We start from the raw sequence: 115,343 nt of genomic DNA, 5'->3' as shown, positions 1-115,343 counted from the left end.
TCAGGTGCAATGGCCTGCTCAAGGCGATTAATTGCATCCTGAGCGCGCTCTCCCGCAGCGTAAAGGTTACCTAAGAAGCGATTCACATAGGCAGTATCATATTCAGTCCGGGTATTTATCCCTTCCAGAATGTTTATTGCCCCTGGAATATCTTCTTCCTCATACAGTTCAAATGCCTGCATGATACGGCGACCAACTTGTTCGCTTGCTGCCTGATTTCGACGGCTGTCGCGTGCTCGTTCGACTTCATCTGGCGACGGAATACGAAAACCAACATCAATGTTATCAGTTTGACGCTGTCGCTCTGCGAAGGACCGTTGCGCTGCTCGAGCTTCCGCTCTCGCCTGCGCCTCGGCATTTGGCTCACCTTCCTGCAACGCGTACGCACCAGAGGATACGAAGCCAAGGCTTACTGCTACTGCCCCGGCAAGTAATGTCTGTTTAAAATTCATTACTTACTCCCCCATTGTGAAGTCAAGTTGAACCGTCATGCCTTCCTGACGCTGCGGCACACCGTCAACAACTTGCGGCGCATAACGCCAGCGAGCCAATGCTCGGCGAGCTTCCTGGTCAAACACGCGGCGTGGTTCGGATTCAATGATTTCGATATCAGTGACTCCACCGGTTTCGTCAATGGTGAACCGTAAGCGTACCCAACCTTCGATACCATCACGCGCGGCGGCGGCTGGATAACGAGGTTCAATACGAACGATTGGCTGTGCATCACCATCACGACCTAATCCACCACCTGGACCTTGCAGGCCAGTATCGGTTCCACCTACATCTACACCACCCATGTCCATATTAAACCCAACAGAGTCGTCAGATGTATCTGGCTCACTGTCCGGCTGTTCAGGTGGCGCCTCAGGCGGTTCCGGAGGAGGCGGCGGAGTACGGCGACGCGTATCCACGTCCTGCTCTGGTGGCTCAGAGACAATATCGATCCGGGTGGGTGGCTCAGGGGCCTCAGCACGCTGAGCCCCACCACTGATCAAGAAAGCCATAAAGACAAACAGAGCAAACGTGACTGCGGCGCCTAGTAATATTGATACTATTACGCGCACCATATTAGTCGTTCTCCGCTGCTATCGAAATTTGAGCAATGCCAGCTTCTTTAACTTGGTCCATCACCTGTACTACAACACCATGACGCGCCCCTTCATCAGCCTGAATAACCACCATATCGGTTGGTTGCTCCGCCAAAAGGCGTTCAAGGTTAGCTGCAACACGTTCGACGTCGACCATTCGACGGTCCATCCACACTTCACCATTCTCACGAATAGCAATGAAGATGTTTGCCGAGGGCTTGTCTGAAGCTTGCGAGGCTTCCGGACGGTTTACGTCAATACCGGCTTCCTTCACAAACGAAGTTGTTACGATAAAGAAGATCAGCATGATGAATACGATGTCCAGCATCGGAGTCATATCCGCTTCGGCTTCTTCTTCAACGCGTAAACGATTACGTGCCATAATTCTTCTCTCTTAGTGATGTGGCAAGCTGTCTAGCAGTTTGTCCTGCTCGCGACGAATACGTGCATCGAGACGAGAAGCAAAGAACATTCCGGACAATGCCGCCACCATTCCAGCCATTGTTGGGATGGTTGCCATTGAAATACCGCCGGCCATCAAACGAGGGTTACCCGTTCCCTGTACCGCCATAACTTCAAATACTGCAATCATACCTGTTACCGTGCCTAACAGTCCGATCATCGGACACATTACGATCATGGTTTTCAACAACAGCATGCGTTCGTTCAGTTTTACTGAAACCTCGGAAACCCAGGCCTCACGGATTTTATGTGCATACCAGGATGTCGTATCTTTCCGCTCATCCCACTGCTTGATGATGCGTTCCCGATCTTTCGGGAACACACCAAACAGGTACCAGTAGCGCTCAATCATTACAATCCACATAACTAAGAGCGCTATAAAGACGAGGTATAAAACATCGCCACCTGTCGCAATAAAATCCCTGACAGTTTCCCAAAGCCCCATCAGGTAGAATTGCATGCTTACTCTCCCTTCTCCGCGTGAGAAGCAATGATTCCAGCAGCTTGCTCATCAAGAATCTGAACAATCGACTTAGCGCGGCCAGCAACAATGCTGTGCACAACAATCAATGGCAACGCTGCAATCAGACCCAATGCAGTTGTAACCAACGCCATTGAGATATCACCTGCCATGATACGCGGGTCACCGGTACCAAACAGAGTAATTGACTGGAAGGTTCCGATCATACCGATAACCGTACCCAACAGACCCATCAGCGGTGAAATAGCCGCCAGCACTTTAATAATGCCTACGCCGGAATCAATCTTCGGTGTTTCACGTAAGATTGCTTCGTCGAGCTTAAGTTCAAGCGTTTCAACGTCAACATTCTTATTGTCGTGATAAACCGTGAGGATACGACCCAGTGGGTTGTTGCCTGGACTCTCAGGATTCTTCAGCTGTGAACGAATCTGAGCACCAGCCATGGTTAAGGTTACTAGCTTATAGATAGCGATCAGTAGACCCACTATTAAAACAACCGTAATCGCATAACCTACCGTTGAACCTTCATGATAGCGTTCAGACAGTGTCGCTTTTTGCGTCAACAGACTTAAGATACCGCCACGAGCAGGGTCAAGGTAGACGCCAGCATAGCCTTCAGAGGAGTTCTCGAAGTCACGTGCTGCCTTTAAAATATAGCCGTCTGGTTGGCGACCCAATGGTTGAATCTGTTCAAGGTCTTCGTTGTAAAGTAAGTATTCACCATTTGAAATCAGGTTAAACGCACCAACACGGACGATTTCACGTGTTTCAGTACCACCTTCAAGCAAGGTTACTTCACCTTCAAAACGGCTTACGCGACCAGATTCACGCATTTCAGTCAGTAACGCGATCCACAGATCTTCCAGTTCGCTGATGTTTGGCAGTTCCTGAGCTTCCGCCAGGCTTTCCAGTACATCTTCACGACCACGATATTCTGCGCTCACTACTGAAGTCGAAATACGACCGATAGTGTCAGACGCTGCACCACGGATAACACCGAAGATTTCACCTAAGGTGCCAACCATGTTATCCAGTTCAGTTTCTTTGTTCGCAATGTCGATTTCGTTTTGTGCGAATTCTTCCTGCAAACGTTGACCGCGCTCTTCTTCTTGTTGCATCTGAGCTTCAGCCTGACTCAGCATTTGCTGACGGTCAGCACGCTCGTCCATAAAACGACGTTCGCGCTCCTGGTCAATTTGCTGAGCTGAGGCACGGTTTTCCTGCACAATGCGCAGTAAATCGTCCAACGAAGTTGCGTCCTGCGCACTTGCAGAGAACGCAAACCCGGCAACCAGAGATAAACCGGCTGCAGCGGATACTAATTGCTTAACTACCTGTTTCATTCTGCATTCTCCGGAGCTGGTACGGGTAAGCGCACGATGTCGACTTGTGTCTGGTTACGCGCCATACGGATTGCTTGTGTCAGCGGGTTCAGATAACTGCTGTCTAACTCAACCCATTCACGAGCGTCGTTGTCCCAACGCCATGCATTGCGCTGATCCAGTGACTGTGCAAGGAAAGAAACACGGCCAAGGTGGAAAAAATCAACCGATATAGTTTCACCGTCAACTTCCAGATCACCCTGATACGCATTCAACGCAACACCGTAGTCCATTTCTGCCTGATAGGCTTCCATGATCTGACGGAATTTTTCAGAGTCAGTCACATTAGACTGAGTCATGATTCCACGCAGGCGTTCAACGCGATTCGCGCGATTTTCGCTACGAATTGGAACATCCAGTTGCACAAACTCGTCCAGTGAGTCAATCATACGGTACATCAGAGGAACCACGCCACGACGAGTCTCTTCGATGCCGTCGATTTGACGTTGCAACGACTCCATAGTCTCGTTCTGATCGTTGACCAAGCGCTCAACGTGGTCATTGTAGACACGTAAGGCTTCAGTTTGGCTAACTACAGCGCGATATTCGGCAAGCAGCTCACGGCTCTGTTCGAACAGCGAATCAATGCGCTCTTGAGACTGAGCAGAGCTGCGATGAGTTTCAGTTTGCTCCGCTTGCAGGCGAGACAAGTCAACGTTGGCAGCAACTGTAGCGCTGCCCGCGACTGCCATAATACCTACTACGGCGGCGGCAATTTTGCTTCTATTGATTACTTTGGTCATAGTTCCCAACCAATTTGACTTAACTTTATGCTTCAGGAGCGAAACGCAAAACACCATAGTTCGGTGCTTGCGAGCCATCCGAAGCCCAGTTTGTGTGAGTGATGAAATATACGTTTTTCTACACTTGCAGCTGCCCTTAGGCGAAAGGGCAATAACTGAATACTCCCATGACATGAGAATACTGTCAACAGGGGATTCGGGCCCCGTTCAGAGCGAACCTGAGCCATAATTAACCTATTTTTAACAGCTTCAGTGTAGCTACTTTATATAGCAGAGATTGGTTGCGCTGGGTACTTTCGATTCAAAATACCAACAGTTTCCACAAACTTGCTGATAGCGGCTTTTTCGCTGTCTCGCAGAAACGGATTCCAGATATCAGCAAGCAACACGTAACGACTTTCGTCACTTCGGTTCCATGCCTCATGTAAGTAATTGTCATCAAAGGCAAATACTTTACCAGGCTGCCAGTTCAACTGCTCAATATCGACCACATTTAAGGCGCAGTTTGGCGGGATCTGCAAGCCCATATGTAACACTGAACGGCTGTTAGTAATACCGCGATGAGGTAACAAATGAGCACCAGGTTGTAGCACCGAAAAACAAACCTCGGGACTATGATCATTTATATGCACTAACGGTAAGTTACTTAACACCTCTGATGTCTTCGGACACTGGCTATGGGTATCGTCATAGCGTTGTCCATGGCGGTAGAAAAACTTCGCATCCCAGTCCCCACCTTCGGTCAGCCCATGTTTGTCTTCATCACGATAATTCTCAATATGAATATTTTGTGAAATAAGCGCATCCAGTTCACTTTTAATGGTTTCAAACTGAGATTCATAGTAGTCAATAAAATCGAGGTCACTGCGATCGAACACTGGCTTGGCCGGCAGGCCCGGGATATAGAGGAAGCCAGGCTGCTGCCGTGGATCTTCATAAACCTTCGGGATCTCGCCGCTGTACATGCGGATACCTTTGCTTACACGCTCTATTTCATCGGCCCCAAACTCCTTTTCAAGGTCACTTATCCAGCCCTCCATTACATCTCGCCGATGTTGCTCCGCATAGTCAACTGCCCGGGCAACCAATTTATGGGCCCAGGGAGCGGTTGACTCACTATTGAGCCAGAAGCCTTCCCCATTGGCCGTGCGCAAAGCAAACACATAGTGTTTAAAGGCGCCTTCAACATCTTTACGGCTGTCGTAATAACGCCCCAGCATCAGATGGGTATTATACGCGCAGGGAACTTCATCAACGACCCGGGTATAAAGTGCCTGCGGGTCCATACTCGATTCAATTAGTTCGTATAAACGCCCGAGCATTAACAGCAACCGCTCGTCTTTTGCATTTCGCGTCAGTAAGCGCTCAGTCACCAGCAGCGCAGCGGCATAGTCCTTCGCATGTAATAGTTGTTTTAGGCCTTCCTCGGTGGGTGGCTGTTGTTGTGTTGTCATAAGGTCACCTCGTACTACCTGGCAAGGAGGAATTTAATGATTCAAAGTATCTGCATTCAATCATCCGGGGATCAGGTCAAATGCGACCGTAATCCGAAAGTTGTTATCGGTAAATGCTTGCGTGCCGTGCCACATATATGATGGGAAAAAGACCACGTGGCCCGCACGCGGCCGAACCATGAAGTCGGCCGTATCGGTAATAGTCTGGACAGATTCTATCTGGCCAAATTTAATCCAGCCCTGCCCTTCCTTTTCAACTGCATTCGGGATTTGCACGTAATAGCACCCGCTTATCCAGCCTTCATTGTGAAAATGGTTCTGGTGGAACCCCTGTTCACGCAATTTCACCGACCAGGCCCCGGTAAACAGAATCTCTTTCGCCTTACGGCTCAAAAATGGATGTTCAGAATCGTCAGCAAGGTCTTCGATGTACTGCGTCAATTGCTGCCGAATAGCGTTTTCCAGCGCTTCTACATCCGATAGCCCCTGACGAAACAGGTGCCCCTGAGTTTGCGATCCTGAGCGTAGTGACTGGTTCAAAGGATGATTCTTATCACGGTGCAGGCTATCAATCTGGCTAATCAATGACTGATGAAATTCGTCCAGCGAGTCATACCCGGGAGGGCATTCAATCGGCATTACCCGCACGAAACGGTCGAAATCATATAACCGACGATACTCGTCGTAACACTGACTAAACTTCAGCGCTGTTGCCAGCAAAGCCCAGTCTCCTTGCTCGACCCGCTTCCCAGGCGACGCCTCTACTCGGTCACGAGCTAACCTCAGCGCCGTATCGGTCTCTCCGTTTGCCAATAACACCTTAATACGCAGTTCACCAATCGCATAACTGGCTAACCAGGCTGATGGCAGCTTTGCCAACCAGCTCTGCGCATCGACCGGCCGACCCTGTTGATAACAAAGCAATGCCGTACAATACTGATAATAAGGGCTCGACGCTTGCTCCGTGCCTTTCCCGCCATAGCTTGTCAGTACTTCTTGTGCCTGCTGCAGTAAGTTAAGACTGGTTAATTTCTGGATATAATCGACCAGAATGGTTTCGTGCCCAGGCACCTGTAACGCAACATCGTAGGGCCCAGACCAATCGCTTTCATTCTGTAACCAGCGGGTTTCCGCCCATAATTGCAGCGCTTTGCGGTTGAGGGGATCTTTCTTCAGCTGCTGTTTCAGCGCGACCAGCGCAAGCTTGATGTCTTTGTTCGTTCCCCGCAGAAGCCTTACCTGGGTTAGCAATTCCGCCGAACGCTGGTGCGCCGGGTTAGCCCGTTGAACCTTGCTTAACGCATCGATACAAAGGGTCCACTGCTGCCATTGAAAATAAATCAGAGCGAGGTTAAACCGGTAACTAAGCGCCCGGGGATCTTGTACACGCAGGTCCACCAACGCTAGGTTAAATAAGGTTTCTGCCGCTTCCAGCTGACCCACCCGATAGGCAGAATCCGCTGCCTGCCCGGCAATATTCAGTCGGGTCAGCTCTTCATAAGGAAGAACGCTGAATTTAGCCCAGGCCTGCGCAAACTGTTGTTGCTGATGAAAATAGCACGCCTGTTGTGCACTTTGCTGGATAGTAGATGGAGCTAATTGCATAAGAACGGCACCACGCGAATCAACAAACCGATACAAATAGTCAAAAATTAATTAACAAATTGTATCAAAATTCGGTGCTGCCATCCTAATTAAGATCAATATTTATTAAAAATAACCAACATAATTTATGGGCGGGCAAGACATAAAAAAAAGCCAGTCAGCAAGCTGACTGGCTTTTCATTCTTAGCAAACTACATCGAAATATAGCTTTGCCCTAAGGCTGCTTAGAAACGGTAGTTTACACGACCGTATAGGTAGCGACCTGCAGTGTCATACGACGAGTTCAGGGTGTTCATATCCTGGTTCGCGGTAACATATGGAGGTTGCTTGTCGAACAGGTTACGAATACCAGCGGTTACTGTCAGACCTTCGCTAACATAGTAGCTACCTTGCAGGTCATGATAGAAGTAGCTGCCAACAGAGTCAGACAGGTTCCATTCACCTGGACGCAGGTCATCAACACCTGACTGATAACGAGTGATTAAGCTCGCGTCCCAGTTATCCATGGCATAGCCAACGTGGAAGTTAGCACGGATGTCGAAGAACGCCGCACGACGGCCACCGAAGTTTGGATCCGCTGCGTACTTGCCAGCCAGGTCCAGTACGTCAGTACCAGATTGCGACTGATACTTGTACTCGTTCAGGTAAGTACCGTCAAAGCGCAGGCGCAGTTGACCGCCAGCAAGTTCCGTTGCCCAGTTAGCATCGAAATCGATACCAGAGGTTTCGAAGGTTGCGATGTTAGCAGTGGTCAACAGGATACCAGAAACGATACCGTCGTTAGCACGGTAGTCAGAACCTGGAAGTGACGGACGACCAATGATTGAATGACCAGGGCCTTCAATCAGATCACACGACGGGCTAGAGAAGTTTTCACTTGAATAGCAGTCCCGAACGATAGTAGTTGAGTCAGCGGAACCCAGACCATCTTCAATTTCAATGTTGAAGTAATCAACCGCTAAACTGAAGTTCTGGATATTGCTAGGCGACCAAACAAAACCGGCTGTGAAGCTGGTAGAAGTTTCTGGTACCAGATCCGGGTTACCACCACTGATTGAAGCTGATTGGTTGTTCGGTAGTTCAAAGTCCTGTGGCAGTCCTTCAGCAGCACAGTTCGCACGAATATTGTCGTTTGAGCTGCTTCCCCAGTTCAGACACGGATCCGTGTATGAAGTGTTGGTTTCTGCCTGCGGAGCAAACAAGTCTGAGATACCTGGCGCACGGAAACCGTCCGCATACGTAGCACGGATCAGTAAATCCTGTACCGGCACATACTCAATACCAAATTTAGTAGTAGTGTCAGAATCAAGGAAGTCATAATCAGTGTAACGAATTGCAGCTGACAGATCCAAGCGCTCAACACCTGGCATACCAGCTAACAATGGAACCGCCAACTCACCATACACCTCGTCTACTACGTAGGCACCTTCACTTGGTGCTGCAGTAACAGAGTAGATTTCACCAACAGTAGCACCGCCATCTGGAATGCTCTGATATTCCTGCCAGCGACGCTCATAACCAGTTGCCCAGCCAATTGGACCAGCTTGCAGGCCGAAGCTACCGGTATCACCAGTTAAGTTAGCCATTAACTGTTTAGTAGTGCCTTTGATAAGAGGCGAGTTCGGAATTGATGCGTAAGCGATCATTTCCGGTGTCAGAGTGTCTTCTGCCAGAGGGTTCCAGTAGCCAACGCCACCAGTTGCCGCAGTACAATCAGCATCATCTAAACAAGCTTCAGGGTTAAGCATCAGACCATAACGGTTCGGGTTAGCACGGCCAACATCCAGACGCGCGTCGACATAGCGTGCATAGTTGTATGACACATCCCACGCCCAACCGTTGTCCAGGTAGCCTTCAAGACCCATTACCATGCGGTAGTCTGAGAAGTCCTGCTGGAAGTTACGACCACCAGTTTCATACAGACGACGTGATACAGAAATATCTTCACCGATAGGGTTATCAGGGTGATCAGCAACCATGGTTGCGCCCCAGAAAGTAGCGTCTGCTGCCATTAACTGGTCTGACTGACGGTTAGTGAAACCACCTTCCAAAAATGCAGTAATGTCCTGAGTCAGGTCATAGTTTGCTGCGGCGTTAATTGAGAATACTTTTTGCGGAGTAACCATGTACGAGGCTGGTGCGTAGTTATATGCATCGCCTTGCGCAGAACTGAATGGACGCACAGCACCCGTTTCCTGGTCTACTACGTATGGACCACCAGTTGCGTATGGAGAGCCTTCTTGTAGTGAAGACCAGCTACCGTATGCATTACCGGTTGAGCCAGCGATAATACGCTCAGTACCAACGCGTTGAGGAACCGGGTCCCCATCGTCATCTAATACCGGGTCGCCATTCTCGTCAACCTGGAAGCCATCGTTAATAGCAACTTCAGCAAGTGGGTTACGTGAGAAGTCACGGTCGCCCTGCCAGATTGGCTTACGCTCAGAGTACTCAAGTGACAACACAGTGTTACCACGGTTGCTTGAGTTACCAATGGTGAAACCAACACGAGAAGTCTCGCCGTCGCCTTCGCCAGTTACGTCGTATTGAGCTACAACTTCAGCGCCTTCGAAATCACGACGGGTAATGAAGTTAACTACACCGGCGATTGCGTCAGAACCATAGATGGTTGATGCACCGTCACGCAGTACTTCAACACGCTCGATAAACGACATTGGAATTGAGTTCAAGTCGCCTGATGCATAACGACGACCGTTAATAAGAATCAGAGTACGTGAAGAACCCAGACCACGCAGTGACGCCGATGCGAAACCTGCAGAGCCGTTGTTGGTTGCACGACCGTTCATACCACCACTCATGGATGGGATGCTGTGAATAAATGCTTCTACAGTAACGTGACCTGACGCTGCCAGATCTTCAGCACTGAATACTGTAATTGGGTTAGCTGATTCGATATCAGTACGTTGAATACGTGAACCAGTTACCTGGATACGCTCAACATCTGCACCATCTTGTTGTGCAATAGCCGAACCTACGAACGCCGTTGAAGAAGCGCCGAATAGCAGCGCGTAGCGCACAGAGCTGGCTAATTTATTATTTCTGTACATAGTCGTTCTCCCTGGAACTTTATGGTTTTAATTTTCGAATGTTTGCAATTTCCCCTGCGCTCATTCTGGTGCCAATTGTTCTGGCTGCAGATAGAGCTAGCAAGCCTTGCCAACATTACAGCTAGGTAATTTTTGACCTGCTCGTTCCATCCTAATTAATGTTAGAGACTAAATCAACAACGATTTTAACAAGTTCCCTTTACGTCTTTACCTTTAGCTAACACAAAACTAACTATTTTAACCGTTTTTAATCAAAAGCTTAGAGCTAAACCCCACTATTTATGCGGGTTAGCCACTAGGAGAGCCTTACAAAAAATATTGCATTTGACATAAGAACTGCATGAGAATTGAACAACGCTAGAGGAAAAACTTATGTAGAAACGTGTTATCTATATTAAAAATTATATCGGCAACAGACGAGTAATTAGAAAAAAACGGCTGTTTTCATGGTAAATTGATATCCTTAACCGGGATTAACTAGCGTCGGGTATTTTATGTCACCACCTGCACATTCATTTCAAACAGTACTTGAGCAATTGCTAACGCGCCTTCGTAACGAAGGTCGGCAACTGCCTAAGACGCTGCCCCGAGCCTGGTTTAGTGACGAGCTTTTCCACTGCCGCAGCGAATACAGCGCCGATTATTTGCGTGAAATTGAAGAAAATGCCCGCACCCTGGATAAACTGTCACCCCAGGCAAGTAGTTACGGCTATCTGAGCCAACGCGTAGAAGCCCAGCTACTGGCTTATACCCAGGCAATTCTGCGCGCCCGTAAGCCAGCCGCAAACTCCCGCTCGGCGACTGCACGAAGCGGTCAATCAACTAAACAGGACAGCGCCCGTAAAACCCTGAGCACGCTCCATCAGGATCTCGCTGAACACCACGAGTACGAACGCCGGCTGCAGGATAACTTACGCGAAGCACAGCAAAAGGCTGTCACCGGAACTGGCAAGCATGACGTCATTATCAAGTGTCAGCAGCGCTTATTGCGCTGCCAACGAGCGATTGCCGCGATTGAAAAGAAGATAGAAAGTAACTAGGCAGAGCGGATGCCTGACTTAGCCCCGACGCAGGGCATGCTTAACTTCGTCAGGCAGTGGCGGTAAAGCGGATTTAGGCAGTAAATAGGTTGCCAGGTTAAGCAAGTCGGTAAAGATGCGATTGCGTTCCGTCGTCTTACGCAGATAATCATGCCCGGAGGAGCCCCCGGTGCCTATCTTCGAACCCAACATACGCTGCACCATCATGGCATGGCGATAGCGCCAAATGGTCATATTGTCGTCCATATCAGCGAGACAACTGAGAACCTGAAACGGCAGGTTAAAGACCGGTTCTTCGCGGTACAGATTAATAAACAAAGCACCCTGCAACGCGCGCTGGGATAACCGCACCCGCCCCTCATCCTGCATTTTCTGATACAGCGTCTGATCGAAAAGTGCGGCGAAATTCTCGCGCGTACCCTCCAACTCGGTCAATTCAGCCTGCAGTTCATCAGCACTAAGTAAGTCGTTGTTACGCAGAATCGCTTCGTCTTTTGCCAGATTATCTTCGATAGTCTGCTTAAAATGGTCCGCAAAGGCGAAGTTATCGAGGCGTAAAAATGGCATTCGCGCTAACCAGTCATCGACACATTCAAACAACCCGGGTTGTTGCTCCAGCCCAGTCAGGTAGGCCCGATCGGCATCGTTAATTCGATTGTAGAATGACTGCTGGTCAAACTTAATTCGACTGTCTCGTTTGAGGCCAAGACTAATTTCAATTTCTTTAAACTGGATACTCTGAAAGCCCGACGCTGGCACCAGATAGTCACGAAACTCGAGAAAATCCTGTGGTGTCATGGTTTCCATCACGCCAATCTGCTGATTCAGCAACTGCTGGATTTTACCAATCCGGTTTAAACGGTGAACCACGGTCATCAGTGACTCATCCGCGATATGGTCGGCACGGAAAATACTCAAGACAGAGCGCAGTTCGTGTAAAACCTGCTTAAACCAAAGCTCATATGCCTGGTGCACAATAATGAATAAGGTTTCATCATGGGCTGGCGGCCCGTAGTGTTCGCTCTGTAAATGTTGCGCGTCAAGCAGTTTGTCCAGCTGCAGGTAATCGCCATAGTAAACTGCGTCTTTGTTCTTTTTCATCGTTTGTTAACCGCATCAGATGTATATACAGCACATTTAAACAGCCCTGCCCCTACTTCGCAAGGTGGCACTGCATGGCACCCTGAATTTCTTTACCTATACTCAGGGGTAGTATAGGTTAATGACAGTCATTGCCTGGCCTCAGGCACACTATAAAGAGGGGGAACTATCATGAAATGGGACGACGACATCCATAATTATTATGAAAAACTGGTGGTCGAACATATCGATGCACTGGAGCTGGAGAAGCGCCACGACAGTAGCTTTTTAGCTGACCTCTGTTGCATGGTTCTGAACCAGTTACCGAGTCGTTATATTCGTCATGAAGTGGATATGGAATTCTACTTGTCAGATCAGGAACGTCAGGATATGCAAACCAAAGTTGAGCGTGCCATTGAGCGAGAGTACGGGGAACTAAAAGAAAAACTAAAAGGGCAGAAAAGCGCTTAGAACTAAAAGGTGGTGACCCCACCAGCCACACCCCGGCACACACATCCCTGACTACGGCTGCTCCCTTCCGGGCCTGACCGGGTTCGCCAGTTCGTGTTGCGAGGGGACCCGTGGGGCCACCGCTGCGCATTATCTATGATGGCCCTTGCAAATGCAAGGCAAGTCCCCCGGTTTACAGCCGGAATGCCTTCATTTGCTTGCTTTTCAAGCAATTTAACGAGCTTTGTTGGTGGTCGCCTTGCCCGCCGCTTTTTCAGCAATTACCCGCTGCGCTTCATCGCTTGCTAATGCCTGCATAAATACCTCCAGTTCACGGTCAATGCGAGCAGACGTACTCTCTACGGGTTGCTTTAACAAGGCTTTGCTGCGACGAAGTGCTTGCGGCGGCTTAGCTGCCAGTTTAGCCGCTACTTCAGCCGTCACTGCCTGCAATCTGGCGTTTGTCACCACCCCATTTAATAAGCCCATTTGCAGCGCCTGTTCCGCGTTGAACGGTTCTCCGAGTAACAGCAGCTCGGCCGCTTTTGGGTAGCCAACGGTTTGTGGCAGCAACAGACTTGAGCCCGCTTCCGGTACCAGTGCCAGATCGACGAAAGGCAAGGCAAATACAGCATCCTCGGCGGCGTAAATCAGATCACAATGGAGTAATAGCGTGGTCCCGATGCCTATCGCCATACCCTGCACCGAAGCCACTAAGGGCACCGTTAACTGAGGTAACCGTTTCAGCAACTGAAAAACCGGAGCTTGTGGGGTTAGCTCTCCGTGACGGAGAAAGTCACCAAGATCGTTACCGGCGCAAAATGTATCGCCTTCGGCGCTGAACACCACGGCATGAATACTGTCATCAGCCTCTGCCTCATTCAGTCCATCGAGTAAAGCCTGGTACATGTCCTGAGTCAGGGCATTTTTCTTGTTTACGCGGTCAAGACGCAAATGGAGGATCGCGCCCTCGCGTCGGGTAATAACAAATTCGCTCATGAGAATCCTATAAGGTTACTGGTTGTACCTGTTAACCCTACCAGTAAACAGCATCCATGGAAACCAGCGCAAGGATGATGCTTAGTGTTGCTCGAGGTAGTCAAATATCGCGTTGGCGCGATTGATACACTGCTGTACCCGGCGGGTTGCTTCACAGGCCGGTTCGCTTAACTCGGAGTTGCCAGCGACATTAGGCAAACTGGTGCAAAGGCGCTGTTCGACCTGGCCCTGTACTCTGATCCTAAAGTGCTGATACGCATCCTCAACCAATTCCGCACGCAGACTGTCGTCTCCGCGGCTGGTTAATGCCCGCAGCCCTTCGTTCATTTGCTCTGTGACTGGCGCTCTGTGCCATTGCGGTGCCGGCCCTTCCTCCATTAAATAACGCTCCAGTTCGACTTCAAGCGTATCGATTTCTGCCAGACAGTTGTCGGCGGCAGCACCTAACCCCTGTAACAACGCCTGGGTATTGGTTTGCTGACGGCTGGCCCCAGCGAAATAGTCACCTTCACTCAATGCAGTAAGCTTGGTCATATCCATGCTGGCTATGACCGCTGCAAACACTAACTGCTGGGCGTAGTAACGCCCTTCGTACTGGTCCAGCGCCGCCATTTGCTGACGCACAAATGCAGTCTGCTGGGCCAGATCCTGAGCCGGGATCCAGCCAATTTGTAAGGTCGGCGGAAAATAGGCCTCGACCCAGTACTCTCCGGAGTCCTGCAGCATAACCACATCCACCAGATACACCCGTTCGTCTTCACTCAGCCCTTCCAGTACTGCTGCATCCAAATCAGGCTCAGCCAAAATTACCGACCGGGAAGACTGTACATATAAGGGTTGTGCCTGGTTTACACGCGGCCAGCTTACCTCTTCAGCAAAACTCTGTTGTTGCTGAGCACGTTTGATCTCATAGCGCAGGTACGCCGCATCGTCCGCCAGCTCGCCCTGCGGACGATGCAATGCCAGCAGTCGGCTAAGTGCTTCACGGGAGCCTGAGTCCTGAAACTCTTGTTCATACCAATGCACAGCAAGCTCATACTCGTTAACCCCTTCCAGTTTCCGGGCAAGATGGAGACGAGTTTCTTCGCTACCGTCATCGAGCTGAGTCAGCATGGTTGCAAAGGAGGTGCGGCAGTCACTGCCACGTAATTCAAGCGCATGCTGAAACGACGAAGGCGTTGCACATGCAACGCCTTTTGTTCCGGTACTCGTACAGCCGCTGACCAATGCCGCGGCAGCTAAAAGCAGCGTTGCCATCGGCATGGCCTTGGGTAAACCAGCCATCTTTTATCTCAGTCCTTGCGGTTACGTTTTGCCAGCGCTTCTTTTGCACCTTGATGCAACGGCAAAATTAAGTCCAGAGCTGATTGTCCATTACCTTCCAGCGTTTTCTGGTTATTGCGCAGTGGCTTAACACGTTTGCCCCATTTAATAATACCGGCGCCGCAGGTAAGCCCACCACCGAATACCGCCGACACTATAGTGTCACCTGGCTTCACCATGCCGTTTTCTACTGCTTCAGCAAAGGCTATGGGCAAGGTCGCAGACGAGGTATTGCCGTACTTTTGAATATTCAGCATGGTTTTGCCTTCCGGCACTTTGCACATCTTGGCAAGGAAATCGATTAAACGCTTATTGGCCTGATGCGGAATCAAGGCATCGACATCATCCATGGTCATGCCGGTTTGCTGAAAAACATCTTCCACCGCCGCGCTCATACCTTTCACCGCGCGTTTGAAGATTTCCTGCCCTTCGAAGTTAAAGTCCATCACACCGTCAAAATTGTAACGGTCAAAGCTTAACCCAAAATCAAGTGCCAACACGTCACGCGCATCCGAGTCACAGCTTATCTTGGAAGCCAGTAAGCCACATTCTTCATCACTCGCTTCAAGCACCATAGCGCCAGCACCATCGCCAAACAGCACCGCGCTTTCGCGTTTAGTCCAGTCCAGAATCCGGGTTAGTCGCTCAGCACCGATAATCAGCACTTTTTTATGCATACCCGTACGAATACCGGCTGTCGCATTATGCATTGCATAGAAAAAGCTGCTGCATGCTGCATTTAAATCATAGGCTGCCGCGCCTGTGGCACCGAGTGCTTTCTGTACTTTCGAAGCCACGTTAGGAATGATTTCATCCGCGGTGCAGGTACCGACAATAATCAAATCCAATTCAGAGGGGTCCAGGTCGGCACAGGCTAAGGCATTTTCTGCCGCGATCTGAGCCAGTTTCGATGTCCCTACTGCACTCACCCGCCGTTCAGCGATGCCAGTACGACTCTGAATCCATTCATCGGACGTATCGAGGAAGGTTGCCAGATCGTCATTGGTCATGACGGCTGGTGGAACGCACTTACCCCAACCTGTTATTTCTGCGTACTTCTCTAATTTCATCTGTGAGACCTTAATATTCTTTTCTGCTTGCGGCTCGGCGCTTTTAGCGTCGCACTCAACGCAACTTTTTGCACCCAGGAGGTGACTGTAACTTCTCAATCGTATACCTTAACAGCATTGAAACCCAGGTATTTTGTCCCCGCCCTGATCTAAACCGCGGGTAACAGCCCTTGGGGTACAACAACAAGCAATCAGCAACGAGGGAAAGAATGATCAAACGACTTATTACTGTTACCAGGAATGTTACCCTGGCTGTCTGCACTATATTTACTTTAGCAGCCTGTCAAAGTGCGCCAGACCCTGTCGCGTTAAATCCACAGGTGGATACCACAGCGTCCGGAGCCAGTATCGCACTGAACGTACGAGACCAGCGAGCCCATAATCACGTTCTACGCTTAGAACATAGTGATCAGACCGCAGATTTTGCCACGGCTGACCCAAGTTTGGCTAGTCTGATCAGTGATCGCGTTGCAAAGCGCTGGGCACTCGACGACACCTCGGGTACACAACTGCAGGTAACCATTGAGGAAGCTGTTTTTGTGGTGAAACAAGGTTCACTGCGCCATGACACAGAACATCGTGTACGTCTGCAAGCCACATTAACCACTGCCGACGGTGAAGTCGAAAAGACATTTTCCGGCAGTCGTGAGTCCAATGGGCCTTTGCGCGCCGATGTAAAGAAGATCGAGGGCGAATTTGCCGCCTTACTGGCCAGCGTTCTGAATGATCTGGTCAACGATGACACCCTGAATCAGCACATTGTCGGTGAGGCAGAGTAAGCCATGCAACCTATAATCAGCGCCTGGGCTCGCCGGGCATCCCGCCTCATGCTTGCTTGCGCATTGTTGTTTAGCGCCAGCATTCAGGCCCAGGATATTCAACCCGATAATCTTTTTCCTCAGGTCAGAATGGTGACTGATCAAGGGGACATGGTGATTGAGCTAAACCGTATGCGCGCGCCAATAACCGTTGATAACTTTTTGCGCTATGTTGTCGCTGGAGCCTACGACAACACCCAGTTCCACCGGGTGGTGGCAGACTTTGTGGTTCAGGGTGGTGGCTACAAACCTGACTTCGAACCCATCGACACCGATGAGCCCATCTTCAACGAATCTGGCAATGGGCTGACGAATGACTTCGGTACGATTGCAATGGCCCGGGAACGCGGTCCACACACAGCTAAGAGTCAGTTTTACTTTAACGTAACCGACAACGAGAGCCTGAATCCAAGCGCGCGCCGCTGGGGTTACGCCGTGTTCGGTCGTATTGTTGAAAGTGACGAGTTACTCAGCAGCTTAGCGACAGTAGAAACCCACACCCATACGGAAACAGGGTATCAAGACGTGCCAGTGCAACCACTGGTGCTAAAACGGGTCGAATTACTGCCCCGTTCATCGCGTTAAGGACGCCATGATTTCCGCTCAACCGAAAGGCTGGCGCGAGGCTCTGGCGTTTTATACCCAACGTCGACTGCTTATTATCTTTTTGTTTGGGGTAGCCAGCGGCTACCCCTGGCTGATGATTGGTTCGTCCATGTCAGCCTGGCTCAACGAAATCGGCATCAACCGTACCAGTATTGGTTACTTCGGTGCTGTGTTTGCGGCCTATTCAGTCAATTTCCTGTGGTCACCACTAATTGACCGTGTTCGCCTGCCCTTCATGCATAAATGGTTAGGCCAGCGGCGCAGCTGGATTCTGCTCTGTCAGTTGGGGATTGCCTTTGGCTGTTTTCACCTTGCCAGCGTGGATTTAGCAGAAGGGCTGCGTTACGCCGCCATGGTCGCGCTCTTTATCGCCGTCTGTTCTGCCACTCAGGACATAGGCATTGACGCCTATCGTATTGATTCAATCGGTGAGAACGAAGCCCGGGTGCAATCCGCTGCTGCTGCCATGGCAACCGCCGGCTGGTGGACAGGGTATGGCGCCATCGGCGCCATACCGTTTTTTCTCTCGGATTTACCAGGTTGGGACTGGCCCCTTATCTATCAGGGGATGGCCGCGTTCATGCTGGTATTAACCGTGGGTGTCTGGCTCGCCCGGGAACCGCAAACCGCACGGCGAGCCCTGCAACTTGAGTCCGAGCACAAATATCAACGAATCGCCCGTGCCCGGCCCGGCAAAACATTAGCGCTGACCCTGCTAAGTGCCGTGTTTATCACCTCGGCATTGCTCGCCTGGAACTTTCTGCCGGGCGTTCTTTCTGCGATTAGCGCCTGGGCGTTATGGCAGCTAGTACTCTTGACCCTGATTATTCGCCTGTTGGTGCAATTACATTTAGAGCAAGCGCCAGCTGGTGAGCCATTATCAGATTCAGCTGACAACACAGCCGCCACCGCCATTAAACGATCTCACCGAATGATCGCCTGGATTATGGTGACCATGATCGAACCCATTTACGAGTTCTTTAACCGCAATGGCGTACGTATGGCACTTACCGTGCTGTTGTTTATTACCTTGTTCAAAGTGGGCGAGGCCTTCCTCGGCCGCATGTCGATCGTCTTTTATCAGGAAATTGGCTTTACCAATACCGATATCGCGATCTTTTCCAAATTGATGAACTGGTGGGTGACCATTTTATTCGCGCTCATTGGCAGCTACGTCAATATGCGTCTGGGGATTATCAAAGGTCTGATCATTGGCGGCAGCGCCATGGCCTTAAGCAACCTGTTATTTGCCGGTCTTGCCGTGGTCGGGCCTGATAAATCACTGTTCGTCATCGCGGTCATCTCCGACGGGTTTACCTCGGCCTGGTCGACAGTCGCTTTCGTCGCTTTTATTAGCCTGCTCGCCAACCGCGCCTTTACCGCCACTCAGTATGCGTTAATGGCGTCCCTCGGTACATTGGGTCGCACTCTGCTTGGGACATACAGTGGTGCCATGGTCGACTGGCTTGACGGCAACTGGGCCCTTTTCTTCCTGTTGACCACTGTGATGGTTATTCCTAGTCTGTTATTGCTGTGGACCATCCGCCATCGAATCTATGCCCTAGAAAACGAGAACAATCAGCGCCAGGCAACTGCAGACTTTGAACGTGACGAAGCAGCGGCGGCGAAAAGGAACGAGCAATGAACTGGCTCATCGTCGGTCATGGTGCACTGGCCAGCCTGTGGGCACACCACCTGCACGCAAACGATAAAAGCGTAAGCCTTATTACGCGGAATGCCAACACGGCGTCATCGGAGGAGGACTTTGTTCTCGAAACAAACAGCGAGCAGCAACATCAGCGGATCGCGGCAATTCCCTGGGGTCAGCTGGATACCTCCAGGCTTGATGGTGCGCAGCTACTTATCATGGTCAAGGCCTGGCAACTGGACGCTGTTCTGCAGCAGTTGGCTGATGTTTTAGCGCAAGGTAACGCCAAACCCAATGCGATTATCCTTAGCCACAATGGTTTGGGCGCCGCCGACGCGTTGGTACAGCGTCACCCGGAATGGCCACTTTACGATTTGGTGACTACCCAGGGTGCCTGGCGCAAAAGCCCCAGACACACGGTGCATGCCGGTCAGGGGGAATCTGTGATTGGCCCGCGCCAAACCGCTGCAGATAATGCCTGTGCGGCTCCGCCAGCATGGTTTACCCCACTCGCCAATGCGTTGCCACCATTAAACTGGGAGCCGGATATCCTGGTGCAACGGTGGCAAAAACTAGCCATCAACTGCGCCATCAACCCACTGGCGAGCCTCGCTGGAAGTAGCAATCAGGTATTACAAGACAGTCAATATAATGCAGAGATTCAGGCGATTTGCGCGGAGGTGGCCGCAGTTGCTGAGGTTGTGCTTGGTCAGGGACGCCTGATTGCGAGCGAGCTTGAGGCGCGGGTCTATACGGTAATTACAGCGACGGCAAATAACACCTGTTCGATGTTACAAGACCTGAAGCAGGGCAACCCAACTGAAATCGACTACCTCAACGGGTACATCGTTCAGTTGGGCGCAGCCTATGGCATTCCTACCCCAGTCAATCAGCGTTTATATAGTGCTATCAAAGCGCTGCAGGTTTAATGCTGATCTTCAATGAACTCAGTCACTTCAAGGCCAAAACCAGAGAGCGCTGAATAACGTTTCGGCGAGCTCAGCAGACGCATTTTATGCACACCCATGTCCGCCAGGATCTGTGACCCTACCCCGACATTACGCGACTGCTGGCTAAGCATTGCACTTGGCTTAGGTTCACCTTTGTCTTCGCGTTCAAAATGGCGAACCTGTTCAATCAGATCAAGTGGCGTTTGCTGCCGACCCAACAAGACCAGTACCCCACCTTCGTCGGCGATTTTACGCATCGCCCGGTACAACGGCCAGCTGCGCCGTGTAGCGCGTTCAGTGGCCAGTAAATCATTAAAGGTATCCTGCAGGTGGACACGCACCAGAACCGGCTCATCCGCTTTTACTTCACCACTACGCAATGCAAAATGGACCTGACCATCCACGGTGTCCTGGTATGTAACCAAGTCAAAGTCGCCATAGGCGGTCGGTAACTTACACTCGCCAACACGTTCGACGGTGCGTTCTTTAATCGAACGGTATTCGATTAAATCAGCGATGGTACCTATCTTGATACCATGTTCTTTGGCGAAAATTTCAAGATCCGGACGACGGGCCATGCTGCCGTCTTCTTTAAGTATCTCAACAATCACAGCGGCCGGTTCAAAGCCCGCCAGGCGAGCCAGATCGCAGCCTGCTTCGGTATGCCCGGCACGGTTCAGCACACCACCATCTTTTGCCTTAAGCGGGAAGATATGACCTGGCATCACCAGATCACTTGGTTGCGCGTCTTTTGCAACCGCCGCCTGCACAGTACGTGCGCGGTCAGCTGCAGAAATGCCGGTGGTAACCCCTTCGGCCGCTTCAATCGAGACGGTAAAATTGGTCGCATAAGGCGCGTTATTTTGATTCACCATGAGCGGTAAGCGCAATTGCTGGCAACGTTGTTCAGACAACGTCAGGCAAATCAAACCACGCCCATAACGGGCCATAAAATTAATCGCATCCGGGTTAACGCATTCGGCGGCCATAATCAGGTCGCCTTCGTTTTCCCGGTCTTCATCGTCCATCAAAATCACCATCTTGCCGGCTTGAATGTCAGCAATGATTTCTTCTGTCGTGTTCAGTGTGCTCATAATTTACCTGTCAGTTTGTCGGCAGGCTAAGTCGCCTGCCCGTTGCTATGGTTGCCAAGTGGCTCACTTACGTGGGCGCAGCACCAGCTTGATGTCTTCGCCTACCTGCTGCACCGAGTGGAATCGCCATTCCGGCAAATCCGTCATCCGGGTAAAAACAGGAAGGTCTATCAGGCCCTTTGCATCCGGGCCCATTAATTTCGGTGCCTGGTAGACGATCAGTTCATCCACCAGGCCTTGTTGCAGTAACGCACCACTCAATCGCGCACCCGCTTCCACCCAAACGTCATTTATATCGCGTTGAGCAAGCGTCTTCATAAGCGCGGTTAGATCTATACGTGACGCGTTGCTTTCTGTATCGCCTTCGACACTCAGCACCTCGCCATGAGCTGGCAATACCGTGTGCGTTGCACCCTGTGGGCGAGCCAGCCAGACCGGACTGGCTACTGACCAGAGCTTTAACGAGTCTCCGATAGCACCGCTGTTGTCGACTACAATCCTCACCGGCTGACGTACGTCTATATCGTCACTAAGCTCGGCGGGATACTCGGCCCGGGTCAGACGCACGTTTAATAACGGGTCATCGGCCAGCACTGTTCCCGCGCCGGTTAACACTGCCGAGCTTAACGCCCGGCCCAGTTGTACATCCTGCCGTGCTGCCACGCCGGTGATCCACTGGCTCTGGCCGTTACTAAGCGCGGTACGTCCGTCTACCGAGGCGGCCAGCTTGACCCGCACGTAAGGCAAGCCCTGCTCTGCGCGCTTAATAAAACCTAAATTCAATTCGCGCGCTTCAGCCTGCATCAGGCCTACATCGACGGCAATGCCCGCTTCCCGTAAACGCTGAATACCGCTTCCAGCGACCTGGTGATAGGGGTCTTCCATCGCGACCACAACCCGCGCGACTCCCGCTTTGATCAAGGCATCAGCACAGGGCGGTGTGCGCCCGTAGTGACTGCAGGGTTCTAAGGTGACATAGGCTGTGCTTCCTGCAGCTTTGGAGCCAGCTTGGGCCAGGGCGTGGACCTCTGCATGGGGAGTGCCGGCCTGAGCATGAAAGCCTCGGCCCAGTATGTGTTCACTGGCATTCACGCTTTCGTTACTGTGTTTTGTCGCACTTTTGGTCGCACTCTTTGTAGCAACAACACAGCCGACATTGGGATTGGGCGAGGTGGTAAAGCGGCCAAGGGCGGCCAGCCGCAGCGCTTCCTGCATACAGGAATAGTCAAAGGGTGAGAATTCGGCAGCTGTCTCAGTCATCGAGGCGGGCGATCTCCTCGCCAAACTCACGGATATCCTCAAACGAGCGATACACAGACGCAAAACGAATATAGGCGACTTTATCCAGCGTTTTCAGTTGCTCCATAACCAGATTGCCAATCACATTGCTGCTGATTTCACGCTCACCGGTTGCACGCAGACCGGACTTAACGCGGCTGATCAGTTGCTCCATTGCCTCCAGACTAACCGGACGCTTTTCCAGCGAACGGAGCAAACCATTACGCAACTTTTCTTCGTTAAACGGCTCGCGGGCTCCATCGCTTTTGATCACCCGCGGCATGATAAGCTCAGCACTTTCAAAGGTCGTGAAACGCTCTTTGCAGGCATTGCACTCGCGGCGTCGGCGAACCGACATACCGTCGCCCACTAACCGGGAGTCAATGACTTTAGTATCCTGCGTGTTACAAAATGGACAGTGCATGTGCTGCTTTCATTACCTGTATGTAAGAACCTGTATGTAAGACGGGCAGGCAACGCCTGCCCGATGGTATTTACCCGTAGACCGGAAACTTAGCGCACAGTGCTTTGACCTGCTCGCGCACGTTGTTTTCGACCGAATCGTCACCCAGGTTGTCGAGTACATCACAGATCCAGCTCGCTACCTGCTTAGCCTCATCAACCTTGAAGCCACGACGGGTTATGGCTGGCGTACCCAGGCGCAGGCCTGAGGTCACAAAAGGTGAACGCGGGTCATTTGGCACCGAGTTTTTATTCACGGTAATGAAGGCGCGTCCAAGCGCAGCATCAGCGTCTTTACCTGAGATATCTTTATCAATTAAATCAACCAGGAACAGGTGGTTTTTAGTGCCACCTGAAACAATTTTATAGCCGCGCTGCTGAAGAACTTCAACCATCGCATTGGCGTTATCCAGTACTTGCTGCTGGTAGGCCTTAAATTCAGGTTGCAATGCTTCTTTGAATGCCACCGCTTTAGCCGCAATCACGTGCATCAGCGGGCCGCCCTGATTCCCCGGGAACACTGAGCTGTTAAGCTTTTTATGCAGATCCGGATCATCTTTGCCAGACAGGATCAGACCACTACGTGGGCCGGCCAGTGTTTTATGGGTCGTTGTGGTCACTACATCGGCAATAGGCACCGGATTCGGATACAGACCAGCGGCTACCAGACCCGCCACGTGCGCCATATCAACCAACAGGTAAGCACCTACTTCGTCTGCGATATCGCGGAACTTCTGCCAGTCGATCACGCCTGAGAAAGCCGAGAAACCAGCAATAATCATTTTTGGCTTGTGCTCACGCGCCAGCTCTGCCACCTGTTCGTAGTGAATATCACCGCTCTCAGGATGCAGCCCGTACTGAACAGCATTATAGGTTTTACCAGAAAAGTTTACATGCGACCCATGCGTCAGGTGCCCGCCGTGATCCAGGCTCATACCTAATACGGTATCGCCTGCGTTCAACAATGCCATAAAGGCGGCGGCATTCGCCTGCGATCCCGCATGCGGCTGCACGTTGGCATAGGTTGCGCCAAACAGCTCTTTCGCACGTTCAATTGCCAGGTTTTCAGCGATATCAACAAATTCACAGCCGCCATAATAGCGTTTGCCCGGATACCCTTCCGCATATTTGTTGGTTAGCTGAGAGCCTTGGGCTTCAAGCACACGAGGGCTGGTATAGTTTTCTGAGGCAATCAGTTCGATATGCTCTTCCTGACGTTTTTCCTCAGCCTGCATGGCGTCCCATAACTCGGCATCAAAATCAGCAATATTCAAATCACGGCTTAACATGGTTACTCCTGGCTGCATTGGGAGCGGCTGCGCCTTAGGCGAAACCGCGTAAGCTAAATGAACAGGCGAGCATTATAGCGGTTAATAGCGCCAGGTAAAACCTAAACGCAGCTGACGACCGGGTTCAAACCAGTCGCGTCGTTCCGCATAACGCTGGTTGCTCAGGTTACTCGCGCGCAGGCTAAGCTCAGCGTCCGGTCTCAGCAGCCAGCCCAGCTCGGCATCGAGGCTGAGGTATCCTGGCAAGGCCTCTCCCTCGCTGGTATACAAGCGGTTGCGGCCATGCCCGCTGAGCGACCAGCGCAGCCGCTGCCCTTGCTGAGTAAGGCGAAGCTGAGCATGCTGACCTGCGCGGTAGGCTAATCGCTGGTTGCTGTCATCGTCACGTGCCCGCTGCCAGGTTAAATGTCCTTGCAGCGACACCGACTCACTCAGTTGCCAGTCACCCGCCGCGGTTACGCCGCGGCTGCTGGCCCGGTCAATGTTCTGTGGCGCCCACAATCCGTTGTCCCCCGGTGCCCAGGCAATTAAACGGCGCCAACGTTGATAAAAGGGTTGCAGGCGAAACTGAATCCCTTGCGTGACCCTGGTTTTCAGGGTGACCTGAACCGACTGACTTTTTTCACGCGCTAAATCCGGATTACCGGCACCTGGCCAGTAAAGGTCATTAAAACCTGGTTCGCGGTAGCCGTTGGCCAGCGCAACGGCACCGCTCCAATGCGGCGTAAGCTGGGCTTTTACCTTTGCCTGAGCACTTACCACCCAGCTCCCTGATCCCATTCGTTCAACCCGCCAGGCAAAGCCAGAGCCTTGGCTACTTTGCCATTGACTAAACAATGCCAGTCGGGAACGCTGGCTGCGCTGGTAGTCCACTACATTGCTCTGCACCCGCTCGCGCTGCCATTCAAACCCTCTGCTAATTGTGCTTCCAGTCGTGGTTTCCAACTCAGTCAGGTAGGCCGCGCGCCAGCGTTTAGTGGAAAAGAGATCGCCCGCACCGGACCAGCCTGCTGCTGAGCTTAGATGATCTCTGCTGATTGCTTGATCAGTGAAGTGTGACAGGCTCAAACGTTGTTGACGCTTGCCCTGCTCACGGACATGCTCAACCTGGGTCAATGACTGCTCGTTGTCGAGCCATGGCTGGCATCTAAGCGGGGCAAAGGTGACTGCATCGACACAGTCCTGCTGATAGTCCGCGTCGGTATACTGGCGCTGGTGGCGAACATGTAACCCATTGCCACTGTTCAGCAAACGCTCAAAGTTAATGCTATAAGTCCCAGCCTGGTAGTCGGCTACCGTGCTCCGCTCCGATGACGCCCCTACAAGCGGCGGACTACGCCGCGGCAGAGCGTAACGCTCGTCACGCAACGCGGCGCTGACCGCGAACTGACTGCGCCCCAGTTGCTGTGACAGACGCAGATACCCGTGACCACCGGCGGTGTCGCCGTCGCCCCTGAGCTGACTTGCTGCGATAACATTGTCGCCATCAGCGCGGGTACGGATATGCACCACCCCGCTCATCGCGCCACTGCCATAAGCGGCAGCCGCCGCGCCAGATATGACTTCCACCGACGCCACCTCGGCAGGGTCGAGAAACTGCAGCAATGGGGTGCCCAGGGTGGTGCTGGTTAACGGCACCCCGTCGAGCAATACCAGCACCTGGCTACTGCCACTACCCTGCATCGATAAACTGAGAGCCCCGCCGGGGCCCCCAGTTTGGCGAACCTGCAAACCAGGCGCATGGCGCAGTATATCCGCCATCGTCTCACCTGAGCGATATCCGGATGCTACATCCAGCACCACAGCATCATGCTGCGCCGCCCGGCCCTGCACCTCAATTCGCTCAATATCCGCCGCCGCAAGCGCCAGCAGTATCGCCCACATCACAACCCCATTTAGGTGATTGGCTTGTATTTGATGCGGTGAGGTTCCATTGCATCGGCGCCGAGCTTGTCTTTCATATAGGCTTCGTAGTCGGTGTAGTTCCCTTCGTAGAAGTTAACCTGACCTTCATCACGGTAGTCCAGAATATGAGTGGCAATACGGTCAAGGAACCAACGGTCATGCGAGATCACCATGGCGGCGCCGGGGAATTCCAGCAGCGCGTTTTCAAGCGCACGCAGGGTTTCGACGTCGAGGTCATTGGTTGGCTCATCGAGCAACAGTAAGTTGCCGCCAGCTTTAAGTAATTTCGCCAGGTGGACCCGGTTACGTTCACCACCGGACAGCTCACCAATGCGTTTTTGCTGATCATTGCCTTTAAAGTTGAAGCGACCACAATACGCGCGGCTGGGGACTTCATAGCCACCAATAGAAAGAATATCCATCCCTTCGGAGATTTCTTCCCATACGGTTTTCTTATCATCCATGCTGTCGCGGAACTGATCCACGCTGGCCAGCTTAACGGTTTCACCCACTTCAATGTGGCCGGAATCTGGCTGATCGGTGCCTGAGATCATCTTAAACAGGGTCGACTTACCGGCCCCGTTCGGGCCGATGATGCCGACAATAGCGCCCTTCGGCATGCTAAAGGTCAGGTCATCAATCAATACCCGGTCGCCAAACGACTTACGCAGGTTGCTGACCTCAAGCACTTTGTCACCCAAGCGCGGGCCGGGTGGAATGTAGAGTTCGTTGGTTTCGTTGCGGCGCTGGTAATCACCACTTTGCAACTCTTCAAAGCGAGACATCCGCGCTTTAGACTTGCTGCCGCGGCCTTTCGGATTCTGCCGAACCCACTCCAGCTCGCGCTTAATGGATTTCTGGCGTGCGCTTTCGCTCTTCTCTTCCTGCTGTAAGCGGGTCTCTTTCTGTTCCAGCCAGCTTGAGTAATTACCTTCCCACGGAATACCATAACCACGGTCAAGCTCAAGGATCCAGCCCGCCACGTTATCAAGGAAGTAGCGATCGTGGGTAATGGCTACCACGGTACCTTCGTAGTCATGCAGGAAACGCTCAAGCCATGCCACCGATTCAGCATCAAGGTGGTTGGTCGGCTCATCGAGTAACAGCATATCTGGCTTATCTAACAACAGGCGACAGATGGCGACCCGACGTCGCTCACCACCGGAGAGAACTTTTATTTTTGCGTCCCATGGCGGCAGACGAAGTGCATCGGCTGCTTTTTCCAGGGCGTGATCGAGGTTATGACCGTCTTTCGCCTGCAACAAGGCTTCTAACTGCCCCTGCTCTTTTGACAAGGCATCGAAGTCAGCGTCTTCTTCAGCGTAGGCTGCGTAGATCTCATCCAATCGGCTCAAGGCATCTTTGACATCCGCTAAGGCTTCTTCAACGGTTTCGCGAACGGTTTTATTCTCATCCAGCACCGGCTCCTGCGGCAGGTAGCCAATCTTGGTCCCGCTTAACGCCCGTGCTTCCCCTTCAAACTCAGTGTCAACGCCAGCCATAATACGTAGCAGGGTCGATTTACCGGAACCGTTTAGACCCAGCACACCAATCTTTGCGCCAGGAAAAAAGCTCAATGAAATGTCTTTTAAAATAGTACGCTTAGGCGGTACCACTTTGCTGACTCGCAGCATGCTGTAAATATATTGCGCCATAATGTGGCTGGTCCTCATCTTGTACCACCCAGTGCTCAGCACTGAGTGGATCCAGTAGCAATGAATTCAATGATTGTAAACGGCGGATTCTAGCAGATTATCCTCTAATACCGAACACCTTGTACAAGGTCTCCGGCTGCAACACCTGGTCCGGTTTGCCGACGCTGAAGACATGCGCCGACGGCTCACGCCCCAGTAAAACCACCTGGTCACAAAACTGGCGGGCCAGGGCTATGTCATGCATCACAGCTATCACCAGCGCACCCTGCTCTGCCTGAGTTTTCAACAACTGCATCACCGATTGCTGATGGCGAGGGTCAAGCCCGGCGGTAGGCTCGTCGACTAACAACACGCGCGGTTTCGCTGCCAGTACTCGAGCCAGTAATACACGCTGTTGTTCGCCCGCCGATAACTCCAAAACAGGCCGCTCTGCAATAGACTGACACTGGCACTGTCGTAGTACCAGTTCGATGGCGTTTTCAGCTTCCTCTGGTGACCAGTCACGCCGAGCATCGGCCCCCAGAGCAACAATATCGCGCACCGGTAATGACCAGAATGGCCGCGCCTGCTGTTCGAGGTATCCCTGCCAGCGAGCGCGCTCACGCATTGGTCGCTGCCGTCGAGGCGATGCTAATAGCGTCGAGGTGTCAGCTGCTGCGTCAGTTGAGTGCTGTAGATGGACCTCACCTGCCAATGGTTTGAGTAAGCCGGCCACGGTTTTGAGTAAGCAGCTTTTACCCGCGCCGTTTTCCCCCATCAGAGCGTACAGAACGCCGCTGTGGAAGTTAATATCGACGTCTTTTAACAGCTCGGCATGGCGCCGATACCCCGTATTAAGGCCGTTACAAACAAGATTCATAGGCTTCGCCAGCGACGCTGAGTGGTTAATAAGAGCAAAAAGAAAGGGCCGCCAATCAGGCTCATGAGCACCCCAAGTTTGAGTTCGGTCGCCGGGCTTACTACCTGCACCAGTATATCAACCAATAACAGCATGGCAGCACCTAACCAGGCTGACCACCAAAGTACGCGGCGCGGGTCTTCTCCACCGATAAAACGGACCATATGCGGCACCATTAAGCCGACAAAGCCAACCACACCAGCCACCGCGACCGCCGCTCCGGTTAACAAAGCGACCCCCAGTAATACCAGCGCGCGCTGCCCGGTTAAATGATAACCCATCGACGCTGCAGTGGTTTCACCAAGGGTCAGCGCGCGTAGAAATCGACCACTAAAAACAAGTAACAGTGCGCCCGTTAGCATAAACGGCAACACCATCCCCACCTGAGCCAAATCGCGATGCGCCACCGACCCCATCAGCCAGAAGCTGATTTCCTGCAATGCAAAAGGGTTGGGGGCAAAGTTGAGCGCCAGCGCGATGCCCCCACCCAGCATCGCAGACACCGCAACCCCGGCAAGAATCAGAGTCGTGACTGCAGGAGAGCGTCCGGCCAGACTAAGTACCAGCAGGAGTGCAATACAGCTGCCAAGTACTGCACTGAGCGGCAGTAACGCCGAATGCCAGCTGACCAGACCAAAATAGAGTACTAACACAGCAGCCAGCGCGGCCCCGGATGAGACCCCGACGATACCAGGCTCAGCCAGGGGATTACGCAGCAAAGCCTGCATCGCAGCACCGGCCATCGCTAAGGCTGCGCCCACCAGTGAAGCCAGCAACACCCGCGGTAAGCGAATATCACGCAAAATATGCCAGTCTAATTGCGCAGCAACATCGAGCGCCTCGCCTCGCATCGACATCAGCAAAAGCGACCATGAATCAATGGGTACCGGGCCCGTGTTCAATGCCACTAAGAAAACCAGCAGGTAGAGCAAGGTTGCCAATGGAATAAAATGACCGGCTCGCATTCGTGGTGTGCTGCTCATAATGGCTCAACCTGAGTGCGCAATGCTTCGACGACCGCAGGCAGTTGCTGCGCCATACAGCCGAATAACTCAGCGGGTAAGGTTAACTGACGCTCTGTCAGCAAAGGCGTTAACGCACCATGCAACAGATTTCTCGACGCCAGGGCAAACCCCTCACCTTGCACCACCACCAGGTAATCCGGATCCAGCCGCACTATCTGTTCCGGTAGCAATGTCACCAGCCCGGATCCGGGCGCTGCGTTGACCGCACCAAGCCGGGTAAGCAATTGATCCCACAAGGTGTCGCCAGCAAAGCTGTAATGGTTGGCTTGCAACAGCAACACCCGTTTACGCTCGGCTTCAGGTACAAACAAAGGCTGCGCCCATTCCATCGTTACGTCAATGTGCTGACCATAGCCAGTCGCCTCAGAATAACGTTGATAAAACTCGACCAGCTGCGACCAACTGTCGGGTTCGGGAAGTGTCGTAACTGTCACCGAATGTCGACGCAATGCGTCTAATAGAAAGGGATTGCTAAATGGATTTGCCAGCACCAGATCAGGCTGCCAGCGTAGGATCCGTTCCAGATTGCCAGCATGCTGATCGGTTCGCAGTACATGCTCAGCGGCGTCCGGCACCGTGTCTTCAAGCAACTGGTCAAAGCATATATTGAGCGACACAATCCGCTGGCTCGCATGCGCCGTTGCTGCCTGCAGCAGGATAAAGAAAACGGTCAGGCAAAGCCCCGCGCTTCGGGTCTTCAAGCGACTAGAGTTGGGCGAGGAAATCATCCAGACGTTGCGCCTGTTCATCACGCTGTTGTTTGCTTAACGGAAGACGGTTCATTAGCTCAGTCGTACAGTCAATCACATCGACCAGACCGACCACACTCCAAAGGTCTTTCTCTAGCTGCTGAGCCTTATGCGCGGCGTATAAGTTGATGTACTTAAACTCTTTGGAGATAAACGAGATATCCGGTTTGCCGGTGCGGTTTATCTCCATGCGCAGTAACATCAAACTGCCACTGGCGAGGGCATTTTCAATGAATGCTTTTTCGATTTCTGCCGACTTAAACTGCGACTTATAGCGCCGCTCAACTTGCACCACACCGCGCCGGTAACGAAGAAACACATACATTTCCAGCAACTGTGGGCGCGAGTTCTGTTCCAGTTTATTCCAGCGCATTTTCAACTGGCTGCCCATTTGCTCTTTATCCAGGAACGGGCGCAGGCTGGCTTGCTCTGGTTCTTGCGCTAAGCCCAAAGAAAGCTCTTTCATAGGCTGGCGCAACGGCGTCACACCCAGCATATCAATACCAAATTCGCCCTTGCTTTCCCGGTGCAGATAAATCGGCAGGGTCATCAGGGCGTGGCTATACAAATTGCGCAAGCACAGCTGCAAGCCATGCAGACTTCCAGACTGGCGGGTATTCAGCACTTCATCCTGATTGTTCTTGATCATCTCTTTGATGTATTCACGACCATCATGGGTTTCGCTTTTAACATCCGCGCGCAGGTGTAGCGTGGTTTTATCTTTAGCCAGATGCATTACCTCATAACGCAAATGGCCTAAATTAAAACCCTGTGCCCGTTTCGCCAGCTGGATCATATCAATTTCAACGTAGTCACCGGCTTTCACGTCCAGCGCTTCCTCAACATCGACCTGCATGCCCATGGTCGAAATATCGCGCGTTGTGCCTAACAGGGTCCGCTCGCCACCACGCACGCGAACGCGGGTACGATAGCCAAAGCGGCTTTCCGAACGGAAATTGACGAAGCTGTAGGCAACCCGCTGCAGTTCCAGTGGGACCTTTCTTGAAACGACAAAGTCTTTCAGCCCAACTAATTCTTCTTTCTTGCAATGGTAATGTTCGTAACGTGCCGGGTCAGGGGTAATGTCATTGAGCAGGCCGACATGAGTAAGACCATTAATCTGACGCATCACATCCGGCGCCGGCGGGCGCTGCAGATGCTTCTCCCGTTGCAGAATTTCCTGCGGTAAGGTCACCGGTGACCATGCCTTACCCAGGTCGAGGCGGGCAAAACTGAAACTGTAGACTTTAAAGCTGTTAGTGCGGCATGCGTAAGCAAGAAAAATCCGTTTCAGCTTCTCATTCTGGTTGAGTTCAAAGTCAGTCGCCGCGTAAAAATACACTTTTCCCTGGCGTAGCATCTGAAAGGTATAAAAAACCGTGTGCGCGTAAGTGCCTGGGTGGTCTTTAAGGTGACGTAAGAAATGGCTTAGCCGCTTGCCGGTAAACAACCCCGGCAACTGGTTCTTATTCTCTTCATTTAACCAGTCATCCAGCACCGCCGCATTGTTCTCAGTTTCGAGCGCCATGGCACTGAACATGCGGTTTTCCTGCCGACGGAAATAAAGCGGCACGCCGCTCATCCGCGGAAAATAGAACTGCTCATGTCCCTTTGCGACCACTGCACCATAGGTATTGTCGACGTTGACTTTGTAGCGCCGTTTATAGCCGTTAATAAAGCGCACCAGAAACTCATCGAATTCTTTCGATTCAAAGTCGACATCGCGAACCAGACGCAGGTAAAGGAAGTCTTTGCGGTTCTCGATCCCGACCACCTGATAGGGCACCACGAAATTAGGGTCGAAGGTAAATTCCTGCGCTAAGCCGGTAAATCGAACGCCTAAGGTACTGCCTTCGGTGACATCTAACTCGGGGGTGATTTTGATTTGCATACCACTGACTGAAATATTGGTGGTAATGGCTTCAATATCATCGCCTAAGCCGGTTTTGATCATCACCTGAACGGCGAAGTTCATCCGCTCTTCTTTACGGTGATGGTAAGTGCCAAAAGTAAAGTAAGGCGCTTCCAGCGCCTTATCAACCGCCACGGTGGTTTCTGCAGTGGTTTTTTCACCGGCTGAGGCGTCACCTGGAATAAGCGGGGTTTCTTCTGCGATAGCGCGTCGTTTAGCCGCTGCGAGCGCTCGTGCACGCTCCCGTTTTGCGATAATGCGGAAATTATTCTCGGCGTTATGGACCTGCTCATAGGTATCTTCGGTGTAGACGCCGCGGTAGTGGGATAAACCGGATTCAAAGATACTAATAGCGACATCGTCCATATAATGGACGAACCCCTTATGTTTATAAGGGCGGCAGTGACCATCAACACGCTTACGCAAATCAATTGCTTTGCGACACGGCCGCGCAAGCCGACGTAATTCGGCCTTCAGCTTGAAGCGCTCAGGGCCTGACAAGTCAGTGGTTAGGGCTGAAAAGATCGAGTCAAACTCCGGTTCGTTGACAACCGGTTTGAGTTGTTCGATTAATTGTTGCTTGGCAACAGTATCCATTTTTGCGCTATCCTGCGTGTCTCTTTTGATTTGTTATCACGGGAAGTATTGTCGCCATTATGAAAAGACTTGCGTGGAATGTCGATACTTTAACGCAGATCTGACACTAATTGCCAATTCGTCGCTAGTTATAAGGTACCTCAACCCGCATGGCCAAGAGTAAACAAAAAACCGCTTACGTATGCACCGACTGTGGCGCTGACTATCCCCGCTGGATGGGACAGTGCAGTGAATGCAAAGCCTGGAATACCATTTCCGAAGTCCGCCTGGGGGCCGCTCAGAACACGCGCACCCCGGCCGGAAGAGCGGGTTTTACAGGTCTGGTCGACGCTAAGGTGCAAACCCTGAATGAAGTGGACTTGCAGCAGGTCCCACGATTCAGTTCGGGGTTTGCTGAACTGGACCGGGTGTTGGGTGGCGGAGTCGTGCCAGGCTCGGCCATTCTGATTGGTGGGTCACCCGGCGCCGGTAAAAGCACCTTGTTGTTACAGACCATGTGCCTGCTTGGCGAGCGAATGAACGCGTTGTACGTAACCGGTGAGGAATCCTTGCAACAGGTCGCCATGCGCGCCCAGCGCCTGCAATTACCAACCGACAAACTACGCATGCTGGCAGAAACATCGATTGAAACCATCTGTCAGTTGGCTGATCAGGAAAAACCAGCGGTCATGGTTATCGACTCGATCCAGGTCATGCACCTGAGCGATATCCAGTCGGCGCCCGGCAGTGTCTCGCAGGTGCGCGAAACAGCTGCTTACCTGACCCGTTACGCCAAGCAAAATAACGTGGCCATTATTATGGTCGGGCACGTGACTAAAGACGGTTCGCTGGCAGGTCCAAAAGTTTTAGAGCACTGCATTGACTGCTCAATCATTCTCGATGGTGACGGCGACTCGCGTTACCGCACCTTACGCGGCACCAAAAACCGCTTTGGCGCAGTCAACGAACTGGGTGTGTTTGCGATGACCGGCGCTGGGCTGAAAGAAGTCAAAAACCCCTCCGCTATTTTCCTCTCACGGGCCGATGAACATGGCAGTGGCTCCGTGGTCATGGTGATTTGGGAAGGAACGCGCCCACTGCTGGTGGAAATTCAGGCGTTGGTTGATCACTCTCAGTTAGCCAATCCACGCCGGGTCGCGGTCGGCACTGAGCAGAACCGGCTGGCGTTATTACTGGCTGTGCTCCATCGCCATGGCGGTCTCGCTCTGGGTGATCAAGATGTATTTGTGAACGTGGTGGGTGGTGTTCGGGTCGCCGAAACTGGCTCTGATCTGGCGTTGTTGCTGGCCATTGTATCCAGTTTCAAGAACAGAGAACTGCCGCGTGATCTGATTGTGTTTGGCGAAGTCGGTCTGGCAGGTGAAATACGCCCGGTTACCAATGGCAGCGAACGTTTAAATGAAGCTGCAAAACACGGCTTTAAACGAGCGATTGTTCCGGTTGCCAACGCGCCTAAACAGCCTCCGGCAGGAATGCAAATCATCACCGTGAAAACGGTAGCTGACGCGTTAGAGCAAATCTGACTCAGCGCTGAGGGCAGACCTTTAGCAATTGAGGTTAAACAGCCGGCGTGAATTCTGCCATAGCGCCTCGCGTACAACCTCAGGGGATTCCGAACGAAGGCTGCACAATGCATCAAATACCCGGGTGATATAAGACGGTTCGTTGCGCTGCCCTTGTTTGCCACAGGTCGGCATATCCGGACTGTCCGTTTCCAGCAGTAAAGCATGTAATGGCAACGCACCGATAGCCGCACGGGTCTTGCGAGCGCGGGTATAGGTAATAACGCCGCCGACCCCAAGCGAGAAGCCCTGCTCAACCCACGCCTCAGCCTGTTGCTGGCTGCCACTGAATGCGTGTACCACCCCTCGGGTAAGGCCGCTGTCACGTACCATTTTTAAAATTTCATCGAGAGTTTTGCGGTGATGCAAAATAACTGGCAAGTCAAAATCCACGGCTATTTGCAATTGCGCCTGCAATAACTGCCGTTGTTTATCCATTGCCTCACAGGTGGCATCCAAACCTATCTCACCGACAGCCACCGCGCCCCCTTTGCCAAGCTCAATGCTAAGCTGCTCAAGGTCTGAGTGCTGGTGCTCGGCAATAAAGTAAGGGTGCAAACCGAAAGCGTTGTGCCAGTTCTGATAGTGTCTGGCGAAATTGCGTTGCTGAGCCCAGCTTGCTTTGCTAACGCCGGGCACCACCAAATGCGTCACCCCGACCTGATGCGCGCGCATCAGCATCTCCGCGCGGTCATCATCAAATTCAGTGAAATTTAAATGGCAATGAGTGTCTATTAGTGCAGCCATAGGACTACTCTACAGGCGGAACCCGGCGGGGACGTCGTTTTAGCAGTGCAGCGGCAAACAGCATACCGGCAACCACAGCGAGGAAAAGCATGAAGCCGGTCTTTTGCTGATAGTCGCGCTGATAAATGCGTGAATCAGACATGATCCGATTGTAGTCAAAGGTAATGCGCATAAAGCCGATTGCATCGCCTTCTTCTTCAATTGGTTGCACCATTGGCACCGCCCACATTGGGGCTGGCAGGCTGTTGAGAAAAGTCTGCACGGGCAGGTCATGGCCCGCCCGGATCAATGATTGACCCTGCGCATCCTGGATCGAAACTTCAAGAATAGCCTCCTGACGCCGCAAATGTTCAGCCAACCCCTGCAGCGCATCCACATTGTCGTCTGAAATCCAGACCCGGGCTTCATGCGAAGCCTGAGCAAGAATCACTCGCGCCAATTGTTCGGTATGCAGGATGCGCACATCCTCGCCGCGTTGCTCAGCTCCAAACCAGGTTAGCGCAATCCAAAGGATAAGCGCTAAGGCGACCAGCAGCTGCAGAATGCGTCGATATAGATGTTCACCGGTCACAAACCAGTGCTTGGTCCAATCAATCAAGGTCTCTTTCATGCTGGTCATACTATAATAAAGCGTGCCGACACGCTAGCTTTTGACAGATTGATAGCTGGTTTACCCCGCCACCCCGTAAGTAGTTCATTTAGCGTCGTTATTCTTTGCTAAAATTGGTACTTAGCGCTTTAATAAAGCGACCGTTCCCTGAGAACCAAGACACAACAAAAATAAGGATTCGTCGTGAGTACTCAAGCAGCAGGCCGCCCCCGGCCAGCCCCCATATTGGCCGAACGCGGCATGGCTGTGTTCGATATGGACTCCACCTTAATTGACATGGAATGCATTGATGCCATCGCGGCAGCAGCAGGCTGTGGTGAAAAGGTAGCGGCTATAACGGAACGCGCGATGCGCGGTGAAATTGATTTTGTGGCAAGTTTAACTGAACGCGTAGCCGCGCTTAAAGGAGTCCACCTTGAAGTCCTCGACAGCATTCGCGACGAGCTGCCGGTGATGCCGGGAGTGGCGGAGTTATTAAATACCTTACGTGAACGACGCTGGCGCACGGTGCTGGTGTCCGGTGGCTTTACCTGGTTTGCGGATGAACTGGCGCGACGCTTTAATTTTGATGTGGTGGTCAGCAACTACCTTGAGATTGATGACAACGACTGCCTCACAGGTACGCTCGGTGGCCGTATTGTCGATGCCGAGGTAAAAGCTGACACTCTGGTGCAGTTGACGAATCAATATGGCTTACCGCGTTCTCAGGTGCTTGCGGTCGGCGACGGCGCGAACGACCTGCCCATGTTACAGGCCGCCGGTTTTGGTATCGCGTTTATGGCCAAACCAATACTGCGCGACATTGCCGACTATTGCCTCGACGAGAAAGATCTATCGCGCATTCTCACCCTTTTACGTTAGCCTGAACTAGCACTCTGAGAATATATCGCGCGTAGCAGATCAGTGCTCGCGCGTATGCTCAAATTCAATATCCGGATAGCGTTCCTGAGTTAAGCTCAGGTTGGCCATGGTGGGTGCTATATAGGTCAGATTGTCGCCCCCATCCAGCGCCAGGTTGTGCTCGGCTTTACGGCGGAACTCATCAAGCTTCTTCGAATCACTGGAGTACACCCAGCGTGCGGTCGCTACCTGAATATTCTCGTAAATGGCATCCACGTTGTATTCAGATTTAAGACGGTGAACGACCACATCAAATTGCAGAACCCCGACCGCGCCAACAATTAAGTCGTTGCTGATTAACGGACGGAACACCTGCACCGCGCCTTCCTCTGATAACTGCACCAGCCCTTTCAGTAGCTGCTTCTGTTTAAGCGGATCTTTTAACCGGATACGACGGAAAAGTTCCGGCGCGAAGTTCGGAATGCCAGCAAACTTAAAGTCATCACCTGCCGTGAAAGTATCGCCAATCTGGATCGTGCCGTGGTTATGCAAACCTATAATGTCACCGGGGAAAGCTTCGTCCACATGGGCACGGTCACCAGCGAGAAAGGTCAGCGCATCCGCAATACGTACATCTTTGCCAAGACGTACGTGCTTCATTTTCATGCCCTTTTCGTATTTGCCCGAGACAATGCGCATGAACGCAACGCGGTCACGGTGTTTCGGATCCATATTGGCCTGAATTTTAAACACGAAGCCGGAAAAATCGGGTGAGTCAGCAGACACAGTCTGTGCTTTATCCGTTTCCCGGCCCAGCGGGGTCGGCGCCCATTCAACCAGGCCATCCAGCATATGGTCAACACCAAAGTTGCCCAACGCGGTGCCGAAAAACACCGGGGTGAGCTCACCGGCCATGAACATTTCCTGATCGAACTCATTCGAAGCACCACGAACCAGGTCAATCTGTTCACGCAATTCGTCTGCCCACACTCCAATGCGCTTATCCAGCTCAGGATTATCCAGCCCTTTAATGATATCGACTTCCTGAATACGATGACCCTGGCCGCTCTTATAGAAAATGGTTTCGTCGCGAATCAGGTGGTAAACGCCTTTAAAGTTTTTCCCTGAACCGATTGGCCAGGTAATCGGCGCACACATGATTTTTAGAACATTTTCTACTTCATCAAGCAGTTCAAACGGGTCGCGTGTATCCCGATCCACCTTGTTCATAAAGGTCAGAATCGGCGTGTCGCGCAGGCGTGTAACGTCCATCAGTTTGATGGTTCTGGTCTCTACACCTTTAGCACTATCAATTACCATCAGGCAGGAATCGACCGCAGTGAGTGTACGGTAAGTATCTTCAGAGAAATCTTCGTGGCCCGGCGTGTCTAATAAGTTGACCAGTTCGTCATGATACGGAAACTGCATCACCGAGGTGGTCACTGAGATGCCCCGTTCCTTTTCCATCTCCATCCAGTCTGACTTGGCGTGTTGTCCCGATTTTTTACCTTTAACGGTACCCGCCTTTTGCAGCTTCTGACCATGCAAAAGTACTTTTTCGGTGATCGTGGTTTTACCCGCATCAGGGTGCGAAATAATCGCAAAAGTACGCCGTTTAGCTACTTCAGCAGCCACTTCCTTCGCCAACTCAGACATGCACTCACTCTATTTACTAGTTACCCAATTATGGGCACGAATTCTACACCATCCCGCCGCTTCATGAAACGAGCGCGGGGCCTGAATATTGAATCCCTGCAATCCATAAACGGACAAATAAACGTATCCCACTCAAGTGACGGCGCTATCTATACAATGGCTAGCACGTTAGAATCACGTAATGTAGTGTGCTAATAAAGCGGAGGCAGTGGCGAACTCGTATTATGGACAATTCAACCTTACTCGCATACCAGCCTATTTATGACCGTCAGTTGGACATTGTTGGCGGTGAACTGTTGTATCGCAATGACAACGGACTAAGCGTACTCGATGTTGGCGAAGAGTACGCCACCAGTGAACTTATTTTTCAGTTGTGCACCGGCATCACTGAGCAGTTTGAAGGCTTTAATCACCCGCTGTATATTAACGTATCGAAAGACTTTGTGCTGTCTGATGCGTTTTTACCATTGGAGCCTTCTCGCGTCATCGTTGAGCTGGTCGAGCGTATCGAGCCCACCCCGGAACTGATTGAAGCCATCGCCCGATGGCATAAAAAAGGATTCCGCTTTGCGCTGGATGATTTCGAGCTTTCTCCGGCCTGGCAGCCGCTGTTTAAATATTGCGACGTGGTCAAGATTGATATCGAGCAGACTTCGCCAGAGCAATTGCAGAAAATCCGCAATGCACTCAGTAATAAGCCGATGAAATGGCTGGCTGAACGGGTAGAAACGCACGCCCAATTAGAGCACTACAAAAGGTTAGGGTTTGATTATTTTCAGGGCTACTTTTTGAGCCGTCCGATCACGATAACCGGCCAGAAAATTAACCCGGCGGGGGTCAATCTGGGTCAAATCATTCAACTGCTTTACAGTGCAGAAGTCGATATCCAGAAGCTTACTGAAGCCGTTTCACGTGAACCAACCATGTCGCTGAAGTTATTGAAAATTGCCAATAGTCCGTTTTACCGCGGTCAGTCGGAAATATCGTCATTACAACAAGCATTGATGCGTATTGGTTTAGAACAGCTGAAGCGTTGGGTGGTGTTGATTGCCTCCCTCGAAGGCGGTTCAACCGCCTCAGTTCATCATGTGCTGACTCGTGCCATGGCCTGTGCGGAACTTGCACGTAATAACCAGGCCTTACAAGGCAAAGCCGAACAGGCATTTCTTGCTGCCCTGTTGTCTGGGGTGGATATTTTGATCGGCGTCGACAAAGAGGCGTTTATCGGTCAACTGACGGTCAGCGACGAAATCCAACAAGCCGCACTTAAACAGCGTGGCGTGTTAGGTGGCCTGGTGAGTATGGTTATTAATGTCGAGCACGCTGCTCACGGCCATGGCGGCAAAGTAAACCCGCGCGTGTTGAGTATCTATAACGAACAAAACTTGCGCACCCGAGAGTTGCTCAACACGCTCGCCTGAGTAAAGCCAGTGACTAAAGTACTTAACTTCAACCTATGATATATCAGCAAAGGAGCCCTAAATGGCTGTAAACCATCCCCGAATTATACTAACACTGGCTGCCAGCCTGCTACTAAGTGCCTGTGGTGCAAATGCCAGTGACGAGCTGCCTCCGCCGGTACAGAACGTCGCTAATCAGGGTGTCGAGATCAAAGGCAGCTTCGAAGGACCAGATGGGATGACCGGCTATGTCGGTGAATTTCAGGGCCAGGGTCTGGCTATTTACGCCACCGCTGACGGTCAGAATGCCTTCGTTGGCACCTGGATAGACAGTGACGGTCGCGACATGGGTGCGGCTCATATACGCCGCTTGATTGAAGAGCCTCGTTACGCTGACGCCTGGGTCGAGTTAGAGCAGGCAAACTGGATACAGGAAGGCAGTGACGATGCGGAGCATACCCTGTATACCTTTACCGACCCATTCTGCCCCTACTGTCGGCAGATGCATGAAAGCATGAAGCCCTATATAGAGTCTGGTCAGGTTCAGTTACGCCATATTATGGTAGGCATCATTCGCGAAGCGAGCCCCTCTATTGCGGCAACTATTCTGGGTTCAGACGACCCTGCTGCAGCACTCAGCGAGCATATGACGACTTTTGATGATGGCGGGATCCTGATGCAAGGCAGTGCCCTTCGTCAAGGTAACCCGATTTTGCAGCAGAACCACTCACTCCTGCGCAGCCTGAACCTGAGCTCAACACCAGCCACCTTCTTTAAAGATCAAAATGGTGTGGTTCAGATGGTACAGGGTGCACCGAACGAACAGGCTATCGAAGCCATGCTCCATCAGCGCTAAATTTGGTCAGACCAATTCAACATTCAAGCCCCGCGCTTGAATGTTGAATTTATCCGCCTTTACAGAGTCTAGGCTAGCGAGCTAGATTAATTGGATAGTCGATAAAGGAAACTGAGTATGGATATAGATATTCTTGGCTGCAGTGGTGGGGTCAGTGGAAACGTTCGCAATATGGGAACCACATGTCTGCGCCTCGGCGAGCATTTACTCATCGACGCTGGCTCAGGCTTAAGTAAACTGACGCTTGATGAGCAGCGTAAAATTGAAGATGTCCTGCTAACCCATTCACATATGGACCATATCAGTGATCTACCCGGCTTTCTGGCCAACCTTTTCGACCACACTGACAAGCCTGTGCGTGTCCACGCATTACCGGAAACCATTGAGATACTGAAAGACTGCGTTTTCAATTATCAGGTCTGGCCGGACTTTACTCAGTTGCCGACCCCGCAAGCCCCGATTCTTGAGTTTGTCGCGATTCAGCCCTGGCGTAGTTTTAAGCTTCAAGGGTATGAAATCACTCCGTTCTTCGTCGAACATTCGGTTCCCACCGTGGGCTTCAGTATTAAAGACAGCAAGAGCCATTTCGTTTTCAGTGCCGATACCACGGTCAGCGAAACACTAATCGACGAGCTTAACCGGCTTGGTCACATTGATACCCTGATGATCGAGTGTGCCTTTCCTGACAACAAGCTTGATATTGCACGACAGTCAAAACACATGACCCCTACTCTGGTACTGGAAACTCTGGATGGGCTGGCTGAACAACCGAAAAAAATCTGGATCACCCATCTCAAACCGGCCTACGACAAACAGATCCGTCACGATATTCGTCACAACCCGGACTGTCATCACTGGCGGGTACTTCCTTAGTTGGTTTACTGAATCTGGTTAGTCGACTCAAACACCAACTAGGCAATTAAAAAAGCCACCTCAGGTTTCTGCCCTGAAGTGGCTTTTTTTCAGTCTTATAGCAATCGGCTAACGATTAAAAGTCGTCCTCGTCATGCAGGTAGAGGCTCTCTGAACCAGACTCCAGTGCTCCCACCAGACCGTCAATACGAGGCAATAACTTAGCAAAGTAAAAACGTGCTGTCTTAACCTTGGCTGAATAGAAGGAATCGGTGCTGTCACTCGCTTCCGCCACTAGCGCCATGCGCAGCCACAGATAGGCGTACGCCACGTAACCGACTAATTGCAAGTACTCCACCGCCAGGCTATTGATGATGTTTTCATCAGTAGGTACCTGTTTCAGAATACCTTCAGTAACGCTCACCAGAGCCTCGGTCGCTGCGCGCAATTGCGCCGCTTCTTTGCTCCAGTTGTCGCCCGCCTCGTTTAAGGTCTTTTCGATATCCGCGAGCAAAGGTTTCAGCAGCTCGCCGCGTGAACCTGCCACTTTACGTCCCAGCAAATCAAGCGCCTGGATACCGTTCGTACCCTCGTAAATTTGTGCAATACGGCAGTCACGTACCCACTGTTCCTGACCCCATTCACGTACATACCCATGACCACCAAGGATCTGCTGACCATGAATGGTCGCTTCTAATCCGGTATCCGTCATAAAGGCTTTGGCCACAGGGGTCAGCAACGCAACCAGTTTATCCGCTGCTTCACGCTCTTCGACATGTGGCGCATATTTGGCCCGATCTAACTGTTGCCCGACATAGCTTGAGAACGCCCGGCCACCTTCAATGAAAGCTTTCATTGTCAATAGCATACGGCGGATATCGCCATGTACCAGCAAGGTATCAGCACTGGCTGAGGTGTCCTGGGTCGCCTTGGCGCCACGGCCCTGACGGCGGTCTTTGGCATAGTCGAGTGCGGTGCCGTAGGAACGCGCTGCTGCGCCCAGTCCCTGAATACCCACACCCAGCCGCTCGTAGTTCATCATCGTAAACATCGCAGCCAGACCTCGGTTTGGTTCACCGACCAGCCAGCCTTTAGCGCCGTCAAAGTTCATCACACAGGTTGCTGAACCATGGATACCCATTTTATGTTCCACGGAACCCGCAGCGACTGCATTGCGCTCGCCCAGTGAACCATCGTCATTGACCAGGAACTTAGGCACAATAAAGAGTGAAATACCTTTGGAACCAGCCAGTGCATCAGGCAACTTAGCCAGCACCAGGTGAATGATGTTGTCAGTTAAGTCGTGCTCACCACCGGTGATAAAGATCTTTGTTCCACTCAGGGCAAAACTGCCATCAGCCTGAGGCTCCGCTTTGGTCCGAATAATCCCCAAATCAGTTCCGGCGTGAGGTTCGGTCAGGCACATGGTTCCCGTCCATTCACCTGCCGCCATGCGCGGAATATAGGTTTGCTTAATCTCGTCACTGGCATGGGAATCGAGGGCGATAATGGCACCTGCGGTCAGCCCTGAATAAAGCGAAAAGGAAATATCCGCCGCACACATCATTTCTTCATACTGTGCTGAAATAACTTTCGGCAGACCCATACCGCCCAGCTCAGGGTTTGCCGTTACCCCAACCCAGCCGCCTTCGGCCAACTGCCTGAACGCCTCTTTGTAACCGTCCGGGGTGGTTACCGTAGCATCACGGTAGCTGACACCCTGTTCATCGGCATTGCGTGCATTGGGTGCTATCAGCCCTTCAGTAACCTTGGCGGCCTCTTCGAGAATGGCAGTTGCCGTGTCGGCGTCCATCATCTCCTGCAATTCAGGCATAACAGCCCAGTCGTCTGCTACGCCAAATACTTCGTGCAGTACGAAATTCATATCCTGTAACGATGCTTTATAGTCGCTCACAACTACCTCCTGACCAGCTGACACCCCTTACCGACTGATCAGCAAGGCGTTAGAAAAACACTAGTTTCAAACGTGTGTTTGATTCAGGCGTATCATTACAAAGCTATTCGCTGCTTGCAACTTCAAAATGCTGCTATTAAGGTGCTTGCTTAGGATCGACCCGTTGCGAAATATTGACAGTTGGAGAATTTGTCTTGAAAACCTACCTGGTCGGCGGCGCTGTCCGCGATGAGTTACTTGGCCTTGATGTGCACGAACGTGACTATGTGGTGGTTGGTGCGACCCCCGACGAGATGGTAGCGCAGGGCTTTACTCAGGTAGGCAAAGACTTCCCCGTCTTCCTCCATCCTGAATCACGGGAAGAATACGCGCTGGCTCGCACCGAGCGTAAATCAGGCAAAGGCTATACCGGGTTTGATTGCTATGCAGCGCCTGATGTCACGCTTGAGGATGACCTGCAACGTCGTGATCTGACCATCAATGCCATTGCCAAAGCCGCCGACGGCACGCTGATTGACCCTTACCAGGGGCAACTCGATATCCAGCGCCGCAGCTTACGCCATGTCTCGGCCGCTTTTAGCGAAGATCCATTGCGTATTCTGCGGCTAGCAAGGTTTGCTGCTCGCTTCGAACCACTGGGGTTCAGTGTTGCCGACGAAACCTGGCAACTGATGCAGAGTATGGTGGCGGCGGAGGAACTCGGCCACCTGGCTAAAGAGCGTATTTGGCAGGAATTGAGTCGCAGCCTGTTGGGTCCATCCCCGGATGTGTTCTGCCGTATTCTGGATGAGCTCAATGCCTGGCCTCAGCTACTTGGTGTTAACCACTGGCAGCCGGTGAGCTGGTCGTCACTCGAGGTTCTGCGCCATTCATTGCAAAGCGAAGCGGACTACAGGTTAAACATTGCCTACACTATTTTTGCTCAGGCGATACTCAGCGAAGGGGTTATAAGCGACGACCGGGAGCTTGCCGCAACCCTGCGTGTTCCGAATGAATGTGCCGAACTAAGCGCACTGGTGACATTGCTAAAGCAAGAACTGGAGCCGACCAGACTCAATGCCGACTGCGCAAATGCAGTAACCAAAGTCATTCAGCGGGCTGATCCCATCCGGCGTCCCGAACGCTGGCAGGATCTGTTAACCACACTGGATCTGCTCGACTGGGGCAGCGCCGACGTCAGGCAACGACTTAGCCAGGCGGCTGTTGCCTATCAGACAGTTAACCCACAAACCCTGATGGAGTTGGGTTTACAGGGAGCTGCTCTGGGGCAGGCACTTAAGGATAAACGCCATGAAGCGGTTTGCCGGGCTCTGCAATAAAGATAGTACCGGGGGTTGCAGCAAACTAGGATTCAGTTCCGCTGCCCCCAGTCAAAATGAACAGGCCACAAAACCTGAGCGCTGGAATCGCGCAACGACTGCCACAAACTGAGATAGCTAAGCTGGTTTACCGGGTGGCGGTAGTGCGGCACCAGCTCTGCCAGAGGTAACAACACAAAACTATTAAAAAGAATTTCCCCACGCGGTAGTTCAGGCTGCTCGCTGCCCTTAGCGGGTTGCACGCAGTCATCATACAGCAGCAAGTCGAGATCCAGCGTCCGCGCGGTGTATTTTTCCGCGTTCAGCGCCCGCCCGTGTTCAACTTCTATATCCTTAAAGAGCTGCTGCAATTCATTGATAGCGAGGTCAGTGCGTGCCTGCACGACCAGGTTGAGGAAGTTATCGCCATCAAAACCAACCGCTTCACTTTCGTACACCGAGGACAGTCGTAAAGAAGAAAAATACTGATTCAGGCGACGCACGCCAGCACGGATATTCCGCTCCGGGTCAATATTACTGCCGAGCCCAATAAATATCTCAGTCACGCGTTCCCCGTTCTATCTGCACCGCAACCGACACTGCATTTTTAAGTGCTGTCGGTTTACTTACCTTAATCCGCAGCCAGGTCACCGCAAAGGTGGACATCACCATGGATGCCGCCTCTTCGGCGACACGTTCAATCAGTTCATAGGGTTTACGCTGCACCAGGGCTGTCAGTTCGTTACTCACAGCTTCATAGTCGAGAGCATCCTGGATGTCATCGCTGAGCCCCGGGCGTCGATTGTCCCAGGCCATTTCAATATCCAGCAACAGCGGTTGGCGAACTTTCTTTTCCCAGTCGTAAATACCTATCGTGGCATCTATTCGTAAACCTTCAATCAGCACCCGGTCGGTCATCGTTGTCGTCTCTATGTTGTGGTTCTATTTGCCATCACTTGCAATGAAAATTACAAAATCAGGTAAAGACAGCTGGTCGGATAGCATTTTTCTAACAAACCTTTTATTCTTAGCTCCTTAAAACTGAGCCTCTTAAAAAAACGAGCAGCCCGAAACCGCCAAATACTACCCTAACTGAAAGGCAAAACCCAAATGTCCGCGCTTGCACTCCTTATGATTCTTTCAGCCTATCTACTAGGTTCAATCAGTAGCGCGGTTATTATTTGTCGGCTTTTCGAACTCGACGACCCTCGTTTACGCGGGTCTGGTAACCCCGGCACGACCAATGTCTACCGTCTTGGCGGCTGGACGCCGGCGCTGCTGACATTGCTGATGGACGTTTTGAAAGGCATGCTACCGGTTTGGCTGGCTTATTATTTCGGTCTGGACCCGTTCATTTTAGCCTGGGTCGCTATTGCTGCCTGTCTCGGCCACATCTACCCATTGTATTTCGATTTCAAAGGCGGCAAAGCGGTTGCAACTGCGCTTGGCGCGATGTTTCCAATTGCCTGGGAAATGGCACTGCTACTTATCGCAACCTGGCTGTTAATGTTTGGCATGACCCGGGTCTCTTCATTGGCCGCCTTAATAACCGTTAGCCTGGCGCCAGTCTATGCTTTCATTATTAAGCCACAATACACTGTACCGGCGATTATGCTGGCAGCGCTGATTATCTGGCGCCATCGCCATAACATCGTCCGGCTTTGCCGCGGTGAAGAAGTTAGCTTCAGGAAGCGTTAACGGCGGGTAATTCCTGCAACGGCCAGCGCGGCCGGGTGATTACAGCAAGATCTTCAGACTGCCCCGCCTGTAGACGTTGAGCACCAGCAAACGCAATCATCGCCCCATTGTCAGTGCAGAATTCAGCGCGCGGATAAAACACCTCGCCACCAAGTTGGGTGGTTAAATCCGCCAGTTGTCGGCGCAACTCAAGATTGGCACTGACCCCACCAGCGACCACTAAACGTTTCAAACCCGATTGCTGCAAGGCCCGTTTGCACTTAATAGCTAAGGTATCGACCACGGCCTGCTGAAATGCCAGCGCGATGTCCGCCCTGCTCTGCTCAGTGCCATCACTTTTTTTAATCGCATTGGCGGCAGCGGTTTTTAGGCCGCTGAACGAAAAGTCCAGACCCGGGCGATCTGTCATCGGACGTGGAAAGACAAACTCCGGGTTAACCTGGCCCTGTTCTGCCAGTTTAGCCAGCCGCGGTCCGCCCGGATAATCCAGCCCCATTAGTTTGGCTGTTTTGTCGAACGCTTCGCCTGCGGCATCGTCGATAGACTCGCCCAGTAGCTGATACTGGCCAATGCCATCCACACGAACCAGCATGGTATGCCCACCAGACACCAGCAATGCGACAAAAGGGAAGGCTGGCTGGTCTACTTCCAGCATCGGGGCAAGCAAGTGCCCTTCCATATGGTGAACCGCTAACGCCGGCACTCCCCAGCCGTAAGCCAGACTTCGTCCAATGCAGGCACCAACCATTAATGCCCCAACCAGCCCAGGGCCAGCGGTATAAGCAACTCCATCAATGTCCTGCGCCTGCAGACCTGCTTCTGCCAGCGCCCGTTTAATTAATGGCAAGGTCTTGCGAACATGGTCACGCGAGGCCAGTTCCGGTACCACGCCACCATAGTCGGCGTGCAGCTTTACCTGACTGTACAATTGGTGCGCCAACAGGCCCCGCTCTGTGTCGTATACCGCAATTCCGGTTTCATCACAGGATGTTTCAATACCCAGCACTCGCATTCGCGGCTACCTCTGTGTGGTTGGATCAGCGCAGGCTGTAATTCGCGCTCTTTCAATAGGCCGCTAGTTTACCGTTTAGCGCCGTCCACTGCCAGAGTATCCAGCTATGTCACGGTCAAGCATCTGCTGAACCAGTGCCTCAGCCACTTCACCGCGCTGCTGCAAACTGATTAACGCCTGGGGCATGGTTTGCATACCGCTCGCCGCCCCGGTCTGCATAGCGGATGCGATCTGACCGATACTATCCTCACGGATCAAATTTCTAATTGCAGGGGTTACCCACATAATTTCATGGGCCGCCACGCGTCCACCGTCGACCCGTTTCACTAGTAACTGGGAAATAACCGCACGCAGCGATTCGGATAACATGGTCCGGACCATGCCTTTTTCATCTCCTGGAAACACATCCACGATGCGGTCAATGGTCTTCGGTGCCGACGTCGTATGTAAGGTTGCGAATACCAAATGGCCGGTCTCTGCAGCCGTCAGCGCCAGGCGTATGGTTTCCAGATCGCGCAGCTCACCGACCAGAATGACGTCGGGGTCTTCACGCAACGCGGCCCGCAATGCCACAGCAAAGCTGCTGGTATCACGGTGAACTTCACGCTGATTAACCAGGCTGAGCTTATTCTGGTGCACCAACTCAACCGGATCTTCAATGGTCAGAATATGATGTGGGTAGTGGGCATTGATGTAATCAACCATCGCTGCCAGCGTCGTCGACTTGCCCGAGCCAGTAGGGCCTGTCACCAGCACCAAACCGCGTTGCAGTTGCGCTATCTCCTTTAGCACAGCCGGCGCCTGCAACTCATCAAGACTTTTAACCCCACCCGGGATGGCGCGCAAGACGGCTGCTGGGCCCCGCTGCTGACAGAACGCATTGACCCGAAAGCGTGCCCCACTAGCTAGCTCATAAGCGAAATCGAGCTCTTGGTAACGCTTGTACTGGGCACGCTGCGCGGCGGTCATTAATTGAGTAAAGGCTAACTCCAGATCGTCGCGATCAAGCCTCTCGCCGCCTGCGCTGAGTATGTCGCCGTCGACCCGCAACATCGCCTTCGCGCCAACCGACAAGTGCAGGTCTGATGCGCCTTTTGCCAGCGTCTGCGCCAGTAATCGATGAATATCCATATTCGTCATCTCTTGGTTGTTGAGGTATTTGTTTGTTACGTCGTTATTGGTGGCCTCTTCGGCGTAGTAAAGGGCATTCAGAGCCCAAACTGCGGTTCAAAAATGAGCCTGAGAAATCGCCGCGTTAATGTTATTATCCTAGTGGAAAGCAATTGATTCGCTAGAGGAAAACCGATGACAATGGCTGATTCAGAGGCGATTGCCACAGCGTTAGCAGAGCAGCAGCGACGCGTTCAGAAGGCTTGTGAACAGGCCTGCAGAGCGCCGCAGTCAGTGCGTATTCTGGCGGTGAGTAAAACCAAACCAGCCTCGGCAGTTCGTGCAGCATATCAGGCGGGGCAGCGGGACTTTGGCGAAAACTACGTCCAGGAAGGGGTCGATAAAATAGCCGAACTTGCTGACTTATCGGATATCGTCTGGCATTTCATCGGTCCGCTGCAGTCCAATAAAACCAAGCTGGTAGCTGACAATTTTGCCTGGATGCAAAGCCTCGACCGTCTCAAAATTGCACGCCGGTTAAACGACCAGCGCAGCGATGACCAAGCGCCGTTGCAGGTTCTGGTTCAGGTTAATATCGATAATGAAGCAAGCAAAGCCGGGATTGCAATCGACGACATCGCCGATTTTGCCGCTCAGCTAGCACAGCTTCCCCGGCTTCAGCTGCGGGGTCTGATGGCTATTCCTGCAGCCGATGCCAGCAACGCACAACAGCAGCAAAGCTTCAGTGCCCTTGCCAACGCATTCAAACAGTTACAAACCCACTATCCTCAGGTCGATACGCTATCATTAGGCATGAGCAATGATCTTGAGCCGGCTATTGAGCACGGCTCAACAATGGTTCGTATTGGCACTTCTATTTTCGGTAAACGACAAGCATAAGGATTTTTCATGGCTAACACCCGTACTATTGCATTCATTGGCGCAGGTAACATGCCACAAAGTATCATTGGCGGTATGGTCCGCGGCGGCTATCCGGCGAGCGCTATTTTCGCCAGCAATCCGAGCCGGCCAAAGCTCGACACCCTGGAAGAAAAGCACGGTATTCAGACCTCCCAGGATAATATCGAGGTTGCCAGTAAAGCGGACGTCATCGTGTTGTCGGTTAAACCTCAATTGATGGCTGATGTTTGCGCTCACTTACGCGAGAACTTGCCCAACCTGGCAGACAAGCTGGTGATTACTATTGCGGCTGGTATTCGGATCGAAAAATACCATCAATACCTGGGCGACGATGTCCGTATGATTCGGGTGATGCCAAATACGCCATCCCTGGTCGGTGAAGGCGTGTCCGGACTGGCAGCCGACAGCCAGGTCACCGAGAATGACAAAGACTTTGTCACTGAAGTATTCGACTACGTTGGCAAAACCATCTGGGTTTCAGACGAAGATGGCATTGACGTGCTGGGCGCGGTCGCCGGCAGCGGCCCCGCGTATTTCTTTGAATTTATGGCAGGCTTGCAACAGGTGGCCGAAGAACTTGGTTTCTCCACCGAGGATGCCCGGACAATGGTTCAGCAGACTGCATTAGGCGCAGCCTCAATGGCCAGCCAAAGTGAACTGTCTCTCGTCGACCTGCGCAAGCAAGTAACCAGTAAAGGCGGCTCTACGGCCAAAGGTGTTGAAGTCTATCAAAATGCGAAGCTCGATAAGATTTCAGCAGATGCAGTCAAAGCGGCCGTTGCACGCAACCAGGAAATGGCCAAACTGTTTTAACAAAGTGGTACAGGTGCGCCGTGCAACCATAACCAGATATTTAATTCACTACAGGGCTTTACCATGAACGAAGGCTTACTTTTTTTAATTCAGACGCTATTCACGCTATATATTATGGCGGTTACCATGCGCATCTGGCTGCAATTGGCGCGCGCGGATTACTTCAATCCATTGAGTCAGTTTGTGGTTAAAATTACCGACCCAATTCTACGTCCGCTGCATCGGCTAATCCCCTCCCCGGGACGCCTCGATTTAGCCGCTTTACTGCTGGCCTTGGTATTGAGCATGATAGCTATCTATATCCGCGCCAGCATGATGGGCGTCACTGCCGATATCATGGTGTTAATTGTGGCAGGCGTGCAGTTCTTTATCGGAACCGTGCTCCAGCTGATGTTCTGGATTATCTTTATTCGCGCCATTTTAAGCTGGTTCAGTAGCGGCAGTAATCCGCTGGAGCTGGTCATGCACCAGTTGACTGAACCCGTGCTGCGCCCTGTGCGTCGGATTATCCCCCCGATTGGCGGGCTCGATCTGTCGGTAATCGTGGTGTTGCTGGTAATCCAGTTTCTCCGTATCTGGATTGGTTTCTGATAAGGGCTCGAGAGAGCTGTTAACTTCAACACAGGAGTACCACACCGATGAAACAGATTTGGCTAGGCTGTTTAGTTGTACTGAGCTTATTCAGCACCTCGCTGTATGGGCAACAGCGTGAAGATGATGGGCAGACCTACCAGCGACTGGGTGACTGGGAGGTACATTACAGTGCCTTCCCCAGCACCTTTTTGCTGCCTGAAATCGCAACCCGTTATCAGCTGACACGGAGTAACTCGCAGGGGGTTGTGAACATTTCCGTGTTAGATGCAACGTCCGAGGAGCGTGAGGCGCAGCGTGTTCAGGTGACTGGTTATACGCTCAACGAGCCTGGCCAGCGACGCAATCTGACCTTTCGCCGCCATGTCGATGGCGAGGCCATCTATTACATTGCCCAAGTGCCTCACGGTCGCGAAGACACCTTACGTTTCTTTGTTACCATCCGTAGCGGCACCGATGAGCAAACACTCAACTTTAACCACACTTTCTATCGGCAGTAACGGCGCATCGGAAACCGCAAGCATGCAGTGAAGCCCGCTAACTAGTGGGCTTCACACCCACTTTCAGAATATCGCCATTCTCAGCCACATCGCGTACGGTCAACACCAGGTTGCCCAGGGTCACGTTGTCCCCGACTACCACCCGGCGGCGGAAACGTTTACGGATCACATCATCAATGCTCTGCTGTAAATCTTCCGGCGTATCACTGGGTAGCGCGTAGAACACCGTTAAGTCCTGCAATTTAACATCGGCATTTAGCACAAAGTCACCAAAGAAACTTGCTTTGGTTACCCCTTTCGCCGTACCGCTGGAGGCAAGCACGTCGGAAATTTTACGCAGGTCAGTTTGTTTCGCCATCACCAGCACGGTATCCCCTGCACTGATAAGTGGGTTGGACAAACGTCGGATCCAGCTGTCGTCACGGATCAGGCCAACGAATTCAACCGGCACCGAAATGCTAATTTCATCCCAGTGGTGGTCGCAGGCCGGGGTGTCGTCTTCAATTTTAAACGCGGCTACTTCGAGCACTTCGTTGCCAGGCACCATATCCAGTGGCATCCGGTAATCAGGTTCGGGCTCCGGCGGGACTTCTAACTTGAGCCAGCGTGCCACCGGCAAAATACTCCAGCCCTGAACCATCAGCGACACCAGTACCACGAAGAAGGCGATCTCAAAATACAGTTGCTGGTTTTCCAGCCCGGCCATCCAGGGGAACAATGCCAGTACAATGGGCACCGCGCCGCGTAAGCCGACCCAGCTGATAAACACCTGGTCGCGCCAGGGAAAGCGGAACGGCAGCAAGCTAACGAACACCGCCAGCGGACGAGCGACCAGAATTAGCACTGCGGCCAATACCAGCGCAGGGATGCCAACTTCGAAGATAGACGATGGGGTCATCAGGATCCCAAGCATCAGGAACATTACAATCTGACTCAGCCAGGCGAGTCCGTCATGCACACGCAGAATATGCATCACCTGAGGCAGGCGCGCGTTACCGATCAGATAGCCCATCAAATACACCGCGAGGAAGCCACTGCCGCCAAGTTTCGCGGTAATGGCGTAGACCATAATTGCACCGCCGACTGCCAGCAACGGAAAAAACGCGAAGCTTAACGGCAGTTTACGACAGGCATACACAAACAGACGACCACTGAGATACCCCACCAGTGCGCCGACCACCGCTTGCTGCATGACATGCACCACCACCATAGGGCCCAGTTTGGTATCTGGCGCGGCCAATACGGAAACCAGGGTCACCGTTAAAATAACCGCCATGGGGTCGTTACTACCGGATTCAATTTCAAGGGTCGATGCGACACGCTCTTTAATCCGCAGACCTTGCGACTGGAAAATTGAGAACACCGCGGCGGCGTCTGTTGAACTTAAGATAGCGCCCAGCAAAAGCCCTTCGGTCCAGCTGAGATTGAACAGAAAGGCCGCAGCCAACCCAGTAATAACGCAGGTGATGATAACCCCAACCGAAGCGAGGGTTGCTGCAGGTGCGAGCGCGACACGGAAGCGTTCGGGGTGGGTGCGCATCCCCCCGTCGAACAAAATAATGACTAAGGCGATGGAACCGATCAATAGCGCAATATCCGGGTTATCAAACTCGATGCCTAAAATACCCTGTTCGCCAGCGAGCATGCCAATGACCAGGAACACCAACAACAGCGGTGCCCCGGACCGGGCCGAAACGATACTCGCCAGAATGCTGACAACCAGCATGGCCCCGGCGGCAAAAATAATAAGATTAACAACATCCATGAACAGGTAATCACCCTAGTTAAAATTTCTGCGAAACTTAATTTGCGCCTTAAAGCATTTTACGTCTAATAACTCATTTTGATATAGCATATTAGCATAATACGCCATAGCTTCCATTTTCGCCGCTGCGCTTTCAGGGTATACTGACCACATCTCAGTGTAGCCAATGGGTGAGCCAGCCATATGACAGCAACTAAATCCATCGTACTTGCCACCAGCAATAAAGGAAAGGTGAAAGAGCTTGATGCCTTGCTGGCCCCTATGGGTTGGCAGGTCCGCCCACAAAGCGAGTGGAACTTCAGCGATGTTGAAGAAACCGGTTTAACCTTCGTCGAAAATGCCATTCTCAAAGCACGCCACGCCTGTGAACAGACAGGGCTTCCGGCTTTAGCGGATGACTCCGGCCTGGCCGTTGATGCGTTAGGCGGAGCACCTGGTATTTATTCGGCACGCTTTGCCGGTGTCGGGGCCAGTGACACGGACAACGTCAGCAAATTACTTGAGCAACTGGACGGCGTTGCGTTGCACGCCCGTACCGCTCGTTTCATCTGTGCGCTGGTTTTTATGCAGCATGCGAACGACCCGACCCCTATTATCTGTCAGGGCGAATGGGAAGGACGAATTCTGGATACCCCTGCCGGGGATGGCGGTTTCGGCTATGACCCGGTATTTTTTGTTGCGGAAAAAGGCTGCAGTGCGGCCGAACTGAGCCCTGAAGACAAGCGTATGCTCAGTCACCGCGGCAAAGCACTGGCGCAATTGCGCCGTTTACTGTAACCAGGATCTTATGCTTACACTGCCTCCGCTTAGTCTCTATATTCACATCCCCTGGTGTGTGCAGAAATGCCCTTACTGTGATTTCAATTCACACGCTCAACCAGAGGTGATCCCCGAACAAGCCTATATTAATTGTCTGCTTGATGACCTGCGTGCAGACTTGAAATGGGTTCAGGGCCGACCGTTGCAAAGTATCTTTATTGGCGGCGGCACGCCTAGCCTGTTCAGTGCAGATGGCATAGCGCGCTTACTGCATGAGGTTGAAGGGTTAATTCCGTTCGCCGACGATATAGAGATCACCCTTGAAGCAAACCCGGGCACCTTTGAAGCTGAGCGTTTTGCCGGTTTCAGCAAGGGCGGTGTTAACCGGCTCTCGATTGGTGTGCAGAGCCTGATAGAACAGCATCTAAAACGCTTAGGCAGAATTCATGACCCGGCTCAGGCACGTGCCGCCGCAGAACTGGCGGGTGAACTTCGTCAGCAAGGACTCCTCAGTAGTTTTAACCTTGACCTGATGCATGGTCTGCCTGATCAAACCGAAGCCGAGGCAATCAGCGATCTGGACGGCATTATTGCCCTGCAGCCCCCGCACATATCCTGGTATCAGCTGACCATCGAACCCAATACCCTGTTCGCCAGCCAGCCACCCACACTGCCCGATGACGATACCCTGTGGGATATATACGAACAGGGCCATCAACGGCTTGCAGCCGCCGGTTACGAGCAGTACGAAGTAAGTGCGTACGGAAAAACCGGCCACCGCGGCCAGCATAATCTGAATTACTGGCGCTTCGGTGACTATCTTGGAATCGGCTGCGGGGCTCACGGTAAGGTGACCTTACCCGCAGAGAACCGCATTTTGCGCACCGAAAAGGTCAAACACCCACGCGGCTACCTTGATTTAAGCCGACCGTATTTATATCGCAGTTGGGATGTGGCGAAGAAAGAGCGCGTGTTCGAGTTCTTTATGAATCAGTTACGTTTACTCGAACCGGCGTTGAAAAGCAGCTTTGTCGACTACACAGGTTTGTCACTGGAAGACGCTGATCAGGTTCTTAAAAAATCGATTCAGCAGGGGTTACTGACCAATAAAAGCGACCACTGGCAAACAACGCCGCGTGGTCGCCTCTATCTGAACAGCATATTAACCGAGCTGGTCGAGGTTTAGCTCTTTTTGAACTGCAAGTCCCAAACGCCATGGCCTAAACGCTGTCCACGCTGCTCAAACTTAGTCAACGGGCGTGAATCCGGCCGCGGAACATAATCACCGTTCGCTGACAGGTTGTCCCAGCCTTGCTCGCCCTGCATCACTTCAAGCATGTGCTCGGCATAGTTTTCCCAGTCAGTGGCCAGATGCAGAATACCGCCATGTTGCAGCTTTGCATGCATTAACTGAACGAACTCAGGCCGGATCAAGCGACGCTTATGATGGCGTTTCTTGTGCCAAGGATCGGGGAAGAAGACCTGAATTTTAGCCAAACTTTCGTCTGCCACGCAATCCTGCAGAATCTCCACCGCGTCATGCTGAAATATGCGCAGGTTTTCCACACCCTGGGCTTCAGCTTCCATCAGGCAGGCGCCTACTCCCGGCCCGTGTACTTCAATACCAATGTAGTTACTGTCCGGGTCGGCCTTGGCCATTTCCACCAACGAATGACCCATACCAAAGCCGATCTCCAGTACCAGCGGTGCCGGGCGACCGAACGCCTTGTCGAAGTCGATGCTGTCAGCCTGGTGCTGTAAACCTTTGTCAGGCCATTGACGTTCCAGCGCTGCGGCCTGGCCTTTGGTCAGGCGCCCTTCCCGCTTTACAAAGCTACGAATACGGTGGGTAAATTTCTCAGTTTGCTCGTTCATGGCGGTTTTTAAACCTGTTACACTGTTCAAAAGCTCGTCATTATGCGGTTTAGCACGGGAAAAACAAGTCAAGATGCCTCTTACCCCTTCTCAGGTTCACCATATTCGTCAGCAAGTCATCAACTGGCAGGCTGAGCACGGTCGCCATGACTTACCCTGGCAACAGGACGTAACGCCGTACCGGGTGCATGTCAGCGAGATCATGTTGCAACAAACTCAGGTGACTACGGTTATTCCTTATTTTCAGCGCTGGATGGCAGACTTCCCGACCTTGTCTGCGCTAGCCAGCGCCAGTGAAGACGAGGTTATGGCCCACTGGCAAGGCCTCGGCTACTACTCGCGGGCACGAAACTTACGCAAAGCGGCGCAACACCTGATCGAGCAGCACGCAGGACATTACCCTGATGACCTTAAGTCATTAAACGATATTCCTGGGATTGGCCGTTATACAGCGGGTGCCATCCGCTCCTTTGCATTTAGCAACTACGGACCCATTGTCGATGGCAATGTGAAAAGGCTCTATGCTCGATTGTTCGCTATTTATGGTGAACCTAATAGTAGTGCGGTTAATAAAACCATGTGGCAACACGCAGAACTGCTCACTCCGGAAAAACAGAGTGAACGCTATAGTCAGGGGGTGCTTGACCTTGGTGCAACACTTTGTAAAAAGAGTAACCCTGAATGCCAGCGCTGTCCTCTGCAGGAAAACTGTTTTGCATTTCAACAGAATAAAATTGGGGAACTGCCGTCGGCGAAGAAGCGCAAAACCAAACCGGTCAAAGACGCGCATTTCGCCTGGCTTATTAATGACACCACGTCAGCTACTGAATTAATGCTGGAAAAACGGCAGAGTCCCGGAATTTGGGGCGGACTATGGTGCATTCCGCAGTTGACGGAGCAACCTTACTCTGCGCGTCTGGTGGGTGAATTCACCCACGAGTTCAGCCATTACCGCTTGCAGGCCAAAGTGTGGGCTCATCAGCTCAACTCGGTAGCAGAAACCGCCAACGCGCAGCGGTTGTATCCACTGGAGCAGCTGGACAGCGTGGGGCTGCCTACACCGATTCGTAATTTCATTAATGATATGAAAGCATTAAGCAAAAATGATACAAACTAACTATAACCCTGGTTGGCTTCCCTTGCTTTTTTTCACCACAAGCCTCATACCTAGGTTAACTGACTAAAAATACGTATAAGTAGTGGAGACGCCATTTTGACCCGAACGGTATTTTGCCAGTATCTGCAACGCGATGCTGAAGGTCTGGATTTTCAAATGTATCCAGGTGAGCTTGGACAACGAATTTACCAGCATATCTCTAAAGAGGCCTGGGCCGCCTGGCAGCACAAGCAAACTATGTTAATTAATGAAAAACGACTGAACATGATGGATGCGGACGCCAGGGCCTACCTGAGCAAAGAAATGGAAGCTTTTTTATTTGAAGGCAAAGATATCGAGATCGATGGCTATACGCCTCCGGAAACGAAGTGAAATTGGGTATAACTTCGTCAAATTTACGTTAAATTCGTCGAAAAATTATTGACAAGCAATGACTTCCGTGGATGCCGAGCTGGTCAGCTAAGGTCAGCTGTGGTACCATGCGGTCACCTTAAACCAACAGGGAGTCTCTATGAAAATCCCAAGCTGGCGAAGAGCAGTAATCAAAGTCGGTAGTGCTCTTATTGCGCCAGATGGCAACGGCTGTAGTTCAAAATACCTTTTAGCAATCGCTCGTTTTATTATTGAAGCGCGTGAGCGCGGGCAAGAAGTTGTACTGGTATCCTCTGGCTCAGTCGCCGCAGGCCGACACCACTTCAATATTGATCAAAAACCCATTCCCGTCATTGTAAAGAAAGCCATGGCTGCCGTCGGGCAGAACCATGTAATGGAAAGCTGGTCGCGCCTTTTTGATTTTCCATGCGCCCAGGTTTTGATGACTCATGACGACCTGCGTGAACGCGAGCGTTATGTCAGTGTTCGCAACACCATTAATACGCTCCTGGAACACGGCATTTTGCCGATTGCCAACGAAAACGATGCGCTGGGAACCGATGACCTGAAGGTCGGTGACAACGACAATCTGGCAGCCATGGTGGCTACCGTAGTTGATGCCGATGCCTATTTTATCTGTTCCGATATCAACGGCGTATACGATAAAGACCCGAACAAGCATAAAGATGCAACTTTGATCCCGGTGATCGAAGAAATTGATGAAAGTATCTATGCCCTGGCTGGCGGTTCCGCCAGTGCAGTAGGCACCGGCGGCATGCGTACCAAAATCGAAGCCGCTGAGAAGGCCACTACCCACGGTATAGATACTTACATTGTGAACGGGCGCAAAGGGAGTACCTTTGAAACCTTATTACGCAATGAAAACCCTGGAACCTTGTTGAAAGCAAAAGAAAATCCATTGTCCAACAAGAAGCACTGGTTGCGCCATACCCTGGTTGCTCAGGGCGAGTTGTTAATCAACTCAGCGGCAGTAGAAAACCTTCGTGTAGAAGGTGGTTGTCTACTAAGCTCAGATATCGTTGATATTCAGGGCAACTTTGATCGCGGTGATGCAGTGCTGGTGCGTAGCGCCGAAAGTACGGACACCATCGCGAAAGGTATATGCCGCTACAGTGCGCACGAGCTGATGCACATTAAAGGCCAAACCGACTCGGAAATTGCCGAACAGTACGGTTACAGCCCAATCAGCGAAGTGATTCACCGTGACGACCTAATGTTAATGGAGAAGCATTCATGAGTAACGTTTCAGCAGAACAAATTGCGCAACGTGCAGCGAAAGCAGCACGCGCCGTGGCTAACCTGACCACTGATGAAAAGAACCAGGTACTGCAGCGTATGGCTGATGCCATCCGCGCGGACAAAGATCTAATCCTTGCCGAAAATAAAAAGGACCTGGAGGCTGGTCACGAAAAAGGACTCGATGAGTCAATGATGGACCGCCTGGAGCTAAACGATGAACGCATCGAAGGCATGGCTACCGCACTCGAAGAGCTTATCGCCCTGCCCGATCCGGTAGGTGAAAGTTACTTACTGGAAGAGCGTCCAAACGGTATGCGCATCGACAAAATGCGTATTCCACTGGGTGTCATCTGCATGATCTACGAAGCGCGTCCAAATGTAACGGCTGACGCCGGTGCGTTATGCTTTAAATCCGGCAACGCGGTCATTCTACGTTGTGGTCGTGAAGCACTGGGCAGCTCAAAGGTTATCGCTGCAGCCATGCATAAAGCACTGCGTGATTCTGGCTTACCGGAAGACGTGATTACCGTGGTGCCGACCCCGGATCGTCAGCTAATGGCCGATCTACTGCAGCAAAGCGACTACATTGATCTGGTTATTCCGCGTGGCGGCGAAGGCCTGATTCATTATGTCAGCGATAACTCCAAGATCCCGGTCATTCAGCACTATAAAGGTGTCTGCCACTTATACGTGGATAAAGATGCGGATCTGGATAAAGCTCTGGCGTTACTGCTTAACGGCAAAACCCAGCGCACTGGTGTCTGCAATGCTCTTGAAGGCCTGCTGGTCCATTCGGCAGTGGCTGACAAGTTCTTCCCAATGGCAGCCAAAGCGCTGGCAGAGAAGAACGTAAAAGTGCATGCCTGCAACAACTCAATCAAGTACTTTGATGGTGCAGAAGCGATTGCGGACAGCGACTTTGGTGAAGAGTATCTGGCATTAGAAATCGCAGTGCGTGAAGTGCGCGACTTTGACCATGCCATTGAGCATATTCAGGAATTCTCCAGCGGCCATACCGACGTTATCTGTACCGAAAATGAAGCCACAGCAAAACGCTTTATTCAGATCGTCGACTCCGCCGTGACTATGTGGAATACCTCGTCACGCTTCTCAGATGGCGGTCAGTTAGGTTTAGGTGCAGAGATCGGTATTTCGACCTCAAAACTCCATGCCTACGGCCCTATGGGTCTGCAGTCGCTAACCACCGAGAAATTCGTGGTTACTGGCACCGGGCAAATCCGCGAGTAAGTGTTTTGCCTATTAACTAGGCATTCGCGCCATGTAACTGGTTGCAAGCCTTGACAGAGGGCGTAAAAAAACGTTTAATACGCCCTCGTTTTTAGCCCCTAAGGCTTGAAACCTGGCATGCCCGGATAGCTCAGTCGGTAGAGCAGAGGATTGAAAATCCTCGTGTCGGTGGTTCGATTCCGCCTCCGGGCACCATTATTATGAGAAACCCGCCTTCTGGCGGGTTTTCTTTTATGTGTCCCCGGCGTCATCTTCGATTATCAAATGCATCCATGCATTTCACCCTCCGGGCCAATGCTTACGCGTTGTTCAAAACCGCTCCCGGCAGTTTTGTCCGCCTCCCTCTTTGCTTTGCCCCTTACAACTGGTTACAATTTTTTCACAACTTTCTCTCCCTGCTCAACGCCAAGTAAGGCATAGTTCCCGTTGGTTAAAAATTCGGCTTCGCCCTAACACAACAGCAAAACCATAATTTAAACAAAGGGACTCACTCATGCTCAGCATTCGCAATTTATCAAAAACCTATGGCAATCAAGTCAAGGCACTGGACAATGTCAGCCTGGATATTCCAGCTGGTATGTTCGGTCTTTTAGGCCCTAACGGCGCAGGTAAGTCATCACTGATGCGTACCATCGCCACATTACAGGGCGCTGACAGCGGCGAGATTGTCTTTGATGGTATCAATGTGGCTGAGCAACCCCAGCAAATTCGTGCCACCCTGGGCTACCTGCCACAGGACTTTAACGTCTATCCGAGAATCAGCGCCTATCAGTTGCTGGATCATATTGCGGTATTAAAAGGGGTGACAAAAAATAAAGAACGCAAAGCGCTGGTCGACCGCTTGCTGGAACAAACCAATCTTCATCAGGTACGCAAAAAAGCCGTCGCCACATTCTCTGGTGGCATGCGCCAGCGCTTTGGTATAGCCCAGGCACTGATTGGTGACCCTAAGTTAATTATTGTTGATGAGCCTACGGCGGGCCTCGACCCCGAAGAGCGTAATCGTTTTCATAACCTGCTGGCTGATATCGGCCAGCATAAAGTCGTAATTCTCTCGACCCATATTGTTGAGGACGTCGCTGACCTTTGTCCGCGCATGGCGGTACTGGCTGACGGTCGAATTCAGTTAGAAGGCGAGCCGCAGGTTTTAACCAACGAGTTAAACGGACAAATCTGGCGCACCACGGTAGATAAGCACGACATGGCAACCACCATGGAGAACTTCCCGGTCATCTCCAGTCGTCTGCAGGGCGGACGTAGTGTGCTTCACGTGCTGGCCAGCGAGAGTCCCGGTGCAGGCTTCGAAGCTGTCGCCCCGGATCTGGAAGACGTTTATTTTGCTACCTTGCATCGTGTACGTCAGCAAAACTCAAACATTCAGAGCAACGCTGCTTAACCGCGCACTAACCGATACGGAGATACAGCTATGTGGTTAAAACTCGTTGCTTCTGAATGGAGTTACTTAAGACGCCTGCCGTCATTTTATATCGTCAGCGCGTTATTCTTTCTGCTCGCCTTCCTGGCGATGACTATCGATAATGTACAAATTGCCGTCGGCGGACCGAATATCCTGCAAAACGGGCCATGGTTCCTGGCCATCGCCATGGTGGTATTCAGCCTGTTTGGCATGTTTGTGGTGGCAAACTTTGTTGGTAACACCGCCACCCGTGATGTCAGCTGCCGTATGGACGGTATTATTCTGGCCACCCCAGTGCCTCGTGGGGCCTATTTATGGGGCCGGCTAACTGGCGCATATCTGATCACCATGCTGGTGTTCTGTGCCATTCCTCTGGGTTTGCTGCTAGGCAGTTTAATGCCGTGGGTCGATGCGGAGCGCTTCGGTCCAACCGTTATCGCCTATTACGTGTGGCCGGTTGTGGTGCTGGTCGCCCCTAGCCTGCTCTTTTGCGCGGTTTTATTTTACGCATTGGCGATGTTTAGTCGTTCAATGATGGGCATGTATCTCGGCGTAGTCGCCTTTTTTGTGCTCTATTTGATATCCGGTGGACTACTCAGTGAGCCCGAGCACCGGACTATTGCTGCCTTGGTCGATCCCTTTGCCAGCTCGGCCTATATGGAACTGACCCGTTACTGGACTGCGATTGAGCGCAATACCGAGATTGTTAGCTTCGACGGCGTCTTACTCTACAACCGCCTGCTTTGGCTCGGCCTGGCTGCACTCATCATTGGCGTCTGCCAATTTACCCTTGATCCTCGCCGGCCACTTACTGGCCGCAGCGCACGCAAACGACAAAAGCAGTTACAACAAAATACCGTCTCTGCAGCTTCATTCAGTGGTGTCTCTGCCGCGGTCCAACTGGATCTCCCGCAGGTGCAGCAACAGCGCGGTTTTACCAGCTGGTGGCCACAGCTGATGCGACAGACTCGCTTTGAAGTCAGTCAAATCGCCAAAAGTGCACCTTTTATCATTTTGCTGTTGATCACTATGATCATGCTGGGGGCTGCATTACTGTTGGAAGCCAACACAGCCTATGGCACCGCGAGCTGGCCGTTTACCCGACTGATGGTGGATGAGGTGATGAATGCAACCTCACTGCTCGCTCTGGTTGTGGTGATTTACTACAGTGCTGAAAGTGTCTGGCGCGAGCGCCAGAGTGGGATGGGCGATATTGTCGATGCCACTCCGGCCCATAGTTCGGTGTTTTTCCTCTCCAAACTCGCCGGTCTTTTGGTGGTGCTGGTAGGTTTGTGTCTTGCAGCCGTAGTGGTCACTGTGTTGTATCAGCTGAGTAAAGGCATGGCCTATCTCGAGCTGGGTCAGTATGCGTTGCGTTTAGGTCTGTGGTACGTGTTACCAATGCTGATGACCGCAGTGCTGGCTATTTTTGTCCAGGTACTGAGCCCGAACAAGTTTGCCGGTATCGGCATTATGGTGGTGTTCATCATTGTGCAGATGACCCTGAGTTCAATCGGCTTAGAGCACAATATGTATTCCTTCTCCGCATCACCGGGACACATGTACAGTGATATTAATGGCTATGGCCATTACCTTACGCCGCAACTTTGGTACATGCTCTACTGGGGTGGGTTAACACTGGTGCTTGCCGTCCTCGCCTACACCTTATGGCGACGCGGGTCCGAGGCCAGCCTGAGAGACCGCAGCCAACGACTGTTAAGTAAACTGGGCTGGTCTGGTGGCGCTATGGTCAGTGCTGGCTTGCTGGCGTTCGTTATTGCAGGCACAGTGATTGTGCACAACACCCGGGTTCTCAACGAGTTCACCCCATCGAAACAGCGCATGGATCGAAGCGCTGAATACGAAAAGGAGCTTCGCCCTTACCATGACATGGCAGTGCCTTCGATCACTGCAGTGGAGCTTGAAGTAGAACTCTATCCACAGCAGCGAAGCGCGGTTGCAGTTGGTGAATACAGTCTGCAGAACCAGACTGAGGAGCCCATCGAACGTCTTTTAGTGCAACTTCCACAGCATGGTTCGCGTGCCAGCAACGCTGAAATACAGGTTGACGGGGCTCAGGTCGGCAACCTGGATCCGCGGTTTAACAGTCAATGGGTGGAGTTCGACACACCACTTGCCCCTGGCGACCAAACCCGGATGAGTTTCAGAGTCGAACGCACCAACCAGGGCTTTGTCGACAGTGGCAATGACCTTAGTCTGCTGCACAACGGCACCTTTATTAATAACTACCAGCTGCTCCCAGCGTTGGGTTATCAGGCCAGTGCCGAGCTGCAGGACCGCCACGAACGACGAAAACGGGATCTGCCTGCCCGTCATCCGCTCCCCGACCTGGACGATGAAGCGCAAAACAGAATCAATGCCTTTACCGGACATACCCATTACATTGATTTCAATGTGCTGGTCTCTACAGATCTAGGTCAGACTGCGATTGCACCGGGGTACTTAACCGAGCAATGGGACGACGGTGAACGGGCATATTTCCGCTATGCGATGGACGCGCCAATCCTCAACTTCTTTAACCTGATGTCTGCGGATCTGGAGATCACTGAGGACGAGCATAATGGCGTTGCCATTAGCGTGTATCACCATGCCCGTCATGGCATGAATGTGCCCCGTATGATTGACGGGGTGAAGGACTCGCTGGATTACTTCAGCGCCAACTTCAGTCCTTATCAGCATCGTCAGTTGCGGATCATTGAGTTCCCGTATCGTAGTTTTGCTCAGGCGTTCCCCAACACAGTGCCGTTTTCGGAAAATATGGGCTTCGCCCTCGATCTGCGGGACGAAGAGAGTATTGATTTCGCCTATTACGTGACCGCCCACGAAGTTGCCCACCAGTGGTTTGCCCACCAAATCACCCCGGGGAACGTGCAAGGCGGTCAGGTTTTAAGTGAAACCTTATCTCAGTACGGCGCCTTAATGGTGATGGAACGTACCTATGGTAAAGAGGCGATGCGTCGCTTCCTCAAACGTGAGCTTGACCGTTACCTGTCAGCACGAAGCTTTGATGTGATCGGAGAGTCGCCGCTGTATCAGGTAGAAAGCCAGGCTTACATTTATTACCAGAAAGGTTCATTGGTCATGTATGCACTACGCGACTACCTTGGTGAAGAAGCGGTCAATACCGCGCTGCGTAACCTGATTGATGAGTTCCAGTACGAGCACCAGCCGTACCCGAATACGCGGGATCTGATCCGTTTGCTACGTGAACAGGCTACGGACGAACAACAGGTGCTGATCACCGATATGTTTGAGCGCATCGTACTCTTTGATCTGCAAACCACGGGCGCTGAACTGACCGAACTCGACAACGGCCGCTGGCAACTTAGCCTGACTATTGATGCACAAAAACTGGAAGCGGATTCCATGGGGCAGGAAGAGGCCGTAGATTTCACTCAGAGCTTCGACATTGGAGCACTGCGCACGCACCCGGATCAAATCAACGACGCGGATGATGTTCTGTATTTACAGAAGCACCAAATCTCTCGCGGTGAAAACCAGATCCTGATCGAGCTCGACGAGCGCCCTGCGTTTGCCGGAGTCGATCCCTTCGTCAAGTTGATTAGCCGCGACGTCAGCCAGAACGTGCGCGCGGTGCGTTAACAACGTAGTTATACAGGCCAATTGACCGAGCCGAAGACCGGTTAACAATACCCTCATCACCAAATAGTGATGGGGGTATTTTTTTGCTCACGGCGTCATCGCCAAAAACGTTTTATTTATTCAGCAGGTATTCTGCCAGTGCCAGGTAATCCGCGAAGAAATCCTCACTATCGCGAAACCCCCGATAATCCATCATGTATTTTTGATTGACGATAAATGTCGGGGTACCCCTCACGCCGAAACGTTCTTCCTGAAGTTGCATTTGTCTGACCAGACTACGCACCTGGAAGCTCGACAGAATTTGCTCTACACGCTCCCGTTCAATGCCAAGGCTATTAAATACCTGATAAATCTGTTCCTGATCGGCAACTTGACGACGCTGAACAAAATTCAGATCAAATACCCTTTCAGCAAAAGACTGCTCGACCTCAAGCAGTCGTGCTGCAGCCCAGGCCTCCTGAACAGAACGCTCAAACCCCGAAGGCGTCAGGCTGCTTACGTGCTGCTGAGTTAAAATTCCCGGCCATTTATCTTTAATCATCGCAGTAAACGGCTGGTACTGGTAACAACTCCCACAGTACAAAGAAAAGAACTCGATAATTTGGGCGGTATCAGAACGCTCACCTGGCAGTTCCTGATAATGAACTCCTTCCTCAAAGACTTCGGCTTGTGCGCTGGTAGCCCAAACCGTGAATTGAATCACGAGAATCATCCCTATACATGAACCTAAATAACGCATACAAACTCCTTTTGTTTTCCTTCAGTTACTCAATCAGCGTTAGCGTGTGAGGCCAATGTGTTTAAGCTCGACACCTTCGACGTTACTGTGTTTAGCGAGAATATCGGCGATACGCAGGTTTAGCTGGTAATGACGCTTGAGGCGCATGACCATTTTGTCACCCTTAAAACACTCGATTAGCGCATTGGTTTTATTGGCGCTTAAAGCAAAAAACGTCACCTTGTCAAAATCGGCCAGCACTTTACCAGTGTCAGCGTTTATGACGTGTCGGCTATCCAGGTCTAACTGAATAACTTTAGGCTCACGGTTAAAGTAATAATACTGCTGGACGATTGCCACCAGTCCGGCCAGGATCGCGGCTAAACCAATCCAGCCGAAACCCTCAAGAGTACCGGTTTCACGGTAGTCAGAAAGAATAAAAAAAGCCAGGGCGGCAACAACGATAATTGTCATCCCCATGCCCCGCATGAGCTGTTGTTTACTTTTAGTCAGGGTGATCATGAGTGCATAGACTCCTGCAAATAAGCTGAAATAGCTGCCATTCTATCGAATTCCCGCTACTTCCGCGACGTCAATGCACTCTAAGCTCAGACAGGCTTGCCTTTATTATTATTGAGGCTATGATGGCCTCACTACGCGAGGATTCTATGTTTGAGTACGATTATTCCATTTTGAGTACCGCCCTCACCTTCCCAAATTAAGCCGGATGCAGCCTTGCATCCGGCGTCCTTAGGCGCTTGCCGTTTATTACCTTTCACCTTGATTAAAACTGTTAGTTCGGTTGGAGAAATACCGTGCTTGCTCGTATGTTCAGGTATTGCAAAACCTCAATTTGCCCCCGTCACCCTATGTTCAGCGAAAACAGTCAGCAGGTGTTGCTTGACCCAGTTGCGTTGGCCAGTTTGCTGAACCGGCTGGAACAAAGCAATTCGTCCAACGCCCGCCTTGAACGCCGGGCCGGAGTTGGAAGTTACCTTACCCTGACTCGATTAGACTGGGTTGAGCAGCTTGAAATTCAACTTGTGGAGCCGAGTCTGAGTCAACCTTCGCAGGGACGTATCTCGTTTTTATCACCACTGGGTTCTGCACTCATCGGTTTACGCCCCGGTAATACCGCCTCCATAGACTGTGCAGAAGGTAAGTCGCGCTGGATGATTACCGACGTTTCTCAGCGCCGGGGAGACAGTTAGTCGGTTTCAGCTCATTCAAGTAAGGAGGGTGCCGCCTTGAAGTCATTAGGTTTACGTCAATGGGGTTATTGTCGAGCAGCGACAATAAATTGAAATCACTGATTGTGAGAGATATCAATGAGTAAAGAAAAAGCGAAGAAAAAGCCAGCTAAAACGCTAAAGGAAAAACGCAGCGAGAAGAAGCGCAAACGTCGCACCAGCGACCTATAGTACATGGGGCCCTCGGGCCCCTTTTTATAATTTAATCAGAAACCTAGCGATAGAAAGTTAAGATGGTGCGGGCGACAAAACTGAGATTATGGTCTAGATTTAGAGCTGACCAATAACAAGGAGATTTCAGATGAAAAAATCACTGATATATGGCACGACTTTTTTCTTCGGCTCATTAGTTTTTAATACCGCCTTCACCGCGCCCGCTCATGCGGACATTGTCAGTACTCAGGAAATCGTTACTGAACAGCGTGCGGGAATCAACAAAACCCAGTTAACCGAGCAGCTGGAGCGTGCTGATATTCAGGAACAACTGGTACGCTACGGGGTTGACCCACAAGAAGCCTTGGCCCGTATTGATTCCATGACCGACGCAGAGATTATGGAATTAACTGCTGACATGGAAGAGCTGCCAGCAGGTGCAAGTGCAGTAACCGTTATTCTTCTACTCTTTATTATTTGGATTCTTATTCGCTAATGTTTCGCAACTTTGCTGTTAGAGCCCCGATGCGCCTGCTGGTGCTTTTCGGGGCTTTATTATTAAGTGCATGCGCCGCCGGGCCGTTGCAGTATGACGAATTGGTTGAAAGCAATCAGTACACCACTCCGGTCGAACTTCTCGATACCCCCTTCCATCCGCAAGAGGCGTATCAGTGCGGCCCTGCTGCCTTAGCGACCATATTGCAGGTCAGCGGTGTCGACGACGCAACGCCGGAGCGTCTGGCGGATCAGGTCTATCTGCCTGAGCGTCAGGGAAGCCTGCAAATGGAGTTGTTGGGTGCGACCCGCCGCGCCAGCCGTGTTCCGTATGTTATGGCTCCCACCCTGGACGCATTAATGACCGAAGTTTATGCGGGTAACCCGGTTCTGGTATTACAAAATCTGGGCTTACCTCGCTGGCCGATGTGGCATTACGCAGTTGTTATTGGCTACGACCCTGAGGACCAGCAAGTCGTCTTGCGCTCCGGTACTACCGAACGTGAGATCATGTCGTTGCGGCGCTTCGAACGAACCTGGAAAATGGCCGATTACTGGGCTTTGGTGGTGACTGAACCAGGCGTATTGCCCGAAAGTGCCGAGCCATTGCGTTATTTCGAAGCGGTTGCGCCACTCGAACAACAGCAACGCTGGGACGTCGCTATCGAAGCGTATCAGGCAGCGGCCGAAGCCTGGCCTGGCGAAGCCACCAGCTTTATCGGCTTAGGCAACATTGCCTACCAGCAGCAACGCTATGGTGATGCTGAGTTCAACTACTACCAGGCCATCGAGATCAATCCTGAGCAAGCCGCCACCTACTTCAACCTCGCGTGGGCGTTAGTCCGCCAAGCCAAGTTCAATGCTGCCCGCTCCGCCGCGAACGAAGCCGCTCAGCTGGCTGCCGACGATGAACGCATGCAGCAAGCGCCTGCGCTTATCGAGCAGGCGATAGAGGATACTCAGGGCTAACCAATCACAGTCTGCCTGGCGATGTCGGGCTGTGATTAGCAACTTTTCATATATCAAATAGCAATTCGGTTTTTAGGATTTAACCTTATAGCCCCTATACTCAGTCCAGATTCATAACCTGGACGACGCATTATGCAACAGACCGCTTTACCCGTACTCGATCTTCGTGATTTACACGCGGGTGGTGAGCAAAAGCAAGCCTTTTTATCCGAGCTTGCTGAAGCTGCCCGCACCGTTGGCTTTTTCTATGTCAAAGGTCATCAGCTTTGTTGTCTGCAAGACGAGGTTATGTCATTAGGCAAACAGTTTTTTGCCCTGCCCGACGCTGAAAAGTTGAGTGTAGAGATGAAAAACAGCGCCCATTTTCGTGGTTATACCCGTCTGCAGGGCGAGTTAACTCAGGGCAAACCAGATTTACGTGAGCAATTCGATATCATGGGCGAGGATCAGGCGGTGAAGGTCGCAGATAACGAACCGCAATGGTGGAAACTGATCGGCCCTAACCAGTGGCCCCAGGCGTTACCTGAGATGAAGCAAACCCTTCTCGGTTATCAGCAGGCCCTGTCTGACGTGAGCACTGCGCTGTTACGCGCATTCGCCGAAGTGTTAGAGCAGCCAGCAACCACCTTTGACGAGGGGATTACCCCGCCCTACACCCACATGAAGCTGATTCGCTACCCTGGTAGTGCCGCTACTGGCGAGCGTCAGGGGGTTGGTGCGCATAAAGATCCGGGCTACCTGACCATAGTCACTCAGGACCAGCAGTCAGGCCTTGAAGTACTAAAAGACGACGAAGGCTGGGTCAGCGTACCGCCGCTTGAAGGTGCTGTCGTGATCAACATCGGTGAACTGCTCGAGCTGGCTTCAGATGGCTACCTGCGCGCGACTTACCATAGAGTACAAAGCCCGGCCGCCGATCAGGTGCGCTATTCCTGCGCCTTCTTTATGGCGGCTAAACTGGATAGCGAAGTGCCATTGCTAAACCTGCCAGAGCACCTCAAGAAAGATGCCCTGGGCCCATCTGCCGATCCGCAAAACCCGCTGTTCTATCAGGTTGGCGACAACGTTCTCAAAGGCCGCCTACGCTCGCATCCGGATGTGGCTCAGGCCCATTACCATGGTTTTGACCGCGCCTGCTAACAGGCAGTCAATCCCAATCAGTAAGGGTGACCGGGATGTCACCCCCTGTTAAGGTAAGCTCGATCCGAACAACACCACCACTTTGGTTCATTTCCACTAGCGTATCGCAGTCCACTCCTTCACCACACAAGAATGGATATGGTCCCATCATATAGCTCCCCTGACTATTAACGTAAACGGGTTCGTCAACCAGGGTCACTTGCGGATACTCGTACACAGTTCCGGCAGGGTCTTCGTTTTCCTCCAGCACCTGAACTAATTCATGTACATAGTCGGCTTCATTCGACGACGTAGACGGATAACGTCTGATTTCCAGTCGATAAGACGAGCCAAACCTATGGTTAAACCCAGTAATTGCACCGGCCCGAACGTCAGGCCCATCCAGCCCCGTCGCTATTACATACAGCGTATTCACATGCATCGTACCCGGCTCTGCATAAGTCGGCTTTGCAGCAACCTCGACTTGATAAACCTGAGCATTATCAATTTCATCGTTTTCTGACGAGTTGCATCCAGCCAAGATAAAAACTAAAGAAAAGCACATCCTTTTGATATGTCGACTCATATCTTTCCCATAAAATTATTAGTAACAATTTTAAAACAAAGTATCAGGAACCCAGTGGCCGCTCAAGTTCAACTACACTCTAGCTATGATCAGCTAGCGGATGACGAGTATGGACTTAAAAAGCGGCCTGCCCTTTTGGGCGATAAAGAATGGTTTGATGCATCAGTACCCAACGTTGCAGGAGAATCTGAAGACCCAGATTGTCATTATGGGCGGGGGAATTACCGGCGCACTGCTGGCTGACCATTTTAGCGAGCAAGGGTATCAGGTAGCAGTGGCTGACCGGCGAGAGATTGGCTGGGGTAGCAGCGCGGCGAGCACCGCTTTGCTGCAATATGAAATCGACGTCCATATGTGTGATCTGGCCAAGGACTTCGGTGAACACTCAGCCTATCTTGCTTACCAGGGCTGTGCCGATGCAATTACCACATTACGGCGCAGAACCCGCTCCTTCTCCGATCTCGACTTTGCAATGCAGGATAGCCTCTATTTCGCCAGCCGGGACAAGGACGTTGAAGGCATGCACGAGGAATATCAGCTGCGCCGCAAGCACGGCTTCGATGCCAAATGGTTAGAGCACGATGAGCTGCAGCGCGCTTACGGCATCGATGCGCCAGCGGCTATTCTGACCCCACTGGCCGCCCGTATCGACCCATACAGAACTGCGCATAAATTGCATCAGCGAGTTCTTAAACGCGGCGGCAAGGTTTACGAACGTACTGAAATTGCGACCTTTGATGCTGATGCATCCGGGGTAAGTATCCTGACCAAAGGCGGGCACCGTATCGATGCCGACCACCTGATCATTGCGTCGGGGTATGAGTCTCAACAATACCTTACGGAAAAAATAGCGGACAACCGAAGCAGCTATGCCTTTGTAACCGATCCTATATCGAAAGCTGCTCTGGGCCCGCTGGCGGACACCATGATCTGGGAATCTGCCCGCCCATACCTATATATGCGTGCGACCGGCGATGGCCGCCTGATCATTGGCGGTGAAGATGATGATATCGATATTCCGGCGCGGCGGGACACTAAGGTTGCAAAAAAAGCGAAGAAACTCGCTGATAAGCTACAGGCCTTGTTCCCCCGCCTTGAATTCAGTGAGGCTTTTGCCTGGGCCGGAACCTTTGCGGAAACTAAAGACGGTTTACCTTTCTTCGGTCCCCATCCCAGTCTGGGCCCAAGAATTCACTTCGCCATGGCATACGGTGGCAACGGCATCAGCTATAGCGTGATTGGCTGCGACGTACTGCAAGCCTGGATCGAGCAATCAGAACACGATCTGAAACAGCTCTTCTCGTTTGACCGTAGGGGGTAAGCTCTTAATCAAAAGCTCCGGCGATAAGCTTTATCACCGGAGCTTTGTATAGTCTCTGAATTAAGACAATAATCACGGACTCTAACGGCTATACCGTGTTTGCGCCGCCTTTCGGGCCGAGCAATAGCCACAGAATGAAGCCAATGAATGGGATCAGGATTAAAATCACAATCCAAAGTACCTTGGTGCCTGTTGATGCGCCGCTTTGCACCGTTTTCACAACGGCATAAATTACTAAGATAAGAAGTATCAGGCCTAAAAACCCACTAAACTCTGGCATCTTGTCACCCTTATGGTTAAAAAATAAAGTGGTTAAGAAATAAAGTTTACCTTCAGTCTACATAAACAAGCCTAGTACAAAATAAAAAAACCCCACAAAAAATTGCGGGGTTTTTACTAACGAAACAATTGCTTAATAGCGCGCTGACTGGTCCTCATCCGGTAACGAATGACGGATAAACTCGCGCAAATCTTCGTTCGACAACTGCAAATCTTCGCTACGCAGATACATCATATGACCACTGCGGTAGCCTTCGAAAAACAGGCGGTCGCGCATCTTGCCACTTGGGTCAAGTTGCCACATGCTGTATTTCGCATCGAAGTAATTGGTCGCGCCGTCGTAATACCCGGCCTGCACCAGCACATTCATAAACGGGTTCTGCGCCATAGCCTGGCGTAACTGACGGCCGGTATTGTTATTACTGCGATCCCATGGATGAACTGGCCCGAACATGTTGTACTTAATATCCGTGCGCACGCCTAGTTCTTCACGCAGGTAATAATTAATCGCCGGGGTAAACGAATGCAACCATGATGTCAGTTCAGAGTTGAAATCCGGACGTTCACCGACATCATTCATATCAATGCCGGTATAACGGGAGTCAAGACGGCCAATGGTCAGGCCTTCATCTCGGAGCAGCTCTTTCCAGAAAAATGCAGTATCGATATCCAGATTACTTCGCAGCACGCTCTGCTCAGAAAGACCTGAATAACGTGCCACCTGACGTGCGACGTCTTCACGTTCACTCTCATCTAACCATGCACCACGCGCCAGCGCAGGCAAATAGGTATTAATCGCGAAGTCTTCCACTTCCGGCAACAGATCGTACAGATCGCCGGACTGGAGGTCCTCGTCCAGTTGCTCATGATACCAAGCGGCGGCAGCGAAATACGGCAGACGGTTGGCGGCTTTGACCGGTCCGTTGCGCTCTATACCCATGTCGGTTGGTGAAACCAGCACAACACCATTGATATACATCCATTGCTGGTTTTGCAGTGCATGGGCGAGACCCGCTACACGGGTGGTGCCATAGCTTTCGCCAATCAGGAACTTCGGCGAACGCCAGCGCTCATAACGGGTGACGAAGGTGTTCATCCATTCTGCCAGGTACTCAATATCAGAATTCACCCCGAAGAACATCTCCCGTTGCTGCTCGCGAGACGGCATTTCGCCATCAGGCCCTGGCAACACACGGCTGTAACCAGTATTGACCGGATTCACAAAGACAATATCTGTGCTATCTAACACCGAATGGGGGTTATCTTTCACACCATAAGGCTGGATAGGAAAGCCTTCATCATCGACCCGCAGTGACTTCGGTCCGGTGTATGCAATATGCATCCAGACCGATGCCGAACCCGGCCCGCCATTAAAGGAAAACATTAATGGGCGGCGCTCCTGATTGCTCACGCCCTGACGTTCGTAATAGGTATACTGCAGCGTTGCTATCGGGTGGCCTTCTTCATCCCAAACTGGCAAAAACCCGGCGTACGCTTTGTAGTCAACCCGTTCACCGTTGATCTCTGCGCGATGGTCAGTGACCACGACCGACTCTGCTTGCAGCGTACGGCGGTGGTCATCTTTGTCGTGAGCCAGGGCACTGAACGCGCTAAGCTGAAGTAGCATCAGCCCGGCAACAGCGCGGCAAAATAATAGTTTCATGCTTCTATCTCGTGTTGCAAAAAGAGATACCCATTAAACGGGTCTTTACGGCAAAGCTCAACCCTGACTCGACGCGAACGAGATAAATGGCTGGCTTTTCGGGGGAGACCGCCCACGCATAGAACAACTAGTCGAACGAGGCGACTTCGTCAGGTGTTAAATGGCGGTATTCACCCGGCGCAAGGTCAGAGTCGAGGACCAGGCTTCCGACGGATTCACGATGCAGGGCCACCACCTTATTTCCCACCGCAGCGAACATCCGCTTAACCTGATGGTAACGCCCTTCATGCAGAGTCAGGCGGAACTGGTTAGCGTCGATCGCTTCAAGTTGCGCCGCTAGCGTTGGGGTTTCTTCACCACGCAACATGACGCCGTTGGCGAATTCGCTCCGTACTCGCTCGAAATCATCGCCGGTCAGTGGATCTGCCAGCGTCGCCAGATACGTTTTAGCGCAGTTCTTTTTGGGAGACGTAATCCGGTGCGACCATTTGCCGTCATCGGTGAGCAGCAATAGCCCGGTGGTATCGACATCTAAACGGCCGACACAGTGAATGGCATCCGGTTTAGGTTCGTCAAGTAACATAAAAACAGACGGATGAACCGGATCTTCAGTGGACGACACCGTCCCTTCTGGCTTATGCAGCATTAAATAGCGCAACCCAATGATTTGCAGGGGCTGACCCAGCCAGCTAACCGAATCCTTCTCGGTTACCGCGGTGGCCGCCTTCTTACACATAACCCCATCGATAAATACTTCTTCGGCGCGAATAGCTCGACCCGCTTCTTTGCGGCTTAAACCAGTCGAAGCTGAAACAAATTTTTCCAGGCGCATAGTGTTATTAAACCTCTTGTGACGCTACTGCGTATAGGTGTCTTACTAACGTAAGTACTCAGGTGAGCACTACAGAAGCTGTCGGGTGATATTGAATGGCATTATTTTACGCGTTAACGGACCTAAACACGACCCGATATAGGGAAATCCGGCTGATTCTTGGGGATCAACTGAATGTCAGTCATAGCTGGTTCCAACAGCAGCGCGACGACACCCTCTATGTGATGATGGAAATCCGTCAGGAAACTGACTACGTGCGCCATCATAAACAAAAGCTGCTGGCCTTTTTTGCTGCCATGCGCGCATTTGCCAATGCGCTGAGTAACCGTCACGAAATACTGTATCTGGCTTTGGACAACCGACAAAACACCCACAGCCTTACTGACAACCTGACCATGATTATTGGGCATATCAAGGCTGAGTCGTTTAGCTATCAGGCGCCTGACGAATGGCGGCTGGATGAACTTCTGCTCCGTTTCAAACCGCCTCAGGTCAGTGTGAACATGGTTGATAGCGAGCACTTTCTTACCTCGCGCGACGCGCTGCAGCAGCATTTTGACAACGACAATGCACTGCTGATGGAAACCTTCTATCGACGGATACGCCGCCAGTACGGCTACCTGATGGACGGTGACAAACCAGTTGGCGGCAAGTGGAACTATGACCATGAAAATCGCAACAAACTGCCCGCAAAGCAGGACATCCCGACCCCGCTCACCTTCGCTAATGATGTCACCGGGTTACTGCAACTGATCGAAGACGCCGGCATTGAAACCATGGGCAACGCTTCAAAGGAGCTCCTCTGGCCCGTCACCCGACAGCAGTCGCGTCAGCTACTCGACTTTTTCATTCGCCACTGTTTACCCGATTTCGGGCGCTTTCAGGACGCATTAAGCGAACGCGGATGGAGCCTGTACCACGCCCGTTTGTCCTTTAGCCTGAATAGCAAGATGCTCAGCCCCCGCGAAGTGGTAGAACGGGCCATCGAAGCCTATCAACACAGTGACGGTGCTATCACACTAGCTCAAATTGAAGGCTTCGTGCGCCAGATTATTGGCTGGCGTGAATATGTTCGCGCTATTTACTGGGCTAAAATGCCTGATTACGCGACCCACAACAAACTTCAGCATCAGCGCAAGCTGCCGGACTTTTACTGGCACGGGCGAACCAAAATGGCCTGTATGCAACACGCAGTTCAACAGTCACTCGAGTACGCCTACGCGCATCATATCCAGCGTCTGATGGTCACCGGCAACTTTGCACTGCTGGCGGGTGTCCACCCGGATGAGGTGGATGCCTGGTATTTAGGGATTTACATCGATGCCATTGAATGGGTCGAATTGCCCAATACACGAGGAATGAGTCAGTTCGCGGACGGTGGTCTGCTGGCAACCAAACCGTATGTATCGAGTGGCAACTACCTCAATAAAATGGGGCATTACTGTAAAAGCTGCCACTACAACGTCAGTCAGCGCAGCGGCGAAGGCGCCTGCCCCTTTAACCTGCTGTACTGGCATTTTATTGAAAGACATAAAGACACACTGCGCCATAACCATCGAATGAGGATGATTTACCGCCAATGGGAACAACGTGATGCCAGTGAGCGAGAGGTTATACTAAAACAGGCCGAACGCTACCTGGCTGACCTCGACAACCTTTGATTAAGCCTGTAATGGCTTGTATTTCCGTCATTCACAAGCCATATTAAGGCCACTTAAAACAACAAGCTTTCAGGATCCTCTATGCGTTTTTCCACACTGCTGTTAACTGTTGTCACCTTAGGTCTACTCAGTGCCTGTACCGCCGCTAAAACACCAGTCTCGGAGCCCGTTAAAAACTTCGATGCCGGGCGTTATATGGGAACCTGGTATGAAATCGCACGCATGCCCAACCGATTCCAGAAGGACTTGCAGCGCGTTACCGCTGAATATCGGTTAAACGAAGACGGCACCTTTGAAGTAACCAATCGGGGCTACAACAGCGAAGAAGGAGAATGGAACTCCGTGATTGGCAAAGCAGAACCAATCGACGACATGCCGGCTTCGTTTGCGGTCACCTTTCAGTGGCCCTTCAGCGGCGGCTATTACATTGCGGAACTCGGCGATGACTATGAGTACGCCGTAATTGTTGGTGACAACACTGACTATTTTTGGCTGCTTGCGCGTCAACCGCACCTGCCGCGCTGGCTAATTGACCAAACGCTGGCCCGCGCGTACGAATGGGGTTATGACATTGAGCAAATTATTGAGACTGAGCATTAAGCCAGTCTCTAATCGCAGCCTGAATATCAGGTAAAGGCATCGCCATAACCGGGTGCAAATAAGCTGTTTGCGTAAATTCAATCATCGTAAACTCACGCCCCTGCGCCCTCACCTCGTGTTCCAGCTCAGCAAAATGACTTAAGGTGTCATGCGTGGAGCCCAGTACCAGCGAGTTATCCGGCAAATGCTCGACCGCATAGCCCCAGGTCAATGCAGCCGGGTCGACCTGGCTGTTTTCAACCAGTTTTTGCAGGCCATCGACATAGCTCTGCGGGGGGATCACCCGCGCAAAGACCGAACTCCGTCGGTGCATAGCAATCAGGCGTTGTGCCGATGCGTCGAAATCAAGTAATGGTGCCAGTACCATAGCGCCAGCAGGTTGGTGAATGCGGCTAAACTCCGCAACCGCCAGCGACCCCAATGAAAATCCTAACAGATACACCTCTCGGTCAGTGTAGCGCTCGGCAATAATCGCGGCTAAGTCGCGTGCGCCCTGGACGCCGAAATTAAACGGGTCTTGCTCGGTCGGGCTAGCGACGACCAAAGGTTGAACGCCCTGAGAGCGCATAAACAGCGCCATCATTCCCATATGGTCCGCGCGCATGCCATACCCAGGAAAAATAACGAGCAAGGGTGCAGATGGCGTTAACCCAGAGAACTCAAACGTTTCGTCCAGCTCCAGTTTAGCCTCGTTCATATAAATATCGGCGCGCAGCTTAAGTTCAGTTAAGGGCTCGCCATTTTCGATCTGTTTAAGGTCTCCCCAATCGGTTACCCGTACACAAACGTCATCGTCCAGACATAAGCGACGCTCGGTTTGACCAAAATCAGTAATAACCGCGCCCCTCATGCCAGTGTGCGTTGCCATTTGACGCTCTATTAAGCCGCTGCAGGCGGTCAGCCAACACAAACAGATTACAATCAGACATCCCTGTTGCTTCATCAGCCTTTCCTCTGTAAGTGCACCTGCCAGTCAGGCAGGTTCATTATTTGTCAGCAGACACAAAAAAGCCACCCGAAGGTGGCTCTTAGCGTTAAACCAGGGCGTTGGGCCTTAGCTTAGACTTTCATCATACCTGACGGCTGCTGACGAATGCGCGCACGTTGTAGTTTCGCAACGATAGCGGCTGGTAAGCCTTTAGGCAGTTCAACAAAACTGTGCTCACCGTGCAACTTAATGTTACCAATCATGCGGCTGTCCATATTGCCTTCGTTAGCAATCGCACCAACGATATCGCCTGGGCGAGCACCGTGGTCTTTACCAACGTTTAAGCGATAGGTATCAAACTCGATGTTCATATCACGGCCTTTACCAGGACGTGCTGCTGCACCGGCTGCGCGAGGGCTTTTATTACCGCGCTCACCACCACGCTCGAAGCGTTCGTTGCGGCCTTTGCTCTGACGCGGGTTACGGTCATTGCGGTCGCCACGTGTATCACGCGCTTCGCGACGAGGTTTAGGGTCGTCTTTAACGAACAATGGACGCGTCTGCTGTTGTTCGAACAACAAGGCCGCAGCCAGGTCCTTCATGTCAACGCCGCCGTCATTGGCCATTTGTTCAACCAGTTCACGCATAGTGTCCAGGTCCTGATTAGCAACCACGTCAGCTAAACGCTTCTGACAGGCTTCTAAACGGTACGCGGTCATTTCGCGCGCTGTTGGCACTTCCATCATTTCGATGGTGCCTTTGGTTTCGCGCTCATAACGACGTAAAAGGTGCATTTCACGCGGACGGGCAAACAAGATAGCCTCGCCAGAGCGGCCTGCACGGCCGGTACGACCGATACGGTGAACATAAGACTCTGCGTCGTTCGGCAGGTCATAGTTAATAACATGGCTTACACCCGGGACATCAAGACCACGGGCAACCACATCGGTTGCTACCAGAACGCGCACGGTACCTGCTTTCAACTGAGACACGGTGGCCTCGCGTTGCGCCTGGTTCATGTCACCGTTCAGGCCAGCAGCCTTAAAGCCTTTGCTTTGCAGGTGATCCGACAGGGTAATAGTGTCCTGACGGGTACGCACAAAGATCAGCGCCAGATTGTAATCGGTGGTTTCAAGAATACGCTCAAGCGCAGTGTTCTTGTTCAGTACCGTCACTTTCCAGGCTTTCTGGGTAATATTCGCTTTGTGTTCCTGGGTTTTTTCGATCGCGACATGGACCGAATCCGTCAGGAATTTTTGCGCAATTTTACGGATTTGCTGTGGCATGGTGGCTGAGAACAATGCACGCTGTGCATCTTTCGGCACGCTTTCCATGATGAACTCGATGTCTTCAACGAAGCCCATGTTGAGCATTTCGTCGGCTTCATCGAGCACGCTCATTTTCAGCTTGCTCAGGTCCAGGGTGCCTTTATTGATGTGATCCATCAAACGGCCCGGGGTACCCACAACAACCTGTGCGCCACCTTTAAGAAGTTTAATTTGCGGACCATAGGCTGCGCCACCGTATACGGTTGCAACAGTTAAGCCACGCATAAATTTGCCCATTTGCTCGATTGATTCAGCAACCTGAATCGCCAGCTCACGAGTCGGTGCGACAACCAGAAGCTGTGCGCCACGAACTGTGGTGTCGATATTGGCAAGTGCAGGCAAACCAAAGGCTGCCGTTTTACCGGTACCAGTTTGCGCTTCACCTAACACGTCACGCCCTTCAAGCAATGGACCAATGGCACGTTGCTGGATAGGCGTTGGCGTATCATAACCTAGCTCGGTAATACCGCGCAGGATCGGTTCAGGTAACTCAAGAGCAGAGAAAGTAGTAAATTCAGACATATATTTTTTTCACACTATTCAACGCTACAACAAACGACAACCCTGTTGCAGACTCACGATATGTAGGGGCATCGCCCGGCACTTATGGTTGGAGCTTGGAACGCGGAATAGTATTTCGCGGCAAGCCAACTGGATAGGCGTAGTCACCCCATGACAATTCAAGGATAACCGGCACTTCACAGCAGGCATTTACCTTGAGGAGGCGTAACTATACTTGGATTACGGCAACATGCAATAGCAACGCGCAAATAGTGAACAATTTTAACAATTGGCGGGCCTTTTCGCCCTGAAACGGCTAGTTTATCGCCAATCCGCCATCTGCAGATAAAGCTTAGCCGCGAAGCCTTTACTGTTCTTTAGTTCAATAAAATGACCCTGCTCATCTTCTTTCAGCTCGCTTCCGCGCCCATCGCTCCATTGCTGGTCGGCAAAAATATAACGCATTCGCCAGCCGCCCGGCTGCAAGGTAATCTTCAGCGTTATGGTTTGCCGGAATAAATGCTCCGCCGGTGCCCGTCGCGATAACACTGAGCCTCCGTTGAGACGGAAATCCGTGCCTTCAACATTCAGCTCCAGGTTCATGACCATGGTAGTACCCACTTCAATTCGTTTCGAATCAAGAAAGACACTGGCTAACACCGGGTATCGCGGCCGCTTAAGCCCTGCCTTGTGTGGGTTTAATAATTCATCAAAACTACGAAAGACGGCTGAATGGTGGTCAATTCGCCGGCTCGATAACGGCACCGGATCGTCCCCTCGCGGGGTCAGGGTGCATTCAAACAAGTACGACCCGCGTATCGTCGCTCCGTCGTCGTAGGCACGTTGCAACGGTGGTGATAAGGGTAACACAGCGGGCTGCATGGTAATTCGAAGACGATAATCACCAAACAGAAACCGCACCAGATTGTCGTAACCGATTTTCGAGTTCACCATTCCATAAGGGCCACTGTGACTGGTATAGGTATGCACCCGTGGCGCGTCTTCAATATAGGCGTTGTCCATGGTCACCAGACCATCGCTGGCTTTATCGATAACCAGCCTGGTCAGGTTGTAGTCATGGGGGTTGGTTCCAACTAAACAGAAAAAGCGCTCAGCAGGAAAGGCGCCATTCAGCGAATTTACCCGTCCATTGCGTGGTTTTAATTTAAGATACTCTGCCATCTCGGCGCGGTTAAAATTATGCGCATCCCACAGCGAAAAAAACCTAGGTACATTCAGCCCCATCACCTCGATGCCGTTATGTGGGGTGCCATAGGTGAACACCTTATCGACCAGCCGGCGACTTTGCTCAGGGTCTGCCTGCTCGTTCTGCAACAGACAGCGGCATATCAGTCCACCCATCGAGTGGGCAACTAAATAGACCTTAAAATCAGCACGCGCCTGGGTATTGTCACCACAGATAAAGTCGCGCACTCTTGCTATTAGCTTTGATAAACGGACCGCCGCCGCTTCAATAGAGGGTCGCTGACTGCGTCCCATAGCATCTGAATCAGTCGCTCCATTCCCTTGTTCATGCTCCTCTTCATAGTAACGATGAATGATGATCGAACGTCTCGGCAGGCGCTTGTCCGTGTCAGGAAAATCGACTGCCCCACCCGGCTCCGCCAGGTTAATACCGTCGGCGTAAGAGTCCTGATAGCCATACTCTTTCATCAGGCGGATCAACGGCGATTCGAAAATATAGTGGCGAAACGAACGATCATATTGCTGCCGGGCCCGAGTCGAACCAAGGTTAAACCCCATATAAGGCGTATGCACCGTCGCTTCCATGGCGTTTTCAGTCATCGCGTAACCGCGTACGTAGATAATTGGATGAAAGGGATCGGTTGGTTCCGGGGCAGTTTTATTTACCGAAGATTTGAGTCCGGGCATATGGCACCTGATGCGCTACAAGTAGTCAATAAATCACCAGTATAGACAGTTTCCCTCCGCTGTTGGCATACTTAATGTCCCACTTGGGTTAACTGAGAGAAAAAGGTATGAAACTACACGGCAGCTTTACCTCCCCGTTCGTGCGCCACTGCCGCATAGCCCTGCTGCAACAGGGCATGGATTTTGAGTTTATTGAAACTGATTACGCGCAGAGTGCAGAGGGATCACCTGCCATGCGAGTTCCTTATCTGCAAGATGGTGATCTGGTGCTGCATGACTCATCAAGCATCTTAAAACACATCCGCCAGCGTAATGAGCAGGGGTTCTGCCAAAGCATTGAAGAGTTCGACCTTTACCTCTTGGTCACCACTGCGTTGGATAGCACTATTAACCTGTTCCTGTTGGAGAAAAGCGGCGTCGATATTGCCACCAATAGCTACACCCAGCGCCAGGCCCAACGCATTCAGCAGTGTCTGCAGGCACTAAATAACAAAGCCGAGCAAGGGTTGGAATGGAATGATGCCGGAATACGACTCGCCTGCTTTATTGACTGGGCGCTATATCGTCAGCGACTGGACTTATCGGGTTTCCCGGCGCTGCTTCGCTGGCTCGAAGATGCCAGACAAAGCCGCGAGTTCGAACTTACTACCCCACCCGCCGCCTAGATAACCGTCAAAAATTGGTCAGCAGATTAGCCTTAAGTCTAACATCCTGCTATCTGGTTAAAGGGTATGCTGAGGTTTAGCATAAACATTCAGCAACCCCTTTTAATCAGCTAGCAGGAGGCCTATGTGTCCTATCAAAACGAATATCTAGCCGCACGTGACAATCCGCAAGCCTTCTGGCTCGAAAAAGCAAATAAACTGGCATGGTTCAGAGCACCAACAAAAGCGTTTGACCCTTCGTCTAACAACTGGTTTAGCGACGGTCAGATCAATATTTGTCACGCTGCATTAGACCACCATATCGAAGAAGGTCGCGGAAACCAGGCTGCGTTCTATTATGATTCTCCTGTAACTGGCAATAAAGACACCATTACCTACCAGCAATTATTCGATGAGGTTCGCCATTTTGCCGGCGTACTGCGCGACCAGGGCGTTCAGCGCGGTGACCGGGTCGTCATCTATATGCCAATGATCCCGCAGGCCGCTATTGCGATGCTCGCCGTCGCCAGACTTGGCGCTGTGCATTCTGTGGTCTTCGGTGGCTTCGCTGCACATGAACTTGCTGTGCGAATTGAGGACGCCACGCCTAAGGTGGTTATCAGTGCCTCTCATGGCATCGAAGTCAGCCGCCTGATTGAATACAAGCCCTTGCTCGATAAAGCCCTGGAAAAGTCCAGCCATCAACCCGACTGTTGTATTGTTTTTAACCGGACCAATGTTCCCGCCGAAAAACAGGTGAACTATACCCTTGTCGACGGGCGCGATTATGACTGGGCCGAACTGATGAAAACCAGCAGCCCGGCGGATGCGGTAGCGGTGAACAGTGATGACCCGCTTTATATCCTTTATACCTCAGGCACCACCGGAAAACCGAAAGGTGTCGTTCGTGATCACGGTGGTTACGCCACAGCACTGCATTACAGCATGGGTGCGGTATACAATTGCACAGCAGGCGATACTATATTTACCGCCTCCGATGTGGGCTGGGTGGTTGGCCATTCATTTATCGTTTACGGCCCACTGCTTGCCGGGTGTAGTAGTGTTCTCTATGAAGGTAAGCCCGTTTTTACCCCGAATGCAGGTGCCTTCTGGCGTATTTGCGAGGACTATCGGATAAAGGCCTTATTTGCCGCCCCCACTGCGTTTCGCGCGATCCGTAAAGAGGACCCCGAGGGTCAACAGATAGAAAGCTACGACCTCAGCGAACTGGAAACGATTTTCATGGCTGGAGAGCGATTAGACCCGGCGACCTATGAATGGACCAGAGAGAAAACCAATAAACCGGTTGTCGACCACTGGTGGCAAACTGAAACTGGTTGGCCGGTGTGTGCCAATCTGATGGGTGTTGAAGCGCTCACTGTGAAACCTGGCTCGGCGACAGTGCCGGTTCCAGGCTATCAGGTCTGTATTCTGGACGACGGTGGTCAGCCGATAGCGAACGGCGAGCAAGGCAATATTGCCATCCGCCTCCCGCTGCCCCCAGGCTGTCTGACCACTATCTGGCAAAATCCTGCGCGCTATGAAAGCGGCTACCTGCGCCAGTTTCCGGGCTATTACGCGACTGGCGACGGGGGTTACATTGACGACGACGGTTACCTGTTTATTATGGGCCGCACCGATGATGTGATAAATGTGGCCGGTCACCGGCTGTCAACCGGTGAAATTGAAGAAGTGGTTGCAAGCCACTCTGCGGTCGCCGAATGCTGTGTAGTTGGGGCACAGGATGAATTGAAAGGCCAGTTGCCGGTGGCACTGGTTATTGTAAAAAATGGCGCAACAATCAGCCCGCAACAACTGCAACAGGAACTGGTTGCACTGGTGCGCGAACAAATCGGCGCCCTGGCCTGTTTAAAAACAGTCGTCACAGTGGCGCGTTTACCGAAAACACGTTCGGGCAAAATTCTGCGCAAGATAGTGCGTAATATCGTTGATGGTGACAGCTATCAGGTGCCCTCTACCATTGATGACGCAGAAAGCCTGGATGATATCCAGCAAGCGTTCAGGCAGACTACTTAAGCCTGAATTGGAGCCGTTGCTCTGCCTCTGGCTCCTGCGCAATGGTAAAGGCGACTAGCTTTAGCTGCTGTGGAACCTGGTCGCGGAAGCTTAAGCGAATGCGCACCGGGTATTCACCATACTGAATAACGTTGAGCTTGCTGCGTTCGTTGTCGCTCAACCAATCGGCGCCGTCGTCAATAGCAAGCGAGTGCAGCACACCGCTTTCAGCGCCATAGACCTGAACACCAAATAGCTGGTGTGGTGTCGGGTACAAATACAGATCGAACTCACGTCGGTTGTCGGTAGCTTGCAAGCGAGCCTGGGCACCACCGTGAGTCAATTCAGTCGAACCCTGAGTAGGCACGTCGATCGGTATCAGCTCCAGCTGTTGCGGGAACCACTGCATGGTAGCTTCAATGCGGTCAACCTGGGCCAGTCCTGATTCAACCCCGTCCCAACCAAGCGGGAATGCCTCTGCATAGCTAATTAATGGGCCATCTGTGCGCTTATAGCTGAACGGCCGTAGCGCCTGAAACTGAAGTTCCAATGCGTCGCCCTGCGCGTTAAAAGCCTCTATCTCCGTGAAATTAAACTGGCCTGCTTCTTCAGCTTCATTCAGAAGGTGCTCGTATTCAAGCGTGATCCGATCCCCGTTTACCTCCACAGTCCCCGTAGAATCCGGGAAGATCTGCTGCGTCGTAGCATCGATTAAATGATCAAGGTTCCCAGGCAAGCGGGTATAGTCAATATCCATGCCTTCTTGGTTGTTGTATTGCAACAGTTCAGCATAGGGCCAGTCAGCTGCCGTTAACGACATCACGGAGCGAACTTCATGCTTATCACCATCTGCCGTGAGCTCGCGTTTGATCACGACACCGGCACGATCTAACCACCCGGTTTCACGCTCCACCAGCATTCGGCCATAGAGTTGTATTGAGTCATCAGTATCACTTTCAATGGTGAAGAGTACATGCTTGTCATACAACGCTGTGACCCGCAATGTGAAGCCGTCCAGCCCGCTGTTAGTGTCATCTTCAATATCACGAGTGGCCCCGGGTTTAAACTGCATACCACTCACCAGACCCGGCTGGGTCAGGACTTCCTGCAGCCGATCCAGACTACCCATCAACGAACGTCGTGCGTCGGTGTAGCTGCTGCTAAGCGGGCTGGTTATGTGGCCGTCATCCAGACTGACTTGCAGCATGCTACCCTCAGCCAGTGCTTCGAGTAATGTGGCATCCTGGTCGTTCATCGCCCCAATAACGCTGCCAAAGCTATAGCCTGAATCTGCCTGAGTATGCAGATAATCCGGCTGCACGGCTAAATTGACCCTATTCGAGCCAGAGTCAGTTACCTGGTAACTTCGTAGCTCAGTCTTTTGTATACGTTCACTATAATCCTCACCACCGGCATCAAGGCGGGTCACCTCAGTGCTGGAAACAAGCTGATAGCGGCGATGTTCGCCCGGTTCAGGCTGAAAATTTGAGACCTTGGCCTGCTCGCTGGAACACGCGGCCAAAACGAATAGAAGAGAGGCCAGAACGGCTAAACGAGGAGTCATCCCTGGATCCTAATACGAAAGTTAAAAAACCATGCTAACCAGCATGCTATGGAATGACAAGCGGCCGCCCCGGAAAGGACGCCGCTTGTCAGATGCGTCACAGTTAGCAGTCACCGTTAAAGAAACGCTGCGAACCACGATGGTCCATGGCTTCCGTTATGCGTCGAATGCCCTGCATATAGGTGGCAGTGCGCAGGGTGACCTTTTCATCTTTGGCGACTTTAAAAATCAAATCAGCCTGCTGGTTAATGCGCTCACGCAGTCGCTGGTTCACCACCTCAGCGGTCCAGTAATCGCCAGTTCGGTTTTGGATCCACTCAAAATAACTGACGATAACCCCGCCAGTATTAGCCAAAACATCCGGAATAACCGTGACCCCGGCCTGTTCAAGCTTGCTATCCGCTTTTGACGTCACCGGACCATTGGCAATTTCCAGAATGACTTTGGCGCTAACCTGCTTCGCATTGTTGTCATCGATGGCATTTTCCAACGCTGCCAGCACCAGAATATCAACATCGAGCCCGAGCACCGCATCGCGCTCCAGCGTGTCGCCTTTATTTTTGCTACCGCTGCTAAAAGGTTTCAGTTGACCCTGTTGCTTGGCGTTGTAAACGGCGTCAATATCCAGCCCTTCCGCGCTGTATACCGTGCGTTGAGAGTCAGATACCGCCACCACGTTGTAGCCCTGATCAGCTGCAGCACGGGCAAAATGATAACCGGCGTTACCAAACCCCTGCACCGCAACCTTTAACTTCTTCGCTTTTTGCTTGTTGCGATCAGCCCAAATGTTGAGCACTTCCAGCGCACCTTCACCGGTCGCTTCCACACGCCCCTGCGATCCGCCAAGCCCTAGTGGCTTACCTGTAATGACGGCGGGCAGTTGGCGGCGGGCAATCGATGCAAATTCATCATCCATCCAGCCCATCACTGTGGCATCGGTATTGACATCGGGGGCCGGAATATCGACATCGGGACCAACCACATCAAACACCGCGCGCATGTAGCCTCGCGACAAACGCTCCAGCTCCATCCGCGAGAGTTCCTTAGGGTTGCATTGAACACCCCCTTTACCCCCGCCATACGGAAGATCCACCGCCGCGCACTTAATAGCCATCCAGAAACTCAGTGCCGTGACTTCATCCGCATTTACATTCGGGTGAAAGCGAATGCCACCTTTGGCCGGGCCCCGGGTTACATCATATTGCACGCGCCAGCCCTGAAATACTTTCAGCGAGCCGTTATCCATCCGCACAGGAATTGAGAATTGCAGTGAGCGACGCGGGTGCGCCAGTCGCTGGCGGGCATCGTCAGATACATCAAGCCGCTCGTAGATATCCTGCAAGCGGCTTTGTGCATCTTTAAGAACTTCCGGAGTGCTTACATCATTTTCAGCCATAGATTAAATATCCTTCCCTCATTCATTCGTTTGCTTTTTGAATCAACTCGTTTAGGTATAGCCGAAAAAGTCAGTTTTTGATCAGATCCGCGCTGCCAGTTCGGCTCCCTGACGAATTGCCCGTTTAGCATCCAGCTCTGCAGCAACATCTGCACCACCAATGATATGGGTCGAAATACCCTTGCTTTCCAGCTCTGACTGCAGCGGACGAAATGGCAACTGCCCCGCGCAGACAACTACATTATCTACTTCCAGCAGTTCGCTTTTTCCATCGCGCTCGATCTCGATGCCGCCGGCGACAATCCGCTTATAGGTCACGCTATTGAGCATTTTGACCCCTTTCTTTTTAAGCGTGTTGCGGTGCACCCAACCCGATGTTTTGCCAAGTCCGGCCCCTACCTTGGTTTCTTTACGCTGCATCAGGTAAACCTCGCGTGGGTTTGGCTCAGCCAGTGACTGCGTCAACAGTGCCCCTCTATTCGCATAGGTCTTATCAATGCCCCAAATTTTATGCCATTCATCCGGGTGCAGGGTCGGTGATTCGGTAGTCGTAAGGTACTCCGAGACATCAAAGCCAATCCCACCAGCACCAATTACCGCGACTCGTTTACCCACCTCTTTATGGTCCCGCAAGACATCCAGGTAGCCCAGCACATGCGGCAGATCGGCGCCTTCAATGGCTAAATCACGCGGCTTAACACCAGTCGCCAGAATGACTTCATCGAATTTCTCATCGGCCAGGCTGTCAGCTGTCTTCGTCTCGCCCAGATGCACCTGCACCCCCGTTTCCTTGAGGCGCTGTTTAAAGTAGCGAATGGTTTCAAAAAACTCTTCTTTACCCGGGATTTGTTTGGCGTAATTAAACTGACCACCCACCTCGCTGGCTTTATCATATAAATGGACCTCATGACCCCGTTCTGCGGCATAGCAGGCAAATGCCAGACCGGCCGGGCCGGCACCGACTACAGCTAAACGCTTAGCAGAGGCTACCGGTTTCATCTCTAGCTCGGTTTCAAAACAGGCCAATGGATTGACCAGGCAGGTTGCGCGCTTGTTTTTAAAGACGTGATCAAGACAGGCCTGGTTGCAGGCAATGCAGGTATTAATGCGTTCAGGTGCGCCCTGCTCAGCTTTGTTCACAAATTCAGGATCAGCCAGCAACGGACGCGCCATCGACACCATATCGGCTTCACCATCGGCAAGAATTTTTTCAGCAATCTCGGGAGTATTGATACGGTTGCAGGCCACCACAGGCACCTTGAGCTCCTGCTTTAAACGCGCAGTAATCCAGCTAAACGCGCCGCGTGGCACCGAGGTGACGATGGTAGGAACACGCGCTTCGTGCCAGCCGATGCCGGTGTTAATAATAGTGGCGCCGGTTGCTTCCGCGGCCTTACCCAGTTCGATCACCTCATCCAGGTTATGGCCGTCTTCAACCAAGTCGATCATCGACAGCCGATAAATAAGAATAAACTTCTCACCCACCGCTTCGCGAATGGCCTTGATGATTGCCAGAGGGAACTGCATGCGGTTGGCAAAACTGCCACCCCATTTATCTGTTCGTTTATTCGTCCGCGGGCATAAAAACTGATTAATTAAATAGCCTTCTGAACCCATCACTTCGACGCCATCGTAACCCGCTTGCTGCGCTTTTTTCGCCGCCCGGGCATAGTGTCTGATGGTTTTTTCAATCTGACGCTCGCTCATCTCGCTTGGCTTAAATGGCGTAATCGGCGCTTTGATAGCACTCGGCGCTAAACTAAAGGGGTGATAGGCGTAGCGTCCTGCATGCAATATTTGCAGGCAAATTTTTGCATCGTGCTGGTGCACCGCATCGGTCACAATTTTATGTTTTTTGACATGCCAGGGATGGCTTATCTGACTGCCATGGGGGGTAAGCCGACCACGAACGTTGGGGCTGATACCACCGGTCACAATCAGCCCCACCCCGCCTTTTGCCCGTTCGGCATAAAAAGCCGCCATTTTCTCAAAGCCACCCTTTGCCTCTTCGAGACCCGTGTGCATGGAGCCCATAAGGACGCGGTTTCTTAGCGTCGTAAAACCTAAGTCTAAAGGCTGGAAAAGATGCGTATATGGCGTGGTCATAAATCTGTCCTGTTCTGGTCGTACCTGTAAAGCATCCACTTTAAAGGGAACGGCGACGCCAGGCAAGTTAGTCTGTGCGTGAATGGCCAAAGAGCTGGCATCGAAGGGATTATTCATCTAGCTTAAAAAGCGACGCTTACTTTCAATAAACAGGTGACAACTTGAGCAACAAACCGATGAGCATTTTGCTGGCCTTTGTTATCGCTGTACTGGTGGCTGCTGTACTTGGGACCATATTCCAAACGCAGCTGAACCTGGCTGCGATGGGCAACTTTGGGCCACCGATTAGTTTTTCTATGCGACTAAGCAACACCTGGCATGATTTACGCTACTTTGGCCCGCTCTATCTGGCAATTATTGCCTGCACCTTTCTGGTCTCTTTTAGTATTGCCGAACTAGTCGCCCGCCTCTTTCCAGGTCAGCGTATCGTCTGGCTAACCCTAGCCGCCGTAGTTGGGCTATGGCTCTGCTTTCAGGTCATTGATGCACTGGCGCCGATGCCAACATTTATCGCTGCAACCCGCGGCATCGGAGGGACCCTTATCATGCTGCTCGCGGCTGCTATCGGAGCCGTCACCTACACCTTACTCAGCAGTCCACTTAACGCGCCTGAAGACCAGCCCGGGGATGCTGAGAATAAGGATACTGAGAACAACCATACTGAAGACAATAAGGCTTAATATGCGCACTATGTTGCAAACGTTTCGAATCTCTCTAATGGCCGCATTACTGGTCAGCGCGTCGCCGGCACTTGCCGAGTACACCACCACAGTTATCAGTGATGAACTTGAATACCCCTGGGGAATGGAGATGTTGCCGGATGGACGGATTCTGGTGACTGAGCAGACCGGTGCGTTGCGGATCATTAACACCGAGGGTGAACTGGTCGAAGAGCCCATCGCCAACGTGCCTGAAGCCTGGGTTGAAGGCCATGGCGGCCTGTTCGACGTTAAACTGGCACCTGACTTTGCTGATAGCAACCGTATTTACCTGAGCTATGCCTGTGGCACCCGTAAAAATAGCAGCACCTGTCTGGCACGGGCTCTATTCGCCGGCGATACACTGAACGAGGTCGAAGAGATTTTCCGTTCGTCGCCAGGCCGCGAAGGCAGTGCCCACTACGGAGGTCGTTTCACATTTTTAGCGGATAACACCCTGGTGATGGGGCTCGGAGATGGGTTTGATTACCGGGAACAGGCGCAAAATCCAGAAAATCATATTGGCAGTGTCGTCCGACTTAATATGGATGGAAGTATCCCTGCCAACAACCCCTTTGTTGGACTCTCACACGCCGCCCCTGAAACCTATTCGTATGGTCATCGCAACGTGCAGGGGATCGTTTATGATCCGCAAAGCGACCGCCTTTATACCAACGAACACGGCCCGAAAGGCGGTGACGAACTTAACCTGATGCGCGCAGGCGCAAACTATGGCTGGCCGCTGATCACCGGTGGGGTCGACTACAATAATGCACGCATCACTCCGTACCAGCAACTGCCGGGAATGACTTCGCCATTGCTCGAGTGGACCCCATCGATTGCTCCTTCCGGGATGACGCTATACCGCGGTGACGCCTTTGGTGACTGGCGCGGGGATTTTTTTGTTTCGGCGTTAGCGGCTAAAAAAGTACAGCGTGTGCGGCTGGCAGGCAACCGGGTCATCGAGCAGGAAGATCTGTTTACTGAGCTGGATCGTAGAATTCGTTATGTTTATACCGGTGCTGATGGCTATTTATATCTGCTTACCGATCAGCAGAACGGTGAACTAATTCGTGTGACCCCAAAAGGAGAACACCATGAGTAAATTATCCCGCGACGAGCTTTTATCGAAGGCCATGTACATTAATGGCAACTGGCTGCAAGGCGAGGCAACCTTTGACGTCAGCAACCCGGCATCTGGTGAAGTAGTCGGCCAGGTAGCAAGCGCCAGCCAGAAAAACGTTGAACAGGCAATTGACGCCGCACATAAAGCACTGCAAAGCTGGCGTCGCTGCACCGCTGAACAGCGCGGCAAAAAGCTCCGTCAATGGTACGACGCTATTATGGAACACCAGCAGCCGCTGGCTGAAATTATGACGCTGGAGCAAGGCAAACCCGTCGCCGAAGCAGCTGGCGAAATAGCCTATGGCGCCAGCTTCGTCGAATGGTTTGCAGAAGAGGCGCGACGCGTCCGTGGTGATATTCTGCCCTTATTAAGCGAAGGTCAGCAAACACGGGTCATTAAGCAGCCCGTCGGTGTGGTCGGCTGCATAACCCCGTGGAATTTTCCGAATGCAATGATTACCCGCAAAGTAGCGCCAGCTTTGGCAGCCGGCTGCACTGTCGTGGTTAAGCCACCCACTCTGACGCCGCTTTCTGCTCTGGCGCTTGCGGTGTTGGCTGAGAAAGTAGGGATCCCGCCTGGGGTGATTAATATTGTTCCCACTGACGATGCGAAAATGTTCAGCGAAACCCTGTGCAACAACGAGAAAGTGCGCAAACTATCCTTCACCGGGTCAACCAAAGTCGGTCAGAACCTGATGCGACTATGCGCTGAAAACGTGATGAAAGTGTCGTTGGAACTGGGTGGTAATGCGCCCTTTATTGTGTTTGACGATGCCGACCTGGACGTCGCTGTAGAGCAGTTTATAGCCTGTAAATTTCGCAATGCAGGGCAAACCTGTATCAGTGCGAACCGCGTGTTAGTTCAGAATGACATTCACGATGCATTCGTCGAGAAGCTATCCGCCGCAATGAAAGATCTGAAAATAGGCGATGGTATGCAAAACGGTGTCGATATGGGGCCGCTGATTAACCAGGACGCCGTGGAGAAAGCGCAGAAACTGGTCAGGGATGCACTGGAACAGGGCGCTACCAGCGAACTTGAAGGCGGTCAGCGTAAGGATATCGGAGCGCTGTTCTACGCTCCCGAACTACTGACGGGCATTCGCAATGACATGAAAATTGCCAATACAGAAATTTTTGCCCCTGTGGTTGCAGTGCAGCGTTTCGACACTGAAGACGACGGCATTCAACTGGCCAACGATACCGAGTACGGATTAGCGGCCTATTTCTGTGCCTCCTCCGTGCAACGTATTCACCGTGTCAGTGAAGCGCTTGAAGCCGGTTTGGTCGGTATCAACGCCGGTGCAATTTCCAATGCACTACATCCTTTTGGGGGCATGAAGCAATCTGGTATTGGCCGCGAAGGCTCACATTATGGTATTGATGAATACTTGGAAATTAAAACCTTAATACAAGGTAATCTATGACAGCGATAGAACAGCTCCGCACCACCTTCTCACGCGGGGTGACCCGTTCAATGGACTGGCGTTATAGCCAGTTAGAGGGCATTGAGCGCTTTTTAACAGAGCAGACGGACGTGCTTAGCGCCGCACTAAAAGCCGATCTAGGTAAAAGTAGTGCTGAGGCCTGGACTACTGAGATTGGCTTCACCCTGAAGGATGTTCAGTATACCCGCAAGCACCTCAGGAAATGGCTCAAACCACGTAAGGTATCGACCCCCTTAGTGGCACGGCCAGGACGCAGCAAAATAACCCTGGAGCCTTTAGGGGTGGTGCTCATTTTCGGAGCCTGGAACTATCCGCTGCAGTTGAGCCTGAGCCCATTAATTGCAGCCCTGGCCGCGGGTAACTGTGCGCTGTTAAAACCCTCTGAAGTAAGCCCTGCAACCAGTAAAGTTCTGGCTGATGTGCTACCCGGCTATCTCGACAGTAATGCGGTTGAGGTGCTGGAGGGCGATGCCGATGTGGCAACTGAGCTGCTCAAACAGCGCTTCGACCATATCTTTTACACCGGCGGCAGCACGGTTGGTAAAATAGTCATGCGTGCTGCCGCTGAGCACCTCACCCCAGTCACGCTTGAACTGGGGGGAAAGAGTCCAGTTCTGGTCAGTCGTTATTGCGATATAAAAACCACCGCGCGCAGAATAGCCTGGGGCAAATGGCTTAATGCAGGGCAAACCTGTATTGCACCTGACTACGTGCTGGTTGATGCCAGTGTTAAAGAGCAACTGGTTGCTGAATTACTCAATGCCATTCAGTCGTTCTACGGCGACGAACCGCAACGCAGCAAGGACTACGGGCGGATAGTCAATGACCGTCATTTCAACCGCTTACTTGGTCTGTTAGATGAACACGACGTCATTAACCATAAAGATTATGATCGCCGCGAACGTTTTATGGCACCCATGCTGGTTGACGATCCGCCAGCGCACAGTGCGCTTATGCAGGAAGAGATCTTTGGCCCCCTGCTTCCGATCTGCGCGGTTGATAATCTCGACCGGGCCATCGCTAAAATTCAGCATGCCAGCAAGCCGCTGGCCTGTTACGCCTTTACCCGTGATAAAAGTGAACAACAACGAATTGAACAGCATATAAGCTGCGGCACCCTTTGTTTTAATGACACTCTGGTGTTTATGCTCAATCCAGAGTTGCCTTTCGGTGGCGTCGGTAATAGCGGCATGGGCCGGTATCACGGTGAATATGGGGTGCACACCTTCTCCCACCAAAAGCCAGTGATGACGCGTCGCTTCATACTTGACGTCGCACTGCGTTATCCTCCGTTTAACAAACAAAAGCTGAGCTGGCTGAAAAAGCTGATGTAATGGCCTTGAAGTTAGATCGACTGCCCTTATTTAAACTAAGACAGTAGACAGATTCCTTAGAATGGACCACCAAACGAGAAGGTACTTAGGTGCAAGCACAGAATATTATTGATATTAACGAACAAAACGCACAGCAGGTGCTGATCCAGGGCTCGCAAGAGAAAGTCGTTCTTATCGACTTCTGGGCGGACTGGTGCGAGCCATGTAAGCAACTTACTCCTGTGCTGGAAAAAATCGCAGCGGATTACCCCCATGATCTGATTCTTGCCAAGATTAACTGTGAAGAGCAGCAGGCAATTGCCGCTCAGTTCGGTGTGCAAAGCCTGCCTACCCTGGTGGTTTTCAAAGACGGTCAGCCCGTCGATGGGTTAAGCGGCGCACAACCGGAATCAGCGATTCGTCAAATGCTGGCCAATTACCTGCCCCAACCGCAGGACGAAGCGCTGGCTTTAGCCAAACAGGCACTTGGTGAAGAAAATTTTGAAGTGGCCTACGAACAGGCAAAGCAGGCATTTGACCTGGCACCTGACGATGCTGCTGCGCGGCTTATTCTGGCTGACGCGGCCGCCAGCATTGGCCATACTGAGCAGGCAAAAGAGCTGTTAAAAGCGCTAACCATTGCCGATCAGGATTCGTACTACCAGCAGATCCTGGCTAAAATCAAACTCGCCGAAGACGCCGCCGACAGCCCTGAAGTGAAAGCGCTTGAAGACGAGCTCGCGACGCAACCGGATAATCTCGAGCTGCAGCTTAAGTTGGCGGTTCAATACCATCAGGTTCGCCGTCATGGGGAGGCACTGGATTTATTATTCAAGGTGCTGCAAACCGATATGAACTTTGCCGACGCAAAGAAAACGACCCTCGATGTCATTAATAATTTACCGGCCGGTGATCCACTGGCTGCGAGCGCGCGTAGAAAATTGTACAGCATGCTTTATTAGCTGCTGTCGCTAGCAACGAGTTTAGGCCGGCTCCCTCAGCCGGCCTTTTTTTGTCTAAAATTGGACGATAACCTCGCTCAACGAAAAAGCCAGATCTTTGCAGACCTGGCTTTTAAGGTAGGTTTTTAATGCTGGTAATCAGTGTTGATTACGACAGTTCATCCAACTGCAGTTTTATTTCAACTTCGCTGCCATCCTGGTCATAGCCTTCAACTTCTACTTCACCGTTTGAGCTGACGGCAATTTCATCAAAGCGGTGAATACCACCTTCCTTGCCTTTATCCATTGCTTTTTGCAACTGCGACAAGTCCAGGCCCCAGGCGTCACGTGAATAGCGCTCATGCTCTTCCTGATGCACATCGCCATCGGCGTTAAATACCACTTCGCTATGCATGCCGTCACGGGCAAAACCTTCCACTTCAACGCGGTCACCAGATTTCCATTCAACTTCTGTGACATGGCTAAAACCATAGTCATCCAGCCAATCATTAACCTTACCATGATCATCTGCCAGTACCGGGGCCGATACCATCAGTCCCATGGCGACTGCACCTGCAAGTATACTTTTTGCTTTCATCATATCGTCCTCTGCTTAAAGTAGGTTTCAAACTTTCCAGATAAGTATAGGCACCCCACAGCACCCAGGATGTAAACCTTTAGCAAAGGTCAACCCGCAATCGTTGCGCAGGATCATGAAAAATAACCCAAAAGTAGGATAGGCTGCGACACAAACTAAAACCATCAGGGGGCGTTGTGGGTAAGTTTTTTCATGGGTTAACCTTTAAATTATTAGTCTTGGTAGTAATTGTAGGCTCGGTGCCATTATCCATTCTGGGTGGTTTTACATTTTTTATGACCAAAGCCAATATGGAACAAAGCCTTGAGCAGCAACTAATGTTCGCCGCCGAAGACGCCGCAACACGAGCCCGCCAACTGGTCCAGGTCTCACCCGACGCGCTGGCTACTGCTGACAGCCGTGCTCGTCTGACTGAGCAAATGCAGTTAGCCAGTCTGGGTCAGCAAGGGCGCATCCGCCTTATCGAAACCAGCAATGCTGAGGTCCCTAACTATCATGCCGTCGCCAGCGTGAACCTGGGTTCATCTGCTCCACTAAGTCAATGGAGGGTACAGGCGTTGTTGCCGGAAGATGCTCTGTACGCACCCGTCAGGCAACTCAACCTGGTGATGTGGACACTCTGGGTGATTGCATTTATTACCGCACTCTCGATTGGCTATGCGTTCGCGCGCAGACTATTACGCCCTTTGCATGCCCTCCTCGAGCGCCTGACCAATATAGCCAGCGGTGATGCCGATCTGACACAGCAGCTGGACGTCAGTGGCGAGGATGAGTTTGCCCAGGTTGCAGCCGCTTTCAATCGTTTTATTGCCAATCTACGCAGCGTCGTTGGCGAGCTGGCCAGTACCTCACAAACCCTTGCCAGCCAGGCTCAGCAAAGCATGCACAATGCAGAGCAATCGCAACAGGCACTGACCCGCCAGCATAATCAGGTGGATATGGTCGCCACCGCAATGAATGAAATGACCACGACGGTTCATGAAGTAGCCCAGAACACTCAGGAAGCATCGCATAGCGCCAATGCAGCAATTAGTGCCACCGATGAAGGGCACGACGTGGTCGATGCCACTATCCGTTCAATTGGAAACCTCGCCAACGAAGTTGAGCAGGCGGCGAAAGTTATCACCGCGCTGAAAGAAGAAAGTGTCAGTATCAGCGGCATCCTCGATGCCATTCGAAGTATTGCAGATCAAACCAACCTGCTGGCGCTGAATGCCGCTATTGAGGCGGCCCGTGCAGGTGAAGCCGGGCGTGGTTTTGCCGTCGTCGCCGACGAAGTTCGCACGCTCGCGATTCGGGTGTCTGAGGCGACCGACGAAATCCACAGTATGATCACCAAACTACAGAAAAGCTCTGATGATGCGGTAGCCGTCATGGACCGAGGTCAGGAACAGGCAGCGCAAAGCGTCAGCGATGCTGAGCAAACCGGATTGGCATTGCAACGCATTCGCGAGGCGATTTATCAGATTAACGATATGAATGCGCAGGTCGCGGCCGCCTCTGAAGAGCAAAGTACCGTCGCCGAGGACATCAACCGCAATGTGGTGACAATTTCTGAACTCGCTTACGAAACAGCGACACAGTCGAATGAAGTCGCTACCGCGAGTGAACAGCTAAACCAGTTGGCGGAGACGTTGCAGGCTATCGTCCGTCGCTTTAAGTATTAATCGGAATTTGACTTCCATTAATCGCTGTGGATAATAACGCTCGACCCTCAGGGGAGTAGTCGCTTCTGGCCCCCAGCCAGAAGGTGCATGTCAACATAATTGGCTGAAAACGAGCCATGGTATGCACGGCAGTAGCTTGACGAGACCTGTGGTGGAACTGTACAGACAGGCGGATGCCTGGCTGTGCCTGTAGCCGGGCAGCGCAGTAACACCACATGGAAACGACACGCTGCCCGGCCGGACTCTTATCATGGATGCTTTTTTCTTATCTATCATCACGGTTGGTATTGCTGAAGTCGGCGACCGCTCACTGTTTCTGGCATTGTTATTTGGCTTACGCTACCAGCGGCCCTGGCCGGTGTTCGCCGGGATGGCTATCGGTCTGTTCCTCAATCAGGTGGTGTCAGCGTTGTTTGGGATCTGGCTATTTCGCTTTCTTCAGGCTGACTGGCAGGGCTGGCTGGTGGGTATTGCCTTTCTGGTAATGGCGGTGTGGGTACTGATACCTGAAGACGAGGAGGTCAAAACCGATCTTAAAACACGTCATCTGGTGTTCGCCGCAGCCGTGGCTTTCTTCTTACTTGAGATGGCAGATAAAACGCAGCTGGTGGTGATTACGCTGGCTGGCAGCTACCAGGCACTCTGGCCTGTGGTGCTGGGTTCGACCATAGGCATTCTTGCGGTAACCACTCCCGCACTCTGGCTTGGTTATCGGTTTGCCAATAAACTGCCGCTGCAAACCATGAAATGGGTTGCCTGCGCACTGTTCCTTGTTCTGGGTCTGATGGTATTACTGCAGGCCGCCGGAGTCACCGGTGAGACCAGTTGGTTTAACTTTGATGCCTGGTTACCTGACCACCCCGCGCTGGATTCTCCACCGTCAGCCTAGCTGCCAGTCAACTACGACGCTGCCAGCACCACTTGATTACGCCCCTGATTTTTAGCCTGGTACAGAGCATCGTCCGATGCTCTGAGCAGTTTCTGGTAATCCGGATGGCCATCAAACACACTAACCCCAATACTCACCGAGACTGATACTTCTTCGTCCCGCGCAATCCGAAACGGCTCGGCTGCAACCAGAGCGCAGAGCTCTTTCGACTTTTTCATCGCCTGCTCATGGTTTACATCCACCAACACGATCAGAAACTCTTCCCCGCCCATCCGAAAAACGTAATCCCCCGCCCTGCTATGGTTCATTAACAACGCCGCTACCTGCTGCAGGATCATGTCTCCGGCTTCATGCCCATAGCGATCATTGACCGGTTTAAAATGGTCAATATCGACGGTTAGCACAGCAAAGGATTCTTTGCTTTTTTGCGCCGTCGCCACCTGCTTGCTCATGACCACGGGTAGAAATTTGCGGTTCAGTAACCGGGTTAGTGCGTCACGCCCGGCCTCGAGCGCGTCATTCTGGTCAAACAGGTATTCAATATGAAAGGCAATACTCTTACAGTTTTCACGCAACTCGCGCAGTAACGCCATCGGGTCCTGGGCCGCTGTCGCCAGGTCACCAAGCACAGGGACGATTTCAGTATCAATGTGTTTCATTGCTTGCTGAATCATGATGGTTTCACGCATGCCTTCAAAAGCATGGGCACCTTTATGACGAAACCAAAGGCCAAATTCAGATCCCTGAATGCGTGGCAACTGAGCCTGGGAAACGCCCATCGCTTTTTCAAACATAAACTGGTTTTCCCAATCCAGAAGCGCCGCTCGTTGCCGCTGCTTCTCGCTCGCTACGTTCTCAGCCACTGAGAACAGCCGATAGGCTTCTTCTGCTCTGGCATTGCGTTCGTGGGAGTGACAGTATGCGTGACTCATGATTTCTATGGCGACATCGATGAGCTCCGCCACATAATGCCGCGCACTCGGCTCGTTCAGCCGTTCACCTAACTGGTTCTTCAAGGCACGTGCTCCGCGCATCACTAAGTGCACAGGGATGCCAATTCGGGCATGCACCTCACCCACATGATGCTGCACATCGACGGCTTCAATGACCGAGGTAGGGGTCTCTGCGGTTGAAAAAAGGTTTTCTATCCATTTCTGCATGGAACCATGCAAGCGGGTGCGAACGTCATCATGAGTGAGGTACTGACTGCTATCATTGTCACTTAGCATTTGCTGATAAAAATGCGAGGCCAGCTCGCTTTTATACTGACAGGCAACCTGATTGGCATAACTGCGTGTCTGCTGGTCGTAGTGTTCAAGTAGCGCTTGCCACTGGTTAGCCTGTCGCTGTGCACAAAAGGTTTTCATACTGCAGTCCCCCGATTGGTTTACCGCAGTATAGGTAGGATTGAATTAGGCTATGTTGATCTACACCAAGGCTTCTTTACTGAACAGGTTCTACCTGTCCTGACGGATCAACAGCATCTTCACCCAGCGCCAGTCGCTCCAGACACTCAGCCCGTTCACGGTCATCATCAATGAGCTGGCACTCTGCCATCCGCGCATCGCGCTCTGCATCACTCATATCAGTCGACGAGCATGCGACCATAACAGCGCAGGCTGCCAGTAAAGCAAAAATCCGAATTCCCATTGCATGCCTCTCTTCGTCTAATCTAATAAAGAAAACTCAAGTTGTTCATTAGCTTAGCAGAAAGCGTTAGAATGCCCCAATGAATGCAGACAGCCTTACACTAGACCCCGCGCAGGAACAGGTAGCACAGCGCCTTAACCATCTGCGCCAGCGTCTCGAACAACAGCAGGAATGCGAGCGAGGCCTTTATATTGAAGGGCCTGTTGGTCGTGGTAAAAGCATGCTGATGAACCAGTTTTACCAAAAGCTGCAGTGCTCCGCGAAGATCCGTCTGCATTATCATCATTTTATGCGTCGGGTTCATCAGGCTCTGCAGCAGCATGCAGGTAAAGAAGACCCGTTACGCCATGTAGCTATCGACTGGGCTGCCAGCTATCGGGTTCTTTGCCTCGACGAGTTTATGGTTGAGGATATTGCCGATGCAATGCTACTTGGAACTTTGTGGACGCATCTGTTTGCACTCGATGTGATCCTGGTGACCACATCTAACACCGCCCCTGACCAACTGTATCGCAATGGCTTACAACGGGACCGGTTCCTCCCTGCTATTGAACAAATCAAACTGCATTGTGAAGTGGTGCATCTGGACGGTGGTAGCGACTATCGTTTGTTAGAGCAGGCAGATAATCCCCCCTACTACTGGCTACAGCAAAGCGACCAGGCTTTTCGTCAGCATATCGAAGACCTTGCTGCGGAACTGTCGGCCCCCCACTCGCTGGAGGTACTCGGCCGCCCGATAGAATGCCGTGGCAGCAACGCATCCGTGGCTCTTTTTGATTTTGCAGATTTATGTGACGGGCCGCGCAGTCAGCGCGATTATATGGAATTAGCCAGCCGCTATCGGGCGATTGCGGTAAATCAGGTGCCAGCTTTCAGTTACCAGGCTGAAAAAGCGATTGTTCACGGCGTCGAGGAATCGTACCAGCGCGAGCATCAGGAAACCCACTTCAGCAAACGGGACAACGAGGCCCGCCGCTTTATTGCGTTGGTTGATGAGTGCTACGACCGCCAGTGCCTGCTCTTGATCAATGCTGAAAAAATGCCGGCTGAACTTTATCAGGCCAAACAACTGGCAGTACCCTTTGCACGCTGCAGCTCAAGACTGTACGAGATGCAACGCTGGCCTCTTACGCTTTCTTAACGAACTCTGACTTCAGTTTCATCGGCCCGATACCGTCAATTTTACAATCGATATCATGGTCGCCATCAACCAGGCGTATATTTTTTACTTTAGTCCCTACTTTGACCACCAGGGACGACCCCTTGACCTTCAGATCCTTGATCACAGTCACCGTATCGCCATCCTGCAGCGGATTGCCATTGGCATCATGAATGCCCGCACTCTGCTCAGAGGTGTCCGCTTCAGCAAGCGTTGACCATTCATGGGCACATTCCGGACAGACCAGCATATTGCCATCTTCATAGGTATATTCAGAGCCACATTGAGGGCAATTCGGTAAGCTACTCATGAGCGCGCCTTATTAGTTTGCGAAGTCGGAAAGACGCCGGATCATGCCAGACGGCTTGAGGGAAGTCTATATTCGACATGGGCCGCCGCATAACAATATGCATAACTATGATAAAGGTCGGTCCATAAATGCTATATACTGGTTTGCAAATTCTTAATCTGGGCAGGAACTTAGTAGTAACATGACGGACGCCACAGAACGCACAATTGCCACCCCCATTCGAGGTTTTGCCTGGATGCTTGCCGCGCTGGTTGCGCTCGGTCCACTGGCAATTGACGCTTACCTGCCGGCTATTCCGAGCATGGCCGACGACTTAAACACCTCCTTGCATCAGATTGAAATTACCCTCAGCCTGTTCCTGCTTGGCTTCGCTGCAGGTCAGCTATTTGGCGGACCACTATCAGATAAACACGGCCGACGCCTGACAATTCTGATTGGCCTGACGCTGTTCATGCTGGGTAGCCTGCTCACCGCAATAGGCTGGCGCATTGAGCTACTCTGGGTGGGTCGCTTATTACAGGCCTTTGGCGGCGGCATGGGGGTAGTTAATACCATGGCCATGGTCCGTGATCGCTATTCCGGACGAGAGAGCGCGCAGGTGCTGTCGCAAATTGTTACCATCCTGATGATAGCCCCTCTGGCAGCCCCTTTTATTGGCAGTTTCCTGCTTCTATTCGCCGATTGGCGAGCCATTTTTATGTTTCTGTTTGCTTATGCGGCCATTTTGCTTCTGGTACTCAGACTCAACCTTCCGGAAACCAGGCTCGCTCAGCACGTCACTATTATCAGTCCGCTGCGGCGTTACCTGGCTGTTCTCAAAAGCCGCCCCGCCCTGGCATTTTTATTTTCGACCGCTATGGCTAACGCTGGCATGTTCGCGTTTATTACTGGCTCCCCCGGTGTTTACATGGGTCACTACGGCGCCAGTGAAGCGCTCTACCCGTTCCTCTTTGGCGCTAATATTCTGACACTGACCATCAGTAACCAGATCAATATTCGTTTGTTACGTCATTTTGACGCCCGACTTATTCTGCGTGCCGCTCAATACGGCCAGTTACTGATTGGTGCTACGATGCTGGCAGCGCTGCTATGGCTGCCATTAACCTTGTTTACCCTGGTGCCTCTGGTGATGCTATTTGTTGGCATGCAAGGCTTTATCGTTGCCAACGGCATGTCCAGCGCAACTGATTTTTTCCCGCACAGTGCGGCGACCGCGACCGCATTAATCAGTGCCAGCGGCTTTACGCTGGGAGCAATCTCTGGCGCACTGGTCGGTTTTTTTGGCGATGGTTCACCGCTCGCCATGGTCTCAATTATGGCGATCTGCCCGTTACTCGGCATTGTGTTGCGCAGCCTGTTACAACGCTAACCCCTTTCGTTAGCAATAGAATTTAATGTTTGCACCAGTTTACACTGCACAGCGCAGGACGACGGCTATTTAACTGCTCGGATTTGCCGCCGAGCAGTAAAACCTGATATAACCGATGCCACTTCTGCAAACTATAACGAAAATAAAGGGGTGTTATGAACGCCGAACGTGAGCATTTTAGCTCGAAACTTGGGTTTATTCTGGCCGCAGCTGGTTCCGCCGTGGGCATCGGTAATATTGTCGGTTTCCCGGTGGCAGCAACCAAAGGTGGTGGTGGCGCATTTCTGGTCATTTATGCCTTGTTCGTGGTGTTCATTTGCCTCCCGATCATGCTGGCCGAAATGAACCTCGGCCGTAAAACACAGCTTGATCCTCAAGGTGCCTATCCGAGTATTGCCGGAAGCAAAAGCAACTGGCGTTTCGCAGGTTGGCTGGCGGTGCTAACCCCGTTTATGATCGGCGTCTTCTACATGGTTATTACCGTGTGGATTCTCGGCTACTTCCTCAACACCGTTTTCGGTAACCTCGACCAGCTGGCAAACCCAGACTATTTCGGCACGTTCGTTAATTCCTACTCCATATTTGCTTACCTGGTGGTAGTGGCAGCCATTGTTCACTTCATTCTGGTCGGCGGGGTACGCGGTGGTATCGAACGCGCCGCCCGTTTACTAATGCCTGCTTTATTCGTGATGCTGATTGCGCTGGTCATTTTTGTACTCACGCTCGACAATGCCTTTACCGGGGTGAAATTCTTTCTTGTTCCTGACTTTTCTCAGGTGAATGGCAGCGTCATTAGTGGCGCACTGTCCCAGGCATTCTTTTCGCTGTCGCTTGGTATGGGTATTTTAATCACTTACGGTTCCTATTTCCGTCAGCGCGATGACTTGGTTGGGTCAGCAAAACTAGTCGCTATCACCGACTCACTGGTCGCCTTTATTGCCGGCTTAATGGTACTTCCGGCTATTTTCGTGTTTGACCCGGGCACTAATCCGGAAAGCCTCAGTGACTCGTCCGTGGCCATGATTTTCACCTTCCTGCCGCAGATATTTCTCGCCCTGCAGGAAACCATCGGCTATGTCGGTGCCAGCATTGTCGCTGGGCTATTCTTTCTATTGGTATTTTTTGCTGCTATCACCTCGCTGGTTTCAATTATCGAGGTACCTACCGCGACCATTACCCGCAAGTACAATGTGTCGCGCAAGCGCGCGCTCGGTGTGCTTGCACTCACCATGGGCACCCTGACGCTGATTGCGATTGCCTCGTTTGGCATGCTCAACGTGTTCACTGAACTGTTCACCTATGGTGGCAAGTCCAAATCTTTCTTTGATTTCATCTATGATGTTTTCTATGACACTGTGCTACCACTGAACGGGCTACTGATCTGTTTATTCGTAGTCTGGCGTTGGAAGCGACCGGATTTTCACGAGGCGTTAGCAGAAGGCAACGCAAGCTATCGCAGCAGCTTGCTACGTAAGTACATTAGCTTCTCGCTGACAACCTTCATTCCAGTTATTCTGGCAGTCGTCTTTATTAATACCGTGGCGTCGATTTTCTTCGCCAGCCCGCTTTTTTAAACGGCTAGGTTTGCTAGCCGCTACTTCAGGACAGACAGGTAGCTGATGCAACTTTACCAGGCTATCGAACAGCTCTTACAGCAGGCCGCGTCAAATCATTGGCGCGGCCTGCTGGTATTGCAAGGCGACTCCACAGCCCCCCTGTCTCAGGTTCAATGGCCGCAACCAGCGCTTTGTATGGGTGGTGACTACCCGGTGCCGTTAAAGAGCTACCGCGCCTACCTCGGACGCGCGTATTCCTGTGTGGTACTCGACTTTCGCCAGCAGCAACACGCAGACGCGCTGGCAGCATTAGCCGGAACCTTGGTCGCAGGCGGGCTGCTCGTGCTACAGGTTGATCGACAGCTAAGCCCGTTTCTAAAGCATCTGTTGCAGCGTCAACCCGCTGGCCTGTACATCAAACACCAGCTACAGCCCGATGAGACGATTGATCTACGGGGACTGCCCTTGCCCTCGCTCGACATGAAACCTGGCACCCAGTTGAGTGCGGAGCAAACTGAAGTTCTCAACGCCTTACTCGAGCACCAGCGCATCTACCCGGACCAGCCAGCGTTAATTAGCGCGCCCCGTGGCCGCGGTAAGTCGACGGTGCTGGGCGCATTGGCCCGCCGCCTGCTCGAAGCAAATCACCCTGTCATTATTTCGGCACCGTCAAGACGCCAGGCAGAGGTGGTTCTGCGCCATGGCCATTTACCCATCACTGAAGCCAGCTCTCCGCCTCGTTTCGTGGCCCCCGACGCCTTGCTCGCTGATGATGCTGAGCCTTGTCAGGGCACCCTGTTACTGGACGAAGCCGCCAACCTTCCCCGGCATATGCTGGAGAAACTTCTGCAGCGTTATCCCGGGGTTATTATGGCGACCACCACTCAGGGCTATGAATGTTGTGGCCGGGGCTTCCTGATCCAGTTTCAGAAAACCCTTCAGCAACGCTTTACCCATGCACGACAGCTAACCCTGACTGAGCCATTTCGCTATGCTAGTGGCTGCCCGCTTGAAGAATGGCTTGAGCAACGATTGTTGCTGCAAAATGGCGAGAACGAACAACTCCCCGGGCCGGCGTACAGCGAGCAGGCATTGAAATACATCCATTCCCGAGCCAGTGCACTGGATGAAGCGGAGTTAACAACCTGCTTTAGCCTGTTGATGGACGCGCATTATCAAACCAGTGCAAATGATCTCAAATTGCTACTGGATGACGAGCAGCAAAGCCTGCTGCTTCAATACTCTGGTGAGCAGTTGACTGGGGTCGCCTGGCTGGCTGAAGAAGGCTGTTTACCTGCCGGGCTGGCCGATGACATTGTCGCCGGACGGCGTCGTCCTCCAGGCTCGCTGCTACCGCAACTCTTAGCGCGCCATCTGCGAGACCCTTCAATCGCAAGCACCCGCATGCTGCGGGTGGTTCGCATCGCAGTCCGGCCTTCACTGCAACAACAGGGACTTGGCAGCGCTCTGCTTGGTCACATAGACCAGCTTGCTGACCAGACCGGGACGGCTCTTATAGGGACCAGCTTTGGTGCCAGCGCAGAACTGGTTTGCTTCTGGAACCACAACGGCTATCAAAGTGTTCGTCTGGGATCTCGTCCGGATACAGTGTCAGGCCGCTACGCCTGCGTTTGTGTTAAAGCCTCTGACGTCAGGTTGGCCCCCTCCATTGCGCAGTGGGCAGCCTTTTTCCAGCATGAATTACCTGGCTATGTTCAGCTCCTAAAGCTCAATTACGGGCTGCAGCAGCAGTTGGCGTCAGCCGCAACGACCCCTTTTGCGCCGCATCAGGAGTCATATCAAACGCTAGCTCATCAACGCCTGCTTGATTTCGCTAACGGCCAGTTTGACTTCCCCTCATTGCTGCCAACGTTGTTGGTCAACCCTGAATGGCTCAACGCCAGCCATTTATTAGCCTGTGCTGCGGTGAATCAGGCGCCGCCAGAGACATTGCAAGACCACTACAACATTCACGGACGTAAAGATTTGCTTAAGGCACTGCGACAGATTTGTTTCGAGTTGAGTGTAAAGATATAGTAATGCGCCAATATCCCCTGCGCCCAATAGGTATGTAGCTAATGAATAAGTTGTTGTTTTCTATGGTTACCATTATGACGGTCAGTGCTGCGCTTAGCGCCTGTACCACGACCGAACAAGTCTCCGCTGAACATGCCGATGAGGAACTAGACTATCCGGTTTCCCCCCGCAGCGACCAGGTGACCGATTACCACGGCAACAGCGTGCAGGAACCGTATCGCTGGCTGGAAGATGTGAACTCTCAGACCACGCAGCAATGGGTGGCGGCGCAAAACCGGGTCACCCTGCCTTACCTGGCTGACCTTGAGCAACGGGACGCACTCAAGACCCGCCTGACTCAGGTATGGAACTACGAACGCAGCAGCACCCCGTTTCGCCATGGGCGCTTCTATTTCCATTTTCAGAACAATGGCCTTCAGGACCAGTCGGTCCTGTATGTTCGTGAAGGGTTAAATGGCGCACCTCGGCCCTTACTTGACCCAAATCAGCTAAGCGATGACGGCACGGTCTCACTGACCCGGGTTATGGTCAGCCCGAACGCGCGATACCTGGCCTACGCCATTTCTGATGGCGGTTCTGACTGGGTTGAGTTTCGGGTACGTGACATTCAAAGTGGTGAAGACCTGGCTGACCGTCTGACCGGGATCAAATTCTCTAATGTCAGTTGGCTGCCGGATGGGTCGGGCTTTTACTACAGCCGCTACCCGGAAACGCCTGCCGGTGACGCTGATGACTCACGTTCAGTTGCGATTTACTTCCACCGTATCGGTAGTGCCCAGCGCAATGATCGCCGTATCTATGACCTGAGTCAGTACCCGAGCTGGAATCCCTACCCGGAAGTAACCCGCGACGGCCGTTTCCTGGTTGCTACTGTCACTGATGGCTTTAGTAGCAATGCCGTACATATTCTTGATTTAACCAACCGGGACGCGCGCTGGCGACGTATCATTGATTACTGGGACGGCCTGTACGAATTTATCGACAGCGATGCCAACCTGTTATTTTTCAGTACCACCGCAGGAGCCGAGAACGGCCGCGTCATCGCAGTTGATGTCAATCGACCGCAACCTCAGCACTGGCAAGAACTGATTGCAGAGCGCGATGCGACCTTGCGTGAAGTACGTTACGTCGGCGGTAAGTTCTTTGCTCATTACCTGGATGACGCGCACTCACAGATTGAAGTTTTTAATGCCTATGGCCGCCATGAAGACAGTGTCGAATTGCCGGGTATCGGGTCCGTCGACAGCTTAACCGGGCAGGCATCGCACCTCGAAACATTTTTCACTTACAGCAGTTTTACTGAGCCAGGCGTCACCTTGCGCTACGATATCGAGCAGCAGCAGGTGGAAGAAATCGACCGCGCCCAATCACCGGCAGATCTGAGTAACTACCGGACCCGCCAGGTTTGGTATGAAAGTGATGATGGTACCGCAGTCTCAATGTTTATCGTTCACCGGCATGATATTGAACTGGATTCTGCGAACCCTACTTTATTGTACGGGTACGGCGGCTTCAATGTTGCGTTAACCCCATCCTACAACCCCTCCTATACGGTGTGGCTGGAGCACGGTGGGGTCCTGGCGATTCCCAATCTTCGCGGCGGCGGGGAATACGGTGCCAACTGGCATCAAGCAGGTACTAAACTAAACAAGCAGAATGTATTTGATGACTTCATTAGCGCTGCCCGCTACCTTATTGACGAAGGGTATACCTCTCCGCAACAGCTAGCGATTCAGGGAGCCAGCAATGGTGGTCTGTTAGTTGGCGCGGTGATGACCCAGCAGCCTTCCTTGTTCGCAGCGGCACTACCCGACGTTGGGGTACTGGATATGCTGCGCTATCACACCTCAAGTGCCAATGCGAAAGCCTGGGGTAGTGACTATGGGCTGGCCACTGACGCCGAAGAATTTGCCGCCCTGCACGCGTATTCACCAGTGCACAATGTCGAACCAGGTGTCTGTTACCCTGCTACATTGATAACCACTGGCGACCACGATGATCGGGTTGCGCCCTGGCATAGCTATAAATTTGCCGCGGCTTTACAGAATGCACAAAGCTGCGATAACCCGGTACTACTGCGGGTCGAAACACGTGCTGGACACGGCGCAGGCACACCTACCTGGATGCGCATCGACCAGGTCAGCGACCAGTGGGCCTTCTTACTTGATAAATTGCAAAGCGAATCGCAATCATCTAATTTGAACGCAGATTAGTAAACAGGCATTGCAAAAGCAGGTGGGCGCAGGCAAAATCGCGCCCACTTTTTCATTCAGCGACACGCGTTTAACCAGAAAAGGGTTTCATCATGTCCAGAGTTCTTATTATTGGCGCCGGCGGAGTTAGCGGCGTTGTAGTTAAAAAATGTGCCATGTTGCCAGAATACTTTAGCGAGATTCACCTGGCATCACGCACCATTTCAAAATGTGAAAAGCTGCAGCAGGAATCGGGCAAAGACCGCGTGGTGGGTGTCTACACCGTAGACGCCGACAACGTGGCTGAGCTGGTAGAACTTATTAATAAAGTGAAACCTGACCTGGTGATCAACGTGGCCCTGCCATATCAGGACCTTCCGATCATGGACGCCTGCCTTGAGACTGGCGTGCACTACCTGGATACAGCCAATTACGAGCCAAAAGACGAAGCCAAATTCGAATACTCCTGGCAGTGGGCTTATCACGACAAATTCAAAGAAGCAGGTCTGATGGCCTTGCTCGGTAGCGGTTTTGATCCAGGCGTAACCAATGTCTTCACCGCTTACGCAGCTAAGCACTACTTCGATGAAGTCCATTACCTGGATATCGTCGACTGCAATGGCGGCGACCATGGCCAGGCATTTGCCACCAACTTTAACCCAGAGATTAATATTCGTGAGATTACTCAACGCGGTAAATTCTGGGAAAACGGCGAGTGGCACGAAACCGATCCTATCAGCGTGCGTGAAGATCTCGACTACCCGGGCGTGGGGGTTCGTGCCTCTTACCTGCTGTTTCACGAAGAGCTTGAGTCGTTGGTTAAACATTTCCCGACTATCAAGCGTGCACGTTTCTGGATGACCTTTGGCGATGCCTACCTCAACCACCTGCGAGTGCTTGAAGGTGTCGGCATGACGTCGATTAAACCGATAGATTACAATGGGCAACAAATTGCGCCGCTGGAATTCCTCAAAGCAGTGCTGCCAAACCCTGGCTCGCTCGCCGAAGGGTACGAAGGAATGACCTGTATTGGTACCTACGTAACCGGGATTAAAGACGGCAAAGAGAAAACGGTCTTTATCTACAATAACTGTGATCACGCAAAATGTAACGACGAAGTCGGCGCACAAGCGGTTTCCTACACCACCGGCGTGCCTGCTATGATCGGCGCTTCAATGATGCTGCAAGGTAAGTGGATGAAGCCTGGGGTATGGAACATGGAGCAGTTTGATCCGGACGAGTTTATGGATCGCCTGAACCAATATGGCTTACCGTGGCAGGTTGTCGAAGTAGAACAAAGCCCGTTTAAAAAGTAAGCCTGTTACGACTGAACACTGAGGAAATGGTAAGCATGGCAAACCCCTATATGAACCCGGCGATTCCTTCACCCTGCTATGTGCTGGATGAAGCAAAGCTTAGAAAAAACCTTGAGCTGATGAAACAGGTTCAGCAGCGCAGTGGTGCCGACATTATTCTGGCCCTGAAAGGGTTTGCCATGTGGAGCACATTTCCTTTAGTGAGTCAGTATCTCAAAGGCTGTACCGCCAGCTCGGCATGGGAAGCTGAACTGGCAGCCGATACCTTTGGCAGCGAAGTGCACGCCTACTCACCAGCTTACAAAGACAACGATATTGACGTGTTGCTACGGCACTGCAACCATATCTCGTTTAACAGTTTGTCGCAGTTGCAGCGCTACCGCGACCAGGCGACGGCTGCAGGTGTCTCTATTGGGATCCGGATTAACCCCGAACAACCCGAGGCCGACACCGAACTGTACGACCCGTCAGCGCCGGGATCACGCCTGGGTATCCTGAGTAGCCAGTTGCAAGATCAGGATTTAAGTGGCATTGAGGGTTTCCATGTGCACAATCTATGTGAGTGTGACTCCTATGCACTGGAGCGCACCCTGGCCGCAGTCGAAGCGAAATTTGGTCAGTACTTGCATAACCTGAAGTGGATTAACTTAGGTGGTGGTCACCTGATGACTCGTGAAGGCTATGACATTGACCATTTGGTCACTCAGCTCAAGCGCCTGCGTGAAACCTACGATGTCGATGTCATTCTGGAGCCAGGTTCGGCCGTTGCATGGCAGACTGGCCCCTTGGTATCTGAGGTCGTCGATATCGTAGAGAACGCTGGGGAGATTGCGATTCTTGATATTTCCGCGACTGCGCATATGCCTGACGTGCTGGAAATGCCCTATCGGCCTGTTATTACTGACGCTGGTGACCCAGGCGAACTGGCTCACAACTATCGGCTTGGTGGCAATTCATGCCTCGCTGGTGATGTAATCGGTGAGTGGAGTTTCGCCAACGAACTTAAGCCAGGTGACCGGGTGATATTCGAAGACATGATCCACTACACGATGGTAAAGACCACGTTTTTTAACGGGGTCGAGCACCCCGGCATTGGCATCCTGCGTGAAGATGGTAGCTTTGAACTGGTGCGAGAGTTTAACTATCAGGACTTTAAAAATCGGCTTTCATAAAGCACGGGGTTAATAGTAAAACTGATAAAACAAAAAACGGCTCTCAATGAGCCGTTTTTTTACCTGCTATTCACTGCCGGCTATGCTCGCACTAGGAGTCCAGTGGGCTACGAGCACGCTCCACAATACGTGGGGGGAGCAGCTCAGCAAGTGCTTCGAGACGTCGCTGTATTGCGGCATGTTCACTGCGGTCTGCAACTACAGAGTTGTGCAGATAATGGTACGCCGCTTCATAATCCAGCGGGCTTCCATGGCCTGCCAGTAAGATGTCTGCAAATCGTTTTTGCGCGCGCAGACTGCCCATGGCAGATGCCTCACGCAGATAAAGGATGGCGCGGTCAACATCCTTCTGTACAAACTGACCGCGGTGATAATAGCGACCCATCTGCTCAATTGCTTCCGGCATTCCCTGGGCGGCGGCCGCTTCCATGTAAGTCACGCCCAGTTCCACATCACGCTCATAGCAGACTTCGTATGCCAGCATGTCGCCATACAACAACTGATAACTGGGTCGGCGTTCAACTTCAGCCTGGGCACGAATATCCTGATACAACTGACAATCGTCTTCGTCGCGAACCCGCTGAAAGTGGGTATTGTCACGGATCATACGAACCAGTTCATCATCCGAGTAAAGCTGAACGGCCTCTACTCCGCGCACTGGCAACCGCACGTCCTGGGCCAACAACACAGTGCTGTACAGGGCGAAACTACAGGTCATCAGTGTGATGAATGATTTATACATAACTGCCTCGCTAAATAAATAAAGCTTACCAATGGAGCTGCTCTTTCAATGCTATCGGCGGCTACTGGTAAAACTTCAGTATAGGGTCAGGCTGCAACGCTATTTTGACTGTCTCGCAACCACTGCCAGCCCTTCCAGTACCAGATGCGGTCGTAACTGGGCGTTATGGATATAATCAAGGGTAAGGTGCTCGGTCCCACCACCTGAAAAAAACCAGCTGACGGGTTCCCGGTAGTTTGCTTGAACATACTGATGAGCTTGCTCGACAAAACCTCTTAAGGCGGCCTGACAGCCAAGAAACAAACCATCCTCGGTGCACTGCCCAAGCTCAGCACGGGGAGCGTCATAACGCGCCTTAATGCGATTTGAGCGGGCCACCAGAGCATCTTGCATGGTATGCAAACCCGGCGCTATCCAGCCACCCTGGTGCTGACCGTCTTTATCGAGGATATCCAGGGTAATGGCAGTACCTGCATCGACAATTACGCAATGACTGCTGGTGAGTGAGCGCGCTGCCAATAAGGTCAGCCAGCGGTCCACACCTAAGCGTTGATAATCAGCATAGGCATTCTGCACTCCGGCAAACTCCGCCTGGGTAACCACCTGAATAAAATCAATCCCCGCCTGAGTTAACCGTTGTTGCAGTTGATGATTGGTCTCATCACTGGCAACGGAGGCGAACATCAATTGTTGCGTCGCTGATTGCTCCAGCACCATCAAAAGATCCTGCAGCCCGATCCCATGGCCGATAAAGCGCACGTCATCGTCAATAAAGTCGGCCAGTTTCCAGCGCGTGTTCCCTACTTCGAGTAATTTCATTGACCAGCCCTGACACTAACTTCACCACCAAAATAACGTTTTAAGCCACTATCCTGTTTCACCAGCAATGCTCCATGTTCGTCAATTCCCTGTGCCACACCTGTTTGTTCATGTTGGCCAAGCAATAAACGTACCGGTTTACCATAAAAATGGTCGAGGGTGCGCCAGGTTTCGACCATGCCGGATAGTCCGTGCTGACTAAAATTGTTTAGTACATCGCGGGTGCTGTTAAGCAGCAAGGCAGCCCACTCCTGTCTGACTAGCGGCTCAGCAAGGTGAGACTGAATATCCGTATAGTCCTGGTCAATGTTACGGCGCAATCGCTCCGGCATGCGCAGGTTTAAGCCTATGCCTACCAGCGCGTGACCACCACTGGTCGCCTGGCCTTCCAACTCCACAAGAATTCCGGCTACTTTGGCGCCTTTTATATAAACATCATTTGGCCACTTTACCGAAACGCCTTCAATCCCGGCTTCCTGCAGACTCTGAGCAAGGCCAATCCCAGCCGCTACGCTAAGCCCGAGCGCACTTCCAAGTCCATCATCCAACGGACAGTAGACCGACAAATAGATATTTGCGCCAAAAGGCGATATCCAGGTTTTGCCCCTGCGACCGCGGCCGGCAGTCTGCATTTCCGCGATCACCGCGCTGCCTGCTGATAGTGGTTCTTTACTATCGGCAAGCCAATGTTTCAAATCGTCGTTGGTTGATGTGGTAACACGTTTAACCAATAGCGGAGCCTGTTGATCCGCAGCAAGCGCCTGTAACGCGGTCTGGTCGAGTAACTGCAGTGGCTCTGACAGTTTGTAACCTTTCCCATGAACTCTGAACACATCGAGCTGGAGTGCCTCAAGAGAGCTCATATGCTTGTTGATAGCCGTTCTGCTAACTCCTAGCTGTTCGGCTAGTTTTTGTCCGGAATGAAAGTGGCCATCGGCTAACAGTTCGATCAACTGGTCATCAAGTCTGATTGCGGCGTTGGTCATAATACTATTGAGCCCTGACTATTCAATAAACGAACTTCCGGTTCTAAGGTGACACCGAAGCGCTGATAGACCTGCTTGCGAACCTGCAACGCCAGATCAATGACATCCTGTCCGCTGGCTTCGCGGGCATTCACCAGCACCAAAGCCTGCCGCTGATGGACACCGGCGCCACCGACACGGAGGCTCTTAAGGCCAGTTTGATCAATTAACCAGGCGGCGGCGAGCTTAACCAGGTTTTCATCCAGTTCAAAATAACGAAGGTCCGGATGACGCTGTAATAAACGCCGCAAAGTAGTGCGCCCAACAATCGGGTTCTTAAAGAAGCTCCCTGCATTTGGTAAAACTTTCGGGTCAGGTAATTTACGCTGGCGAACCTCAACGACCTGCTCAAATATTTGCTCTGCACTGGAGTCGGAGGGTAACCCACTGAGATCCGGATAATCGAGGCAGGGTTTCCAGTCGTGAGGGAAAAAGAAGGTTACATCAGTGATAAAGTAACTTTGATAGCCAGGCTGCTTAAATATGCTATCCCGATAGCCAAACTTGCACTCGTCAGCGAGTAGTTCAAAAGGTTGCTGCGAACTCAAATCGACCCCGCGTACGCTACGAATAAACTTCGCCACCTCAACCCCATAGGCCCCAATATTCTGCACAGGTGTCGCACCGACGCTACCGGGAATAAGGGCTAAATTTTCCAGCCCGGCAATGCCCTGCCGCACTAAGGTTTCTACCCAGTAATGCCAGTTCTCTCCGGCAGCCAGTATGACTTCATAACCAGTGGGCTCCTTCTCTATCTGATGTCCCATTAAGCGGTTTAAAATAAGCTGGCCAGCGAAGTCCGCGGTGAAGATAGTGTTGCTTCCTTCGCCGAGGATAACGCTATCCTCGGTCCACTGAACATCCGATAAGTGCTCAGGCTCTGAAATCAAATGGACGTCAGAGCCGTAAACTGGCAATGCAAAGCTATGTTTATCCTGCAGCGAAAACATGGTGCCCTTAACTAAATTAAGTTCGGTAACGTACAATCGCTTATTCTATCGCAATTTGTTAACTAGTGGGCAGCTTCGATCTGAAAAGAGTGCGCAAACCCGCAATCTATTAAATCGAATGATACAAGCGAAAATTAACGGTTTTCTTTTTACTTTATAGGTCTAATATCGTTGATGTATTGGCTTGATAAACCAGAAGCCAACAACTTAATTAAATCTATGCAAACGGAGAATAACTATGAAGAAAACTTTACTTGCAGCAGCGCTTACAACTCTATTAGCTGCTCCAGCGGCATCTGCGAATGACTACGTCATCGACACCGAAGGTGCTCACGCATTCATCCAGTTCAAAATAAACCACCTGGGCTACAGCTGGTTGCTAGGTCGTTTCAATGACTTTGAAGGCTCATTTAGCTACGATGAAAGTAACCCTGAAGCCGCTTCGGTAGAAGTGACCATTGACACCGCAAGTATTGATTCTAACCACGGCGAACGCGATACACACCTCCGCAGCGGCGACTTTCTTGACGTAGAAAAATTTCCCCAGTCGACGTTTGTGAGCACAGGTTTTGAACCCGACGGAAACGGCGGTGGTGTTCTGCACGGCGAATTCACCTTACGCGGCGTGACGAAAGAAATTAAATTTGAAGTTGACCAGGTTGGTGCTGGTGAAGATCCATGGGGAAATACCCGTCGTGGCTTTGAAGGCAGCTATACCTTTGCGCTGGCGGACTATGGAATTGACTATGAACTTGGTCCGGACGCTGAAGAAGTTGAGATCTACCTTTCGATTGAAGGTATTCAGCAGTAGTCGCTGAAGCTGTTCTTGAAGGTTGATTGGAAGGGTGGCTTTGGCTGCCCTTTTTTTTTGTTGGTGTGGGCTGGTGGTGGATTGGCTGTCGATGGTAGATGGTGCTCGGTGTGGGGATGGGCAACCCTGGCGCGGGGCTTGAATCTTGAATGGGTCCACAGTGGGTGGAGAGATGAACCATCCCATTCCCATTCAAGATTCAAGCCCCGCGCCTGCTTTTAAACATGCCAAACGAAAAAACCCCAGCCGGTTGGCTGGGGTTTCTTTCGTTTGGATGCCTGGCGGTGTCCTACTCTCACATGGGGAGGCCCCACACTACCATCGGCGCTGACATGTTTCACTACTGAGTTCGGAATGGATTCAGGTGGTTCCACGTCGCTATGGCCGCCAGACAAATTTGGTTCAACTTCAACAAGCTGTTGTAACTTCAACGTCATCGTATAGATAGACGCTGCGTCAAAAAAATCTCTGTCAGTAATACCCTCAACACGCACTCGTGCAGAGTCATACGTCTTTGGTGTTGTATGGTTAAGCCTCACGGGCAATTAGTACAGGTTAGCTCAACACATTACTGCGCTTCCACAC

102 protein-coding genes, 1 tRNA gene, 1 rRNA gene, 1 other RNA gene and 1 riboswitch (1 of these 106 running past the window's edge) are annotated in these 115,343 nt (G+C 51.9%); of the genes, 50 read left to right on the top strand and 55 right to left on the bottom strand.

The genetic code is table 11. From position 1 onward, the window contains the following. The 9 genes from CWE14_RS07060 to CWE14_RS07020 all read right to left on the bottom strand — a co-directional run. Window positions 1-452, bottom strand: partial view of a tetratricopeptide repeat protein gene (locus CWE14_RS07060; RefSeq protein WP_126798748.1) — the start only. It extends 940 nt beyond the left edge of the window; 452 of the gene's 1,392 nt are visible here — the first part of the coding sequence; its start codon is at window positions 450-452; its stop codon lies beyond the left edge, outside the window. A gap of 3 nt (window positions 453-455) precedes the next feature. Further along, entirely contained in the window at window positions 456-1,067 is a 612-nt protein-coding gene (locus CWE14_RS07055) for an energy transducer TonB (protein WP_126789879.1), read from the bottom strand. 1 nt (window position 1,068) lies between these two features. After that, on the bottom strand, window positions 1,069-1,470 hold the full coding sequence (locus CWE14_RS07050; RefSeq protein ID WP_126798747.1) for an ExbD/TolR family protein: 402 nt from the start codon (window positions 1,468-1,470) through the stop codon (window positions 1,069-1,071). 12 nt (window positions 1,471-1,482) lie between these two features. Next, on the bottom strand, window positions 1,483-2,010 hold the full coding sequence (locus CWE14_RS07045) for a MotA/TolQ/ExbB proton channel family protein (RefSeq protein WP_126789881.1): 528 nt from the start codon (window positions 2,008-2,010) through the stop codon (window positions 1,483-1,485). A gap of 2 nt (window positions 2,011-2,012) precedes the next feature. Then, window positions 2,013-3,374: a MotA/TolQ/ExbB proton channel family protein gene (locus tag CWE14_RS07040; RefSeq protein WP_126798746.1), complete on the bottom strand. Its 1,362-nt coding sequence runs from the start codon at window positions 3,372-3,374 to the stop codon at window positions 2,013-2,015. Continuing rightward, window positions 3,371-4,156, bottom strand: coding sequence for a DUF3450 domain-containing protein (locus CWE14_RS07035; protein ID WP_126798745.1), 786 nt, complete (start codon window positions 4,154-4,156; stop codon window positions 3,371-3,373). Before CWE14_RS07035 ends, CWE14_RS07040 begins: the two co-directional genes overlap by 4 nt. Window positions 4,157-4,419: 263 nt before the next feature. Beyond that, entirely contained in the window at window positions 4,420-5,610 is a 1,191-nt protein-coding gene (locus CWE14_RS07030; protein ID WP_126798744.1) for an aspartyl/asparaginyl beta-hydroxylase domain-containing protein, read from the bottom strand. A 60-nt stretch (window positions 5,611-5,670) separates the two neighbouring features. Beyond that, window positions 5,671-7,215, bottom strand: a complete 1,545-nt coding sequence (locus CWE14_RS07025; RefSeq protein ID WP_126798743.1) for a 2OG-Fe(II) oxygenase family protein — start codon at window positions 7,213-7,215, stop codon at window positions 5,671-5,673. Between the two features lie 224 nt (window positions 7,216-7,439). Then, the gene (locus tag CWE14_RS07020; RefSeq protein WP_126798742.1) at window positions 7,440-10,283 is read right to left on the bottom strand and encodes a TonB-dependent receptor domain-containing protein; all 2,844 of its coding nucleotides are present in this window, start codon (window positions 10,281-10,283) and stop codon (window positions 7,440-7,442) included. 494 nt (window positions 10,284-10,777) lie between these two features. Between CWE14_RS07020 and priC the strand changes: the two genes are divergently transcribed. After that, a complete protein-coding gene (priC, locus tag CWE14_RS07015; RefSeq protein WP_126798741.1) occupies window positions 10,778-11,323 on the top strand; it encodes a primosomal replication protein PriC in 546 nt (181 codons plus the stop codon). Window positions 11,324-11,341: 18 nt separating this feature from the next. Here the strand turns inward: priC and CWE14_RS07010 are convergent, their stop codons facing one another. Further along, on the bottom strand, window positions 11,342-12,424 hold the full coding sequence (locus CWE14_RS07010; protein WP_126798740.1) for a tryptophan 2,3-dioxygenase family protein: 1,083 nt from the start codon (window positions 12,422-12,424) through the stop codon (window positions 11,342-11,344). A 171-nt stretch (window positions 12,425-12,595) separates the two neighbouring features. On the opposite strand from CWE14_RS07010, the gene CWE14_RS07005 reads away from it, so the two are divergent. Then, on the top strand, window positions 12,596-12,874 hold the full coding sequence (locus CWE14_RS07005; protein WP_126798739.1) for a late competence development ComFB family protein: 279 nt from the start codon (window positions 12,596-12,598) through the stop codon (window positions 12,872-12,874). A gap of 16 nt (window positions 12,875-12,890) precedes the next feature. Here CWE14_RS07005 and ffs read toward each other — a convergent pair. The 4 genes from ffs to CWE14_RS06985 all read right to left on the bottom strand — a co-directional run bounded on the left by ffs (window position 12,891) and on the right by CWE14_RS06985 (window position 16,245). After that, an RNA gene (gene ffs / locus CWE14_RS07000) (signal recognition particle sRNA small type) lies at window positions 12,891-12,987 on the bottom strand. Window positions 12,988-13,087: 100 nt separating this feature from the next. Next, window positions 13,088-13,852, bottom strand: coding sequence for an enoyl-CoA hydratase-related protein (locus tag CWE14_RS06995; protein WP_126798738.1), 765 nt, complete (start codon window positions 13,850-13,852; stop codon window positions 13,088-13,090). Window positions 13,853-13,933: 81 nt separating this feature from the next. Further along, on the bottom strand, window positions 13,934-15,136 hold the full coding sequence (locus CWE14_RS06990) for a hypothetical protein (RefSeq protein WP_126798737.1): 1,203 nt from the start codon (window positions 15,134-15,136) through the stop codon (window positions 13,934-13,936). Window positions 15,137-15,144: 8 nt separating this feature from the next. Next, the gene (locus CWE14_RS06985; RefSeq protein ID WP_126798736.1) at window positions 15,145-16,245 is read right to left on the bottom strand and encodes a ketoacyl-ACP synthase III; all 1,101 of its coding nucleotides are present in this window, start codon (window positions 16,243-16,245) and stop codon (window positions 15,145-15,147) included. 209 nt (window positions 16,246-16,454) lie between these two features. Here CWE14_RS06985 and CWE14_RS06980 point away from each other — a divergent pair, with 209 nt between their 5' ends. Genes CWE14_RS06980 through CWE14_RS06965 form a run of 4 tightly spaced genes read left to right on the top strand, consistent with a single transcriptional unit; the run spans window position 16,455 to window position 20,246 of the window. Then, a complete protein-coding gene (locus CWE14_RS06980) occupies window positions 16,455-17,024 on the top strand; it encodes a YajG family lipoprotein (RefSeq protein ID WP_126798735.1) in 570 nt (189 codons plus the stop codon). A 3-nt stretch (window positions 17,025-17,027) separates the two neighbouring features. After that, complete coding sequence (locus CWE14_RS06975; protein ID WP_420837101.1) at window positions 17,028-17,648, top strand: peptidylprolyl isomerase; 621 nt, start codon at window positions 17,028-17,030, stop codon at window positions 17,646-17,648. A 7-nt stretch (window positions 17,649-17,655) separates the two neighbouring features. Then, on the top strand, window positions 17,656-19,314 hold the full coding sequence (locus CWE14_RS06970) for an AmpG family muropeptide MFS transporter (RefSeq protein ID WP_126798734.1): 1,659 nt from the start codon (window positions 17,656-17,658) through the stop codon (window positions 19,312-19,314). Next, window positions 19,311-20,246, top strand: a complete 936-nt coding sequence (locus CWE14_RS06965) for a ketopantoate reductase family protein (protein WP_126798733.1) — start codon at window positions 19,311-19,313, stop codon at window positions 20,244-20,246. Before CWE14_RS06970 ends, CWE14_RS06965 begins: the two co-directional genes overlap by 4 nt. Here CWE14_RS06965 and ribBA read toward each other — a convergent pair. From ribBA to CWE14_RS06915, 10 genes are all read right to left on the bottom strand, one after another. Then, a complete protein-coding gene (gene ribBA / locus CWE14_RS06960) occupies window positions 20,243-21,361 on the bottom strand; it encodes a bifunctional 3,4-dihydroxy-2-butanone-4-phosphate synthase/GTP cyclohydrolase II (protein WP_126789896.1) in 1,119 nt (372 codons plus the stop codon). The two genes, CWE14_RS06965 and ribBA, sit on opposite strands and share 4 nt — an antisense overlap. Window positions 21,362-21,424: 63 nt before the next feature. Next, window positions 21,425-22,621 carry a bifunctional diaminohydroxyphosphoribosylaminopyrimidine deaminase/5-amino-6-(5-phosphoribosylamino)uracil reductase RibD gene (gene ribD / locus CWE14_RS06955; RefSeq protein WP_198676555.1) on the bottom strand — a complete coding sequence of 399 codons (1,197 nt, stop codon included), beginning with the start codon at window positions 22,619-22,621 and terminating at the stop codon, window positions 21,425-21,427. Next, on the bottom strand, window positions 22,614-23,063 hold the full coding sequence (gene nrdR / locus CWE14_RS06950; RefSeq protein ID WP_126789897.1) for a transcriptional regulator NrdR: 450 nt from the start codon (window positions 23,061-23,063) through the stop codon (window positions 22,614-22,616). The genes ribD and nrdR overlap by 8 nt, the downstream gene beginning before the upstream one ends. 70 nt (window positions 23,064-23,133) lie before the next feature. Then, window positions 23,134-24,390, bottom strand: coding sequence for a serine hydroxymethyltransferase (gene glyA, locus CWE14_RS06945; RefSeq protein WP_126789898.1), 1,257 nt, complete (start codon window positions 24,388-24,390; stop codon window positions 23,134-23,136). An 81-nt stretch (window positions 24,391-24,471) separates the two neighbouring features. Further along, window positions 24,472-26,274: a TonB-dependent receptor plug domain-containing protein gene (locus CWE14_RS06940; RefSeq protein ID WP_126798732.1), complete on the bottom strand. Its 1,803-nt coding sequence runs from the start codon at window positions 26,272-26,274 to the stop codon at window positions 24,472-24,474. 11 nt (window positions 26,275-26,285) lie between these two features. Then, a complete protein-coding gene (ettA, locus tag CWE14_RS06935; protein WP_126798731.1) occupies window positions 26,286-27,950 on the bottom strand; it encodes an energy-dependent translational throttle protein EttA in 1,665 nt (554 codons plus the stop codon). Window positions 27,951-28,047: 97 nt separating this feature from the next. Further along, window positions 28,048-28,809 carry an ABC transporter ATP-binding protein gene (locus tag CWE14_RS06930; RefSeq protein ID WP_126798730.1) on the bottom strand — a complete coding sequence of 254 codons (762 nt, stop codon included), beginning with the start codon at window positions 28,807-28,809 and terminating at the stop codon, window positions 28,048-28,050. Further along, window positions 28,806-29,831: a FecCD family ABC transporter permease gene (locus CWE14_RS06925; protein ID WP_198676554.1), complete on the bottom strand. Its 1,026-nt coding sequence runs from the start codon at window positions 29,829-29,831 to the stop codon at window positions 28,806-28,808. Before CWE14_RS06925 ends, CWE14_RS06930 begins: the two co-directional genes overlap by 4 nt. After that, a complete protein-coding gene (locus tag CWE14_RS06920) occupies window positions 29,828-30,601 on the bottom strand; it encodes an ABC transporter substrate-binding protein (protein ID WP_126798729.1) in 774 nt (257 codons plus the stop codon). The genes CWE14_RS06925 and CWE14_RS06920 overlap by 4 nt, the downstream gene beginning before the upstream one ends. Beyond that, the gene (locus CWE14_RS06915) at window positions 30,579-33,131 is read right to left on the bottom strand and encodes a PilZ domain-containing protein (protein ID WP_126798728.1); all 2,553 of its coding nucleotides are present in this window, start codon (window positions 33,129-33,131) and stop codon (window positions 30,579-30,581) included. The genes CWE14_RS06920 and CWE14_RS06915 overlap by 23 nt, the downstream gene beginning before the upstream one ends. 149 nt (window positions 33,132-33,280) lie before the next feature. Here CWE14_RS06915 and radA point away from each other — a divergent pair, with 149 nt between their 5' ends. Next, entirely contained in the window at window positions 33,281-34,654 is a 1,374-nt protein-coding gene (radA, locus tag CWE14_RS06910; RefSeq protein ID WP_126798727.1) for a DNA repair protein RadA, read from the top strand. A 21-nt stretch (window positions 34,655-34,675) separates the two neighbouring features. On the opposite strand, the gene CWE14_RS06905 is transcribed toward radA, so the two are convergent. Both CWE14_RS06905 and CWE14_RS06900 read right to left on the bottom strand, forming a co-directional pair. After that, the gene (locus CWE14_RS06905; RefSeq protein WP_126798726.1) at window positions 34,676-35,440 is read right to left on the bottom strand and encodes a TatD family hydrolase; all 765 of its coding nucleotides are present in this window, start codon (window positions 35,438-35,440) and stop codon (window positions 34,676-34,678) included. A 4-nt stretch (window positions 35,441-35,444) separates the two neighbouring features. Further along, the gene (locus CWE14_RS06900) at window positions 35,445-36,050 is read right to left on the bottom strand and encodes an AhpA/YtjB family protein (RefSeq protein WP_157981788.1); all 606 of its coding nucleotides are present in this window, start codon (window positions 36,048-36,050) and stop codon (window positions 35,445-35,447) included. A gap of 183 nt (window positions 36,051-36,233) precedes the next feature. On the opposite strand from CWE14_RS06900, the gene serB reads away from it, so the two are divergent. Beyond that, entirely contained in the window at window positions 36,234-36,911 is a 678-nt protein-coding gene (gene serB / locus CWE14_RS06895) for a phosphoserine phosphatase SerB (protein WP_241972345.1), read from the top strand. Window positions 36,912-36,950: 39 nt separating this feature from the next. Here the strand turns inward: serB and prfC are convergent, their stop codons facing one another. Next, on the bottom strand, window positions 36,951-38,546 hold the full coding sequence (gene prfC / locus CWE14_RS06890) for a peptide chain release factor 3 (RefSeq protein WP_126798724.1): 1,596 nt from the start codon (window positions 38,544-38,546) through the stop codon (window positions 36,951-36,953). Between the two features lie 188 nt (window positions 38,547-38,734). Here prfC and CWE14_RS06885 point away from each other — a divergent pair, with 188 nt between their 5' ends. From CWE14_RS06885 to CWE14_RS06875, 3 genes are all read left to right on the top strand, one after another. Beyond that, window positions 38,735-39,967: an EAL and HDOD domain-containing protein gene (locus tag CWE14_RS06885; RefSeq protein ID WP_275065553.1), complete on the top strand. Its 1,233-nt coding sequence runs from the start codon at window positions 38,735-38,737 to the stop codon at window positions 39,965-39,967. A gap of 61 nt (window positions 39,968-40,028) precedes the next feature. Continuing rightward, complete coding sequence (gene dsbG / locus CWE14_RS06880; RefSeq protein ID WP_126798722.1) at window positions 40,029-40,802, top strand: thiol:disulfide interchange protein DsbG; 774 nt, start codon at window positions 40,029-40,031, stop codon at window positions 40,800-40,802. A 117-nt stretch (window positions 40,803-40,919) separates the two neighbouring features. Then, a complete protein-coding gene (locus CWE14_RS06875; protein ID WP_126798721.1) occupies window positions 40,920-41,675 on the top strand; it encodes a 3',5'-cyclic-nucleotide phosphodiesterase in 756 nt (251 codons plus the stop codon). Between the two features lie 115 nt (window positions 41,676-41,790). On the opposite strand, the gene CWE14_RS06870 is transcribed toward CWE14_RS06875, so the two are convergent. Further along, entirely contained in the window at window positions 41,791-43,569 is a 1,779-nt protein-coding gene (locus CWE14_RS06870; RefSeq protein WP_126798720.1) for an acyl-CoA dehydrogenase C-terminal domain-containing protein, read from the bottom strand. A 194-nt stretch (window positions 43,570-43,763) separates the two neighbouring features. On the opposite strand from CWE14_RS06870, the gene CWE14_RS06865 reads away from it, so the two are divergent. Further along, the gene (locus CWE14_RS06865) at window positions 43,764-44,888 is read left to right on the top strand and encodes a tRNA nucleotidyltransferase/poly(A) polymerase-related protein (RefSeq protein ID WP_126798719.1); all 1,125 of its coding nucleotides are present in this window, start codon (window positions 43,764-43,766) and stop codon (window positions 44,886-44,888) included. A 32-nt stretch (window positions 44,889-44,920) separates the two neighbouring features. On the opposite strand, the gene folK is transcribed toward CWE14_RS06865, so the two are convergent. Next, a complete protein-coding gene (folK, locus tag CWE14_RS06860; RefSeq protein ID WP_126798718.1) occupies window positions 44,921-45,433 on the bottom strand; it encodes a 2-amino-4-hydroxy-6-hydroxymethyldihydropteridine diphosphokinase in 513 nt (170 codons plus the stop codon). Then, a complete protein-coding gene (gene folB / locus CWE14_RS06855; RefSeq protein WP_126798717.1) occupies window positions 45,426-45,785 on the bottom strand; it encodes a dihydroneopterin aldolase in 360 nt (119 codons plus the stop codon). The genes folK and folB overlap by 8 nt, the downstream gene beginning before the upstream one ends. Window positions 45,786-45,977: 192 nt before the next feature. Between folB and plsY the strand changes: the two genes are divergently transcribed. Further along, on the top strand, window positions 45,978-46,565 hold the full coding sequence (plsY, locus tag CWE14_RS06850) for a glycerol-3-phosphate 1-O-acyltransferase PlsY (RefSeq protein WP_126798716.1): 588 nt from the start codon (window positions 45,978-45,980) through the stop codon (window positions 46,563-46,565). Here plsY and tsaD read toward each other — a convergent pair. After that, a complete protein-coding gene (tsaD, locus tag CWE14_RS06845) occupies window positions 46,552-47,577 on the bottom strand; it encodes a tRNA (adenosine(37)-N6)-threonylcarbamoyltransferase complex transferase subunit TsaD (protein ID WP_126798715.1) in 1,026 nt (341 codons plus the stop codon). The genes plsY and tsaD overlap by 14 nt on opposite strands. 75 nt (window positions 47,578-47,652) lie before the next feature. Further along, on the bottom strand, window positions 47,653-48,708 hold the full coding sequence (locus tag CWE14_RS06840) for a type IV pilus twitching motility protein PilT (RefSeq protein WP_126798714.1): 1,056 nt from the start codon (window positions 48,706-48,708) through the stop codon (window positions 47,653-47,655). Between the two features lie 174 nt (window positions 48,709-48,882). Here CWE14_RS06840 and CWE14_RS06835 point away from each other — a divergent pair, with 174 nt between their 5' ends. From CWE14_RS06835 to CWE14_RS06820, 4 genes are all read left to right on the top strand, one after another. Then, window positions 48,883-49,587, top strand: coding sequence for a YggS family pyridoxal phosphate-dependent enzyme (locus CWE14_RS06835; RefSeq protein ID WP_420837100.1), 705 nt, complete (start codon window positions 48,883-48,885; stop codon window positions 49,585-49,587). Window positions 49,588-49,596: 9 nt separating this feature from the next. Then, window positions 49,597-50,421, top strand: a complete 825-nt coding sequence (proC, locus tag CWE14_RS06830; protein ID WP_126798712.1) for a pyrroline-5-carboxylate reductase — start codon at window positions 49,597-49,599, stop codon at window positions 50,419-50,421. A 63-nt stretch (window positions 50,422-50,484) separates the two neighbouring features. Continuing rightward, entirely contained in the window at window positions 50,485-51,012 is a 528-nt protein-coding gene (locus tag CWE14_RS06825; protein ID WP_126798711.1) for a YggT family protein, read from the top strand. A gap of 47 nt (window positions 51,013-51,059) precedes the next feature. Continuing rightward, complete coding sequence (locus CWE14_RS06820; protein WP_126798710.1) at window positions 51,060-51,512, top strand: DUF4426 domain-containing protein; 453 nt, start codon at window positions 51,060-51,062, stop codon at window positions 51,510-51,512. Window positions 51,513-51,549: 37 nt separating this feature from the next. Here CWE14_RS06820 and CWE14_RS06815 read toward each other — a convergent pair whose 3' ends face one another. Next, window positions 51,550-53,277 carry a potassium/proton antiporter gene (locus CWE14_RS06815; RefSeq protein ID WP_126798709.1) on the bottom strand — a complete coding sequence of 576 codons (1,728 nt, stop codon included), beginning with the start codon at window positions 53,275-53,277 and terminating at the stop codon, window positions 51,550-51,552. Window positions 53,278-53,460: 183 nt separating this feature from the next. On the opposite strand from CWE14_RS06815, the gene rdgB reads away from it, so the two are divergent. Both rdgB and hemW read left to right on the top strand, forming a co-directional pair. Continuing rightward, window positions 53,461-54,054, top strand: coding sequence for an RdgB/HAM1 family non-canonical purine NTP pyrophosphatase (gene rdgB, locus CWE14_RS06810; RefSeq protein ID WP_126789926.1), 594 nt, complete (start codon window positions 53,461-53,463; stop codon window positions 54,052-54,054). Window positions 54,055-54,064: 10 nt separating this feature from the next. Then, entirely contained in the window at window positions 54,065-55,222 is a 1,158-nt protein-coding gene (gene hemW / locus CWE14_RS06805; protein ID WP_126798708.1) for a radical SAM family heme chaperone HemW, read from the top strand. Here the strand turns inward: hemW and trmB are convergent. After that, a complete protein-coding gene (gene trmB / locus CWE14_RS06800; RefSeq protein WP_126798707.1) occupies window positions 55,219-55,911 on the bottom strand; it encodes a tRNA (guanosine(46)-N7)-methyltransferase TrmB in 693 nt (230 codons plus the stop codon). The two genes, hemW and trmB, sit on opposite strands and share 4 nt — an antisense overlap. Before the next feature lie 73 nt (window positions 55,912-55,984). Here trmB and mutY point away from each other — a divergent pair, with 73 nt between their 5' ends. From mutY to CWE14_RS06765, 7 genes are all read left to right on the top strand, one after another. Beyond that, window positions 55,985-57,028, top strand: a complete 1,044-nt coding sequence (gene mutY, locus CWE14_RS06795) for an A/G-specific adenine glycosylase (RefSeq protein ID WP_198676553.1) — start codon at window positions 55,985-55,987, stop codon at window positions 57,026-57,028. A gap of 96 nt (window positions 57,029-57,124) precedes the next feature. Continuing rightward, window positions 57,125-57,400, top strand: coding sequence for an oxidative damage protection protein (locus tag CWE14_RS06790; protein ID WP_126798705.1), 276 nt, complete (start codon window positions 57,125-57,127; stop codon window positions 57,398-57,400). A 139-nt stretch (window positions 57,401-57,539) separates the two neighbouring features. Then, the gene (gene proB / locus CWE14_RS06785) at window positions 57,540-58,658 is read left to right on the top strand and encodes a glutamate 5-kinase (RefSeq protein WP_126789931.1); all 1,119 of its coding nucleotides are present in this window, start codon (window positions 57,540-57,542) and stop codon (window positions 58,656-58,658) included. Then, window positions 58,655-59,908 (top strand): glutamate-5-semialdehyde dehydrogenase, encoded by a 1,254-nt coding sequence (locus CWE14_RS06780; RefSeq protein ID WP_126789932.1) that lies wholly within the window; start codon window positions 58,655-58,657, stop codon window positions 59,906-59,908. Before proB ends, CWE14_RS06780 begins: the two co-directional genes overlap by 4 nt. A gap of 119 nt (window positions 59,909-60,027) precedes the next feature. Beyond that, window positions 60,028-60,103: transfer RNA gene (locus CWE14_RS06775), tRNA-Phe, on the top strand. Between the two features lie 298 nt (window positions 60,104-60,401). Next, the gene (locus tag CWE14_RS06770; RefSeq protein ID WP_126798704.1) at window positions 60,402-61,304 is read left to right on the top strand and encodes an ABC transporter ATP-binding protein; all 903 of its coding nucleotides are present in this window, start codon (window positions 60,402-60,404) and stop codon (window positions 61,302-61,304) included. Window positions 61,305-61,334: 30 nt separating this feature from the next. Then, window positions 61,335-64,949 (top strand): ABC transporter permease/M1 family aminopeptidase, encoded by a 3,615-nt coding sequence (locus CWE14_RS06765; RefSeq protein WP_126798703.1) that lies wholly within the window; start codon window positions 61,335-61,337, stop codon window positions 64,947-64,949. Between the two features lie 112 nt (window positions 64,950-65,061). On the opposite strand, the gene CWE14_RS06760 is transcribed toward CWE14_RS06765, so the two are convergent. After that, the gene (locus CWE14_RS06760; RefSeq protein WP_157981787.1) at window positions 65,062-65,652 is read right to left on the bottom strand and encodes a thiol:disulfide interchange protein DsbA/DsbL; all 591 of its coding nucleotides are present in this window, start codon (window positions 65,650-65,652) and stop codon (window positions 65,062-65,064) included. A gap of 75 nt (window positions 65,653-65,727) precedes the next feature. Continuing rightward, window positions 65,728-66,189 carry a hypothetical protein gene (locus tag CWE14_RS06755; protein ID WP_126798701.1) on the bottom strand — a complete coding sequence of 154 codons (462 nt, stop codon included), beginning with the start codon at window positions 66,187-66,189 and terminating at the stop codon, window positions 65,728-65,730. A gap of 347 nt (window positions 66,190-66,536) precedes the next feature. Between CWE14_RS06755 and CWE14_RS06750 the strand changes: the two genes are divergently transcribed. From CWE14_RS06750 to CWE14_RS06735, 4 genes are all read left to right on the top strand, one after another. Next, window positions 66,537-66,878: a GreA/GreB family elongation factor gene (locus CWE14_RS06750; protein ID WP_157981786.1), complete on the top strand. Its 342-nt coding sequence runs from the start codon at window positions 66,537-66,539 to the stop codon at window positions 66,876-66,878. A 340-nt stretch (window positions 66,879-67,218) separates the two neighbouring features. Continuing rightward, entirely contained in the window at window positions 67,219-67,566 is a 348-nt protein-coding gene (locus CWE14_RS06745) for a PA2779 family protein (protein WP_126789937.1), read from the top strand. Further along, entirely contained in the window at window positions 67,566-68,534 is a 969-nt protein-coding gene (locus tag CWE14_RS06740) for a PA2778 family cysteine peptidase (protein WP_126798699.1), read from the top strand. Before CWE14_RS06745 ends, CWE14_RS06740 begins: the two co-directional genes overlap by 1 nt. 132 nt (window positions 68,535-68,666) lie before the next feature. Then, on the top strand, window positions 68,667-69,674 hold the full coding sequence (locus tag CWE14_RS06735; protein ID WP_126798698.1) for an isopenicillin N synthase family dioxygenase: 1,008 nt from the start codon (window positions 68,667-68,669) through the stop codon (window positions 69,672-69,674). Between the two features lie 7 nt (window positions 69,675-69,681). On the opposite strand, the gene CWE14_RS06730 is transcribed toward CWE14_RS06735, so the two are convergent. Then, window positions 69,682-70,194, bottom strand: coding sequence for a hypothetical protein (locus tag CWE14_RS06730; RefSeq protein ID WP_126798697.1), 513 nt, complete (start codon window positions 70,192-70,194; stop codon window positions 69,682-69,684). Window positions 70,195-70,348: 154 nt separating this feature from the next. Here CWE14_RS06730 and CWE14_RS06725 point away from each other — a divergent pair, with 154 nt between their 5' ends. After that, entirely contained in the window at window positions 70,349-71,560 is a 1,212-nt protein-coding gene (locus tag CWE14_RS06725; protein ID WP_126798696.1) for an NAD(P)/FAD-dependent oxidoreductase, read from the top strand. 88 nt (window positions 71,561-71,648) lie between these two features. Here CWE14_RS06725 and CWE14_RS06720 read toward each other — a convergent pair whose 3' ends face one another. The 3 genes from CWE14_RS06720 to rsuA form a co-directional block, all read right to left on the bottom strand. Next, the gene (locus tag CWE14_RS06720) at window positions 71,649-71,840 is read right to left on the bottom strand and encodes a PLD nuclease N-terminal domain-containing protein (protein WP_126789941.1); all 192 of its coding nucleotides are present in this window, start codon (window positions 71,838-71,840) and stop codon (window positions 71,649-71,651) included. Window positions 71,841-71,972: 132 nt separating this feature from the next. Then, entirely contained in the window at window positions 71,973-73,502 is a 1,530-nt protein-coding gene (locus tag CWE14_RS06715; RefSeq protein WP_126798695.1) for a S10 family peptidase, read from the bottom strand. Window positions 73,503-73,629: 127 nt separating this feature from the next. Further along, complete coding sequence (gene rsuA / locus CWE14_RS06710; protein WP_126798694.1) at window positions 73,630-74,334, bottom strand: 16S rRNA pseudouridine(516) synthase RsuA; 705 nt, start codon at window positions 74,332-74,334, stop codon at window positions 73,630-73,632. A gap of 95 nt (window positions 74,335-74,429) precedes the next feature. Here rsuA and CWE14_RS06705 point away from each other — a divergent pair, with 95 nt between their 5' ends. Then, window positions 74,430-75,995 (top strand): cryptochrome/photolyase family protein, encoded by a 1,566-nt coding sequence (locus tag CWE14_RS06705; protein ID WP_126798693.1) that lies wholly within the window; start codon window positions 74,430-74,432, stop codon window positions 75,993-75,995. Between the two features lie 81 nt (window positions 75,996-76,076). Then, window positions 76,077-76,595, top strand: coding sequence for a lipocalin family protein (locus CWE14_RS06700; protein WP_126798692.1), 519 nt, complete (start codon window positions 76,077-76,079; stop codon window positions 76,593-76,595). On the opposite strand, the gene CWE14_RS06695 is transcribed toward CWE14_RS06700, so the two are convergent. The 3 genes from CWE14_RS06695 to CWE14_RS06685 form a co-directional block, all read right to left on the bottom strand. Then, complete coding sequence (locus tag CWE14_RS06695; RefSeq protein WP_126798691.1) at window positions 76,576-77,538, bottom strand: alpha/beta hydrolase; 963 nt, start codon at window positions 77,536-77,538, stop codon at window positions 76,576-76,578. The genes CWE14_RS06700 and CWE14_RS06695 overlap by 20 nt on opposite strands. A 116-nt stretch (window positions 77,539-77,654) precedes the next feature. Next, entirely contained in the window at window positions 77,655-79,373 is a 1,719-nt protein-coding gene (locus CWE14_RS06690) for a DEAD/DEAH box helicase (RefSeq protein ID WP_126798690.1), read from the bottom strand. A gap of 300 nt (window positions 79,374-79,673) precedes the next feature. Then, window positions 79,674-81,245 carry a PGAP1-like alpha/beta domain-containing protein gene (locus CWE14_RS06685; protein WP_126798689.1) on the bottom strand — a complete coding sequence of 524 codons (1,572 nt, stop codon included), beginning with the start codon at window positions 81,243-81,245 and terminating at the stop codon, window positions 79,674-79,676. A 107-nt stretch (window positions 81,246-81,352) separates the two neighbouring features. Here CWE14_RS06685 and CWE14_RS06680 point away from each other — a divergent pair, with 107 nt between their 5' ends. Both CWE14_RS06680 and CWE14_RS06675 read left to right on the top strand, forming a co-directional pair. After that, the gene (locus tag CWE14_RS06680) at window positions 81,353-81,910 is read left to right on the top strand and encodes a glutathione S-transferase family protein (RefSeq protein ID WP_126798688.1); all 558 of its coding nucleotides are present in this window, start codon (window positions 81,353-81,355) and stop codon (window positions 81,908-81,910) included. Window positions 81,911-82,036: 126 nt separating this feature from the next. After that, window positions 82,037-83,926, top strand: a complete 1,890-nt coding sequence (locus CWE14_RS06675) for an AMP-binding protein (RefSeq protein ID WP_126798687.1) — start codon at window positions 82,037-82,039, stop codon at window positions 83,924-83,926. Here the strand turns inward: CWE14_RS06675 and CWE14_RS06670 are convergent. The 3 genes from CWE14_RS06670 to CWE14_RS06660 form a co-directional block, all read right to left on the bottom strand. Continuing rightward, window positions 83,919-85,469, bottom strand: a complete 1,551-nt coding sequence (locus CWE14_RS06670) for a hypothetical protein (RefSeq protein ID WP_126798686.1) — start codon at window positions 85,467-85,469, stop codon at window positions 83,919-83,921. The two genes, CWE14_RS06675 and CWE14_RS06670, sit on opposite strands and share 8 nt — an antisense overlap. Window positions 85,470-85,572: 103 nt before the next feature. Beyond that, window positions 85,573-86,865 (bottom strand): Glu/Leu/Phe/Val family dehydrogenase, encoded by a 1,293-nt coding sequence (locus CWE14_RS06665; RefSeq protein WP_126798685.1) that lies wholly within the window; start codon window positions 86,863-86,865, stop codon window positions 85,573-85,575. An 81-nt stretch (window positions 86,866-86,946) separates the two neighbouring features. Beyond that, window positions 86,947-88,971, bottom strand: a complete 2,025-nt coding sequence (locus tag CWE14_RS06660) for an NADPH-dependent 2,4-dienoyl-CoA reductase (RefSeq protein WP_126798684.1) — start codon at window positions 88,969-88,971, stop codon at window positions 86,947-86,949. A gap of 161 nt (window positions 88,972-89,132) precedes the next feature. Between CWE14_RS06660 and CWE14_RS06655 the strand changes: the two genes are divergently transcribed. The 5 genes from CWE14_RS06655 to trxA all read left to right on the top strand — a co-directional run bounded on the left by CWE14_RS06655 (window position 89,133) and on the right by trxA (window position 94,517). After that, complete coding sequence (locus CWE14_RS06655) at window positions 89,133-89,651, top strand: hypothetical protein (RefSeq protein WP_126798683.1); 519 nt, start codon at window positions 89,133-89,135, stop codon at window positions 89,649-89,651. Between the two features lies 1 nt (window position 89,652). Beyond that, complete coding sequence (locus tag CWE14_RS06650) at window positions 89,653-90,774, top strand: PQQ-dependent sugar dehydrogenase (RefSeq protein ID WP_241972344.1); 1,122 nt, start codon at window positions 89,653-89,655, stop codon at window positions 90,772-90,774. Further along, window positions 90,767-92,221 (top strand): NAD-dependent succinate-semialdehyde dehydrogenase, encoded by a 1,455-nt coding sequence (locus tag CWE14_RS06645; RefSeq protein WP_126798682.1) that lies wholly within the window; start codon window positions 90,767-90,769, stop codon window positions 92,219-92,221. The genes CWE14_RS06650 and CWE14_RS06645 overlap by 8 nt, the downstream gene beginning before the upstream one ends. Beyond that, window positions 92,218-93,576: an aldehyde dehydrogenase family protein gene (locus tag CWE14_RS06640; RefSeq protein WP_126798681.1), complete on the top strand. Its 1,359-nt coding sequence runs from the start codon at window positions 92,218-92,220 to the stop codon at window positions 93,574-93,576. Before CWE14_RS06645 ends, CWE14_RS06640 begins: the two co-directional genes overlap by 4 nt. Window positions 93,577-93,665: 89 nt before the next feature. Further along, entirely contained in the window at window positions 93,666-94,517 is an 852-nt protein-coding gene (trxA, locus tag CWE14_RS06635) for a thioredoxin (RefSeq protein WP_126789957.1), read from the top strand. Between the two features lie 148 nt (window positions 94,518-94,665). Here trxA and CWE14_RS06630 read toward each other — a convergent pair whose 3' ends face one another. Continuing rightward, window positions 94,666-95,097 carry a hypothetical protein gene (locus CWE14_RS06630; RefSeq protein ID WP_126798680.1) on the bottom strand — a complete coding sequence of 144 codons (432 nt, stop codon included), beginning with the start codon at window positions 95,095-95,097 and terminating at the stop codon, window positions 94,666-94,668. Window positions 95,098-95,270: 173 nt separating this feature from the next. Between CWE14_RS06630 and CWE14_RS06625 the strand changes: the two genes are divergently transcribed. Further along, a complete protein-coding gene (locus CWE14_RS06625; protein ID WP_126798679.1) occupies window positions 95,271-96,761 on the top strand; it encodes a methyl-accepting chemotaxis protein in 1,491 nt (496 codons plus the stop codon). Between the two features lie 45 nt (window positions 96,762-96,806). After that, window positions 96,807-96,928, top strand: a riboswitch (yybP-ykoY riboswitch). Window positions 96,929-97,011: 83 nt separating this feature from the next. Beyond that, the gene (locus CWE14_RS06620; RefSeq protein ID WP_126798678.1) at window positions 97,012-97,650 is read left to right on the top strand and encodes a TMEM165/GDT1 family protein; all 639 of its coding nucleotides are present in this window, start codon (window positions 97,012-97,014) and stop codon (window positions 97,648-97,650) included. 11 nt (window positions 97,651-97,661) lie between these two features. Here the strand turns inward: CWE14_RS06620 and CWE14_RS06615 are convergent, their stop codons facing one another. Together CWE14_RS06615 and CWE14_RS06610 are read right to left on the bottom strand one after the other, a co-directional pair. Continuing rightward, on the bottom strand, window positions 97,662-99,017 hold the full coding sequence (locus tag CWE14_RS06615) for a diguanylate cyclase (protein WP_126798677.1): 1,356 nt from the start codon (window positions 99,015-99,017) through the stop codon (window positions 97,662-97,664). A gap of 76 nt (window positions 99,018-99,093) precedes the next feature. Further along, a complete protein-coding gene (locus CWE14_RS06610) occupies window positions 99,094-99,300 on the bottom strand; it encodes a hypothetical protein (RefSeq protein ID WP_126798676.1) in 207 nt (68 codons plus the stop codon). 79 nt (window positions 99,301-99,379) lie between these two features. Between CWE14_RS06610 and zapE the strand changes: the two genes are divergently transcribed. Continuing rightward, window positions 99,380-100,441 carry a cell division protein ZapE gene (zapE, locus tag CWE14_RS06605; protein ID WP_126798675.1) on the top strand — a complete coding sequence of 354 codons (1,062 nt, stop codon included), beginning with the start codon at window positions 99,380-99,382 and terminating at the stop codon, window positions 100,439-100,441. Here zapE and CWE14_RS06600 read toward each other — a convergent pair. Further along, window positions 100,428-100,769: a zinc ribbon domain-containing protein YjdM gene (locus CWE14_RS06600; RefSeq protein ID WP_126798674.1), complete on the bottom strand. Its 342-nt coding sequence runs from the start codon at window positions 100,767-100,769 to the stop codon at window positions 100,428-100,430. The two genes, zapE and CWE14_RS06600, sit on opposite strands and share 14 nt — an antisense overlap. A 181-nt stretch (window positions 100,770-100,950) precedes the next feature. On the opposite strand from CWE14_RS06600, the gene CWE14_RS06595 reads away from it, so the two are divergent. The 6 genes from CWE14_RS06595 to nspC all read left to right on the top strand — a co-directional run bounded on the left by CWE14_RS06595 (window position 100,951) and on the right by nspC (window position 110,411). Beyond that, window positions 100,951-102,138 carry a multidrug effflux MFS transporter gene (locus CWE14_RS06595; protein ID WP_126798673.1) on the top strand — a complete coding sequence of 396 codons (1,188 nt, stop codon included), beginning with the start codon at window positions 100,951-100,953 and terminating at the stop codon, window positions 102,136-102,138. Window positions 102,139-102,293: 155 nt separating this feature from the next. Further along, window positions 102,294-103,712 carry a sodium-dependent transporter gene (locus CWE14_RS06590; RefSeq protein ID WP_126798672.1) on the top strand — a complete coding sequence of 473 codons (1,419 nt, stop codon included), beginning with the start codon at window positions 102,294-102,296 and terminating at the stop codon, window positions 103,710-103,712. Between the two features lie 45 nt (window positions 103,713-103,757). Next, a complete protein-coding gene (locus CWE14_RS06585; RefSeq protein WP_126798671.1) occupies window positions 103,758-105,731 on the top strand; it encodes a tRNA(Met) cytidine acetyltransferase TmcA domain-containing protein in 1,974 nt (657 codons plus the stop codon). Window positions 105,732-105,772: 41 nt separating this feature from the next. Further along, window positions 105,773-107,944: a prolyl oligopeptidase family serine peptidase gene (locus tag CWE14_RS06580; RefSeq protein ID WP_126798670.1), complete on the top strand. Its 2,172-nt coding sequence runs from the start codon at window positions 105,773-105,775 to the stop codon at window positions 107,942-107,944. A 92-nt stretch (window positions 107,945-108,036) separates the two neighbouring features. Then, window positions 108,037-109,239: a saccharopine dehydrogenase family protein gene (locus CWE14_RS06575; protein ID WP_126798669.1), complete on the top strand. Its 1,203-nt coding sequence runs from the start codon at window positions 108,037-108,039 to the stop codon at window positions 109,237-109,239. Between the two features lie 35 nt (window positions 109,240-109,274). Then, complete coding sequence (gene nspC / locus CWE14_RS06570; RefSeq protein WP_126798668.1) at window positions 109,275-110,411, top strand: carboxynorspermidine decarboxylase; 1,137 nt, start codon at window positions 109,275-109,277, stop codon at window positions 110,409-110,411. A 91-nt stretch (window positions 110,412-110,502) separates the two neighbouring features. On the opposite strand, the gene CWE14_RS06565 is transcribed toward nspC, so the two are convergent. The 4 genes from CWE14_RS06565 to murB all read right to left on the bottom strand — a co-directional run bounded on the left by CWE14_RS06565 (window position 110,503) and on the right by murB (window position 113,947). Beyond that, the gene (locus tag CWE14_RS06565; protein ID WP_241972343.1) at window positions 110,503-111,153 is read right to left on the bottom strand and encodes a tetratricopeptide repeat protein; all 651 of its coding nucleotides are present in this window, start codon (window positions 111,151-111,153) and stop codon (window positions 110,503-110,505) included. 99 nt (window positions 111,154-111,252) lie between these two features. Next, window positions 111,253-111,972: a type III pantothenate kinase gene (locus CWE14_RS06560; protein WP_126798667.1), complete on the bottom strand. Its 720-nt coding sequence runs from the start codon at window positions 111,970-111,972 to the stop codon at window positions 111,253-111,255. Beyond that, window positions 111,969-112,958 (bottom strand): bifunctional biotin--[acetyl-CoA-carboxylase] ligase/biotin operon repressor BirA, encoded by a 990-nt coding sequence (birA, locus tag CWE14_RS06555; RefSeq protein ID WP_126798666.1) that lies wholly within the window; start codon window positions 112,956-112,958, stop codon window positions 111,969-111,971. Before birA ends, CWE14_RS06560 begins: the two co-directional genes overlap by 4 nt. Next, the gene (gene murB / locus CWE14_RS06550) at window positions 112,955-113,947 is read right to left on the bottom strand and encodes a UDP-N-acetylmuramate dehydrogenase (RefSeq protein ID WP_126798665.1); all 993 of its coding nucleotides are present in this window, start codon (window positions 113,945-113,947) and stop codon (window positions 112,955-112,957) included. The genes birA and murB overlap by 4 nt, the downstream gene beginning before the upstream one ends. A gap of 238 nt (window positions 113,948-114,185) precedes the next feature. Between murB and CWE14_RS06545 the strand changes: the two genes are divergently transcribed. Next, entirely contained in the window at window positions 114,186-114,758 is a 573-nt protein-coding gene (locus CWE14_RS06545; protein WP_126798664.1) for a YceI family protein, read from the top strand. A 276-nt stretch (window positions 114,759-115,034) separates the two neighbouring features. Here the strand turns inward: CWE14_RS06545 and rrf are convergent. Beyond that, window positions 115,035-115,150, bottom strand: a 5S ribosomal RNA gene (gene rrf, locus CWE14_RS06540). Between the last annotated feature and the right edge of the window lie 193 nt (window positions 115,151-115,343).

This window comes from Aliidiomarina soli (assembly GCF_003986975.1).
In the GTDB taxonomy this organism is placed as follows: domain Bacteria; phylum Pseudomonadota; class Gammaproteobacteria; order Enterobacterales; family Alteromonadaceae; genus Aliidiomarina; species Aliidiomarina soli.
Note: the sequence above shows the minus strand (reverse complement) of the source record. Positions and strands in the feature narration are given on the sequence as shown.

Excerpts from the sequence above, each read along its gene's own strand:
- mutY (WP_198676553.1), top strand. The coding sequence starts at position 55,985 with ATGCCTCTTACCCCTTCTCAGGTTCACCATATTCGTCAGCAAGTCATC.
- CWE14_RS06900 (WP_157981788.1), bottom strand. The coding sequence starts at position 36,050 with ATGAAAGAGACCTTGATTGATTGGACCAAGCACTGGTTTGTGACCGGT.
- zapE (WP_126798675.1), top strand. The coding sequence starts at position 99,380 with ATGAATGCAGACAGCCTTACACTAGACCCCGCGCAGGAACAGGTAGCA.
- CWE14_RS06660 (WP_126798684.1), bottom strand. The coding sequence starts at position 88,971 with ATGACCACGCCATATACGCATCTTTTCCAGCCTTTAGACTTAGGTTTT.
- CWE14_RS06715 (WP_126798695.1), bottom strand. The coding sequence starts at position 73,502 with ATGAAACTATTATTTTGCCGCGCTGTTGCCGGGCTGATGCTACTTCAG.
- plsY (WP_126798716.1), top strand. The coding sequence starts at position 45,978 with ATGTCCGCGCTTGCACTCCTTATGATTCTTTCAGCCTATCTACTAGGT.
- CWE14_RS07050 (WP_126798747.1), bottom strand. The coding sequence starts at position 1,470 with ATGGCACGTAATCGTTTACGCGTTGAAGAAGAAGCCGAAGCGGATATG.
- CWE14_RS06665 (WP_126798685.1), bottom strand. The coding sequence starts at position 86,865 with ATGGCTGAAAATGATGTAAGCACTCCGGAAGTTCTTAAAGATGCACAA.
- CWE14_RS06780 (WP_126789932.1), top strand. The coding sequence starts at position 58,655 with ATGAGTAACGTTTCAGCAGAACAAATTGCGCAACGTGCAGCGAAAGCA.
- CWE14_RS06835 (WP_420837100.1), top strand. The coding sequence starts at position 48,883 with ATGACAATGGCTGATTCAGAGGCGATTGCCACAGCGTTAGCAGAGCAG.
- CWE14_RS06560 (WP_126798667.1), bottom strand. The coding sequence starts at position 111,972 with ATGAAATTACTCGAAGTAGGGAACACGCGCTGGAAACTGGCCGACTTT.
- CWE14_RS06985 (WP_126798736.1), bottom strand. The coding sequence starts at position 16,245 with ATGAAATTAGAGAAGTACGCAGAAATAACAGGTTGGGGTAAGTGCGTT.
- CWE14_RS06575 (WP_126798669.1), top strand. The coding sequence starts at position 108,037 with ATGTCCAGAGTTCTTATTATTGGCGCCGGCGGAGTTAGCGGCGTTGTA.
- ribBA (WP_126789896.1), bottom strand. The coding sequence starts at position 21,361 with ATGAGCACACTGAACACGACAGAAGAAATCATTGCTGACATTCAAGCC.
- CWE14_RS06750 (WP_157981786.1), top strand. The coding sequence starts at position 66,537 with ATGTTCAGCGAAAACAGTCAGCAGGTGTTGCTTGACCCAGTTGCGTTG.
- CWE14_RS06920 (WP_126798729.1), bottom strand. The coding sequence starts at position 30,601 with ATGATTTCCTCGCCCAACTCTAGTCGCTTGAAGACCCGAAGCGCGGGG.
- CWE14_RS06995 (WP_126798738.1), bottom strand. The coding sequence starts at position 13,852 with ATGAGCGAATTTGTTATTACCCGACGCGAGGGCGCGATCCTCCATTTG.
- trmB (WP_126798707.1), bottom strand. The coding sequence starts at position 55,911 with ATGAACGAGCAAACTGAGAAATTTACCCACCGTATTCGTAGCTTTGTA.
- CWE14_RS06720 (WP_126789941.1), bottom strand. The coding sequence starts at position 71,840 with ATGCCAGAGTTTAGTGGGTTTTTAGGCCTGATACTTCTTATCTTAGTA.
- CWE14_RS06755 (WP_126798701.1), bottom strand. The coding sequence starts at position 66,189 with ATGATCACCCTGACTAAAAGTAAACAACAGCTCATGCGGGGCATGGGG.
- CWE14_RS06820 (WP_126798710.1), top strand. The coding sequence starts at position 51,060 with ATGAAACAGATTTGGCTAGGCTGTTTAGTTGTACTGAGCTTATTCAGC.
- CWE14_RS07020 (WP_126798742.1), bottom strand. The coding sequence starts at position 10,283 with ATGTACAGAAATAATAAATTAGCCAGCTCTGTGCGCTACGCGCTGCTA.
- rdgB (WP_126789926.1), top strand. The coding sequence starts at position 53,461 with ATGACAGCAACTAAATCCATCGTACTTGCCACCAGCAATAAAGGAAAG.
- proC (WP_126798712.1), top strand. The coding sequence starts at position 49,597 with ATGGCTAACACCCGTACTATTGCATTCATTGGCGCAGGTAACATGCCA.
- CWE14_RS06915 (WP_126798728.1), bottom strand. The coding sequence starts at position 33,131 with ATGGATACTGTTGCCAAGCAACAATTAATCGAACAACTCAAACCGGTT.
- CWE14_RS06565 (WP_241972343.1), bottom strand. The coding sequence starts at position 111,153 with ATGTATAAATCATTCATCACACTGATGACCTGTAGTTTCGCCCTGTAC.
- priC (WP_126798741.1), top strand. The coding sequence starts at position 10,778 with ATGTCACCACCTGCACATTCATTTCAAACAGTACTTGAGCAATTGCTA.
- CWE14_RS06875 (WP_126798721.1), top strand. The coding sequence starts at position 40,920 with ATGGATATAGATATTCTTGGCTGCAGTGGTGGGGTCAGTGGAAACGTT.
- CWE14_RS06825 (WP_126798711.1), top strand. The coding sequence starts at position 50,485 with ATGAACGAAGGCTTACTTTTTTTAATTCAGACGCTATTCACGCTATAT.
- CWE14_RS07005 (WP_126798739.1), top strand. The coding sequence starts at position 12,596 with ATGAAATGGGACGACGACATCCATAATTATTATGAAAAACTGGTGGTC.
- CWE14_RS07055 (WP_126789879.1), bottom strand. The coding sequence starts at position 1,067 with ATGGTGCGCGTAATAGTATCAATATTACTAGGCGCCGCAGTCACGTTT.
- rsuA (WP_126798694.1), bottom strand. The coding sequence starts at position 74,334 with ATGCGCCTGGAAAAATTTGTTTCAGCTTCGACTGGTTTAAGCCGCAAA.
- CWE14_RS06725 (WP_126798696.1), top strand. The coding sequence starts at position 70,349 with ATGGACTTAAAAAGCGGCCTGCCCTTTTGGGCGATAAAGAATGGTTTG.
- CWE14_RS06685 (WP_126798689.1), bottom strand. The coding sequence starts at position 81,245 with ATGCCCGGACTCAAATCTTCGGTAAATAAAACTGCCCCGGAACCAACC.
- CWE14_RS06765 (WP_126798703.1), top strand. The coding sequence starts at position 61,335 with ATGTGGTTAAAACTCGTTGCTTCTGAATGGAGTTACTTAAGACGCCTG.
- ribD (WP_198676555.1), bottom strand. The coding sequence starts at position 22,621 with ATGACTGAGACAGCTGCCGAATTCTCACCCTTTGACTATTCCTGTATG.
- CWE14_RS06650 (WP_241972344.1), top strand. The coding sequence starts at position 89,653 with ATGCGCACTATGTTGCAAACGTTTCGAATCTCTCTAATGGCCGCATTA.
- CWE14_RS06645 (WP_126798682.1), top strand. The coding sequence starts at position 90,767 with ATGAGTAAATTATCCCGCGACGAGCTTTTATCGAAGGCCATGTACATT.
- nrdR (WP_126789897.1), bottom strand. The coding sequence starts at position 23,063 with ATGCACTGTCCATTTTGTAACACGCAGGATACTAAAGTCATTGACTCC.
- CWE14_RS06770 (WP_126798704.1), top strand. The coding sequence starts at position 60,402 with ATGCTCAGCATTCGCAATTTATCAAAAACCTATGGCAATCAAGTCAAG.
- CWE14_RS06980 (WP_126798735.1), top strand. The coding sequence starts at position 16,455 with ATGATCAAACGACTTATTACTGTTACCAGGAATGTTACCCTGGCTGTC.
- CWE14_RS06640 (WP_126798681.1), top strand. The coding sequence starts at position 92,218 with ATGACAGCGATAGAACAGCTCCGCACCACCTTCTCACGCGGGGTGACC.
- CWE14_RS06965 (WP_126798733.1), top strand. The coding sequence starts at position 19,311 with ATGAACTGGCTCATCGTCGGTCATGGTGCACTGGCCAGCCTGTGGGCA.
- radA (WP_126798727.1), top strand. The coding sequence starts at position 33,281 with ATGGCCAAGAGTAAACAAAAAACCGCTTACGTATGCACCGACTGTGGC.
- CWE14_RS06680 (WP_126798688.1), top strand. The coding sequence starts at position 81,353 with ATGAAACTACACGGCAGCTTTACCTCCCCGTTCGTGCGCCACTGCCGC.
- proB (WP_126789931.1), top strand. The coding sequence starts at position 57,540 with ATGAAAATCCCAAGCTGGCGAAGAGCAGTAATCAAAGTCGGTAGTGCT.
- CWE14_RS06975 (WP_420837101.1), top strand. The coding sequence starts at position 17,028 with ATGCAACCTATAATCAGCGCCTGGGCTCGCCGGGCATCCCGCCTCATG.
- tsaD (WP_126798715.1), bottom strand. The coding sequence starts at position 47,577 with ATGCGAGTGCTGGGTATTGAAACATCCTGTGATGAAACCGGAATTGCG.
- hemW (WP_126798708.1), top strand. The coding sequence starts at position 54,065 with ATGCTTACACTGCCTCCGCTTAGTCTCTATATTCACATCCCCTGGTGT.
- CWE14_RS06670 (WP_126798686.1), bottom strand. The coding sequence starts at position 85,469 with ATGACTCCTCGTTTAGCCGTTCTGGCCTCTCTTCTATTCGTTTTGGCC.
- CWE14_RS06930 (WP_126798730.1), bottom strand. The coding sequence starts at position 28,809 with ATGAATCTTGTTTGTAACGGCCTTAATACGGGGTATCGGCGCCATGCC.
- CWE14_RS06580 (WP_126798670.1), top strand. The coding sequence starts at position 105,773 with ATGAATAAGTTGTTGTTTTCTATGGTTACCATTATGACGGTCAGTGCT.
- glyA (WP_126789898.1), bottom strand. The coding sequence starts at position 24,390 with ATGTTAAGCCGTGATTTGAATATTGCTGATTTTGATGCCGAGTTATGG.
- CWE14_RS06600 (WP_126798674.1), bottom strand. The coding sequence starts at position 100,769 with ATGAGTAGCTTACCGAATTGCCCTCAATGTGGCTCTGAATATACCTAT.
- CWE14_RS06940 (WP_126798732.1), bottom strand. The coding sequence starts at position 26,274 with ATGTGGGCGATACTGCTGGCGCTTGCGGCGGCGGATATTGAGCGAATT.
- CWE14_RS06595 (WP_126798673.1), top strand. The coding sequence starts at position 100,951 with ATGACGGACGCCACAGAACGCACAATTGCCACCCCCATTCGAGGTTTT.
- CWE14_RS06620 (WP_126798678.1), top strand. The coding sequence starts at position 97,012 with ATGGATGCTTTTTTCTTATCTATCATCACGGTTGGTATTGCTGAAGTC.
- CWE14_RS06815 (WP_126798709.1), bottom strand. The coding sequence starts at position 53,277 with ATGGATGTTGTTAATCTTATTATTTTTGCCGCCGGGGCCATGCTGGTT.
- CWE14_RS06735 (WP_126798698.1), top strand. The coding sequence starts at position 68,667 with ATGCAACAGACCGCTTTACCCGTACTCGATCTTCGTGATTTACACGCG.
- CWE14_RS07025 (WP_126798743.1), bottom strand. The coding sequence starts at position 7,215 with ATGCAATTAGCTCCATCTACTATCCAGCAAAGTGCACAACAGGCGTGC.
- CWE14_RS06970 (WP_126798734.1), top strand. The coding sequence starts at position 17,656 with ATGATTTCCGCTCAACCGAAAGGCTGGCGCGAGGCTCTGGCGTTTTAT.
- CWE14_RS06615 (WP_126798677.1), bottom strand. The coding sequence starts at position 99,017 with ATGAAAACCTTTTGTGCACAGCGACAGGCTAACCAGTGGCAAGCGCTA.
- CWE14_RS06925 (WP_198676554.1), bottom strand. The coding sequence starts at position 29,831 with ATGAGCAGCACACCACGAATGCGAGCCGGTCATTTTATTCCATTGGCA.
- CWE14_RS06690 (WP_126798690.1), bottom strand. The coding sequence starts at position 79,373 with ATGTCTGAATTTACTACTTTCTCTGCTCTTGAGTTACCTGAACCGATC.
- folB (WP_126798717.1), bottom strand. The coding sequence starts at position 45,785 with ATGACCGACCGGGTGCTGATTGAAGGTTTACGAATAGATGCCACGATA.
- CWE14_RS07010 (WP_126798740.1), bottom strand. The coding sequence starts at position 12,424 with ATGAAAAAGAACAAAGACGCAGTTTACTATGGCGATTACCTGCAGCTG.
- prfC (WP_126798724.1), bottom strand. The coding sequence starts at position 38,546 with ATGTCTGAGTTGGCGAAGGAAGTGGCTGCTGAAGTAGCTAAACGGCGT.
- murB (WP_126798665.1), bottom strand. The coding sequence starts at position 113,947 with ATGTTTTCGCTGCAGGATAAACATAGCTTTGCATTGCCAGTTTACGGC.
- CWE14_RS06745 (WP_126789937.1), top strand. The coding sequence starts at position 67,219 with ATGAAAAAATCACTGATATATGGCACGACTTTTTTCTTCGGCTCATTA.
- dsbG (WP_126798722.1), top strand. The coding sequence starts at position 40,029 with ATGGCTGTAAACCATCCCCGAATTATACTAACACTGGCTGCCAGCCTG.
- CWE14_RS06740 (WP_126798699.1), top strand. The coding sequence starts at position 67,566 with ATGTTTCGCAACTTTGCTGTTAGAGCCCCGATGCGCCTGCTGGTGCTT.
- CWE14_RS07035 (WP_126798745.1), bottom strand. The coding sequence starts at position 4,156 with ATGACCAAAGTAATCAATAGAAGCAAAATTGCCGCCGCCGTAGTAGGT.
- CWE14_RS06705 (WP_126798693.1), top strand. The coding sequence starts at position 74,430 with ATGGCATTATTTTACGCGTTAACGGACCTAAACACGACCCGATATAGG.
- CWE14_RS06990 (WP_126798737.1), bottom strand. The coding sequence starts at position 15,136 with ATGGCTGGTTTACCCAAGGCCATGCCGATGGCAACGCTGCTTTTAGCT.
- CWE14_RS06840 (WP_126798714.1), bottom strand. The coding sequence starts at position 48,708 with ATGGATATTCATCGATTACTGGCGCAGACGCTGGCAAAAGGCGCATCA.
- CWE14_RS06695 (WP_126798691.1), bottom strand. The coding sequence starts at position 77,538 with ATGAAGCAACAGGGATGTCTGATTGTAATCTGTTTGTGTTGGCTGACC.
- CWE14_RS06590 (WP_126798672.1), top strand. The coding sequence starts at position 102,294 with ATGAACGCCGAACGTGAGCATTTTAGCTCGAAACTTGGGTTTATTCTG.
- birA (WP_126798666.1), bottom strand. The coding sequence starts at position 112,958 with ATGACCAACGCCGCAATCAGACTTGATGACCAGTTGATCGAACTGTTA.
- CWE14_RS06610 (WP_126798676.1), bottom strand. The coding sequence starts at position 99,300 with ATGGGAATTCGGATTTTTGCTTTACTGGCAGCCTGCGCTGTTATGGTC.
- CWE14_RS06545 (WP_126798664.1), top strand. The coding sequence starts at position 114,186 with ATGAAGAAAACTTTACTTGCAGCAGCGCTTACAACTCTATTAGCTGCT.
- CWE14_RS07040 (WP_126798746.1), bottom strand. The coding sequence starts at position 3,374 with ATGAAACAGGTAGTTAAGCAATTAGTATCCGCTGCAGCCGGTTTATCT.
- nspC (WP_126798668.1), top strand. The coding sequence starts at position 109,275 with ATGGCAAACCCCTATATGAACCCGGCGATTCCTTCACCCTGCTATGTG.
- CWE14_RS07045 (WP_126789881.1), bottom strand. The coding sequence starts at position 2,010 with ATGCAATTCTACCTGATGGGGCTTTGGGAAACTGTCAGGGATTTTATT.
- CWE14_RS07030 (WP_126798744.1), bottom strand. The coding sequence starts at position 5,610 with ATGACAACACAACAACAGCCACCCACCGAGGAAGGCCTAAAACAACTA.
- CWE14_RS06700 (WP_126798692.1), top strand. The coding sequence starts at position 76,077 with ATGCGTTTTTCCACACTGCTGTTAACTGTTGTCACCTTAGGTCTACTC.
- CWE14_RS06630 (WP_126798680.1), bottom strand. The coding sequence starts at position 95,097 with ATGATGAAAGCAAAAAGTATACTTGCAGGTGCAGTCGCCATGGGACTG.
- CWE14_RS06585 (WP_126798671.1), top strand. The coding sequence starts at position 103,758 with ATGCAACTTTACCAGGCTATCGAACAGCTCTTACAGCAGGCCGCGTCA.
- ettA (WP_126798731.1), bottom strand. The coding sequence starts at position 27,950 with ATGGCGCAATATATTTACAGCATGCTGCGAGTCAGCAAAGTGGTACCG.
- CWE14_RS06905 (WP_126798726.1), bottom strand. The coding sequence starts at position 35,440 with ATGGCTGCACTAATAGACACTCATTGCCATTTAAATTTCACTGAATTT.